This is a genomic window from Blattabacterium cuenoti, from assembly GCF_014252015.1.
Lineage (GTDB): Bacteria > Bacteroidota > Bacteroidia > Flavobacteriales > Blattabacteriaceae > Blattabacterium > Blattabacterium cuenoti_U.
This window is the reverse complement of record NZ_CP059206.1, coordinates 115344-230686: the sequence shown is the minus strand read 5'-3', so window position 1 is coordinate 230686 and position 115343 is coordinate 115344. Positions and strand designations below refer to the sequence as shown.

The 115343-nt window shown below is 26.4% G+C and carries 111 protein-coding genes, 4 tRNA genes, 1 other RNA gene and 1 pseudogene (2 of these 117 cut by a window edge); 60 read left to right on the top strand and 57 right to left on the bottom strand.

Going from position 1 to position 115343, the window contains the following annotated elements; genetic code table 11:
- The 5 genes in view from trpD to trpA are tightly spaced (at most 10 nt apart) and all read left to right on the top strand, a layout consistent with a single transcriptional unit that may run on beyond the window.
- A protein-coding gene (gene trpD, locus H0H50_RS01085; RefSeq protein ID WP_185867333.1) for an anthranilate phosphoribosyltransferase crosses the window boundary here: on the top strand, positions 1-350 show its 3' end. Its footprint begins 655 nt before the window's first position; the window shows 350 of its 1005 coding nt (coding positions 656-1005); its start codon lies off the left edge, out of view; the stop codon is at positions 348-350.
- On the top strand, positions 347-1147 hold the full coding sequence (trpC, locus tag H0H50_RS01080) for an indole-3-glycerol phosphate synthase TrpC (RefSeq protein WP_185867332.1): 801 nt from the start codon (positions 347-349) through the stop codon (positions 1145-1147). The genes trpD and trpC overlap by 4 nt, the downstream gene beginning before the upstream one ends.
- Before the next feature lie 10 nt (positions 1148-1157).
- Positions 1158-1784, top strand: a complete 627-nt coding sequence (trpF, locus tag H0H50_RS01075) for a phosphoribosylanthranilate isomerase (protein ID WP_185867331.1) — start codon at positions 1158-1160, stop codon at positions 1782-1784.
- Complete coding sequence (gene trpB / locus H0H50_RS01070) at positions 1781-2983, top strand: tryptophan synthase subunit beta (RefSeq protein WP_185867330.1); 1203 nt, start codon at positions 1781-1783, stop codon at positions 2981-2983. Before trpF ends, trpB begins: the two co-directional genes overlap by 4 nt.
- On the top strand, positions 2967-3734 hold the full coding sequence (trpA, locus tag H0H50_RS01065) for a tryptophan synthase subunit alpha (protein ID WP_185867329.1): 768 nt from the start codon (positions 2967-2969) through the stop codon (positions 3732-3734). The genes trpB and trpA overlap by 17 nt, the downstream gene beginning before the upstream one ends.
- Here the strand turns inward: trpA and H0H50_RS01060 are convergent.
- The 4 genes from H0H50_RS01060 to H0H50_RS01045 all read right to left on the bottom strand — a co-directional run bounded on the left by H0H50_RS01060 (position 3727) and on the right by H0H50_RS01045 (position 7398).
- On the bottom strand, positions 3727-4389 hold the full coding sequence (locus tag H0H50_RS01060; RefSeq protein WP_185867419.1) for a YggS family pyridoxal phosphate-dependent enzyme: 663 nt from the start codon (positions 4387-4389) through the stop codon (positions 3727-3729). The two genes, trpA and H0H50_RS01060, sit on opposite strands and share 8 nt — an antisense overlap.
- Positions 4389-5453, bottom strand: a complete 1065-nt coding sequence (gene serC, locus H0H50_RS01055) for a 3-phosphoserine/phosphohydroxythreonine transaminase (RefSeq protein ID WP_185867328.1) — start codon at positions 5451-5453, stop codon at positions 4389-4391. The genes H0H50_RS01060 and serC overlap by 1 nt, the downstream gene beginning before the upstream one ends.
- Positions 5454-5529: 76 nt before the next feature.
- On the bottom strand, positions 5530-6807 hold the full coding sequence (gene tilS / locus H0H50_RS01050) for a tRNA lysidine(34) synthetase TilS (protein WP_238784206.1): 1278 nt from the start codon (positions 6805-6807) through the stop codon (positions 5530-5532).
- A gap of 78 nt (positions 6808-6885) precedes the next feature.
- Positions 6886-7398, bottom strand: a complete 513-nt coding sequence (locus tag H0H50_RS01045; protein WP_185867326.1) for a shikimate kinase — start codon at positions 7396-7398, stop codon at positions 6886-6888.
- 64 nt (positions 7399-7462) lie between these two features.
- Here H0H50_RS01045 and H0H50_RS01040 point away from each other — a divergent pair.
- A tRNA-Lys gene (locus H0H50_RS01040) sits at positions 7463-7535 on the top strand.
- Here H0H50_RS01040 and H0H50_RS01035 read toward each other — a convergent pair.
- Entirely contained in the window at positions 7533-8303 is a 771-nt protein-coding gene (locus tag H0H50_RS01035; RefSeq protein WP_185867325.1) for an exodeoxyribonuclease III, read from the bottom strand. The genes H0H50_RS01040 and H0H50_RS01035 overlap by 3 nt on opposite strands.
- Before the next feature lie 187 nt (positions 8304-8490).
- On the opposite strand from H0H50_RS01035, the gene hisG reads away from it, so the two are divergent.
- From hisG to hisIE, 8 genes are read left to right on the top strand one after another with little or no spacing between them, the layout of a single operon-like run.
- On the top strand, positions 8491-9348 hold the full coding sequence (hisG, locus tag H0H50_RS01030; RefSeq protein ID WP_185867324.1) for an ATP phosphoribosyltransferase: 858 nt from the start codon (positions 8491-8493) through the stop codon (positions 9346-9348).
- Positions 9349-9363: 15 nt separating this feature from the next.
- Positions 9364-10659, top strand: a complete 1296-nt coding sequence (gene hisD, locus H0H50_RS01025) for a histidinol dehydrogenase (RefSeq protein WP_394798967.1) — start codon at positions 9364-9366, stop codon at positions 10657-10659.
- A 10-nt stretch (positions 10660-10669) separates the two neighbouring features.
- The gene (hisC, locus tag H0H50_RS01020) at positions 10670-11755 is read left to right on the top strand and encodes a histidinol-phosphate transaminase (protein ID WP_185867322.1); all 1086 of its coding nucleotides are present in this window, start codon (positions 10670-10672) and stop codon (positions 11753-11755) included.
- A complete protein-coding gene (gene hisB / locus H0H50_RS01015) occupies positions 11755-12918 on the top strand; it encodes a bifunctional histidinol-phosphatase/imidazoleglycerol-phosphate dehydratase HisB (RefSeq protein WP_185867321.1) in 1164 nt (387 codons plus the stop codon). Before hisC ends, hisB begins: the two co-directional genes overlap by 1 nt.
- A gap of 16 nt (positions 12919-12934) precedes the next feature.
- Positions 12935-13525, top strand: coding sequence for an imidazole glycerol phosphate synthase subunit HisH (gene hisH / locus H0H50_RS01010; protein ID WP_185867320.1), 591 nt, complete (start codon positions 12935-12937; stop codon positions 13523-13525).
- Between the two features lie 10 nt (positions 13526-13535).
- A complete protein-coding gene (gene hisA / locus H0H50_RS01005; protein ID WP_185867418.1) occupies positions 13536-14285 on the top strand; it encodes a 1-(5-phosphoribosyl)-5-[(5-phosphoribosylamino)methylideneamino]imidazole-4-carboxamide isomerase in 750 nt (249 codons plus the stop codon).
- A gap of 2 nt (positions 14286-14287) precedes the next feature.
- Positions 14288-15052 carry an imidazole glycerol phosphate synthase subunit HisF gene (gene hisF / locus H0H50_RS01000; protein ID WP_185867319.1) on the top strand — a complete coding sequence of 255 codons (765 nt, stop codon included), beginning with the start codon at positions 14288-14290 and terminating at the stop codon, positions 15050-15052.
- Positions 15053-15066: 14 nt separating this feature from the next.
- Entirely contained in the window at positions 15067-15651 is a 585-nt protein-coding gene (hisIE, locus tag H0H50_RS00995) for a bifunctional phosphoribosyl-AMP cyclohydrolase/phosphoribosyl-ATP diphosphatase HisIE (RefSeq protein ID WP_185867318.1), read from the top strand.
- Positions 15652-15657: 6 nt separating this feature from the next.
- On the opposite strand, the gene H0H50_RS00990 is transcribed toward hisIE, so the two are convergent.
- The 3 genes from H0H50_RS00990 to rsmA are packed head-to-tail and all read right to left on the bottom strand — an operon-like array spanning position 15658 to position 17909.
- On the bottom strand, positions 15658-16269 hold the full coding sequence (locus tag H0H50_RS00990; RefSeq protein WP_185867317.1) for a 7-carboxy-7-deazaguanine synthase QueE: 612 nt from the start codon (positions 16267-16269) through the stop codon (positions 15658-15660).
- A complete protein-coding gene (locus H0H50_RS00985; protein WP_185867316.1) occupies positions 16270-17133 on the bottom strand; it encodes a bifunctional 5,10-methylenetetrahydrofolate dehydrogenase/5,10-methenyltetrahydrofolate cyclohydrolase in 864 nt (287 codons plus the stop codon).
- Positions 17130-17909 (bottom strand): 16S rRNA (adenine(1518)-N(6)/adenine(1519)-N(6))-dimethyltransferase RsmA, encoded by a 780-nt coding sequence (gene rsmA / locus H0H50_RS00980; protein WP_185867315.1) that lies wholly within the window; start codon positions 17907-17909, stop codon positions 17130-17132. The genes H0H50_RS00985 and rsmA overlap by 4 nt, the downstream gene beginning before the upstream one ends.
- Before the next feature lie 89 nt (positions 17910-17998).
- On the opposite strand from rsmA, the gene serS reads away from it, so the two are divergent.
- A complete protein-coding gene (gene serS / locus H0H50_RS00975; protein ID WP_185867314.1) occupies positions 17999-19273 on the top strand; it encodes a serine--tRNA ligase in 1275 nt (424 codons plus the stop codon).
- Between the two features lie 13 nt (positions 19274-19286).
- Entirely contained in the window at positions 19287-20249 is a 963-nt protein-coding gene (gene metF, locus H0H50_RS00970; RefSeq protein WP_185867313.1) for a methylenetetrahydrofolate reductase [NAD(P)H], read from the top strand.
- On the opposite strand, the gene H0H50_RS00965 is transcribed toward metF, so the two are convergent.
- Both H0H50_RS00965 and H0H50_RS00960 read right to left on the bottom strand, forming a co-directional pair.
- Positions 20243-21226: a pyruvate dehydrogenase complex E1 component subunit beta gene (locus H0H50_RS00965; protein ID WP_185867312.1), complete on the bottom strand. Its 984-nt coding sequence runs from the start codon at positions 21224-21226 to the stop codon at positions 20243-20245. The genes metF and H0H50_RS00965 overlap by 7 nt on opposite strands.
- A gap of 94 nt (positions 21227-21320) precedes the next feature.
- Entirely contained in the window at positions 21321-21935 is a 615-nt protein-coding gene (locus H0H50_RS00960) for a hypothetical protein (protein WP_185867311.1), read from the bottom strand.
- A 163-nt stretch (positions 21936-22098) separates the two neighbouring features.
- Here H0H50_RS00960 and H0H50_RS00955 point away from each other — a divergent pair, with 163 nt between their 5' ends.
- Positions 22099-22740, top strand: coding sequence for a bifunctional nuclease family protein (locus H0H50_RS00955; RefSeq protein WP_185867310.1), 642 nt, complete (start codon positions 22099-22101; stop codon positions 22738-22740).
- 3 nt (positions 22741-22743) lie between these two features.
- Here H0H50_RS00955 and H0H50_RS00950 read toward each other — a convergent pair whose 3' ends face one another.
- Positions 22744-23241 (bottom strand): dihydrofolate reductase, encoded by a 498-nt coding sequence (locus tag H0H50_RS00950; protein ID WP_185867309.1) that lies wholly within the window; start codon positions 23239-23241, stop codon positions 22744-22746.
- A gap of 33 nt (positions 23242-23274) precedes the next feature.
- On the opposite strand from H0H50_RS00950, the gene H0H50_RS00945 reads away from it, so the two are divergent.
- Complete coding sequence (locus tag H0H50_RS00945; protein ID WP_185867308.1) at positions 23275-25947, top strand: valine--tRNA ligase; 2673 nt, start codon at positions 23275-23277, stop codon at positions 25945-25947.
- 2 nt (positions 25948-25949) lie between these two features.
- On the opposite strand, the gene H0H50_RS00940 is transcribed toward H0H50_RS00945, so the two are convergent.
- From H0H50_RS00940 to ndk, 3 genes are all read right to left on the bottom strand, one after another.
- The gene (locus H0H50_RS00940; RefSeq protein ID WP_185867307.1) at positions 25950-26687 is read right to left on the bottom strand and encodes a TPM domain-containing protein; all 738 of its coding nucleotides are present in this window, start codon (positions 26685-26687) and stop codon (positions 25950-25952) included.
- Positions 26688-26760: 73 nt separating this feature from the next.
- Complete coding sequence (locus H0H50_RS00935; RefSeq protein ID WP_185867306.1) at positions 26761-27354, bottom strand: LemA family protein; 594 nt, start codon at positions 27352-27354, stop codon at positions 26761-26763.
- A gap of 21 nt (positions 27355-27375) precedes the next feature.
- On the bottom strand, positions 27376-27834 hold the full coding sequence (gene ndk, locus H0H50_RS00930) for a nucleoside-diphosphate kinase (RefSeq protein ID WP_238784205.1): 459 nt from the start codon (positions 27832-27834) through the stop codon (positions 27376-27378).
- Positions 27835-27994: 160 nt separating this feature from the next.
- Between ndk and H0H50_RS00925 the strand changes: the two genes are divergently transcribed.
- From H0H50_RS00925 to rplT, 11 genes are all read left to right on the top strand, one after another.
- Positions 27995-30430 (top strand): alpha-ketoacid dehydrogenase subunit alpha/beta, encoded by a 2436-nt coding sequence (locus H0H50_RS00925; RefSeq protein WP_238784214.1) that lies wholly within the window; start codon positions 27995-27997, stop codon positions 30428-30430.
- Positions 30431-30493: 63 nt separating this feature from the next.
- Positions 30494-31555: a branched-chain amino acid aminotransferase gene (locus H0H50_RS00920; RefSeq protein WP_185867304.1), complete on the top strand. Its 1062-nt coding sequence runs from the start codon at positions 30494-30496 to the stop codon at positions 31553-31555.
- A gap of 10 nt (positions 31556-31565) precedes the next feature.
- Complete coding sequence (gene argS / locus H0H50_RS00915; RefSeq protein ID WP_185867303.1) at positions 31566-33317, top strand: arginine--tRNA ligase; 1752 nt, start codon at positions 31566-31568, stop codon at positions 33315-33317.
- Between the two features lie 20 nt (positions 33318-33337).
- Entirely contained in the window at positions 33338-34687 is a 1350-nt protein-coding gene (ffh, locus tag H0H50_RS00910; protein ID WP_185867302.1) for a signal recognition particle protein, read from the top strand.
- Between the two features lie 99 nt (positions 34688-34786).
- Positions 34787-36394 carry a glycerol-3-phosphate dehydrogenase/oxidase gene (locus H0H50_RS00905; protein ID WP_185867301.1) on the top strand — a complete coding sequence of 536 codons (1608 nt, stop codon included), beginning with the start codon at positions 34787-34789 and terminating at the stop codon, positions 36392-36394.
- A gap of 18 nt (positions 36395-36412) precedes the next feature.
- Complete coding sequence (glpK, locus tag H0H50_RS00900; protein ID WP_185867300.1) at positions 36413-37915, top strand: glycerol kinase GlpK; 1503 nt, start codon at positions 36413-36415, stop codon at positions 37913-37915.
- Positions 37916-37925: 10 nt separating this feature from the next.
- A complete protein-coding gene (locus H0H50_RS00895) occupies positions 37926-38672 on the top strand; it encodes an MIP/aquaporin family protein (RefSeq protein WP_185867299.1) in 747 nt (248 codons plus the stop codon).
- 36 nt (positions 38673-38708) lie between these two features.
- Positions 38709-39986 (top strand): threonine--tRNA ligase, encoded by a 1278-nt coding sequence (thrS, locus tag H0H50_RS00890; RefSeq protein ID WP_185867298.1) that lies wholly within the window; start codon positions 38709-38711, stop codon positions 39984-39986.
- Positions 39987-40021: 35 nt separating this feature from the next.
- Positions 40022-40555, top strand: coding sequence for a translation initiation factor IF-3 (infC, locus tag H0H50_RS00885; RefSeq protein ID WP_238784213.1), 534 nt, complete (start codon positions 40022-40024; stop codon positions 40553-40555).
- A 17-nt stretch (positions 40556-40572) separates the two neighbouring features.
- On the top strand, positions 40573-40761 hold the full coding sequence (gene rpmI / locus H0H50_RS00880) for a 50S ribosomal protein L35 (protein ID WP_185867297.1): 189 nt from the start codon (positions 40573-40575) through the stop codon (positions 40759-40761).
- Positions 40762-40767: 6 nt separating this feature from the next.
- Complete coding sequence (gene rplT, locus H0H50_RS00875; RefSeq protein WP_185867296.1) at positions 40768-41118, top strand: 50S ribosomal protein L20; 351 nt, start codon at positions 40768-40770, stop codon at positions 41116-41118.
- Here rplT and def read toward each other — a convergent pair.
- Together def and ruvX are read right to left on the bottom strand one after the other, a co-directional pair.
- Positions 41110-41646, bottom strand: coding sequence for a peptide deformylase (gene def / locus H0H50_RS00870; RefSeq protein ID WP_185867295.1), 537 nt, complete (start codon positions 41644-41646; stop codon positions 41110-41112). The genes rplT and def overlap by 9 nt on opposite strands.
- Before the next feature lie 3 nt (positions 41647-41649).
- Positions 41650-42075 carry a Holliday junction resolvase RuvX gene (gene ruvX, locus H0H50_RS00865; protein WP_185867294.1) on the bottom strand — a complete coding sequence of 142 codons (426 nt, stop codon included), beginning with the start codon at positions 42073-42075 and terminating at the stop codon, positions 41650-41652.
- Positions 42076-42142: 67 nt separating this feature from the next.
- On the opposite strand from ruvX, the gene H0H50_RS00860 reads away from it, so the two are divergent.
- The 4 genes from H0H50_RS00860 to H0H50_RS00845 are packed head-to-tail and all read left to right on the top strand — an operon-like array spanning position 42143 to position 45999.
- Entirely contained in the window at positions 42143-42961 is an 819-nt protein-coding gene (locus tag H0H50_RS00860) for a 2,3,4,5-tetrahydropyridine-2,6-dicarboxylate N-succinyltransferase (protein WP_185867293.1), read from the top strand.
- Between the two features lies 1 nt (position 42962).
- A complete protein-coding gene (locus H0H50_RS00855) occupies positions 42963-43541 on the top strand; it encodes an L-threonylcarbamoyladenylate synthase (protein WP_185867292.1) in 579 nt (192 codons plus the stop codon).
- Positions 43542-43547: 6 nt separating this feature from the next.
- Positions 43548-44966 carry a CCA tRNA nucleotidyltransferase gene (locus H0H50_RS00850; RefSeq protein ID WP_185867291.1) on the top strand — a complete coding sequence of 473 codons (1419 nt, stop codon included), beginning with the start codon at positions 43548-43550 and terminating at the stop codon, positions 44964-44966.
- A 10-nt stretch (positions 44967-44976) separates the two neighbouring features.
- Complete coding sequence (locus tag H0H50_RS00845) at positions 44977-45999, top strand: DHH family phosphoesterase (RefSeq protein ID WP_185867290.1); 1023 nt, start codon at positions 44977-44979, stop codon at positions 45997-45999.
- Here the strand turns inward: H0H50_RS00845 and H0H50_RS00840 are convergent.
- From H0H50_RS00840 to H0H50_RS00830, 3 genes are read right to left on the bottom strand one after another with little or no spacing between them, the layout of a single operon-like run.
- Positions 45983-46537, bottom strand: a complete 555-nt coding sequence (locus tag H0H50_RS00840) for a thioredoxin family protein (protein WP_185867289.1) — start codon at positions 46535-46537, stop codon at positions 45983-45985. The two genes, H0H50_RS00845 and H0H50_RS00840, sit on opposite strands and share 17 nt — an antisense overlap.
- Positions 46538-46540: 3 nt before the next feature.
- Positions 46541-47332 carry a zinc ribbon domain-containing protein gene (locus tag H0H50_RS00835; RefSeq protein WP_185867288.1) on the bottom strand — a complete coding sequence of 264 codons (792 nt, stop codon included), beginning with the start codon at positions 47330-47332 and terminating at the stop codon, positions 46541-46543.
- A gap of 2 nt (positions 47333-47334) precedes the next feature.
- Positions 47335-48438, bottom strand: coding sequence for a Nif3-like dinuclear metal center hexameric protein (locus tag H0H50_RS00830; protein ID WP_185867287.1), 1104 nt, complete (start codon positions 48436-48438; stop codon positions 47335-47337).
- Positions 48439-48532: 94 nt separating this feature from the next.
- Here H0H50_RS00830 and lipA point away from each other — a divergent pair, with 94 nt between their 5' ends.
- The gene (gene lipA, locus H0H50_RS00825) at positions 48533-49387 is read left to right on the top strand and encodes a lipoyl synthase (RefSeq protein ID WP_185867286.1); all 855 of its coding nucleotides are present in this window, start codon (positions 48533-48535) and stop codon (positions 49385-49387) included.
- Between the two features lie 16 nt (positions 49388-49403).
- Here lipA and H0H50_RS00820 read toward each other — a convergent pair whose 3' ends face one another.
- A complete protein-coding gene (locus H0H50_RS00820; protein WP_185867285.1) occupies positions 49404-51971 on the bottom strand; it encodes a UvrD-helicase domain-containing protein in 2568 nt (855 codons plus the stop codon).
- Positions 51972-52137: 166 nt separating this feature from the next.
- On the opposite strand from H0H50_RS00820, the gene fbaA reads away from it, so the two are divergent.
- Together fbaA and accD are read left to right on the top strand one after the other, a co-directional pair.
- Positions 52138-53205, top strand: a complete 1068-nt coding sequence (fbaA, locus tag H0H50_RS00815) for a class II fructose-bisphosphate aldolase (RefSeq protein WP_185867284.1) — start codon at positions 52138-52140, stop codon at positions 53203-53205.
- A gap of 8 nt (positions 53206-53213) precedes the next feature.
- The gene (gene accD, locus H0H50_RS00810) at positions 53214-54053 is read left to right on the top strand and encodes an acetyl-CoA carboxylase, carboxyltransferase subunit beta (protein WP_185867283.1); all 840 of its coding nucleotides are present in this window, start codon (positions 53214-53216) and stop codon (positions 54051-54053) included.
- Between the two features lie 7 nt (positions 54054-54060).
- Here the strand turns inward: accD and guaA are convergent, their stop codons facing one another.
- From guaA to surE, 13 genes are all read right to left on the bottom strand, one after another.
- Positions 54061-55605 (bottom strand): glutamine-hydrolyzing GMP synthase, encoded by a 1545-nt coding sequence (guaA, locus tag H0H50_RS00805; RefSeq protein WP_185867282.1) that lies wholly within the window; start codon positions 55603-55605, stop codon positions 54061-54063.
- An 18-nt stretch (positions 55606-55623) separates the two neighbouring features.
- Positions 55624-56865: a phosphoribosylamine--glycine ligase gene (gene purD, locus H0H50_RS00800; RefSeq protein WP_185867281.1), complete on the bottom strand. Its 1242-nt coding sequence runs from the start codon at positions 56863-56865 to the stop codon at positions 55624-55626.
- A gap of 4 nt (positions 56866-56869) precedes the next feature.
- Complete coding sequence (gene purH, locus H0H50_RS00795; RefSeq protein ID WP_185867280.1) at positions 56870-58396, bottom strand: bifunctional phosphoribosylaminoimidazolecarboxamide formyltransferase/IMP cyclohydrolase; 1527 nt, start codon at positions 58394-58396, stop codon at positions 56870-56872.
- A gap of 48 nt (positions 58397-58444) precedes the next feature.
- Positions 58445-59020: a formyltransferase family protein gene (locus H0H50_RS00790; RefSeq protein WP_185867279.1), complete on the bottom strand. Its 576-nt coding sequence runs from the start codon at positions 59018-59020 to the stop codon at positions 58445-58447.
- A gap of 11 nt (positions 59021-59031) precedes the next feature.
- A complete protein-coding gene (gene purM / locus H0H50_RS00785; RefSeq protein WP_185867278.1) occupies positions 59032-60021 on the bottom strand; it encodes a phosphoribosylformylglycinamidine cyclo-ligase in 990 nt (329 codons plus the stop codon).
- Positions 60022-60036: 15 nt separating this feature from the next.
- Positions 60037-61500 (bottom strand): amidophosphoribosyltransferase, encoded by a 1464-nt coding sequence (purF, locus tag H0H50_RS00780; RefSeq protein ID WP_394798964.1) that lies wholly within the window; start codon positions 61498-61500, stop codon positions 60037-60039.
- A gap of 12 nt (positions 61501-61512) precedes the next feature.
- On the bottom strand, positions 61513-62241 hold the full coding sequence (gene purC / locus H0H50_RS00775; protein WP_185867277.1) for a phosphoribosylaminoimidazolesuccinocarboxamide synthase: 729 nt from the start codon (positions 62239-62241) through the stop codon (positions 61513-61515).
- Complete coding sequence (gene purE, locus H0H50_RS00770; protein ID WP_185867276.1) at positions 62238-62732, bottom strand: 5-(carboxyamino)imidazole ribonucleotide mutase; 495 nt, start codon at positions 62730-62732, stop codon at positions 62238-62240. Before purE ends, purC begins: the two co-directional genes overlap by 4 nt.
- Positions 62733-62748: 16 nt before the next feature.
- On the bottom strand, positions 62749-66420 hold the full coding sequence (locus H0H50_RS00765; RefSeq protein ID WP_185867275.1) for a phosphoribosylformylglycinamidine synthase: 3672 nt from the start codon (positions 66418-66420) through the stop codon (positions 62749-62751).
- A 7-nt stretch (positions 66421-66427) separates the two neighbouring features.
- Complete coding sequence (gene purB, locus H0H50_RS00760) at positions 66428-67864, bottom strand: adenylosuccinate lyase (RefSeq protein WP_185867274.1); 1437 nt, start codon at positions 67862-67864, stop codon at positions 66428-66430.
- 19 nt (positions 67865-67883) lie between these two features.
- Entirely contained in the window at positions 67884-69179 is a 1296-nt protein-coding gene (locus H0H50_RS00755) for an adenylosuccinate synthase (RefSeq protein WP_185867414.1), read from the bottom strand.
- A 62-nt stretch (positions 69180-69241) separates the two neighbouring features.
- Positions 69242-70219 carry a Holliday junction branch migration DNA helicase RuvB gene (ruvB, locus tag H0H50_RS00750; RefSeq protein WP_185867273.1) on the bottom strand — a complete coding sequence of 326 codons (978 nt, stop codon included), beginning with the start codon at positions 70217-70219 and terminating at the stop codon, positions 69242-69244.
- Between the two features lie 21 nt (positions 70220-70240).
- Positions 70241-71044 carry a 5'/3'-nucleotidase SurE gene (gene surE / locus H0H50_RS00745; protein WP_185867272.1) on the bottom strand — a complete coding sequence of 268 codons (804 nt, stop codon included), beginning with the start codon at positions 71042-71044 and terminating at the stop codon, positions 70241-70243.
- A gap of 59 nt (positions 71045-71103) precedes the next feature.
- Between surE and H0H50_RS00740 the strand changes: the two genes are divergently transcribed.
- Positions 71104-73215: a carboxy terminal-processing peptidase gene (locus H0H50_RS00740; protein WP_185867271.1), complete on the top strand. Its 2112-nt coding sequence runs from the start codon at positions 71104-71106 to the stop codon at positions 73213-73215.
- Here H0H50_RS00740 and gyrA read toward each other — a convergent pair.
- Both gyrA and aroB read right to left on the bottom strand, forming a co-directional pair.
- Positions 73199-75658, bottom strand: a complete 2460-nt coding sequence (gene gyrA / locus H0H50_RS00735) for a DNA gyrase subunit A (RefSeq protein ID WP_185867270.1) — start codon at positions 75656-75658, stop codon at positions 73199-73201. The two genes, H0H50_RS00740 and gyrA, sit on opposite strands and share 17 nt — an antisense overlap.
- Positions 75659-75700: 42 nt before the next feature.
- Positions 75701-76765 (bottom strand): 3-dehydroquinate synthase, encoded by a 1065-nt coding sequence (aroB, locus tag H0H50_RS00730; protein WP_185867269.1) that lies wholly within the window; start codon positions 76763-76765, stop codon positions 75701-75703.
- Positions 76766-77050: 285 nt separating this feature from the next.
- Here aroB and H0H50_RS00725 point away from each other — a divergent pair, with 285 nt between their 5' ends.
- Positions 77051-77707 (top strand): DedA family protein, encoded by a 657-nt coding sequence (locus H0H50_RS00725; RefSeq protein WP_185867413.1) that lies wholly within the window; start codon positions 77051-77053, stop codon positions 77705-77707.
- Here the strand turns inward: H0H50_RS00725 and H0H50_RS00720 are convergent.
- Genes H0H50_RS00720 through H0H50_RS00710 form a run of 3 tightly spaced genes read right to left on the bottom strand, consistent with a single transcriptional unit; the run spans position 77702 to position 79704 of the window.
- The gene (locus tag H0H50_RS00720) at positions 77702-78136 is read right to left on the bottom strand and encodes a nucleoside deaminase (RefSeq protein ID WP_394798966.1); all 435 of its coding nucleotides are present in this window, start codon (positions 78134-78136) and stop codon (positions 77702-77704) included. The genes H0H50_RS00725 and H0H50_RS00720 overlap by 6 nt on opposite strands.
- 22 nt (positions 78137-78158) lie before the next feature.
- Positions 78159-78764, bottom strand: a complete 606-nt coding sequence (locus H0H50_RS00715) for a 50S ribosomal protein L25 (RefSeq protein WP_185867267.1) — start codon at positions 78762-78764, stop codon at positions 78159-78161.
- Position 78765: 1 nt separating this feature from the next.
- Complete coding sequence (locus H0H50_RS00710; RefSeq protein WP_185867266.1) at positions 78766-79704, bottom strand: ribose-phosphate diphosphokinase; 939 nt, start codon at positions 79702-79704, stop codon at positions 78766-78768.
- Between the two features lie 69 nt (positions 79705-79773).
- Between H0H50_RS00710 and H0H50_RS00705 the strand changes: the two genes are divergently transcribed.
- Positions 79774-80568: a thymidylate synthase gene (locus tag H0H50_RS00705; protein WP_185867265.1), complete on the top strand. Its 795-nt coding sequence runs from the start codon at positions 79774-79776 to the stop codon at positions 80566-80568.
- Positions 80569-80577: 9 nt separating this feature from the next.
- On the opposite strand, the gene thrC is transcribed toward H0H50_RS00705, so the two are convergent.
- Genes thrC through thrA form a run of 3 tightly spaced genes read right to left on the bottom strand, consistent with a single transcriptional unit; the run spans position 80578 to position 85334 of the window.
- Positions 80578-81894, bottom strand: coding sequence for a threonine synthase (gene thrC / locus H0H50_RS00700; RefSeq protein ID WP_185867264.1), 1317 nt, complete (start codon positions 81892-81894; stop codon positions 80578-80580).
- A gap of 33 nt (positions 81895-81927) precedes the next feature.
- Entirely contained in the window at positions 81928-82881 is a 954-nt protein-coding gene (locus H0H50_RS00695) for a homoserine kinase (RefSeq protein WP_185867263.1), read from the bottom strand.
- Positions 82882-82886: 5 nt separating this feature from the next.
- A complete protein-coding gene (gene thrA / locus H0H50_RS00690; RefSeq protein WP_185867262.1) occupies positions 82887-85334 on the bottom strand; it encodes a bifunctional aspartate kinase/homoserine dehydrogenase I in 2448 nt (815 codons plus the stop codon).
- Positions 85335-85642: 308 nt separating this feature from the next.
- On the opposite strand from thrA, the gene H0H50_RS00685 reads away from it, so the two are divergent.
- Together H0H50_RS00685 and ureC are read left to right on the top strand one after the other, a co-directional pair.
- Positions 85643-86272, top strand: coding sequence for an urease subunit gamma (locus H0H50_RS00685; protein ID WP_185867261.1), 630 nt, complete (start codon positions 85643-85645; stop codon positions 86270-86272).
- Positions 86269-87975, top strand: a complete 1707-nt coding sequence (ureC, locus tag H0H50_RS00680; protein ID WP_202985861.1) for an urease subunit alpha — start codon at positions 86269-86271, stop codon at positions 87973-87975. The genes H0H50_RS00685 and ureC overlap by 4 nt, the downstream gene beginning before the upstream one ends.
- A 19-nt stretch (positions 87976-87994) precedes the next feature.
- Here the strand turns inward: ureC and H0H50_RS00675 are convergent.
- Positions 87995-88076: transfer RNA gene (locus H0H50_RS00675), tRNA-Leu, on the bottom strand.
- Positions 88077-88088: 12 nt separating this feature from the next.
- Positions 88089-88513: pseudogene (locus H0H50_RS00670) on the bottom strand (deoxycytidylate deaminase).
- Between the two features lie 13 nt (positions 88514-88526).
- Here H0H50_RS00670 and H0H50_RS00665 point away from each other — a divergent pair.
- Positions 88527-89333 carry an RNA methyltransferase gene (locus H0H50_RS00665; RefSeq protein ID WP_185867260.1) on the top strand — a complete coding sequence of 269 codons (807 nt, stop codon included), beginning with the start codon at positions 88527-88529 and terminating at the stop codon, positions 89331-89333.
- Between the two features lie 3 nt (positions 89334-89336).
- Here the strand turns inward: H0H50_RS00665 and H0H50_RS00660 are convergent, their stop codons facing one another.
- Positions 89337-89810: a ribonuclease HI gene (locus H0H50_RS00660; RefSeq protein WP_185867259.1), complete on the bottom strand. Its 474-nt coding sequence runs from the start codon at positions 89808-89810 to the stop codon at positions 89337-89339.
- Positions 89811-89844: 34 nt separating this feature from the next.
- A complete protein-coding gene (locus tag H0H50_RS00655) occupies positions 89845-90606 on the bottom strand; it encodes a lysophospholipid acyltransferase family protein (RefSeq protein ID WP_185867258.1) in 762 nt (253 codons plus the stop codon).
- Positions 90607-90743: 137 nt separating this feature from the next.
- On the opposite strand from H0H50_RS00655, the gene fbp reads away from it, so the two are divergent.
- Positions 90744-91739, top strand: a complete 996-nt coding sequence (gene fbp, locus H0H50_RS00650) for a class 1 fructose-bisphosphatase (protein ID WP_185867257.1) — start codon at positions 90744-90746, stop codon at positions 91737-91739.
- 15 nt (positions 91740-91754) lie between these two features.
- On the top strand, positions 91755-92150 hold the full coding sequence (locus H0H50_RS00645; protein ID WP_185867256.1) for a ribonuclease P protein component: 396 nt from the start codon (positions 91755-91757) through the stop codon (positions 92148-92150).
- Here the strand turns inward: H0H50_RS00645 and H0H50_RS00640 are convergent.
- Both H0H50_RS00640 and pyrF read right to left on the bottom strand, forming a co-directional pair.
- Positions 92094-92669, bottom strand: a complete 576-nt coding sequence (locus H0H50_RS00640; protein ID WP_185867255.1) for a MarC family protein — start codon at positions 92667-92669, stop codon at positions 92094-92096. The two genes, H0H50_RS00645 and H0H50_RS00640, sit on opposite strands and share 57 nt — an antisense overlap.
- Positions 92670-92831: 162 nt before the next feature.
- Positions 92832-94190 (bottom strand): orotidine-5'-phosphate decarboxylase, encoded by a 1359-nt coding sequence (pyrF, locus tag H0H50_RS00635; protein ID WP_185867254.1) that lies wholly within the window; start codon positions 94188-94190, stop codon positions 92832-92834.
- A 60-nt stretch (positions 94191-94250) separates the two neighbouring features.
- Between pyrF and H0H50_RS00630 the strand changes: the two genes are divergently transcribed.
- Positions 94251-95198 carry a dihydroorotate oxidase gene (locus tag H0H50_RS00630; protein WP_185867411.1) on the top strand — a complete coding sequence of 316 codons (948 nt, stop codon included), beginning with the start codon at positions 94251-94253 and terminating at the stop codon, positions 95196-95198.
- Here H0H50_RS00630 and proS read toward each other — a convergent pair.
- Positions 95192-96670: a proline--tRNA ligase gene (gene proS, locus H0H50_RS00625; protein ID WP_185867253.1), complete on the bottom strand. Its 1479-nt coding sequence runs from the start codon at positions 96668-96670 to the stop codon at positions 95192-95194. The genes H0H50_RS00630 and proS overlap by 7 nt on opposite strands.
- Before the next feature lie 113 nt (positions 96671-96783).
- On the opposite strand from proS, the gene rpmF reads away from it, so the two are divergent.
- From rpmF to accC, 3 genes are read left to right on the top strand one after another with little or no spacing between them, the layout of a single operon-like run.
- Positions 96784-96987 (top strand): 50S ribosomal protein L32, encoded by a 204-nt coding sequence (gene rpmF / locus H0H50_RS00620; protein ID WP_185867252.1) that lies wholly within the window; start codon positions 96784-96786, stop codon positions 96985-96987.
- A gap of 3 nt (positions 96988-96990) precedes the next feature.
- A complete protein-coding gene (gene accB / locus H0H50_RS00615) occupies positions 96991-97443 on the top strand; it encodes an acetyl-CoA carboxylase biotin carboxyl carrier protein (protein WP_185867251.1) in 453 nt (150 codons plus the stop codon).
- A 5-nt stretch (positions 97444-97448) separates the two neighbouring features.
- Complete coding sequence (gene accC, locus H0H50_RS00610) at positions 97449-98813, top strand: acetyl-CoA carboxylase biotin carboxylase subunit (protein WP_185867250.1); 1365 nt, start codon at positions 97449-97451, stop codon at positions 98811-98813.
- Between the two features lie 4 nt (positions 98814-98817).
- On the opposite strand, the gene prfA is transcribed toward accC, so the two are convergent.
- Positions 98818-99891 carry a peptide chain release factor 1 gene (gene prfA / locus H0H50_RS00605; RefSeq protein WP_185867249.1) on the bottom strand — a complete coding sequence of 358 codons (1074 nt, stop codon included), beginning with the start codon at positions 99889-99891 and terminating at the stop codon, positions 98818-98820.
- A 48-nt stretch (positions 99892-99939) separates the two neighbouring features.
- Positions 99940-100197, bottom strand: coding sequence for a DUF4293 family protein (locus H0H50_RS00600; protein ID WP_238784204.1), 258 nt, complete (start codon positions 100195-100197; stop codon positions 99940-99942).
- 296 nt (positions 100198-100493) lie between these two features.
- On the opposite strand from H0H50_RS00600, the gene rho reads away from it, so the two are divergent.
- From rho to H0H50_RS00585, 3 genes are all read left to right on the top strand, one after another.
- Positions 100494-102074 (top strand): transcription termination factor Rho, encoded by a 1581-nt coding sequence (rho, locus tag H0H50_RS00595; RefSeq protein WP_185867247.1) that lies wholly within the window; start codon positions 100494-100496, stop codon positions 102072-102074.
- Positions 102075-102128: 54 nt separating this feature from the next.
- Positions 102129-102201, top strand: a tRNA-Met gene (locus H0H50_RS00590).
- A 43-nt stretch (positions 102202-102244) separates the two neighbouring features.
- Entirely contained in the window at positions 102245-103408 is a 1164-nt protein-coding gene (locus H0H50_RS00585; protein ID WP_185867246.1) for a DNA recombination protein RmuC, read from the top strand.
- A 14-nt stretch (positions 103409-103422) separates the two neighbouring features.
- On the opposite strand, the gene H0H50_RS00580 is transcribed toward H0H50_RS00585, so the two are convergent.
- The 3 genes from H0H50_RS00580 to H0H50_RS00570 form a co-directional block, all read right to left on the bottom strand.
- A tRNA-Ser gene (locus H0H50_RS00580) sits at positions 103423-103506 on the bottom strand.
- An RNA gene (gene rnpB / locus H0H50_RS00575) (RNase P RNA component class A) lies at positions 103507-103832 on the bottom strand. It lies immediately after the preceding tRNA gene.
- Complete coding sequence (locus H0H50_RS00570; RefSeq protein WP_185867245.1) at positions 103826-104536, bottom strand: YebC/PmpR family DNA-binding transcriptional regulator; 711 nt, start codon at positions 104534-104536, stop codon at positions 103826-103828. The genes rnpB and H0H50_RS00570 overlap by 7 nt, the downstream gene beginning before the upstream one ends.
- Positions 104537-104633: 97 nt before the next feature.
- On the opposite strand from H0H50_RS00570, the gene rpmB reads away from it, so the two are divergent.
- From rpmB to htpG, 5 genes are all read left to right on the top strand, one after another.
- Positions 104634-104861 (top strand): 50S ribosomal protein L28, encoded by a 228-nt coding sequence (gene rpmB, locus H0H50_RS00565; RefSeq protein ID WP_185867244.1) that lies wholly within the window; start codon positions 104634-104636, stop codon positions 104859-104861.
- Between the two features lies 1 nt (position 104862).
- Positions 104863-105045, top strand: coding sequence for a 50S ribosomal protein L33 (gene rpmG / locus H0H50_RS00560; protein WP_185867243.1), 183 nt, complete (start codon positions 104863-104865; stop codon positions 105043-105045).
- A 12-nt stretch (positions 105046-105057) separates the two neighbouring features.
- On the top strand, positions 105058-105213 hold the full coding sequence (locus H0H50_RS00555; RefSeq protein WP_185867242.1) for a DUF4295 family protein: 156 nt from the start codon (positions 105058-105060) through the stop codon (positions 105211-105213).
- 9 nt (positions 105214-105222) lie between these two features.
- A complete protein-coding gene (gene ftsY / locus H0H50_RS00550) occupies positions 105223-106167 on the top strand; it encodes a signal recognition particle-docking protein FtsY (protein WP_185867241.1) in 945 nt (314 codons plus the stop codon).
- 92 nt (positions 106168-106259) lie between these two features.
- Complete coding sequence (htpG, locus tag H0H50_RS00545) at positions 106260-108104, top strand: molecular chaperone HtpG (protein ID WP_185867240.1); 1845 nt, start codon at positions 106260-106262, stop codon at positions 108102-108104.
- Between the two features lie 4 nt (positions 108105-108108).
- On the opposite strand, the gene H0H50_RS00540 is transcribed toward htpG, so the two are convergent.
- The gene (locus H0H50_RS00540) at positions 108109-108876 is read right to left on the bottom strand and encodes a 3'-5' exonuclease (RefSeq protein WP_185867239.1); all 768 of its coding nucleotides are present in this window, start codon (positions 108874-108876) and stop codon (positions 108109-108111) included.
- A 5-nt stretch (positions 108877-108881) separates the two neighbouring features.
- Positions 108882-109583: a CDP-alcohol phosphatidyltransferase family protein gene (locus tag H0H50_RS00535; RefSeq protein ID WP_185867238.1), complete on the bottom strand. Its 702-nt coding sequence runs from the start codon at positions 109581-109583 to the stop codon at positions 108882-108884.
- Positions 109584-109628: 45 nt separating this feature from the next.
- On the opposite strand from H0H50_RS00535, the gene ybeY reads away from it, so the two are divergent.
- Positions 109629-110045 carry an rRNA maturation RNase YbeY gene (ybeY, locus tag H0H50_RS00530; protein ID WP_185867237.1) on the top strand — a complete coding sequence of 139 codons (417 nt, stop codon included), beginning with the start codon at positions 109629-109631 and terminating at the stop codon, positions 110043-110045.
- A 7-nt stretch (positions 110046-110052) separates the two neighbouring features.
- On the top strand, positions 110053-111927 hold the full coding sequence (gene mnmG / locus H0H50_RS00525) for a tRNA uridine-5-carboxymethylaminomethyl(34) synthesis enzyme MnmG (protein ID WP_185867236.1): 1875 nt from the start codon (positions 110053-110055) through the stop codon (positions 111925-111927).
- On the opposite strand, the gene H0H50_RS00520 is transcribed toward mnmG, so the two are convergent.
- Positions 111908-112234 carry an FtsB family cell division protein gene (locus H0H50_RS00520; protein ID WP_185867235.1) on the bottom strand — a complete coding sequence of 109 codons (327 nt, stop codon included), beginning with the start codon at positions 112232-112234 and terminating at the stop codon, positions 111908-111910. The two genes, mnmG and H0H50_RS00520, sit on opposite strands and share 20 nt — an antisense overlap.
- A 185-nt stretch (positions 112235-112419) precedes the next feature.
- On the opposite strand from H0H50_RS00520, the gene fumC reads away from it, so the two are divergent.
- The gene (gene fumC, locus H0H50_RS00515) at positions 112420-113805 is read left to right on the top strand and encodes a class II fumarate hydratase (RefSeq protein ID WP_185867234.1); all 1386 of its coding nucleotides are present in this window, start codon (positions 112420-112422) and stop codon (positions 113803-113805) included.
- A gap of 17 nt (positions 113806-113822) precedes the next feature.
- On the opposite strand, the gene H0H50_RS00510 is transcribed toward fumC, so the two are convergent.
- Positions 113823-114590 (bottom strand): TatD family hydrolase, encoded by a 768-nt coding sequence (locus tag H0H50_RS00510; RefSeq protein WP_185867233.1) that lies wholly within the window; start codon positions 114588-114590, stop codon positions 113823-113825.
- 30 nt (positions 114591-114620) lie between these two features.
- On the opposite strand from H0H50_RS00510, the gene fabD reads away from it, so the two are divergent.
- A protein-coding gene (fabD, locus tag H0H50_RS00505) for an ACP S-malonyltransferase (protein WP_185867232.1) crosses the window boundary here: on the top strand, positions 114621-115343 show its 5' portion. The gene runs 138 nt beyond the window's last position; only the first 723 of its 861 coding nucleotides appear in the window; its start codon is at positions 114621-114623; the stop codon falls past the right edge of the window.

The window sequence follows — 115343 nt, the reverse complement described above, 5'->3', positions numbered from 1 at the left end:
ATAGTTTAGATGGTTACGATGAAATTACTCTTACTAGTCATGTCAAATGTTATTCCCCAAAAGGAGAACGGTTTTATTCTATAGAAGAATTAGAAATAGGAGATACAAAGGTAAAAGTCAATCCTTATGAATTAAAAGGAGGAAAAAATACAGAAGAAAATATTCGTATATTTATTAATGTTTTATCTGGTGAAGGGACTTTATATCAAAATGAAGTAGTTTTAACAAATGCCACATTTGCATTAAGTATGTTAAATAAAGATAGTCTTGAAAATAATTATGATAAAGCAAAACGTTCATTAAAAAGTGGTGAAGCAAAGAATATTCTAAAAAAATTATTAAGCTCATGAATATTCTTGAAAAAATTGTATCTGTAAAACAAAAAGAGGTATCCGAAAAAAAATTTTTATATCCTATAAAAAGATTAGAAAATAGTTCTTTTTTTGAAAGAAAGACTTTTTCTTTAGTACAAAGTATAAAAAGAAACCACATTGGTATTGTTGCAGAATTTAAACGTAAATCTCCATCTAAGGGGATGATTAATGATACGGCATTGATAGAAAAAGTAGTGATAGATTATGAATCAGCAGGAGTTAGTGGAATATCTATTCTTACAGATAAACATTTTTTTTCTGGTGAAAATGAAAATTTAAAAAAATCACGATCCATAATATCTATTCCTATATTAAGAAAAGATTTTATTATTGATGAATATCAAGTTATAGAATCTAAATCTATAGGAGCTGATGTGATTTTATTAATTGCCGGAATTCTTTCTAAAAATCAAATAAAAAATTTTTCTCGACTTGCAAAAAGTATTGATTTAGAAGTTATTATTGAGATTCATAATGAATTTGAAATAGATAAAATAACAGAAAATTTGGATATTGTGGGAATTAATAATCGAGATTTACAAACTTTTGTTGTGGATTATAATAGTTGTTTAGAGTTATATTCAAAAATTCCTAATAGTTATGTAAAAATTGCAGAAAGTGGAATTAATAATGTTAATCAAATCTTAAAATTAAGAAAACAAGGATTTAAAGGTTTTTTAATTGGAGAATATTTTATGAAAGAAAAGAATCCTGGAAAAATTTGTAAGTATTTTATGAAGTCTTTATCAAAAAAATTAAATGAAATTAATTAATTGAATTGATATGAAATCCCAACTATTAAAAATAAAAATATGCGGAATGAAATTCGATGTACAAAAAATTTCTGATTTATTTCCTGATTTTATAGGTTTTATATTTTATCCTAATTCTCCTAGATTTGTAGGATACGATTTCGTTATTCCAAAATTAAAAAAAGAAATATTGAGAATAGGGGTTTTTGTCAACGAATCAGAAGAAAACATATTGAAAATAAATAAAAAAAATAAATTAGATTTTGTACAGTTGCACGGAATAGAAAGTCCTTTTTATTGTGAAAGATTATGTAAAAAAGGATTGAAATTAATTAAGAGTTTTAGAATAGATGATTCCTTTTCTTTTAAAAAAATTGTGGATTATATCCCATACTGTACTTATTTTTTATTTGATAGCAATACAATTCATTATGGAGGAAGCGGTATCAAATTTTGTTGGAAAAAACTTTATGAATATACTTTTCAAGTTCCATTTTTTTTAAGTGGAGGAATTGGGATAAAAGATTTTGATAACATAAAGAATTTTTCGCATTCAAAAATGTTTGGAATTGATATTAATAGTAAATTTGAAATTTTTCCAGGAAAAAAAAATAATACCAAGTTGAATACCTTCATAAAAAAAATAAGAAAATTATGAAATATTTTGTTGATCAAAATGGATATTATGGAGAATTTGGAGGTGCTTTTATTCCTGAAATGTTACATGATAATATAACAGAATTACAAGATAAATATAAAAAATTTATTACAAGTTATGAATATCAAAAATTGTATAAAAAATTGTTAAAAAATTATGTAGGAAGACCTACTCCTTTATTTTTTTGTAAAAAATATTCAGATCAATATAATGCTAAAATTTATCTTAAAAGAGAAGATCTAAATCACACAGGGTCACATAAAATTAATAACGCCATAGGTCAAGCTTTATTAGCAAAAAAATTAGAAAAAAGAAAAATTGTTGCAGAAACAGGAGCTGGACAACATGGGGTCGCAACAGCAACTGTCTGTGCATTAATGAATTTAGAATGTGTAATTTTTATGGGAGAAACTGATATGCATCGTCAATCTAGTAATGTCATTAGAATGAAATCTCTTGGAGCTAAAGTTATTCCAGTTTTGAGCGGAAATAAAACACTTAAAGATGCTGTTAATGAAGCCATTCGTTATTGGATTCATAACCCAGAAAGTTATTATTTAATAGGTTCTACAGTGGGTCCTCACCCTTATCCTCAAATGGTTGCAGATATTCAATCTGTTATTAGTGAAGAAATTAAAATGCAATTACAAGAAATAGAAGGATCTTCTTCCCCTAATTATGTAGTGGCTTGCATAGGAGGAGGAAGTAATGCCGCGGGATCTTTTTATCATTTTTTAGATGATGAGTTGGTTAAACTTGTGGCTGTAGAAGCTTCTGGATTAGGTGTTACAACAAAAAAAACTGCTGCGGCTATTCATTGTGGATCAAAAGGAATATTACATGGAAGTATAACATTTCTTTTACAGGATCAAGATGGTCAAGTTCTTCCGGCTCATTCTATATCTCCAGGTCTAGATTATCCAGGAATAGGACCTATGTTTGCTAATCTTTTTGTAAAAAAACGTGTAATTTTTTTACATTCTACAGATGAAGAAGCTTTACGAGCGGGATACGAATTAACTCTATCAGAAGGAATTATTCCTGCTTTAGAAAGTGCCCATGCATTGGCTGTATTAAAAAAAATACCTTTCAAACAAAAAGATATAGTAATTGTGACTTTATCTGGAAGAGGGGATAAAGATATTAATGTTTACGACAAATTTTTTTTTAAATTCTCAAATAATGAATCAAATACATAATTTATTTAAGAAAAAAAATAATAACATATTATGCATTTATTTTACAGCAGGATTTCCTTATATAAATAGCACAGTAGAAATAATAAAAATTTTGCAAGATCTTTCTGTGGATTTAATTGAAATAGGGATTCCCTATTCTGATCCTTTGGCAGATGGAATGGTTATCCAGAAAAGTAATAAAATTTCGTTAAGTAATGGAATGAATGTATCTTTATTATTTGATCAAATAATAAAATTTAAAGATAAAATCAAAATTCCTATTATTCTTATGGGATATTACAATCAGTTATATAAATTTGGAGAAGATTTTTTTTTAAAAAAATGCAAAGAATCAGGTGTTTCCGGATTAATTTTTCCAGATCTTCCGGTTGATGTTTTTTTGTATAAATATAAAAATCTGTTTAAAAAATATTTATTATCTATGATATTTCTAGTTACTCCAAGAACCAACTCGTATAGAATATCCATGTTAAGTAAAATCAGTGATGGATTTTTATATATAGTTTCTTCTAGTTCTACTACAGGAAATAGTAATTTTTTTGGAAAAGAACAAATATCTTTTTTCGAACGTATCAAAAAATTGTCCACAAACATTCCAAAATTAATTGGTTTCGGAATAAAAGACAAAAAAACTTTTGATTTATCATGTCAGTATGCTAATGGAGGAATCATAGGAAGTTCTTTTATTCAATCATTAAATAAAGATAAATTGGAAGAAAGTATAAAAAAATATATAAAATCTATTAGATAGTTTTTTTTCTATCACCAAAAATTATAGTACCTAATCTAACAATTGTACTTCCATATTTTATAGCTATATCATAATCTCTGCTCATTCCCATAGAAAGTATATAATGTCCGTATTTATATTTATATTCATTATATAATTTACATAAAGATGAAAATTCGTTATGTACTTTTTCAAAGTCTTGAAAAGAAGCCATTCCCATTAAACCTATTATTTTTACATTTTTCATCTCTTTATAAGTATCACTTTTCAATATTTTTATAGCTTCTTGAGAAGTGATTCCTGATTTATTTTTTTCATTACAAATTTTGATTTGCAAAAGACAGTTAATAATTTTATGATGTTTTAATGCTATTTTATTAATTCTATTAATTTGTTTTATATTTTGAACGCTATGAATTAAATGAATAAAAGGTATTATATATTTTAATTTATTACTTTGTATTCTACCAATCATATGCCATCGAATATCTTTGGGTAATTTTTTATATTTTTCAACCATTTCTTGAATATAATTTTCTCCAAAATCTCTATGCCCTACACAATATAATTTTTTTATCGAATAGATATCTTGATTTTTAGAAACTGCCAAAATTTTTACATTTTTTGGAATCAGTTTTTTTATATTAAAAAATCTATTTTCTATTATACGATTCATCATGAAAATTTTTTTTCGAATGCTTTCATGATTTCAATAAGAAATTGAACGCTTTCTAATGGAAGCGCATTATATATACTAGCACGATATCCTCCTAAATATCTATGACCATCTAATCCTACAATATTTTCTTTTGTCCACATTTTATTGAATTCTTTTTCTAAATTCTTATTTTTTAGAAAAAATGAAACATTCATGTTAGAACGATTTTCCTTATGAATTTTATTTTCAAATAAATTATTTTGATCTATTTCATCATATAATAACTTAGCTTTATACTGGTTCTCTTTTTCTAAAATAGAAAGTCCACCTTGATTTTCTATCCATTCCAAAGTTAACAGAGAAGTATAAATAGAAAAAACGTTTGGAGTATTTAGAATACTGTTATTTTGTATATGGATTTTATAATCCATATAAGAAGGAATATTTTTTCTTAACTTTCCCAAAATTTCCTTTTTTATTATAACAATAGTCATTCCTGCGGAACTTACATTTTTTTGTGCAGAAGCATAAATTAAACTGAATTGACAAAAATCTAATTTTCTGCTAAAAATATCGGAAGACATATCACAAACCATTGGAATAGATGTTTTAGGAAATATTTTCATTTGTGTTCCAATTATTGTATTATTAGAAGTGCAATGAAAATAATCTATATTACATGGTATATAATAATTTTTTGATATATATGTGTAGTTTTTACTCTTACCAGAAAACAAGACTCTTACTTTTCCAAATTTTTTAGCTTCCTTGATCGCGTTATGGGCCCAAAATCCTGTATCTAAATAACCTGCTTCTTGATTCATTAAATTATATGGAACCATTGAAAATTGTAATGTAGCTCCCCCTTGAAGAAACAAAATAGCGTAATCATCATTTAAATTCATAATACGTTTTACTAAACAAGCAGCTTTTTCAATTATTTCTAAAAAATCTATACTTCTATGAGAAATCTCAAGTAAAGATAATCCAGACCCATTAAAATTAATTACAGATTGAGCTGATTTTCTAACAACTTCTTTCGGTAGAACAGAAGGACCTGCATTGAAATTGTGTACTTTCATAAATAGAACAACTAATTCTTTTCAAAATTAAAAAAAATACTAATTGAAATTGTAAGATTAAGAAACAATAACTCAATTATATTTTTATACCTAATATTTTTTTTGTTTTTTCTGTAACCTTGAACCTATCATCTAAACGATTTCCTAAAATTAAAATAATATATCCATTTCCATTAATTAATAACCATGTATGTTCTTTTTTAAAAAGAGAAAATTTTTTTTCCTTATAATATCTACTTAACTTTTTCCTACCTTTCATTTTAAAAGGATGAAAAAAATCTCCTTTTTTCCATGTTCTTAATAATAATGGAAATTGAATTGTGTCAAAATCTATAAGAAACATATCTTTTCTACTTTCTTTTTCTGGATCAACAAAAAATTTTATATCAATAGGTAAGGACATTCTACTAAAAATTTTTCTATCTGGTATTGTATAAGTTTTATTTTTATTTTCTAAAAATGATTTATGAGAAACTAAGATCCAATTATTTCTGCTTTTAATAATACGATAAATTTTTGATATAAGTTGTTTTCCTGATTGTGCATCAATAAGACGTTTCATACTATTTATATCATTAAATCCATATGGAGAAAATAATTTAAATAAATAAAAAGACAAAGGTTGCAATTTTTTTATTTTTTGACATTCTATTTTCCAAAAAAATGGATAATCTTTTTTTTCAATCGTAATTTTTTGACGTATTTCTTCTATTTTATTTTCTATTAAAAAACTTTCATCATGAAGATGATTTATAGTTTTTTTTAATCCATTATGAAATGAAAATGAAAAAGAATAAAATGTAGATAAAACGGAACGAATTTTATTTCTCAAATATTTAACTTCTTGATTACTCTTATCAGATCTCCATTTTATATTTTTTATCTTAGCATAATGTAAAATTTCCTTTTTGGTGAAATCAGAAAGAGGACGAATAAATTTATCATTTTTTTTAGGAATACCTAATAATCCCTTAATACCAGTCCCCCTAAAAATATTCATAAAAAAAGTTTCTATAGAATCATCAAAATGATGTCCTAACACTATATATTCATATGAATTTTTTTTTAATAGTTCTGAAAACCAATCATATCTAAGTTTTCTAGCGGTCATTTGTATAGATAACTTATACTTTTTAGAATAATTTAAAGTATCAAATTTTTTAACATGACATATGATACTTTTTTTAGTACAGAAATTCTTTATGAAAGTTTCATCATCATTAGATTCTTTATCTCTTAAGGAAAAATTACAATGTGCTACTTCTGATTTTATTTCAGGAATATCAAGTAACAAATTAAGAAGAACCATACTATCTAATCCTCCGCTCACAGCTACACATACTTTTTTATTCATTTTAAACGAATTAAACCAAAAATATTTTTTTACTTTATCTATAAAAAAATGACTATATGATATTTTCTCCACAATTATTTAATTAATATATTTAATGATTTCTTGAACTATATCGTATTCGGTTTTTCCGCATACATTTATTTTTTTCAAAGATTTTTCATAAAAATATGCTCTTTTCGATAAATGTTTAATAATAAATATAAATAATTCATTTTTAGATAAATGAGATATTATAGGTCTTGTTTTTTTTTCTAAAAATAATCTTTTAAATAAAGTATAACTATCCGTTTTTAAATAAAATGTATTTGAATATTTATTCAATAAATAAATGTTATTATAAAAACAAGGTGTTCCTCCCCCTACCGATAAAACATATTTTTTTTTTTCTTTCAAAATTGTTTTTAATATAGAACGTTCTTTCTTTCTAAAAAAGAATTCTCCTTCTCTTTTAAAAATATTGTAAATAGAATCGTTTTTACTTTCAACAATAAGAGCATCTAAATCATAAAAATTTAGATTTAACTCTTTAGAAAGTATTTTTCCTATAGTAGTTTTTCCACATCCCATGTATCCAATTAAAGTAATCCTCATAAAAACATAAAAATTATAGTATATTTGTTATTTAAGCAGTTAAATAAAATAATAAGATGTCACTGACCTGGTAGCTCAGCTGGTAGAGCATTACACTTTTAATGTAAGGGTCCTGGGTTCGAATCCCAGTCAGGTCATTTTTTACTAAAAATTTCTAAAACAACAGGACAATGATCAGAAAATTTTACCTCTGGCATAAGGTAAGTGTTTATTAATTGCTTTTTTAATGAATGACTAACCATAGCATAATCAATTCTCCATCCTTTATTATTTTTTCTAGCATTATAACGGTAACTCCACCAACTGTAATGATGTGCTTCTTGAACAAAATTTCTAAAACTATCTATGAATCCTAAATTTAAAAGATGAGTCATCCATTTTCTTTCTTCCGGTAAAAAACCTGAAACTTTTTGATTCCGAATAGGATCATAAATATCTATTTCACGATGACAAATATTATAATCTCCACAAATAATGAGATTGTTCAATTGATTTTTTATTTTTTTTATATACAAAAAAAATTTTTCCATAAAAAAAAATTTAAAATTCAATCTTTTCATCATATCATTTCCTGAAGGAATATAAAGACTAATTATTGATAAGTTCTTTAGATCTATACGTAATACTCTTCCCTCTTCATCTGAAGAATTCAATCCTATCCCATATTCTACATGAATAGGTTTTTCTTTGCATAAAATACCTACACCACTATATCCCTTTCTTTTCGAAGGATACCAATAATGATTATAACCCAAACTATCAAAAATACTCGTATTTATTTGTTCTGGAAATGCTTTTATTTCCTGTAAACATAAAATATCTGGTTTATTTTTTTTAATCCAATTAAATAATCCTTTATTAATTCCAGATCGAATTCCATTGATATTATAACTGATAATTTTCATTATTTTTAAATTTTTATTAATTTTTATAAAAAATAGACTAAATAATTCTAAAGGTTAATTATAAAATATTCAAAATAGTTTTTATATTTGCCGTTATGCATTAAAATTAAAATGCATTTAATTAGATCTACTAAAACTTAAAAAGCTTACAAGAGTAAGCTTTTATTATTTTTTCCTGTATTGAATTATGGATAAACTTAAAATAGCGATTCAAAAATCGGGACGTCTTTATGACGATTCTATTAAATTATTAAAAGATTGTAGCATTGAAGTTAATATTGGAATAGATAAATTAAAAACAACGGCTCTTAATTTTCCCCTAGAGATCCTTTTTCTTAGAGATGATGATATTCCTCAATATTTAGAAGACGGAGTAGCTGATATAGGAATTGTGGGTAAAAATGTTCTTTTAGAAAAAAGGAAAAGGATAAGAATCAAAGAAAGTTTGGGATTTGGAAAATGTAGACTTTCTATAGCAGTTCCTAAATCTTTGATTTACAATAATATTAATGATTTAGACGGAAAACGTATTGCTACGAGTTATCCTTTTTTAGTTAGAGAATTTTTTGAAAAAAGATATATCAATGCAGAAATTCACGAAATATCTGGAGCAGTTGAAATTGCACCTGGAATAGGTTTAGCCGATTGTATTTGTGATTTAGTAAGTAGCGGGTCTACACTTTTTATGAACGGATTAAAAGAAGTAGAAACAGTTCTTCAATCTGAAGCTGTATTAGCTTCACACTTATATTTAGGCTCTTCACAAAACATTATAATGGAAAAATTATTATTTCGAATTAGAGCCGTTAAAAAAGCTAAAAATAATAAATATATTCTATTAAATGTTCCAAATGAAAAACTAGAAAAAATAATATCTTATCTTCCAGGAATTAAAAGTCCAGTTATTCTTCCTTTAGCAAATTCAGAATGTAGTTCTGTACATTCTGTAGTCAATGAAAATGATTTTTGGGGGATAATAGAGAATTTAAAAGCTCTTGGAGCTCAAGATATATTAGTATTACCTATAGAAAAAATTATACTCTAAAATAGAAACATGGATATGATTCAAGTATATATTAATCCCACATACAAAACATGGGAATCCATATCAAATAGAACCTATCAAGATATTTCTTATTTAAAAAATTTAGTGGAATCTATTATTAATAATGTTAAAACTTATGGAGATGTAGCTTTAAAAGCTTACACAAGAAAATATGATTATGCAGATATAAAATGTATTCAAGTAACAGAAGAAGATTTGAATAAAGCCTATATGCAAATTTCAAATCGTTTAAAAAAATCTATTGAAGTTGCATATCAGAATATAAAATATTTTCATACAAAACAAATGCATGATGAACTTCCAATAGAAATTTCAACAGGAATTTGTTGTTGGAGAAAAACTATTCCAATTGAAAAAATTGGTTTTTATATTCCAGGTGGATCTGCACCTTTATTATCCACTGTATTAATGTTAGGAATTCCTGGAAAATTATCGGGATGTAAAAACATTATATTATGTAGTCCTCCAAATAAAAATGGAGAAATTCATCCGTCAATTCTATATACGGCAAAATATGTAGGAATTACACGTATATATAAAGTAGGAGGAGCTCAAGCTATTGCAGCTATGGCTTATGGAACAGAAAGTATTCCTTCTGTATATAAAATATTTGGACCAGGAAATTCTTATGTCACCATGGCTAAACAAATTGTATCTCAAAGAGGAAGAATATCTATAGATATGCCAGCTGGCCCTTCGGAAGTAGCAATTATGGCTGATGATACAGCTAATCCAAAATATGTTGCTGCTGATTTATTATCTCAATCAGAACATGATCCAAATAGCTATATTCTTTTGGTCACACCCAATGATCAATCTTGGATAGAAGAAGTTAAAAAAGAATTAAAAAAACAATTCTTAGATATTTATAATAAGCAAGATATTATTGAAAAATCTTTGAAAAAAAGCAAAATTATTGTTCTTTCTTCTTTAGAAGAATGTTTAACTTTAATAAATAAAGTAGCTCCAGAACATTTGATTATCAATTGTAAAAATGCTTCTTATTGGGGGGATAAAGTCATAAACGCTGGATCTGTATTTTTAGGAAATTACTCTCCGGTTAGTGCTGGAGATTATGCTTCTGGAACTAATCATGTACTTCCTACATATGGTTATGCAAAATCTTATAGTGGAGTATCTATAGATAGTTTTGTAAAAAAAATAACTTTTCAAAAAATATCCAAAAAAGGACTGAAAAATTTATCGGAATGTGTTAACGTTTTATCTTCTGAAGAAGGATTATTGGCACATAAAAAATCTATTAATATTCGGTTAGAAAATGAATTTTAAATATTAATGCATGAATAAGTTTAATTTGAATTCACTAATCAGAGAAAATATTTTAAATCTGGTTCCTTATATATCTGCTAGAACAGAACATCAGAAAGAAAAGAAATCTATTTTTTTAGATGCTAATGAAAATTCATTCGGTGCTCCTTTATCTTTTTTAAATTCTTATAATAGATATCCGGATCCCTTACAGAAAGAATTGAAAAAAAAAATATCAGACTTTAAAAATGTTTCCCCATCTCAAATATTTTTGGGAAATGGAAGTGACGAAATTATTGATTTAGTCTATCGTATTTTTTCTCGTCCAGAAGTAGATCATGTTATTATTTTTCCTCCTACTTATGGTATGTATGAAGTAAGTGGAAAAATTCATGGAGTAGATGTCATAAAAATTTTTCTTACAAAAGAAAATTATCAATTAAATTTAGATAAAATAGAAAAATTCGTGAATCCGAATAGTAAAATTCTTTTTATTTGTTCTCCAAATAATCCTACTGGAAATGATATTAAAAGAGAGGATATTGAAAATATAACAAAAAAATTTACAGGAATTGTTGTTTTAGATGAGGCTTATATAGATTTTTCGAAACAAAAATCTTTATCTATGGAAATTGAAAAATTTCCAAATTTGATCATTATACAAACACTTTCTAAATCTTGGGGATTAGCAGGATTAAGAATAGGAATTGCTATTGCTTCTGAAGCTATTATTCAATGGATGAATAAAGTTAAACATCCATATAATATCAGTATGGTATCCCAAAAAATGGCTATCAAAGCTTTAGAAAACAGAGATTTATTTTTTTTTCATTTAAAAAATATTATTTTAGAAAGAGAATATCTGCAAAAATCCTTAAAAAAAATTCCTATCATACAAAAAGTATATCCTAGCTCCGCTAATTTTTTACTAGCGAAAATAAATTTTTCTTCAAAAAATCTATATCAATATCTAATGAAAAAAAAAATTGTTGTCAGAGATCGTTCTAAAATCATTTTATGTGATAATTGTTTAAGAATTACAGTAGGAACTCATGAAGAAAATGAGTATTTAATAGATCAAATTCAAAAATACTCCATTCAAAAAATAAAAATGTAATGAAAAAAATATTGTTCATTGATAGGGATGGGACTATTATACGAGAAAACCCTCCTACTTATCAAATTGATTCTATTGATAAAATCAATTTTTATCCAAAAGTGATATTTTTCTTATCAAAAATAGTACAAGAACTAAATTATGATTTAGTTATGATAACTAATCAAGATGGTTTAGGAACAGATCAATTTCCTGATAAAGTTTTTTGGCCCATACACAATCATATCTTAAATGTTTTAAAAACTGAGGGTATTAATTTTTCTTCTGTTTATATAGATAAAACTTTTCCAGAAGAAAAGTCTCCTAACAGAAAACCTGGGATAGGCATGCTAAAAAATTATTTGAAATCAGATTCTTACAATATTTCAAAATCTTTTGTAATTGGAGATAGATTAACAGATATTTTATTAGCTAAAAATTTAGGATGCAAATCCATATGGATAAAAGATAGTCATCATTATAAAAATTTCACAGAAGAAGAAAAAAATTACTATTCTAATATAGATGAAAAAGATCTGAGAAAAACAATATCTTTAAAAACTAACAGTTGGGAAAAAATTTATGAATATCTGTCATCAATTACAACTAAAAAATTAGTTTATCAACGAACTACATTAGAAACAAATGTTAAAATTGCTATTTTTCTTTATGGAAAAGGAAGAGCTCATATTCAAACAGGACTTGGATTTTTTGACCATCTTCTACAACAAATAGCATTTCATAGCTCTATAGATTTAAATATTCAAACAAAAGGAGATCTTGATATAGATGATCACCATACTATAGAAGATACTGGGATTACTTTAGGAGAAATTTTTAACCAAGCTTTAGAAAATAAAAGTGGGATAGAACGTTATGGATTTTATTCTCTTCCTATGGATGATAGTTTAGCTACAATTGCATTAGATCTTGGAGGAAGAAGTCAATTATTTTGGAAAGTTAAATTCTGTAGAGAAGAAATAGGTAAAATTTCCACTGAAATGTTTTCCCATTTTTTCAAATCCTTTTCTTTATCTGCTAAATGTAATTTACATATTCATGCTATAGGAAAAAATGATCATCATAAAATAGAATCAATTTTTAAATGTTTTGGAAGAGCTATTAAAATGGCAATACAAAAAAACTTTTCTACTAAAATACCTAGTACTAAAGGTATATTGTAAAAATTTTTAAAATATTATGAAAACGATTATCATAAAATATCCTGCAGGAAATGTACAATCGGTTCTTTTTTCTTTAGAAAGAATAGGAGTACAAGCAACTGTAACAGATTCAAAAGAATCTATTCAAAATGCAGAAAAAATTATTTTGCCTGGCGTTGGAGAAGCTAATTGTGCCATGAAATATTTAAAAGAAAGAAAATTAGATTTACTTTTATCAAAAGTAGAACAACCTGTCTTGGGAATATGTTTAGGGATGCAATTACTTTGCAAGTATTCAGAAGAAAGTAACACCACATGCATAGGCATATTTGATTTGTTAGTTAATAAATTTAAACCTAACAATAAAAATGATAAAATCCCTCAAGTAGGTTGGAATACAATTCACAAATTGAAAGGACCTTTATTTGAAAAAATTCCAGATGGAAGTTATCAATATTTTGTTCACAGTTATTATGTTCCTTTAGGAAAATACACTACAGCAAAAACAGAATATATAGTTACTTATAGTGCTGCATTACAAAAAAAAAATTTTTATGCTGTACAATTTCATCCAGAAAAATCTTCTTATGTAGGGCATAAAATATTAGAAAATTTTATTCGATTATAAATTTATGACAATGGATATTATAGTAGCTATAGATTTAATTGACGGAAAATGTGTTCGATTAATACAAGGTGATTTTAAAAGGAAAAAAATTTATAATAAAGATCCATTAGAAATAGCTTTTTTATTAGAAAATAATGGTATATCTAGACTTCATTTAGTAGATTTAGATGGAGCAAAAAAAGGAAAAGTAGTTCATTGGAAAATTTTAGAAAAAATAGCAAAATCTACACATTTAATTATAGATTTTGGAGGAGGTATTCATTCTGAAGAGGATATACGTACTGTGTTTGAAAACGGAGGACATATGGCTACTGTTGGGAGTATTGCTGTTCAAAAACCATTTGTTTTAAAAAAATGGATTTATACTTATGGAGGAGATAAAATATTATTAGGTGTTGATGTTAAAAACAATAAAATAGCAACTAATGGATGGACAAAATTTATTGATTTTCCATTTTTTGATTTTTTACAAGAAAAAAGTAATCATGGAATAAAAAAAATTTTTTGTACAGATATCTCTAAAGATGGAGTCCTATTAGGACCTTCTTTTCTTTTGTATAAAAAAATTATCAAAAAATTTCCAAATATTGAATTCATAGCAAGTGGAGGGATTAGTAATATGGATGATATAGATCAATTATATAATTTGGGTTGTAGTGGAGTTATTATTGGAAAAGCTATATATGAAAATAAGATCTCATTATCTGATCTTAAAGATTGGAGTGAAAAAAAAAGAAATAAAAGGAATAATAAAAATTAAATATGTTAGCTAAACGTATTATACCTTGTTTAGATATTAAAAATGGAAGAACAGTAAAAGGGGTAAATTTTAAATATTTAAAAGATGCTGGAGATCCAATACAATTAGTTTGTTGGTATACAAAACAAGGAGCAGATGAATTAATATTTTTAGATATTACAGCCACAAATGAAAAACGCAAAACATTAATTAGCTTAGTAAAAGATATTTCCCGTCATATTAATATTCCTTTTACAGTTGGTGGAGGGATTAGAGAAGAAAAAGACGTAGAACTCTTATTAAATGCGGGAGCAGATAAAATATCGATCAATACTGCAGCTTTTAAAAATCCGAATCTTTTAGAAAGTTTTTCTAAAAGGTTCGGAAGTCAATGTATTGTCTTGGCTATTGATACTAAATATGAAGAAAATGAATGGTGGGTATATTTAAATGGAGGAAGAATTTCTACTCATACTAAAACCTTAGATTGGGCTAAGGAAGGAACTAATAGAGGTGCAGGAGAAATATTATTAACTTCCATGAATCATGATGGAACAAAAAATGGATTTGCATTAGATATTACTAAAAAAATATCTGAAAATATTTCTACTCCGGTTATTGCTTCAGGTGGAGCTGGAAAATTAGAAGATTTTTATAAAATATTTGAAAAAGGAAAAGCTGATGCGGCTTTAGCTGCTAGTATATTCCATTATAGAGAAATAGAAATACCCAAATTGAAATATTATTTAAATCATCTTCACATTCCTGTAAGAACTAAATTACAATAAATAGAAAATATAAGATGATAAATTTTAAAAAAGGTTTGATTCCCGCAATTGTTCAAGATTCAAAAACAAATAAAGTATTAATGTTAGGTTATATGAATCAAGAAGCCTATGAAAAGAGTGTTGATGAAAAAAAAGTTACTTTTTACAGTAGATCGAAAAAAAGATTATGGACTAAAGGAGAAATTAGTAAAAATTATCTTTTTATTGAAGATATATTGGTAGATTGTGATGAAGATACATTATTAATTAAAGCAAAACCAGCAGGTCCTATTTGTCATGAAGGAGCGGATACATGTTGGAAAGAAATAAATAATAATAATTTTTTATTTCATTTGGAAAATATAATATCGGATAGAATTAACGAAAAAAAAGAAAATTCTTACATATATCAATTATTAAAAACAGGAATTAATAGAATATCCCAAAAATTAGGAGAAGAAGCCGTAGAACTTATCATTGAATCTAAAGATAATAATAAAAATTTATTTTTAAATGAATCTGCGGATTTACTTTTTCATTATCTTATTCTCTTGAAAAAAAAGGGATTTATAATACAAGACGTCATTGATATTCTGGAAAATAGACATTCAAAATCCTAATTTTTTTCAAGGAATATTTAATATTTTATGAATTTGAAGAGAGATCCTCCATTTTGTATTTTTTTTAATATAAGAAATTATTTTTGGAAGAATACTAAAAATATTAGTCCATTCGGGTTGTAAAAATAACAAGCAATTAGTACTTTCAACATAAGTTGCTTGTTTTTCCGCAAATAAAAAATCATTCTCTTCCGAAATAACAATTTTTAATTCGTTAATTTTTCTGTAATTTTCTTGTAGAGGAAGTTTTATTTTTTTAGGAGAAATTGTAATCCAATCCATATATTTTTCTTTTATAGGATAAGAACCTGAAGTTTCAATATGAATACGATATCCTTTTTTTTTGAGTTTTTTAATTAAAGGATATAAATTCCACATCATAGGTTCTCCTCCAGTAATTATAACTGTTTTAACTTGATAATTGTTAATATTAGCAAGAATTTTATGAATTGAAACAAAATCTTTCTTTTCTATATTCCAACTTTCTTTAGTATCACACCAATCACATTTTATATTACATCCTTCAAAACGAATAAAATATGCAGCAATTCCATAATAATGCCCTTCTCCTTGAATAGAATAAAATGATTCTTTTATAGGATAACTTATTTCTTTCATTTATCTGTTATTTAATGCTGCTATTAAAGTATTTTTTAATAGCATAACACGAGTCATAGGTCCTATTCCACCTGGAACAGGAGTAATATAAGAAGCTTTTCCGTAAACAGTATCGAAATCAACATCCCCTAATATTTTTTTTTCATGATTATGGATTCCAACATCGATAACAATAGCACCTCTTTTAATCATTCCTCCTTTAAGGAATCTTGGGATTCCTACTGCCACTATAATAATATCAGCTTGTTTAGTATAATATTCTATGTTTGGAGTTTGACTATGAGTAAGGGTTACTGTGCTATTTCCTAGATAATTTTTTCTACTCATAAGTATACTAATTGGTCGTCCTACTATTCTACTTCTACCAATTATTACAGTATGTTTTCCATATATTTTAATTTTATATCTCTCCAAAAGAGTTAATATTCCTAATGCAGTAGCAGGAAAAAAAGCTTTCATATCCAAAGCCATTTTACCAAAATTTTCAGGATGAAACCCATCTACATCTTTTTTAGGATTGATAGATAAAATTATTTTATCTTGATTAATATGTTTTTCTAAAGGTAATTGTACAATAAAACCATCTATTAATGGACTTTTATTCATTTTTTTTATTTCTTCCAATAATTCTTCCTCTAAACTATTTAGAGGTAAATGGATTAAGGAAGACTCTATTCCAATTTTTTGGCACTCTTTAATTTTATGATTAACATACGTTATACTAGAACTATGATTTCCTGTTAAAATAATACCAAGATGAGGAATTCGTTTATTTTTATTTAATATTCTCTCTTCTATAATCTTGGATATTTCATTTCTTATTTTTTTAGCTATTAAATTTCCATCTAATAATTGAGTAGTCATTTCCTAATTTCTATTTCTTTTGTTAATTGAAGGAATTCTTTTACAGATAATTCTTCTGCTCTTTTATTTAAAAATGGTATTTTTTGAAAATTTGGAATATGTTTGAATAATTGTAAAGAATTTTTCAACTTTTTTCTTCTTTGATTAAAAGCTGTTTTAACACATTGGAATAACATATTTTTATTACAGTAAATAATTTCATTTTTTCTTTTTAAAGAAATCACTGCAGATTGTACATTGGGTATAGGAAGAAATACTTTTTCTTTTACAGTAAAAAGGTATTTTACATCATAAAATGTTTGAATTAAAACTGATAAAATTCCATAAGTTTTTTTTCCTTTATGAGATGTAATCCGTTTTGCTACTTCTTTTTGAAACATACCAACGCATTCTGGAATATATTGATTATATTTTAATATATGAAATAATATTTGAGAAGAAATATTATAGGGAAAATTACCAATAATCGCAAAATTTTGCAAATTTATTTCTTCAGGATTCCATTTTAGAAAATCTCTATGAATAATTTGATTTTTAGAAATTGAAAAATTTTTTTTTAAAAAAGAAATGAATTCTTCATCAATTTCTATTAAAAAAACATGATTATATGGATTAGTTAATAAATATTGAGTTAAAACGCCTAATCCTGGACCAATTTCTACTACTGTATTATAATTTTCAAAAGAAAGATGGTTTACAATTTTTTTAGCTATGTTTTTATCTTGTAAAAGATATTGATCAAATTTTTTTTTAAAAAAAAACTTATGCGTTCGCATTGTGCAAATATAGAAAATATTATTTGTATCTTGTCTATGTGTACATGATAATATCATAAATAATAATTCGTAACGTATAGCAAAATGATATGCTTCAAATCTCTTTTATACGAAAAAATAAAGAAAAAATTTTATTGGGATTAGAAAAACGTAATTTTCATGAATTTCATTTAATAAATGAAATATTGATTTTAGACGAAAAAAAAAAAATAATTCAAAATGTTCTAAATAAAATATTAGAAAAAGAGAATTTTATTTCAAAAAAAATAGGTAAAATTTTAAGCTTATATAACTACAAGAATGATGATCAAATAAAATCTTTAAAAGAAAGATCTACTTTTCTAAAAAAAGAAAGAAAAAATATTAATCTACGATTAGAAAAAATTTCCAAAATTTTAGAAAATAAGTTAAATCAAATTCCTAATATTCCGGATGAAAAAGTAAAAAAAAATTATGGAATAAATGATATACTTTTTCAAGAAGGAGAAATTCATTCACCCATTATAGATCCATTACCTCATTGGGAATTATCAAAAAAATTTGGTTTATTTGATTCAAATTTAGGGACAAAAATATGTGGTTCTGGTTTTTTAGTTTATATAGGAAAAGGAGCCAAATTACAAAGAAGTTTAATTCAATATTTTCTAGATCAAAACATACAAGCTTCGTATAAAGAATATAGTTTGCCTTATCTTATTAATGAGAAATCTGGATATGCTACGGGACAAATTCCGGATAAAAAAAATCAAATGTATTTCATAGAAAAAGATAATTTTTATTTGATTCCTACTGGAGAAATTCCTATTATGAATTGTTATAGAGATAGAATTTTTACAGATTTAGATCTTCCTATTAAAGCCACTACTTATACTTCTTGTTTTAGAAGAGAAGCAGGTTCTTATGGGGCAAAAGTTAGAGGATTAAATAGATTACATCAATTTGAAAAAGTAGAAATTATTCAAATAACTACATCAGATACTTCTTCTTATTATTTGGAAGAAATGATTTTGCATGTAAAACATATTTTAAAATCTTTAAATTTACCTTTTCGTCTTATACGTTTAAGTGGAACAGATCTTGGGTACTCCTCTGCTATAACTTATGATTTTGAAGTTTATTCTATAGCACAAAAAAAATGGCTAGAAGTTAGTTCTATATCAAATTGTACTAATTTTCAATCTAATAGATTACATATCAGATATAAAACTATTACAGGTAACATAGAATTGTGTCATACACTTAATGGAAGCGCTTTAGCTTTGCCACGAATTATGGCTGCTTTATTAGAAAATAATCAAACTGAAAATCAAATTAATATTCCTAAAGTTTTAGTTCCTTATACAGAATTTGATCATATAAAGTAAAAATTTTTATGTTATGAAAGTGATAGAGCATATAGCTAAAGCAAAAAAAAGTTTATTTTCTTTTGAAATATTACCTCCTTTAAGAGGACGTGATATAAAAGATATTTTTTCTACTTTAGATCCATTAATGGAATTTTGTCCTCCTTTTATTGATGTTACTTATCATCGTGAAGAATTCATTTATGTAGAAAAAGATAATGGGCTTTTACAGAGAAGAAAAATTTCTAGACGTCCAGGAACTGTGGGGATTTGTGCAGCTATTATGAATAAATATGGAGTAGATGCAGTTCCTCATTTAATTTGTGGAGGATTTAATAAACAAATGACAGAGAATGCTTTAATAGATTTGAATTTTTTAGGAATAGATAACGTTTTAGTTCTTAGAGGAGATCCTCTCAAATCCCAAACAAGTTTTATTGCGCAAAAAGATGGACACAAATATGCACTAGAACTAGTCAAACAAGTTAAAGATTTAAATATAGGAAAATATCTAGATAAAACTTTTGTTGAACAAAAAGAATCTCCATTATTTGATTTTTGTATTGGAATAGCAGGATATCCAGAGAAACATTTAGAAGCTCCAAATATAGAAAGTGATTTATTTTTTCTGAAAAAAAAAGTAGATGCAGGAGCTGATTACATAGTAACTCAAATGTTTTTTGATAATAAAAAATTTTTTACTTTTGTAAAAAAATGTAGAACGGAAGGAATTTATGTTCCTATCATACCTGGAATTAAACCCATTTCTTCTAAAAAACAATTAAATAGTCTTCCATCTCGTTTTTATTTAAATATTCCCAATGAATTAGCAAAAGAAGTAGAAAAGGCAAAAGATAAAAAAGATGTATCTCATATTGGAATTGAATGGGCTATTCATCAATCTAAAGAATTGAAAGATTCTGGAGTGGAAGTTATTCATTATTATACCATGGATAGACCAGAAAATATTTATAAAATTGTTCAAGCTATTTATTGATTTAAATAAAGTGTTTTCTTTATAGCATGGATTATTTTTTCTTCATTAGGAAACCAAATCTTTATTAGATTCGAAGCATAAGGAGCTGGAGTATCTAACAAAGTGATTCTATTAATAGGTGCATCAAGATAATCAAATGCTTTTTTTTGTATGAAATATGAAATTTCAGAAGCTATAGACGAAAAAGGCCATGATTCTTCTAAAATTACTAAACGATTAGTTTTTTTTACGGAAAACAGAATGGATTCATAATCTAATGGACGTATGGTACGAATATCTATTACTTCTACACTAATATTTTCTTCATCTAATTTAGATGCTACATCTAAAGCTGTTTTCATGATTTTTCCGAAAGAAACTAAACTAATGTCAGTTCCTTCTTTTTTTATATCTGCTTTTCCAATAGGGATAATATATTCTTCATCTGGAATCATCATCTTATCTCCATACATTTGTTCGGATTCCATAAAAATTACTGGATTATTATCTCTTATAGCAGATTTTAAAAGACCTTTTGCATCGTAAGGATTGCATGGAATAACTACTTTTAATCCAGGACAACTAGCATACCAACTTTCAAAAGATTGAGAATGGGTGGCTCCTAGTTGTCCGGCTGAACCAGTAGGTCCTCTAAAAACTATAGGAAGATCCCATTGTCCTCCACTCATATAACGTATTTTTGCTGCATTATTTATAATTTGATCCATAGCAACTAAAGAAAAATTGAAAGTCATAAATTCAATAATGGGTCTACATCCATTCATAGCAGAACCTACTCCAATACCAGAAAATCCTAATTCTGATATAGGTGTATCAACAATTCTTTTGGGGCCAAATTCCTCTAGCATTCCCTTAGAAGCTTTGTAAGCTCCATTATATTGAGCCACTTCTTCTCCCATGAGATAAACTGTATTATCTCTTCTCATTTCTTCACTCATAGCTTCTGCTATCACTTCACGAAAACTTTTTTCTTTCATAATCATAATTCAGTTTTTCATATTTTCATAATTCATAAAAAAAAACAACGGAAAAGAAAGTATATACTTTCTTTTCCGTTATTCCGTTATATATTTAATTTTGATTTTCTTTTTGTTTTTTTAAGAAATACTCTTGTTTTTTTTGTAAATTTTTTTGTTCATTTTTAGCTGCTGCTATTGATTTTATTAAATGATATAAAATAACGTTTTTTTCTTTAAGTAGTTTTAATTTTTCTTTTCCATATTTTTTGTGATCTTCAAATTCTTTCTTAGCTTGTAATTCTTCTTCTGACCCTACAGTCTTAGATCTCATTATCTTCTTTTTTTTTATAATTTCATCCAAGATTCTTTTTTGAACTTTTACCATTTGAGAGTATTCTTCATAATGTTTTGCATTTTCTTTTTCTAATTCTTCTATTTTATCTCCTACTTCTTTAATTTTTATAGATAAATCTTCGGGATCTATATCTTCTAGTTTAAAATTATCAGGATTTTCAGGATCTTTTTCTGTTGTAGTAGATGAAGTTGAATTTGAAGCTATAGTGGGTGGAGGATCTGTAGTAGAAGGAGTTTCCATAGTTGTAGGGGTATTCTTATTCACGCCAGGTTCTTCTTCCCCTGCAGAAGTTATATTATCATCATTGCAAGAAACAATAAATCCTAACGCTACAAAAATTGTTGGTATCAAAAATCTAAAAGAAGTGTTCATAATAAAAATTTTTTAATATTATTATTAAATATATAAAAAAAATTCTTACATAATAATAAGAATTTTATTATATTGATTAATGGAATAACAAATGAGAAATACATCCTACCAAATTTAGGATATTTGGTTGCAGAAGTTAGATAATTATAATTTATATATTCCTATGGATCAATTTATTAGATTAGCTATACGGGGAATATCCTTAAGTCAAATACAATCTGGTATATATGTTTTATTGCTTGAAGAAGAATCTGGAAGAATAAAACTTCCGATTATTATAGAGAGTTTTCAAGCTCAGTCTATAGCTTCTGCTTTAGGAAAAAGGGATCCATCCAGATCTTTTACACATGATTTATTTCTTTCTTTTGCAAAAGAATTTCATATTAGATTAAAAGCAGTAGTTATATATAAACTGGTAAATGGAATATTTTTTTCTTATATTTTATTGGAAGGAGATAGTATAAAAGAAGAAGGAAATAAAATAGAAAAAAAAGAACATAAAATAGATTCGAAAACATCAGATGCTGTTGCTTTAGCAGTGCGATTTCAAGCTCCTATTTATACAACAAAAGAAATTTTTGATAAAGCTGGTATTTATTTTGAGAATGGATTTCCTATTGATAGAGAACATGATGTATCAGAAACAGGAATAGAAAATAGCGGTATTCTTTTTTTTAAAGAAAAAAGTCAAAAAGATTTGGAAAATATGACGGAAAGAGATTTGAATGCTTTATTAAATCATGCAGTTGTCAATGAATGTTATGAACTTGCGGCACGAATAAAAAAAGAATTGGACAGAAGATAATGATTACTTTTTTCTTTCAAATTTAATAAAACTGTAGTTAAATAAATGATTTTTATCTTTTTCATAAAAAAATTCATATATCTTTTTCCATTTTTTTGTATCTACTTTTGGAAATTTAGCATCTCCATGAAATTTTTTATGAACTAATGTTAATTCAATAGTATGTGCTTTTTCAATTGTTGAGGCATATGTTTTTTCTCCTCCTATAACAAATATTTTTTTGTATGTCAAATCTTCTATCTGTTGTAGAGAAGAAATAATACTAATATTTTTTTTATTTCTTAAGTATAAGAAGTTTATTTTATTTCTTGTCAGTATAATATTTTTTCTTTCCGGAAGTATTTTTCCAATAGATTCAAAAGTTTTTCTTCCCATTACTACTATTTCGTTCGTAGTTAAATTTTTGAAACGTTTTAAATCATTGGGTAAATGCCACATTAATTTATTATTTTTCCCTATAAATCCATTTTTTGAAACTGCAGCAATTAGAACAATTTTCATGATTATTTCAATTTTTTTTATATTTTTAAATTTATGGATATTCCAATTAAATACGATCCCAAATCCGTGGAAAAAAAAAGATATCATTATTGGATGAAAGAAAATTATTTTTCATCTTATCCTGATGATAGAATTCCTTATGTTATCGTGATGCCTCCTCCAAATGTGACTGGAGTTCTTCATATAGGACATATGCTGAATAATACAATCCAGGATATTTTAATTAGATATGCCAGAATGAAGGGATATAATGCTTGTTGGATTCCGGGGACGGATCATGCATCCATTGCTACAGAGGCTAAAGTTGTTCATCAACTAAAAAAAAGAGGATTATCTAAGATATTTATGGGAAGAGAAAAATTTTTATGTCATGTTATAGAATGGTCTAACAAACATAAAAACATTATTTTTGATCAACTTAAAAAATTGGGATGTTCATGTGATTGGAATCGTACTCAATTTACAATGAGTCCAAAATTATCTCAATCTGTAACGAAAGTTTTTGTAGACTTATATGAAAAGGGATACATATATAGAGGTTATAATGTCGTCAATTGGGATCCAGAAGCTAAAACTACACTTTCTAATGAAGAAGTTATTTATAAAGAACATATTGGAAAACTTTATTATTTAAAATATAAAATAAAAGGAGAAGAAAATTATGTTACTATAGCTACTACTCGTCCTGAAACCATATTTGGTGATACAGCTATTTGTTTTCACCCAGATGATAAACGTTATTCTCATTTGAAAGGTAAATATGCTAAAGTTCCAATAATAAATAAATATATTCCAATTATACAAGACTCATATGTAGATCAAAATTTCGGAACTGGATGCTTGAAGATTACTCCGGCTCATGACATACATGATAAAAATATAGCAGATAAACATAAATTAGAAATAATAGATATTTTCAATGAAAATGCAACTTTAAATGAAAAAGCTCTTCATTATCAAGGGATGGATCGTTTTAAAGTAAGGAAAAAAATTATAGAAGAGTTAAAAAAATTGGAAGTTATAAAAAATGTAGAAAAATTTAATCATAAAATAGGTTTTTCGGAACGAACTTTATCAGTAGTAGAACAAAGATTATCTCTTCAGTGGTTTTTGAAAATGAGAAAAATGTCTATTCCTGCTATAGAAGCAGTAAAAAATGGAGATATTAAGTTTTATCCAAAAAAATTTCATAAGATATATTTTCAATGGATGAGTCAAATTCGTGATTGGAATATATCAAGACAATTATGGTGGGGGCATCGTATTCCTGTCTATTATTATGGAAAAAAACTTAATGATTTTGTAGTTGCAGAAAATTTAGAAAAAGCGTTGATAAAAGCAAGATGTAAAAGTAAAAATCCATATTTAAGTTATAATGAAATATGGCAAGATCCGGATGTTTTAGATACTTGGTTTTCTTCTTGGTTATTACCTTTATCTGTTTTTGATGGAATTTATAATCCTTATAATCATGAAATTACTTATTATTATCCTACTGAAGAGATAGTAACAGGTTCAGACATATTGTTTTTTTGGGTTGCACGTATGATTATGTCTGGTTTTTTATTAAAACATGAAAAACCTTTTAAAAGAGTTTATTTTACTGGAATTGTTAGGGATTATAAAAATAAAAAAATATCAAAATCATTAAATAACTCTCCAAATCCTATGGATTTAATTAATCAATATGGAGCCGATGCTGTTCGTATGGGACTTATGCTCAAAACCAGTGCAGGAAAAGATTTTCATTTTGAAGAAAAAATATGTTCACAAGGGAGAAGTTTCTCTAATAAAATATGGAATGCCTTTCGTTTAATTCAAAGTTGGAAAATAACAAATAATCAGTATGTACCTGATTATTCTTTACTTGCTATTAAATGGTTAAAAAATCGTTTTTATTATATTTTGGATGTTTTTGAAAATTCTTTCAAAGAATATAAATTGGATGAATCATTAATGATTTTATATAAATTTATTTGGTATGATTTTTGTTCCTATTTTCTAGAGATTATTAAACCTATTTATGGAGATAAAGATAAATCTGTACCAGAAATCGTCTATTTAAATGCTTTAAAATTTTTTGAAAAAATATTGAAATTATTACATCCATATATGCCTTTTATTTCAGAAGAAATTTGGAATCTTATTAGAAAAAGAGAACCAAAAGAAGCTTTAATTATTTCTTCTTGGCCTAAAAAGAAGCCTTATGATTATGATATTTTAGTTTATTTTGAAAAAGCTACCGAAATAATATCTAAAATACGTAATATTAGAAATAGGAATCATATTCCTCATAAAAAAAGTCTTGTTTTATTTTCTATGAGAAAAAAGGATAAAGAAGAAAAAGAATATGATCCCATTATATTAAAATTAGCTAATTTAGATAAAATAATTCCTGTATTGAAAGAACCCGAAAACATTCCATTTTTTTCCTTTTTTTTGGATACAGATCAATTTTTTTTATCCTTAGATCAGTTAGACCATAATAAATATTATTCTAACCATATGGATATTATTAAAATTGAGAATAAGATTAAATATTTTTGTAATTTATTATCTATTATTAGAAAAAATTTGTATAATGATAAATATGTTACTTCTGTTTCAAATAATTTACTTTTGAAAGAAAGAAAAAAAGAAAATGATACATTAAATAAAATCACTAAGCTAAAAAAATATTTGGAGTATTTAAAAAAAAATAGATAAAATTACCAACTACTACTACTACCTCCTCCTCCAAAATTTCCTCCACCTCCGAATCCGTCAAAATTATCATCATAATCAGAATTTTTATTTCTGAATAAAAAATTCGTTAAAAATAATGTACTTAATAATGAATTATATCTTGTTTTTTCCATAGATAAAAAATAAAATAAAAAAAACACAATCAACAAAATACTAATATTAATTGATAAATTCCATATGGAAAAAATTTTTTTACTCAGTTTTTTTTTATGCTTATTTTTTAAAATTTTAAATATTTCTTGAGTTCCATAATCTATAGCTTGATAATAAAGATTATTTTTTAATACAGGTTTTATTTTATTAATAATCTTTATCGTTAAAAAATCGGTAATATAAGGTTCTATTCCATATCCATTTTGGATAGATATTTTTCTATCATGAATGGACAATAATATAATTATTCCATTATTTTTATGAAATTTTCCAATTTTCCATTTTTCCCCCCATTGATAAGCTAATAAATTTGGATCTTCTCCATGAAGATTCTGAATGATGGAAACTAAAATTTCTGTTGATGTTATTTGAGAATATAAAATCAGTTTTTTATTTAATCTTTCTATTTGTTTTTCAGATAAAACTTTTGCATAATCTTGTACAGGATATATTTTTTTGGGAGGTTCTGGTATATTAAATTGTCCTTGTACTGAATTTATGTAAAAAGAAATTAAAATAATTAAAATAGATTGAATAATTTTTTTCATGATTTTTTTGAATTGATTATTTTTGAATCCAATCTATCTGATCTACTTAAAAATTAATGAAAATCGGATTTACTCAATTAGAAAAATCTATAATTGGAGACTTTTTTGATCCAATTTGAGATCGGAAATATCCTTTTTCTTTGAATTGATAAAAAAAGTTTGCAATTATAATTTTTGGGAATTGGTTTCTATAAGTGTTGAAACTACTTACTTTATCATTAAAACGATTTCTTTCTACATTAATACGGTTTTCTGTTCCTTCTAATTGATTTTGTAACTCATAAAAATTTTGCGTAGACTTAAGATTAGGATAATTTTCCATAATCAAGAGCAATCTGCTAAGAGAATTATTCAAGTGATCTTGTCCCCGTTGAAATTGATTTATTTGATTTTGATTTAAATCATTTGTGTTTACAGAAACAGAGGTAGCTTTTGCCCTAGCTTCTATAATTTGATTTAATGTATTTTTTTCAAATTGGGCAGATCCTTTGACCGTATTTACCAAATTAGGAATTAAGTCAGCTCTACGTTGATAAACATTTTCTATTTGACCCCATTGTGTTTTAATATTTTCGTTAAGTTTTACTAATTGATTGTATGTGTTAGCTATCCATAATACAGTTACAGATATTAAAATAAAAATGACTATCAGAAAATTTTTTTTCATACAAGAAAAAAATTTTATTAATTACAAATCTTTTTTAAAAAAAATTTCTCTATGAGAAAAATAAAATAAACATTCTTTAAATGCATTTTGATCACTATCAGATCCATGTATAGCGTTTTCTTCCAAAGAAGTAGCATATAAATATCGTATAGTTCCTTTTTTTGCGTATACTGGATTTGTATTCCCTATTAAAACTCTGAAATCTTTTACTGCATTTTTTTTTTCTAATATTACAGATACAATTGGACCAGAAGACATAAACTTTATTAAAGATTCGAAAAATAACTTTTTTTGATGTTCTGCATAAAATATTTGAGCTGATTTTATAGAAAGTTCTGTCATTTTAATCGCTATAATGTTAAATCCAGCGTGAATTATTTCAGATAGAATAGGGACAATATGTCCTTTTTTTACCGCATCTGGTTTTATAATAGAAAGAGTAATTTTTCCAAACATATGATCTATATCTATCATGTTCATTTGTTCATTAGATTATAAATGAAAATAACATTTAAAATTAAATAAAGAAATTCATAAATGAAAATTCCTGTATTTTCATCTAAAAAAATGATAATTTATGAATTTAAACAAAAAAAAATATAATGATGATGAGGAAACCTCTTTTAATTCGTTTAAAAAAATGGTCTTAGATGATTACAAAGAGGAAACCTCTTTTAATTCGTTTAAAAAAATGGTCTTAGATGATTACAAATTAGCACGAATTAGTCGTGAAACTAGCATTTTAGGTCGTAAAGAAGTTTTAAATGGAAGAGCTAAATTTGGAATATTTGGAGATGGAAAAGAAATTCCTCAACTAGCTATGGCAAAAGTTTTTAAAAATGGAGATTATCGATCTGGATATTATCGGGATCAAACGTTTATGATGGCTATTGGAGTTTTAACTGTAAGAAATTTTTTTTCGCAATTATACGCACATTCAGATTTAGAAGCAGAACCTGTTTCGTCTGGTAGAATGATGACGGCTCATTTTGGAACACGTTATTTAAATAAGCATGGGGATTGGAAAAATCTTATTCAACAAAAAAATTCTAGTGCAGATATTTCTTCTACTGCCGCTCAAATGCCTAGATTATTGGGATTAGCTCAAGCTTCCAAAATTTATAAAGAATTAAAAAATTTAAAAGAAACACATAAAATGTTTTCTCATAATGGAAATGAAGTGGCATTTGGAACTATTGGTAATGCTAGTATTTCTCAAGGTTTATTTTGGGAAACGTTGAATGCCGCTTCAGTATTACAGATTCCAATTGTACTTTCCATATGGGATGATGAGTATGGAATATCAGTTCCAAATGAATATCAATTTTCAAAACGAAATATTAGCGATCTTTTATCCGGATTTCACAGAAGTAAAAAAGAAAAAGGAATAGAAATTATTCGTGTAAATGGATATAATTATATAGATCTTACAAAAACATATATAAAAGCGGATAAGATAGCTCGTTATGAACATGTTCCCGTAATTATACATGTTACAGATCTAACTCAACCTCAAGGACATTCTACTTCTTCTTCTCATGAAAGATATAAATCAAAAGAACGTTTAAAATGGGAGATGAATCATGATGGAATCAAGAAATTTAGGGATTGGATTCTGAATTTTAGTTTTTCAATTCATAAAAAAAATTGTTGTAAAATAGCCAGTATTGATAATTTGGATCAAATAGATTTAGAAGCTAAAGAATATGTTAAAAATGAACAAGAAAAAGCCTGGAAAGCATTTCAAAAACCTATTAATAAAATTAGAAATGAAGTTTTAAGTATTTTATTATATAAAATGCAAGACATTTATGCAGATAAAAAATGGATCAAAAAATATATTGAAAAATATGTTAAAGAATTACAAAATATAACTGAAAATTATTATACAAAGAAATCAATATTTCGTATTGCTAGAAAAATATTATATCTCTTGTCAGAAGTAAAATCTTATACAAAAAATCATCTTATAGAATGGATAAAAAAAAAATATCATGAAGAACATGAAAATTATTCTTCACATTTATATAGTATTTCTGATAAAGCTTCCGTAAAAATAACAGAAGTTTTTCCTGTGTATAATAGTAATTTTGAAGTAGATGGAAGAATTGTATTAAGAGAAAATTTTGATAAATTGTTGGAGTTACATCCTGATCTTTTAATCTTTGGAGAAGATGTAGGAAAAATAGGAGATGTTAATCAAGGATTGGAAGGGTTACAAAAAAAATATGGAAAAATACGAGTTTTTGACACAGGAATACGTGAGTCTACTATCCTTGGTCAAGGAATAGGTCTTGCGATGCGAGGGCTTCGTCCTATAGTTGAAATTCAATATATAGACTATATTTTATACGCTTTACAAATCATGAGTGATGACCTCGCTTGTTTGCAATATAGAACAAAAGGAGGCCAAAAAGCTCCTGTGATTATTAGAACTAGAGGACATCGTTTAGAAGGAATATGGCATTCAGGTTCTCCAATGGGTGGAATTATTAATTATTTAAGAGGAGTTTTAGTGCTTGTTCCAAGAAATATGGTAAAAGCGGCTGGATTTTATAACACTTTATTGTCTGGAGATGATCCTGCTTTGATTGTTGAATGTCTTAATGGATACAGAATCAAAGAAAAATTACCTAAAAATTTAGGTTTATTCAGAACACCTATTGGAATAGTAGAAATAACAAGAAAAGGAAAAGACATAACTATGGTAACTTACGGCTCTACATGGAGGATTGTTAATGAAGCTGCAAAGGAACTGTATAAGATGAACATAGATTCTGAAATCATTGATATTCAATCTTTATTACCTTTTGATTTACAAAAAGATATTGTAAAAAGTTTACAAAAAACCAATAGATTATTGATTATAGACGAAGATGTTCCAGGAGGAGCTTCTGCTTATATACTGCAAAAAATATTAGAAGAACAAAATGGGTACTATTATTTAGACTATCCACCTGTTACCATTACAGCTCAAGAACATCGTCCTCCTTATGGATCAGATGGAGATTATTTTTCCAAACCTTCTGTTGAAAATATAGTAGAAAAAGTATTAAAAATAATGCATGATAGTTAGATAATTAAGTGTTTTATTATTTATTATATTTGTTTTACTAATGTTATTATGTTTTTTAATTTTATGAAAATAGAAAAAACCTTACAATCAAGGATTGTAGAAATGGATTTTGATCATATTGTATTTGGAAATCAATATTCGGATCATATGTTTTGTTCTGAATTTAAAAATGGAGAATGGAAAAATTCTATTATTAAACCTTTTGGAAATATAATGTTTTCCCCTATATCTCTTGTTTTTCATTATGGACAAGCTGTTTTTGAAGGAATGAAAGCTTACAAAGATAAAAACGAAGAAGTTTTTTTATTTCGTCCAAAAGAAAATTTTAAAAGGATCAATAGATCTGCTAACCGTTTAGAAATGCCTATTATACCAGAAGATATTTTCATGAATGGATTAAAAAAATTAATAGATATAGATAGGGATTGGATTCCAAAAAATTATGGCCAATCTTTATATATCCGTCCTTTTCTAATTGCTACTAATGGTGTTTTATCTGCTAAACCATCTCAAGATTACATGTTTATGATTGTATCTACTCCTGCAGATGCCTATTATAAACATCCTTTAAAAATTAAAATAGAAGAAAAATATAGCCGTTCTGCATCAGGAGGTGTTGGATTTACTAAAGCTGCTGGTAATTATGCTTCTTCTTTTTATCCTACTAGACTTGCTAATGAAGAAGGATTTGATCAAATATTATGGACAGATTCCTCTACTCACACAATGATAGAAGAATCCGGCACTATGAATGTTTTTTTCTATTTAAAAAATAAACTTATAACTCCAAAAGCTAATGATAATATATTAAGCGGAATTACTTGTAAAAGTATTCTTTCTTTAGCTGAAAAAGAAGGTTTTTTTGTAGAAGAACGAAATTTAAGTGTTGCAGAAATTATAGAAGGGTTAAAAACAGGGAATTTGAAAGAAGCTTTTGGTTGTGGAACAGCTGCTGTTATAAATGATTTTCAAACAATTAGTTATAAAGGAAACGATTTTTGTTTACCGAATCTTGCAGAAGAAAAAAGAATATCTTTTTATTTAAAGAAAAAATTGTTAGATATACAACATAATTTATCAGATGATCCTTTTGGATGGAGGGTTAAATTAAAAAAAAATTTTTAAAAATCATTCTATGAATGATCATTTTCAATTTCAATCTGTAGAAAAAATAGTCAAAGAATCCATATTTGTTTTATATAAGTTAGATTCTTATCCTGATTTGGATTTTCAATATACTAAAAAAGAATATCCAGGGGATATTACTTTGATTTTATTTCCTTTATCCAAAAAGTTAAAAAAACCTGTAGAAAAAGTTGGAAAAGATATAGGAAATTATGTACAATATCAATTAAAAGGACTAATTCAATTTTCTATTATTAAAGGTTTTTTAAACTTTATTTTTGAAAATGATTATTATATTCATCTTCTGAAAGAAATGTTAAATACCAATTTTTATGATTTAAAATATCCATCTAAAAAAATCATTATAGAATATTCTTCTCCTAATACTAATAAACCCCTTCATGTAGGACATATTAGAAATAGTCTCATTGGAGCATCTATAGCTGAAATATTAAAAATGGTTGGTCATGAAATAATAAAAATTCAAATAATTAACGATAGAGGAATACATATATGCAAATCTATGATAGCTTGGAAAAAGTTTGGAAAAGGAGAAACACCTGATAGTGTAAAAATAAAAGGAGATCATTTTGTAGGAAAATATTATAGTCTATTTGATAAAATTTATCGTGAAGAAACTCATGAATCAAAAGATAGTATTCCATCTACGATGATGAATGAAGCTAGAATATTATTAAAAAAATGGGAATCTGGAGATTCTATTATTCGAAATACTTGGAAAAAAATGAATAAATGGGTTTATAATGGTTTTGAAGAAACTTATAAAAAATTAGGAATTACTTTTGATGAAGTAGAATATGAGAGTGATATTTATGAAATAGGAAAAAAAATTGTAAAAAAAGGTCTTAAAGAGGGAATTTTTTTTCAAAAAAAAGATGGATCCATTTGGGTTGATTTAATGAAAGAAGGTTTTGATCAAAAACTTTTATTACGATCTGATCAAACCTCTGTATATATTACTCAGGATATTGGAACCGCTGTGGAACGTTTAAGAAAATATGATATAGATCAGATGATCTATATTGTAGGAAAAGAACAAGATTATCACTTTAAAGTTCTTTTTCATATATTGAAACGTTTAGGATATATGTGGGTAAATAAATTATCTCATTTATCTTATGAAATGGTATATTTACCTAGTGGAATAATGAAATCTAGAGAAGGAAATGTTATATATGCTGATAGCCTCATTTTAGAAATGTTTTCTATTGCAAAGAAAAATTTTTTAAGAAAATATTCGAAAGAAAAAGTACAGGAAAAATCTGCTGAAATCATAGGGTTAGGAGCTTTGAAATATTATTTTCTTAAAATAGATCCCAGAAAAAAAATAGTTTTTCATCCTGAAAAATCTATAGATTTTAAAGGAAAAACCGGGATATATATTCAATACACTTATTCAAGAATTCGTTCTTTGGAACGTAATTTTTTTAAATTATGTTCATTACTTAATTACTATTGGTCAAATATAAAATTTGATGTGCATGAAAAAAACATGATTAAAATTCTTAAAAAATATCCATTGATATTAAAAAAATCAGCGATAAATTTAAATCCTTCTTTAATAGCAAATTATATTTATGAAGTATCTAAAATTTTTAACCATCTTTATCAGAATAAAAAATTAATAGATCCTTTAAACGTAATTCATAGTAATATTTGTATGAATATTATTCATGTAACAGGAAATGTTTTAAAATCTGGTATGAATTTATTAGGCATTAAAATGCTTGATCGTATGTAAAAAAAATATATGTATATTTTATGTTTGAACATTTACAAAATAAATTTTCTGAAGCTCTTCATATTTTGAAGGGACATAATACAATTACAGAAATCAATATAGCATCCTCTCTAAAAGAAATTGGACGAGCGCTCATTGATGCAGATGTTAATTATAAAATAGCTAAAAATTTTATCCAAAGAGTTAAAGAAAAATCTATTGGGCAAAAAGTACTTACTTCTTTAAATCCTAAGCAATTAATTACAAAAATAGTATATGATGAATTAGTTTCTCTTATGGGAAAAAAAAATGTAAAAATGAATCTTTCTAATAATCCTGCTATTATTTTACTTTGTGGATTACAAGGAAGTGGAAAGACTTCTTTTTCCTCTAAACTTGCTTTTTTTTTAAGAAAAAAAAGTAAAGATCCTTTACTGGTAGCTGCAGACTTTCATCGTCCTGCAGCTATAGATCAATTGGAATTAATTGCAGAAAAAGTAAATATCCCTGTTTTTTCTTTAAAAGAAAGTAAAAATGTTATAGAAATTGTGGAGAAATCTATTCTCTATGCTTATAAAAAAAAGAGAAATGTAATTATTGTTGATACAGCTGGAAGATTAGCAATAGATAAAATGATGATGGAAGAAATTAAAAAAATTTATCAAAATTTTAAACCAGATGAAGTTTTATTTATTGTAGACGCTATGACAGGACAAGATGCTATAAATACGGCTCAATCTTTTTCAAAAGTTTTAAATTTTGATGGGGTTGTAATAACAAAATTAGATGGAAATAGTAAAGGTGGTGTTGCTATAACTCTGTCTAGTGTAGTGAAAAAACCTATAAAATTTATTAGTAATGGAGAGAAAATAGAAGATTTGGAAGTCTTTCATCCAGACAGAATAGCTAATAGAATTTTAGGTATGGGAGATATAGTTTCTTTAGTTGAAAAAGTGCAAGAACAATTTGATGAGAGAAAAACTAAAAAAATTTATAGAAAAATTTTAAAAAATAGTTTTGATTTTAATGATTTACTAGAGCAACTTCAACAAGTCAAAAAAATAGGAAATTTAAAAAATATTATTTCTATGATCCCTGGAATCGATAGATATTTTTCTTTTGATGGAAATCAAAAAGATTCTTTAAAAAAAGTAGAAGCCATTATTCATTCTATGACTCCTTATGAAAGAAATAATCCTAAAATTTTAACTGATATAATGAGAAAAAAAAGAATATCTAAAGGATCTGGGATCACATTGAATCATATAGATATTTTTTTGAAACAATTTCATGATATGAGTAAAATTATGAAAAAAATTCATGCTCATTCAGGAAAAAAAATTTTGAAAGATTTTATACATCAAATAATTAATAAAGGAAATGATGTATAGTTTTAATTAAAATTTTCTTTTATTGAAAATATTTTTAATTTTGTTTATTGAATATTTTAAAAATCCCAATAAGATATTCCGTTTGAAATTTGATTAAACATGATGAAAGGTTTTTTAAATAGAGATAGGTTTTTGAGCGTTTTAGAAAATGTAAATATTTGGGATGTTATTATTATTGGAGGAGGAGCTACTGGATTAGGAATAGCTTTAGATTCTTCTTCCAGAGGATATAAAACACTTCTATTAGAACAATCTGATTTTTCTAAAGCGACTTCTAGTCGTAGTACGAAGTTAGTTCATGGAGGCATACGATATTTAGCTCAAGGAAATATAAGATTAGTTTATGAAGCATTGCGAGAAAGAGGTTTTTTGCTAAAAAATGCTCCTCATTTAGTAAAAAAACAAAAATTTATTATTCCAGTTTTCAGTTGGAAAATGGGTATTATGTACTGGACTGGGTTAAAACTGTATGAATGGCTATCTGGTTCTTTCAGTTTTGGAAAATCAAAATTTTTATCCAAAACTGAAATAGTTAGAAATTTTCCAGAAATTAAGAGTAATGAGTTAAAAGGAGGTATTTTATATTATGATGGACAGTTTGATGACGCACGTTTAGCTATAAATTTAGCTCAGACTTGTGTTCAGAAGGGTGGAATATTATTAAATTATTTCCAAGTTAAAAATTTGTTAAAAAAAGTTGGCGATAAAATTTCTGGAGTTGTAGCTTATGATCTTGAAACTAAAAAAAAATATTCTATTTCTTCAAAAGTAGTAATAAACGCTACTGGAGTTTTTTCTGACTCTATTTCTATAATGGATAAATCTACGAGTTCTATTTTCATCAAACCAAGTCAAGGAACACATATTGTGTTGAATAAATCTTTTTTCAGTAGTTCAAATGCTATAGTGATTCCAAAAACTTCAGATGGAAGGGTCTTATTTTGTATTCCATGGTACGATCATGTTTTAGTGGGGACTACAGATACTTTTTTAGAAAAAAGTGTTCTTGAACCAAAACCTTTAGAGGAAGAAATAAATTTTATATTACAAACTTTTAACAAATATTTTGTACTTCATATAAAAAAAAGCGATATACTAAGCGCATTTTCCGGATTACGTCCTCTTTTTGTTCCTAATAATTCTTTTTATAATACTACTAAAACTAAAAATATTTCTAGAAACCATCAACTTATGATTAGTTCATCTGGACTAATCAGTGTTATAGGTGGTAAATGGACTACATATAGGAAAATGGCGGAAGATACCGTAAATAAAGCAATTGATATAGGAAAATTAATCAAAAAACCTTCTGTAACAAAAAATCTTAAAATTTATGGATCCTGTTCTTCATATAAAAATCAGAATCATCATTGGAATAAATATGGAGAAGATGAATATCATATAAAAAAATTAATTGAAAAAAATCCATTATTAGGAGTTCCCTTAATTTCAAAAAATTCTTCTTCTTATTATTATACAGAAGCAGAAGTAGTTTGGATGGTTCGTTATGAAATGGCGAGAACAATTGAAGATGTTTTAGCAAGAAGGTTCCGTTTATTATTTCTAAATGCTAAAAAAGCAATAGATATAGCACCTAGAGTAGCTACATTAATGGCTAAAGAACTTTCTAGAGATGATAAATGGGAAAAATCACAAGTAGCTGCTTTCAAAAAACTAGCTATGCAATACTATTATCCGGAAATTTGATAGTAGAAAAGTTATTATATGTTTATGAAAAAATATGTGCTATCATTAGATCAGGGAACTACCAGTTCTAGAGCTATTATTTTTGATAAAATTGGAAATATTATTTCTGTAGCTCAAAGAGAATTTACACAAATTTATCCTCATCCTGGATGGGTAGAACACAATGCAGAAGAAATATGGTCTACGCAAGCTTCAGTTGCTTTAGAGGCTATTTTAAAAGCTAATTTAGAAGGTGAAAATATTATATCAATAGGAATCACGAATCAAAGAGAAACTACTGTTATATGGGATAAAAAAACGGGTGAACCTGTTTTTAATGCTATAGTATGGCAAGATAGACGCACCTCAAAATATTGTGATCAAATTAAAAAAGAAGGATTAACCGAAATGATTCGAAAAAAAACAGGTTTAATTATAGATCCTTATTTTTCTGCTACAAAAATTAGATGGATATTAGAGAATGTTCCCGGAGCGAAGAAAAGAGCTGATTCTGGATCCCTAGCGTTTGGAACTATAGATTCATGGTTAATATGGAATTTAACCGGAAAAGAAAATCATGTTACAGATGTAACTAATGCATCTCGCACTATGTTATTTAATATTCATACACTTAGTTGGGATCAAGAATTGATAGATTTATTTAATATTCCAATTAACATGCTTCCAGAAGTCAAATCATCTAGTGAAATTTTTGGTTATACAACAGGGCATATTTTATCACATAAAATACCGATTTCTGGTATTGCTGGAGATCAACAAGCTGCTCTTTTTGGTCAAATGTGTACTAAAATTGGAATGGTAAAAAATACTTATGGAACGGGATGTTTTATGTTAATGAATGTAGGAGATAATCCTGTTTTTTCTCAGAATAATTTAATTACTACTGTTGCTTGGAAAATTAAAAATCAGGTTCAATATGCATTGGAAGGAAGTGTTTTTATTGCAGGAGCTGTTGTTCAATGGCTTAGAGACGGACTAGGACTGATCTTATCTTCAAATGAAGCAGAAACATTAGCTTCTTCAGTGGACAATACAGAAGGTTTATATATGGTTCCAGCTTTTTCCGGTTTAGGTGCTCCTTATTGGGATCAAAAAGCGAGAGGAACCATTGTGGGCATAACAAGAGGAACTTCTTCCGCTCATTTTGTTAGAGCGGCATTAGAAAGTATCGCTTTTCAAAACATGGATGTACTGAAAGCTATGGAAGCGGATTCTGGTATTTCTATAAAAGAACTCCGTGTAGATGGAGGAGCTACGGTAAATAAATTATTGATGCAATTTCAATCTGATATTTTAAATGTTAAAGTTGTTAAATCTAAAATTTCTGAACTTACAGCAGCAGGAGCTGCTTATCTAGCGGGATTAGCCGTTAATTATTGGAGTAGTCTGAAAGATATTCAAGATAAATGGCAATTAGAACAAATTTTTGAACCAAAAGGAATGTCTAGTAGATTAGAAAGAATTAAAGGTTGGAAAAGAGCAATTAAAACAACTCGTTCTTGGTCCAAGAAAATCAAATAAATAAAATAAAATGACAAAAATATATGCAGAAATTATAGGTACAATGATTTTAGTCCTTTTAGGAAACGGGGTGGTAGCAAATGTTATTTTATCAAAAACTAAAGGTCATAGCAAAAATGGAGAATGGTTAACTATTACTATAGGATGGGCCCTAGCTGTTTTTATGGGAATAACAGTTTCTGCACCTTATAGTGGAGCTCATTTAAATCCATGTGTTACAATAAGTTTTGCCATAATTGGAAAATTTAGTTGGAATCTGGTTCCTTTTTATATTTTTTCTCAATTTATTGGAGCTATGTTAGGGTCTTTATTCGTATGGTTTTTATATAAGGATCATTTCTTTGAAACTCAAGAAAAACAAGATAAATTATCTGTTTTTGTGACTATTCCTTCCATAAAAAATTTATTTTCTAATTTTTTAAGTGAAGTATTAGCCACTTTTATTTTTATATTCATTTCTTTATATCTCTCTACAGAAGGAACACTTTTTTTTAAAGAAGAAAAATATCCTATAGGTTTGGGCTCATTGGGTGCACTTCCTACCACTTTAGTAGTGTTAGGAATTGTTTTATCTTTAGGAGGAGCTACAGGGGCTGCTTTAAATCCTGCTCGTGACCTAGGTCCAAGGATTATATATTCTCTCATTCCTATTCCGGGAAAAGGAAAAAGTAACTGGGATTATGCTTTGATTCCAGTACTCGGTCCTATTGTAGGATGTATTATAGCAGCAACATTACATTTATTTTTATCATCATAAATAAAATAAAAATGAAAAAACTTGTAACTTATTTTTATGGATAAAGAAAAAAATGAATCAGTTTCTTTAAAAGAAGATCCTAATAGAGATCATAGAAAAATAGGTAAAAAATTAAAGTTCTTTGTTTTTTCTAATCGAGTGGGGGCTGGATTACCTTTATGGTTACCTAGAGGAACAGTTTTCAGAAAAAATTTAGAAGAATTTTTGATTGATGTTCAAAAAAAATCAGGATACGAAATGGTTGTAACTCCTCATATAGGACATAAAAAATTGTATGTTAGAAGTGGACATTGGAGTAAATTTGGAGAGGATCATTTTAAACCCATTCATACACCTCATAAAAAAGAGGAGTTTCTTTTAAAACCTATGAATTGTCCTCACCATTGTGAAATTTATAGATCTCAAGAATGGTCCTATCGTGATCTTCCTAAACGTTTTGCTGAGTTTGGAACAGTATATCGTTATGAACAAAGCGGGGAGCTTCATGGATTAACTAGAGTTAGATGTTTTACTCAAGATGATGCACATATTTTTTGCACTTCTGATCAATTATTAGAAGAATTTAAAAAAGTAATTAATTTAGTTTTTTATGTTTTTCGTTCTCTAGGTTTTTTGACATATACAGTGAGAATATCTCTTAGAGATCCTAAAAAAATAGATAATTACATAGGATCAGAAATAAATTGGGAAAAAGCTGAAAAAGCGATATTAAAAGCAGTTAAAGAGGAGAAAATAGAAGCATCTATCAATTATGGAGAAGCCGCTTTTTATGGGCCAAAATTAGATTTTCTTGTTCAAGATTCTTTAGGAAGAAATTGGCAACTTGGAACGATTCAAATAGATTATAATCTACCTGAAAGATTTGATTTATATTATAAAGGAAAAAATAATGAAAAGTGTCGTCCAGTAATGATACATAGAGCCCCTTTTGGTTCTTTAGAACGTATTATCGCCATTATGATAGAGCATACAAAAGGAAACCTTCCATTGTGGTTGGTTCCTAACCAAGCGGTCATACTTCCTATAAGTGATAAATATATAGTTTATGCAAAAAAAATTTTAAATTTGATGCTAAATTACAATATTCGTGTGTTTATTGATAATAGAAACGAGAAAATTAATAAAAAAATTAGGGATTCTGAAGAAAATAAAATTCCTTATATGATAATTTTAGGAGATAAAGAGGAGAAAAATGAAATGATGTCATTGCGACGTCATGGTTTAGGACATATAGGAATATTTTCTATTTCCAATGGAATAGAATCTATTTTGAATGAAACAAATTTAAAAACTAAAACTATAAAGCTATTATAAAAAAGAAATTTTCAAGAGGTAATAAAAAAAATAGAATATACCGACCATTACCGCAAAAAAAAGAAGTACATCGTATCAATGAAAATATTGATACATTAAAAGTTCGTTTAGTCGGGGATTCTTCCATAGAAAATGGAATTTATTCTATACAAGAAGCTCTTCAATTTTCTAGGAAAAGAGAACTGGATTTAGTTGAGATTAATCCTAAATTAAATCCTCCAGTATGTAAAATACTAGATTATAAAAAATTTCTATATGAACAAAAAAAAAGAAAAAAACAGTTTAAAGCAAAACAAATTAAAGTAAATACTAAAGAAATTAGATTTGGACCACAAATTGGAGATCATGATGGAAAAGTTAAAATTAAAAGTGCAGAAAAATTTTTAATGCGTGGAGATAAAGTGAAAGTATTTGTTTTTTTTAAAGGACGTTCTATAGTATACAAAGATCAAGGAAAAATAAAATTATTAAAATTTGCAGAGGAAATTGAGGAGTACGGAAAAGTAGAGCAAATGCCAGTAATGGAAGGAAAAAGGATGTATATGATATTAGCTCCAAAAAAATTTTAACATTATATTATTTTGTTATGCCTAAATTAAAAACGAAATCAGGATCTAAAAAAAGATTTAAAAAAACAGCTAATGGATATATTAAAAGAAAACATGCATTTAAAAATCATTTATTAACTAAGAAATCAAAAAGGAGAAAACGTAATCTTTCTGTATTCACTTTATTAAAAAAATCAGATCAGAAAAATATAAAAATACAAATTTAGAAAATTATGCCTAGATCTACCAATGCGGTTTCTTCTAGACGAAGACGTAAAAAAATACTGAAGTTAGCCAAGGGTTTTTATGGTTCCAGAAGTAAAGTTTATACAGTTGCTAAAAATGCTGTGGAAAAATCTTTTGTTTATGCTTTTGTAGGAAGAAAAAAAAAGAAAAGAGATTTCAGATCTCTTTGGATTCAACGTATAAATGCGGGAGTACGTCAATATGGAAAATCCTATTCTGAATTTATGAATAAATTATCTGAAAAAAAAATTAAAATTAATAGAAAAATTCTTTCATATATATCCATGAATGATCCTAGTGTTTTCAAAAAAATAGTAGATGATGTCTATTCAAAATGAATTTTTTTTTGACAAATTCATTAATTTTTTTTCTATTATTTTTTTCTTTGTGGAAGAAAAATAATCTATGAAAAGTTTCCCTTCAATATGATCATATTCATGCAAAATTACTCTAGCACATATACCTGTTAAGGTTTTGTTTTGTTTTTTCCAATTTTTATCATAATATTCAATTAGAACATGAGATTTTCTTTTAACTGTTCCCATTATTCCAGGAATACTAAGACATCCTTCATTAAATTTGCACTCTTTTCCATGAGTTTTTAATATTTTTGCATTAATAAAAACTTCCTTATAATTACTGATATATTCTCCCTTTATTAAATAAGGAGTTTCAACTATAAAAAGTCTAATATTTTTTCCAATTTGGGGAGCCGCCAAACCTATTCCTTTTACTTTGTGTATAGTTTCAAACATATCTTTAATCAATTGATTAATATACTTTTTGCATTTACAAGAAGATAAATTTATGTCCAAACATTTTTTTCTCAAAATAGGATTTCCATAAAGAATTATAGGTAACACCATGAGTTAATTTTTTTTTTCTTCTTTTTTAAGATAAGACTGTAAAATTATAGTGGCACTAATTTGATTCAAAATTACTTTTTTTCTTCTTTTTTTCCTTTTTAAGCCCAGTTTTATCATGGTATCAAAAGCCATTTTAGATGTAAAACGTTCATCCAGTCTTTCTATAATGATTTTTGGATACTTTACGTGAAATTTTTTTATAAATTTCTGAATATATGTTTCTATTAAAATCTCTTTTTGATTATTTAATTTTTTTGGCAATCCTATAACAATTTTTTCTATTTGCTCATAAACTAAAAAATTTTCTAAAAAATTCATTAAATTTTTAGTTGGAACAGCATTTAGTCCAAACGCAAATATTTTTTTTTCGTCTGTTATAGATAAACCTGTGGTAACTTTTCCATAATCTATTCCTAATATTTTTGCCATAGCTGCTTGTTATCTTATTTTATTTTTGCTACTTTTGTTTTATTTCTTATTAACCAACCTATAAAAAGTGAATAGATTCAAATTAGAAATAGAGAAAGCTTGGAATAAAAAAGATATATGGACTACTGACGTAAATATAAAAAATTTAGTATTTCAGGTTATTGATCATTTAGAAACAGGTTCCATCAGAGTATCTGATTATTTAAATGGAAAATGGACAGTAAATGAATGGGTTAAAAGAGCTATTCTTATGTATTTTTCCGTTCAACAAATGAATACAATAGAATTAGGGGGGTTAGAATTTTATGATAAAATTCCTATAAAAAATAAATTTAAGGAAAAAGGAATTCGTGTAGTTCCTCATGCTATAGCTCGTTATGGTTCGTATATATCACCTGGAGTTATTCTTATGCCTTCTTACGTCAATATAGGAGCATATATAGGAGAAAATACTATGATAGACACATGGGCTACAGTGGGTAGTTGCGCTCAAGTTGGTAGTCGCGTACATATAAGTGGAGGGGTTGGAATAGGAGGAGTTTTAGAACCTTTACAAGCTCATCCAGTTATTATTGAAAATGATGTTTTTATTGGATCTAGATGTATTTTGGTGGAAGGAGTTTTGATAAAAAAAGGAGCTGTTTTAGGAGCGAATGTCGTTTTGACTGCTTCTACTAAAATATTTGACGTTACTAATGAAAAATCTATTGAAACTAAGGGAGTAGTTCCTAGATATTCTGTAGTTATACCGGGATCTTATCCAAAAAAATTTAATTCAGGAATATATCATGTTCCATGTGCTTTGATTATAGGAAAAAGAAAAGAAAGTACAGATAAAAAAACATCTTTAAATGATGCATTGAGAACCCACAATTTATCAATTTAAAATGTCTTTTTACGTAGAAATAGAAAAAAGTGTAAATATCTTAAAAAGAGGAAAAAGTTTATTATACCCTACAGATACTGTATGGGGATTAGGATGTGATGCTTTTAATATACAAGCCATAAAAAAAATATGTGAAATAAAAAATAGAAATATTTATAAATCTATGATTGTTTTAGTAGAGAGTATGGATCGTTTGCATCAATTAGTAGGAACAATATCTTCTTTCACTAAAGAAATAATTATTGATAATATTAATAAAAAAGATAAACCTGTTACCATAATATACGAAAATGCAAAAAAAATACCATCTAATCTTTTTAGACAAGATAATACTTTAGCAGTTCGTTTAACATATGATCCATTTTGTACTTGTTTAATACGAAGTTTGGATAGACCAATTATTTCTACTTCTGCCAATTTATCAGGATTTATCAGTCCTAAATCTTTTTCAGAAATTAGTCCTGCTATTTTAAGTAAAACAGATTATATTGTAAATTTTCGTAGAGAAGAAAAAGCTAAGCACAGTGCTTCTTCTATTATAAAAATTATTTCTAATCAAATCAAAATATTACGTATGTAAACTTACATGAATTTATCATCTGCCGTTCATAGAAAAATATTTTATATTATAAGTATATCTTCTGAAAAAATAAAACAAAATAGCTATGTTATAGGAGGTTATGTTAGAGATATTTTGATGGGAAGAATGAAGTCAAATGACTTAGATATTTTAACTATAGGAGAAGTAACAAAATTAGCTAAAGAGGTTTCTAAATATATTATTCCTTATCCTAAAATAAGAATATTTAAACGTTTTGGTACAGTTATGTTGGAATATGAAAATCAAAAAATAGAATTTGTGGGATCAAGAAAAGAATCGTATCATTATTCTAGTAGAAATCCAATTATAGAATTGGGATCATTGCAAGAGGATCAAAATCGAAGGGATTTTACAATTAATGCTTTAGCTATTAGTTTAAACCTAGATAATTATGGAGAATTAATAGATCCGTTTAGAGGATTATCAGATTTGAAAAAAAAAATATTAAGAACTCCATTAGATGCAAATCTAACTTATTCTGATGATCCATTACGAATGATGCGAGCTATACGATTTGCTACTCAACTACAATTTGATATTGAACAATCTTCATTTCAATCAATTCAAAAGAATAAGAATAGAATAAATATTGTTTCTATAGAAAGAATAGTTGATGAATTTAACAAAATTTTACTATCTGAAAAGCCTTCTATAGGATTGTTATTATTATACAAATCTGGATTATTATCAATTATATTACCTGAATTAGTTTTATTAAAAGGAATAGAAGAAAAGAATGGATATAAACATAAAGATAATTTCTATCATACTTTACAAGTAGTAGATAATATTAGTCAAGAAAAAACCAATTCTCTTTGGTTAAGATGGGTCGCTTTACTTCATGATATCGGAAAAACTTATACCAAAAAATTTTTTCCTAAAATAGGATGGGCTTTTCATGCTCATGAATTAGTAGGCTCCAAAATGGTTTCAAATATATTTCAACGTTTAAAACTTCCAAAAGGATCTTCTATAAAATATGTTAAAAAGCTGATTAAACATAGTTATAGACCTATTACGTTAATAGAAAAAAAGACTAGTGATTCTGCTATACGTAGATTATTATTTGATATGGGAAAAGATTTAGAAGACTTAATGAAATTATGTATCGCTGATATTACTACCAACAATATAGATAAAAAAAATCAGTATAAAAAAAATATTTATCTTCTCATAGAAAGAATTAAAAAATTAGAAGAAAGAGATAGAATTCAAAATTGGAAATCACCCATATCAGGAAATGATATAATGGAAGCTTTTCATATTGATCCATGTAAGAAAATAGGAATCATAAAAAATTTTGTTAAAGATTCTATTTTAGAAGGAAAAATATCTAATAATTTTCATTCGGCTTATTTTCTTATGTTAAAAAAAGGAGAAGAATTGGGATTGAAAAAAAAATAATATTACATATATGTTGTTTTCTAATATCAATGGTATAAATAAAAAAAAGATTGTATTGTTGCCTCATAACAATCCAGATGGAGATGCATTAGGATCTTCTTTGGCTCTTTTATTTTACTTCAGAAAATTAAAACATGATGTATATTTAGTATCTCCAACAGGATATCCTGAATCTTTTCAATGGCTTCCTGGAATCAAGGATATTATCGTATTTTCCGATCGTACACAATCTTTGGTAAAAAAAAAAATTATAAACTCTGATTATGTTTTTTTTATAGATTTTAATCATCTATCAAGAATCAATAATATAAAAGATTTTTTTTTATATTCAAAAGCAAAGAAAATACTAATTGACCATCATCCTTTTGCCCATCATCCTTTTCCATTTTTTTTTGATTTTATGTTTTCAGATTCTACAGTAGCAGCTACCAGTATTTTAGTATTTCGATTCATATCTGATATGAATAATTTAGATAAAATAGACAAAGATATAGCTACATGTTTGTATGTAGGATTAATGACGGATACAGGCTTTTTTCGTTTTCCTTCTGTAACTTCAGAAACTCATTTTATTGCCGGAAAATTAATAAAAAAAGGTATTAATATAGATAACATTTATGATCATTTACAAGAAAAATATAGTGAAAACAGATTGAAATTATTATCTAAAGCTTTGAAAAAATTAAAAATAATAAAAAAATATCGTACCGCTTATACAAGCATACAAGCTTCAGATATAAATTTTTATTCATACAAACAAGGAGATACAGAAGGGATTATAACCTATGGATTAGGCGTTAAAAATATAGTTTTTTCTGTTTTCTTTTTTCAAGAAAAAGAAAAATATCCCATCAAAATTTCTTTTCGTTCGAAAGGAAATTTTGATGTGAATATGTTTGCTAAAAAGCATTTTAAAGGAGGAGGACATATAAATGCTGCAGGAGGAATGTCAGAAAAAAACTTACCTGAAGCTATAGAATATTTTTTAAACATTATCCCAAATTATTATAAAAATCTTATGTTTTCCATTTAATATTACATCCGTAACTCAATTTTACTATCGGATGTATTTTATTTCCTTTTAAAATATTCTGTAAAACATTTCTCACATCAGAACCCGTAACAGGAACATCATTTCCAGGTCTAGAGTCATCTAATTGCCCATGATAACATAAATTTCCATCTCCTGAAAATATAAAAAATTCAGGAGTACATTTTGCACAATAATATTTAGCAACTTCTTGTGTTTCATCAAAAAAATAAGGAAAGGGATAACCTAGTTTATGATATACTTTTATCATATTTTCTGGAGAGTCTTCCGGATATTTTTTTACATCATTAGAATTAATAGCTAAAAATGAAATTCCTTTGGGTAAAAAATCATTAGCTAAATGAATCAATTCTGTATTGATATGTTTAACATATGGACAGTGATTACAAATAAACATTATTACCGTTGCTTTATTAGAAAAAAAATATCTTAAAAATTTCTTCTTTCCTGAAGAAATTTCTAATAATTCAAAATCTTTTATTTGAATTTTAATTTCATTAGAAGAATAAGTTTGTACCATGATCTATAATTTTTTTTTAGAACAAAAAACAAAAGATTTTTTCTTTTCTTCCTCAGCTAATTCAGCATCTATTAATATTCTACCACTATGTTCATCTATTAAAAGTTTGTTACGTTGTATCAGTTCTGAATATTTTTGAGGTGTAATTGCTAGATAAGAACCTAATGGGGCTCCTCTTTGTACTGGAGCAACAGCTACTCCATTTTTAACTCCATTTCTGATTCTTTTATAAATTTTTAATAAACTATTTTCTACTTTTTGAGAAAAAGACGAAGATTGCTCTAATAAAATTTTTTCTTCTTTATCGTTTTCTAAAAGAATTTTATTCAATTCTTTCTTTTTATGAAAAAGATGTTCCTCTTTATTTTTTAAAATATCTTCTTTTTCTCCTATAACTTCTTCCTTTTTATCAATTTGAATATTCAGTTCCTTAATTCTTTTTTTAGACAATTGTATTTCTAATTTTTGATAATCAATTTCTTTATCTATAGAATATAATTCTTTATGATTGTTGATATGATCTTTTTGTTTTTCATATTTGTTAATTAGAATTTCTGAGGATTTAATATTTTTATTTTGTTTATTTATATTTTCTTTTATATAAAAAACATCTTCATGAATCTTTTCTAATTTTTTTTTCATTTGGTTTAGTTCTTCTTCTAAACTTTTTATTTCCATAGGAATATTCCCACGAAACTTTCGTATTTCATCTATACGAGAATCTATTAATTGAAGATTATATAATACTCTCAATTTATCTACAACAGTAACGGCTTCTTGTATTTTATGTCCCATAATTAATGAAAATATTTAACTGGATTAGTATGAACTTCTGATTCATAAACAGAAATAGAAGTAAAATTTTTATCTAAAAAAGATTTCAGTAAATTTTTGGTAAATTTTTCAGATTCATAATGCCCAACATCCACAATTAATATTTTTTTTTCATTTTTAAAAAAATCATGATATTTCAAATCAGAGGAGATAAAAACATCAGCTTTTTCTTTTATAGCTGTTTCTATTCCGAAACGTCCTGAACCTGTAATCATAGCTATTTTTTGAATTTTTTTTCCTGTAAAATTAGAATGACGAATACAAGAAACATTCATTTTTTTTTTTATAAAAAAAAGAAAATCAGATTCATTCATTTTTTCCATAAGATTTCCTATAAAACCAATTCCTATATGAGGATTTATATTTTCAAGATTATAAATTTCATAAGCTACTTCTTCATAAGGATGATTTTTAAATAAAGCATTTTTCACTCTATTTAATTTGTAATCGGGAAAAATAACACCAATACACGTCTCTTTTTCTATATGAAAAATTTCTTTTTTTCCAATAAAAGGTTGAGTTTTTTTGTTTCCCATATAACTTCCGAATCCATCAAAATTATAACTGCAATGACTATAATTAGAAATATTTCCAGCTCCTGCGTCAAATAATGCATTTCTAACTTTTTCAGCATAATCAACTGGAACATAAGTTATTAATTTTTTTATAGTTTCTTTTTTTGGAAATAAAACTTTTTCTCTGTTGATTCGTAATAATTTGGATATATAAGAAGAAGGCCCTTCCCATATCATATCTAAATTTGTGTGAATGACATAAATAGATATATCATTTTTTAACGCATGAATTATAATTCTTTCTGAAAACGTTTTTCCTGTTATATTTTTAATAGATTTAAAAATAATAGGATGAAAAGAAATTATCAAGTCGCATTTTTTATGAATAGATTCATAAAAAACCTCTTCAGTGAGATCTAAAGTAATCAGTACACTTTTTACTTTTTTATGAAATGATCCTAATATTAATCCAATGTTATCATAAGAATCTGCATATTCTATAGGAGCTATATTTTCCAATACATCAGCTATATCTCTAACAAACACATCCATATAAATAAATAAAAATACCCATATTGGACAAATTTATCAAAAAAAATTGATTTTTATATTTTTTATAGTATAATAATAAAAATTAAAAAAAGATATGAATATAATTCAAAAAAAACCAAAGTGGATAAAAGTAAAATTACCAATGAGTAAAAATTATCATGAGTTGCAAAAATTAGTTTCTTTACATAAACTGAATACAATTTGTCAAAGTGGAAGTTGTCCCAATATAGGTGAATGCTGGGACAAAGGAGTAGCAACTTTCATGATATTGGGAAATATTTGTACAAGATCTTGTAGATTTTGTGGAGTGAAAACAGGTCGTCCTGATAAAATAGATAGGGAGGAGCCGGAAAAAGTAGCAAAATCCATAAAAATTTTGAAAATAAAACATGCTGTATTAACTTCGGTAAATAGAGATGATTTACAGGATATGGGTTCTTCTATATGGATTCAAACCATACAAAAAATACGATATTTTAATCCAAACATCACAATAGAAGCTTTAATTCCAGATTTTAAAGGAGAAAAAAAAATAATAGATGGAATAATTGACATTAAGCCAGAAGTAATTTCTCATAATGTGGAAACAGTTGCTAGACTAACAAAGAAGGTTCGTATTCAAGCTAAATATGATCGTAGTCTCGAAGTTTTACAATATATAAAAGAAAAGAATAAAAATATACGGACAAAAACAGGAATCATGTTAGGTTTAGGTGAAACAAAAGAAGAAATAATAGAAACAATGAAAGATATTAAAAAGTCTAAAGTAGATATTCTGACAATGGGACAATATTTACAACCTTCCTTAAAACATTATCCTGTTCGTTTTTTTGTTTTACCAGAACAATTCAAAGAATTAAAAATAATTGGATTAAAAATGGGATTTAAATATGTAGAAAGCGGACCATTAGTTAGATCTTCTTATCATGCAGAAAAACATGTGAAATAAATTAATAACTTTTTTCTTATCTTCCGAAGATATACTTACATTTTTTGTCATTCCATATTTTTTTTTCACATAAAAAATTTTTAATATAAAATGATATGGATTTATTATTTCCATGTTTGCAAAATAAAATGAGTTGTTCAATAGAACGTGTAGTAGCTACATATAACAAATTGATGTTATCAAATTTCATATTTGATAAATAATACTCATAAAAATTACGGATATTATTATCATGTTTGATATGTTTAAAATAGGTTTCTATTTCTAAATAAATAGAATCTAATCCAGAATAGAAATTAGGATTTACATCTATCCATATTTCTTCTTTTTTTTTAGAAAAAATATTCCAATCTGTGAAAGGAATGAGTACCACTGGAAATTGCAATCCTTTAGATTTATGAATGGTCATAATACGAATAGCATTGATGTGATCAGAAATCACAATACTTTCTTTTTCTTTTTTATATTCCCAATAATCTAAAAAATCTATAATGGAATTTCCTACCCTTTTTGTAGATCTATAAACAAAATCTAAAAAAGAATAGATATATGTAGAGTTCTGTTTATTTAATAATCCAAAAGCTTCAATAATATCTTCTGATATATTGTATATAGATTTATTATATAATTTGTTTAATGTTAATAAATTTTTAAATAGAATTTTTTTCAAGAATAGATTTAAAGGTAAAAAAAGTATTTTCATGATAAAATCGTGATCATTTATCTTAGTATGAATAAATTTATTTTTTAATAATGAAAGAATTAAAATAACTCTTTTTTGATAACAATGAGGATAAGCAATAATATGAAAAAAATTTATTATTATTTGTATTTCCAATTGATTTTTTATTAGTAAAGAAACAGAAGTATTCACTATCATACCATCTTTTACTAGTTTTTCAGACAAAAAATGACCCTCTTTATTGTTTCTAACTAAAATAGCAATATCCGATAATGTATATTTTTGTTTCAATAATTGTTCTATTTTATTTTTTATATTTGAATAAACATATTCCTTATAATTTTTATTATCATCATTAATAAAATTTATTTCTACGTATCCTCCAGATTTATTACATGTTTTTTGTTTATAATTTTTATATATGTCTTGATAAAGAGTAGAATTAAATGTTTTAGATATAGATTGATAAAGTAAATTATTAAATTTTACAATTTCTTCATAACTACGAAAATTTTTTTCTATGGTTTTTATTTCTTTTTTATAATAATTTGATTTAGAATAAATTAACTTTATAAATTGTTTTGCATCACCACCTCTCCATCTGTATATAGACTGTTTAGGGTCTCCTACTATCATAGCTGATCCATTTTCGGATAATGCATTTTCAACTAAAATTCTAATATTTTGCCATTGTAAAAATGAAACATCTTGAAATTCATCTATGAAATAATGTTTGTATTGCATTCCTATTTTTTCATATATTCTTGGAAATGTTCCCTGAATAATTTTTTCATAAAGAATTTTGTTTAACTCTGCATTTAAAATAATTTTTTTTTCATTTTTTATATAATGAAACTCTTTTTCAATTTCATGTATTATTGATAATATGTTTATGTTTTTTAAAAAAAGTTTATCTAAAAGATAATTCGATATATTTTTGTTATATATAGATTTAGTTTTTTCATATAAAAGAAGTATTTTTTTCCTATTTTTTTCTATTAGTGTTTTTTGATTCTTATCATAAAAAAATTGGGAATAAAATGTTTCTTTCTTCATGTATTTTTCAAGACGTTCATTAAAAGGATTAGAAAAGATGTTTCCATTTTGTAACTTTTGAAAAAATCTAGGTAATTCCAAATGAATGAATGAATCTTTTTGAATAGAATTTTTTTCTAAAAATTTAAAAAATTTTTCCCCTTTTTTCTTGCATTTTTTTTCAAATATTTTAGTTCTTTTTATTATAATATTTTTTAATTGTATGAAGTCTTCTAAAGAATAATTTTTAATTTTTTTTACAAAAAAAAAATTATTTTCTTCAACCATTATATGAGCTATTTTTAATAATTCTTTTCTTAAATCCCAATTTTTTCCTTCTTTTAGTTTTTCTAAAGAAGATTGAATTAAGATATTTGACCAGATTTCAGAATTTTTTAATCGATATAATACATTGTCTACAACTTTTAATAAAAACCGATTTGTATCCATTTCTAAATTTATTTCTCTGTCTGATAAAAAAGATTTTATAATATTATAAGTAAATTTATCTATGGTACTTATGTTTTTAGAAAAAGAAAAAAAATCATGCAATATGGCAAATAATATTTTTTCAGAACGTTGATACAATTGATATTTTGTTAAACCTAAATTTTTTGTTATATGATCAAATAAAAAACAATATTCTTTTTTAACTTTTTTATTAGAAAATTCTTTTATGCATTGTAAAATGCGGTTTTTCATTTCTTCAGAAGCTTTTTTAGTAAAAGTTAAAGCCAAAACTCTTTTAAATTCATCAGGATAAGGACTTTTTAATAAAACATAAAGATAATTGATTACTAAAAAAGTAGTTTTTCCCGAACCAGCTGAAGCATTATATATTTTTAATGTAGATGGCAAAACTAACATAGCATATTATTCAATTTCATTTTCATTAATTTCATAAAAAATTTTTTCATATATTTTTTAATTTGTATAAAATATGCCAAAATTAAGTTTAAGTTATGGTAACTTAATTTTTATCACGAATTATTAAATTAAAATTAAATTAATTAATAAAACAAATATTCAACACATGTCTAAAAAATTTCCTTTTGGGGTAGCTACTGGTAATCTTGTTAAAGAAATATTCGAATACGCTAAGGAAAACGTGTTTGCCATACCTGCTGTTAATGTTATTGGATCTAATACGATGAATGCAGTTATGGAGACGGCTGCAGCAGTAAATTCTCCTGTTATTATTCAATTATCTAATGGAGGGGCTATTTTTAATGCGGGAAAAGGATTAAATAATGAGAATCAAAAAGCAGCAATTCAAGGTTCTATAGCTAGTGCTATGCATATTCATGAATTGGCTTCATCCTATAAAACAACGGTTATTCTTCATACAGATCATTGTTCTAAATCTTTTATTCCATGGATAGATGGATTAATAGAAGCCAATGAAAAATATTATAAACGTTTTGGAAAAACCTTGTTTAGCTCACATATGTTAGATCTTTCTCAAGAATCTTTAAAAGAGAATATTCACATTTGTGAAAAATATTTTTATAGAATGAATAAAAGTAAAATGACCCTTGAAATAGAACTTGGAGTAACAGGAGGAGAAGAGGATGGAATAGATAATTCTAACATAGAAAACAATAAACTTTATACTCAACCAGAAGAGGTTGCTTATGCCTATGAAAGACTCATGAATATTAGTGAAAATTTTATTATAGCAGCTTCTTTCGGAAATGTACATGGGGTTTATAGACCTGGAAATGTAATGCTTCGTCCTGAAATTTTGAAAAATACACAAAAATATATACAAAAAAAATTTCATACTAAACCCAAACCAGTTTCTTTAGTTTTTCATGGTGGATCAGGATCTACCGAAAAGGAAATCAAAGAAGCTATTAGTTATGGAGTTGTAAAAATGAATGTAGATACTGATTTACAATATGCTTTTACCTGTGGAGTAAGAGATTATATGAAGAAAAATAAGGAATATTTAAAAAAACAAGTAGGAAACCCAAAAGGAGAATATATTCCTAATAAAAAATATTATGACCCTAGAGTATGGTTAAGAGAAGGAGAAAAATCTTTTAAAATTATTTTAAAAAAATATTTTGAATCCATGAATAACATTAATACTTTATAGAAATAACCATGGCTTGGTTTTTAAGAAAAAAAAAGAATATTTTAACATCTATAGATGATAGAAAAGATTTACCAAAGGGAATTTGGTACAGAACTCCTAACGGAAAAATTATAGATACGGAAGAATTAAAAAAAAATGCTTATGTAAGTCCAGAAGATGGATACCATGTAAGAATTCATAGTAAAGAATATTTTGAAATTCTTTTTGATCATGGTGAATTTTTGGAAATAAATGTAAAAATGATGAGCAAAGATCCTATGAAATGGGAAGATTATAAAAAGTATACAGATAGAATTAACGAAGCACGAAAAAAAACAAATTTATATGATGCTATTAGAACAGGAGTTGGAAAAATTAAAACTATAAATGTAGTGATATCTTGTATGGATTTTTCATTTATAGGAGGATCCATGGGATCCGTAGTAGGAGAAAAAATATCTCGTGCTATCAAATATTGTATCGATAAAAAATATCCATATATATTAATTTCTAAATCTGGAGGAGCAAGAATAATGGAATCCTCTTTTTCATTAATGCAAATGGCTAAAACTGTGGCTAGATTAACCCAACTACGTGATGCTAGAATCCCTTATATATCTGTTTTAACTGATCCAACTACGGGAGGGGTGACAGCATCTTACGCTTTACTTGGAGATATCAATATAGCTGAACCAGGAGCACTGATTGGATTTGCTGGACCTAGAGTTATTAGGGAAATAATAGGAAAAGATCTACCAGAAGGATTTCAAACAGCAGAATTTTTAATGGATCATGGTTTTATAGATTTAATTTCTCCTAGGACAGAATTAAAAAAAAATATATATAATTTGGTGTCTATGATGACATAAAATAAAATCATTCCCATTCAATAGTAGATGGAGGTTTAGAGGTTATATCATATGCTATCCTATTAATTCCATCAACTTCATTAATAATTCTATTTGAAATTTTTTCTAAAAAATCGTAAGATAAATGTGAAAAAGTAGCTGTCATGAAATCCTCAGTATTTATTGCACGTAATATCGCTGTATACTCATAAGTTCGTTTATCCCCTTTTATCCCTACAGATTTTATAGGTAATAAAACAATAAAAGCTTGACTTACAAAATTATAAATATCATAATTTTTTAATTCTTGCGAAAGAATATTTTCCGCTTCTTTCAAAAGAGAAATTTTTTCTTCATTGATTTCTCCAATAATACGAATCCCCAAACCAGGTCCAGGAAATGGATGACGATATAAGATTTCTTTTGGAAGTCCTAATTCTTCTCCTATTTTTCTGACTTCATCTTTAAATAATTCTTTTAATGGTTCAATGAGTTTTAATTTCATTAATGTTTTGGGTAATCCTCCTACATTGTGATGAGATTTTATAGAATAACTTATTGAAGTTTTTGAAAAACCAGAAGATTCAATGATATCCGAGTAAATGGTCCCTTGTGCTAAAAATTCAACATTTTTAATTTTTTCTGATTCTTTTTGAAAAATATATAAAAATTCTTTTCCTATAATTTTTCTTTTCATCTCAGGATCAACAATTCCAGTTAGCTTGGATAAAAAATGATTTTTAGCATTTATTATTTTTATAGGAAAATTCATTTTCTTACATAAAGAGGATATTTTTTCTGTTTTTAGCAGTAATCCTGTATCTACGAAAATACAATTTAAAGAATTACCAATAGCTTTATGAATAATGTAAGCCGTTACAAAAGAATCTACTCCTCCAGAAAAACCTAATATAACTTTTTTTTGATCTACACGTTTTTTAATATTATCTATCGTGTTTTGCACAAAATTATTTAATTTCCAATTCAAATTACATTTGCAAATATGGAAAACAAAATTTTTCAATATAGATATTCCATATTCTGTATTTTTTACTTCTGGATGAAATTGAACTGCATAAATATTTTTACTGATATGACTAAAAGCTGCAATATCACAAGATGATGTATGTCCGATAACTGAAAATTCTTTTGGAATGTTTTTTACTTCATCAAAATGACTCATCCAAACAATAGATTTATCGGGAATTCCATGAAATAAACTATTATTAGGATGATCTATGATAAAGTATGATTTACCATATTCTTTAGATTTTGATTTTTTTATTTTTCCTCCAAAAAGAAAAGAAATAAGTTGCATTCCATAACAAATTCCGAATATAGGAATATTTAGTTGAAAAATATTTTTTGAGATTAATGGAGAGCCTTTTTCATAAATAGAAAAAGGTCCTCCTGATAGAATCAATCCTTTAGGTTGTTTTGATATTATATGAGATATAGAAATCTCATTATAATTATATAATAAAGTATATACTCCTATATCTCGAATTCTTCTAGCAATCATATGACTATATTGAGATCCAAAATCTAATATGAGTATAAAATCTTTTTTCATTTTTTGTATTTTTTTGGATTATAAGCCAATATCTTTTCTGAAATACAAATTGTCAAATTGAATTTTTTTAACTTTATCATAAGCTTTTTTTCTAGCTTCTTGAATAGAATTTCCTATTCCTACTATATTAATAACACGTCCACTTGATGTTATCCACTTTTCTCGTTCTCTTTTTGCTCCAGCAATATAAAAAGGTTCTTCTAAAGAATTCAAACCAGTTATAATTTTTCCACTTTCATATTTTTCAGGATATCCTCTAGATGATAAAACTACACAACAAGAACATAATTTTTTCCAATCAATAGAGATTTCCTTATCTTTATCTTTAAAGATAGATTGAATAATATTCAAAAAATTACTTTTCATTAATGGAAATAGAGCTTGAGCTTCAGGATCTCCAATACGAGTATTATATTCTAACAAATAAACTTTGTTAGAAGTTATTATTAATCCGAAATATAAAAACCCAAAAAAAGTTAATTTTTCTATAAGTAATCCTTCTAAAGTAGGTTCCAAAATATTTTTTTTAAAATCTATCCAAATAGAATTTGTCATATATGGATTAGGAACAACTGCACCCATTCCTCCTGTATTTAATCCTTTTTCATCATCTTCAACTTTTTTATAATCTTTGGCCGATAAGAAAGGAATAATGTTTTTTCCATTAAAAATAGATATAATAGAGACCTCTTTTCCTTGTAAAAATTCTTCTATGATAATTTGGTTTCCAGATTTTCCAAACTTTTTTTTTATCATAATGTTTTTTAAAGCATTTTCAGCTTCATTTTGATTATGGGCTAAAAAAACTCCTTTTCCTGAAGCTATTCCATTAGTTTTTATAGCTATAGAATTCGTCTTTTTTTTCAAGAAATCTATAGCTTTTTCATAACAATAAAAAATATCATACTTAGGTGTACGAATTCCATATTTTTTCATAAAAGATTTAGCAAAAATGCGATTTCCTTCAAGTTTAGCAGCTAAATAATGTGGTCCAATTATTTTTAACCCAAAATTTTGAAAAATATCTACAACTCCTTCTAATAGAAAAATTTCGGATCCTACAATAGTTATATCTATTGCATTTTTTTTAGCAAAAATCCCTAAATCTAATACCGTATGATGATTATCAATATTTATTCCTATTATACTCGTTCCTCCATTTCCAGGGTAAAAATAAAGTTGTATCAAATGATAATCTTCCAATAATTTTTTTCCGATAGCATGTTCACGTCCTCCACCTCCAAGAATTAAAATTTTCATTTTTTTAATGTTTAAAGTGTCTCTTACCAGTAAAAGCCATTGCAATTCCATAATCATTACAAGCTTTAATAGATTCTTCATCACGTATAGATCCTCCTGGTTGAAGAATAGCACCTATTCCACCAGAACGAGCGGCTTCATCGACAACATCTCTAAAAGGGAAAAAAGCGTCAGACACAAGAACTAATCCCTCTTTGCTTTTTTCTAAAGCTCTTTCTATAGCTTGACGAGCAGCCCAAATTCGATTAGTTTGACCTCCAGAAATACCTAAAGTTTGTGTTCCTTTAGCGACAACAATAGCATTAGATTTTACATATTTTACTACTTTTTGAGCAAAAAATAAAGATTTTAGTTCTTGATCGCTAAATTCTTTTTTAGTAACTATTTTGTAATTTTTTTCATGAGGAAAAAAATAATCTGATTCTTGTACTAAAATTCCTCCGTCTATTTGCGCATATTCTAATTTATCTGAAATAGGTTCACTGATACTAATAATTCTAATATTTTTTTTTATTTTTAAAATATTTAAAACATCACTCTCATAACTTGGAGAAAGAACAACTTCTAAAAAAATATGATTAATCTCTTTTGCTAGTTCTTTTGTAATAGGAACATTAACAGCCATTATTCCTCCAAAAGAAGAAATAGTATCAGCATAATAAGTTTTTTGAAATGCTTCAATAATATTCTTTCCTAAGGCTACTCCACAAGGAGTGGAATGTTTTACGGTACAACAAGCAGGTTCAGAAAATTGAGTAACAATTTTCCATGCTATATCCATATCTCTTAAATTATTAAATGATAGCTTTTTTCCATGCAATTGACGAAAATTTTGCATAGATCCTTTATGAAAGGTATTAACATAATAAGCCGCTTTTTGATGAGGATTTTCTCCATAACGGAGATTCATTTTTTTTTCATAAGAAGTCTGTAAATAAGTAGGAAATTGATCATCTAAAAGATATTGAGAAATAGTAGAATCGTAAGCAGAAGTAAAATTAAATGCTTTTCCTGCTAGTTTTTTTCTCAATTTTAATGAAGGAAATCCATAATTTTCAATTTCATATTGAACAAATTCATAATCATTACTATCTGTGATTGCGGTCACATGCAAAAAATTTTTAGCAGCCGCTCTAAGTATAGATGGACCTCCAATATCAATAAATTCTATTAATGAATTAATATTAATAGATTTTTGATATATTTTTTCACAGAATGGATAAAAATTTACCAATACTATATCAATAAGATGAATATTGTAAGAATGAATAGATTTCATATGTTTTTCAACGGAACGATTGGCTAAAATTCCTCCATATATATTAGGATGAATTGTTTTAACTCTTCCATCTAAAATTTCAGGAAAAGAAGTCAAATCAGATACTTCTATAATATTTGATAACCCTTTTTTGATTAAAAATTGATAAGTCCCTCCAGTAGAAACTATTTGGTATCCTTTTTTATCTAAAAAACTGACAAAATTAAATAATATTTCATTTTTTTCATAAACACTAACCAAAGCTCTTTTCATAATACACATGCTACTAATTAATTATTATTTTTTGAGTATATAGAATTACTAATTCCTGAATTTAAGGTTATTAATAGATTGAATTAATATCTCTTTTTCTATCATAGAAACTTTTTTTGATAAAGATATTGGAGTCTCTTCGGAATCAATTTTGCATGTTTTTTTCAAAATTATGTCTCCTAAATCTACGTTTTTTGTCACATAGTGAACTGTAGCACCTGATATTTTTTCCTTATTTTTTATAATTTCTTGATGCACTTTGATTCCATACATTCCTTTTCCTCCATATTTAGGCAATAAAGAAGGATGAATATTTATAACTTTACCAAACCATTTTTCACAAAAATTGGCATCAAGTATTGAAAGAAATCCTGAAAGAACTATAACATCCGGAATATATTTTGCAAGTATATTGTCTATTTCTTTAGAAAGAAATTTTTTTTTAGTTCTTATTAAAGAAAATATTGTGATATTTTTTTTCAGTGCATATTGAATGGCTTGACACCATCGATCAGAAATCACTAAATTTACCATAGAATTATAAAGCATTCCGTTTTTAATTGCTTGTAATATATGCTGCATATTGGTCCCCTTTCCAGAAACTAAAATAGCTATTTTCTTCATGAAAATATTCTTTATTTCAAAAATACTCTTTTATTTCCTTTCACAATATTACCAAGAATAAAAGGGTTCTCTCCTAAAAGATGAAGTTTATTTAGAATAGAATCTTTTTCTTTAAAAGAAACGACTATAATCATTCCTACTCCCATATTAAAAGTATTCCACATTTTATGTTCTGACAGATTTCCATTTTTTTGAATGTAATTAAAAACAGGTTGAATAGAAATCTTTTTTTTTTTAACTATAGCCGATAAATTTTCTGGAAGAATTCGATACAGATTATCTGATATTCCTCCTCCAGTAATATGAGCTAATCCGTGAATAAAAAATTCTTTTAATAAAGCATGAATAGTAAAATGATAAATCCGAGTTGGAATTAAAAGAGTTTCATAAAACGGTTTTCCTTGAAAAGATTTGGTAAAATCTTCTGTAGAAAAAATATTTCTAATTACAGAAAAACCATTACTATGCACACCTGAAGAAGGAAGTCCTATTAAAATATCTCCTTCTTGAATTAATTTTTTACCATCTATAAGATTATTTTTTTCCACAATACCTACACAAAATCCAGCTATATCATAGTCTTTATTTTTATAAATTCCAGGCATTTCTGCCGTTTCACCTCCGATAAGACAGGTGTTCGTTTTTTGGCAAGAAATAGCAATCCCTTCTACAATTTTTTCTACAATAGTAGAATCTAATTTTCCACAAGCTAAATAGTCTAAAAAAAATAAAGGAATAGCTCCATGACATAAAACATCATTTGCACACATTGCAAAACAATCTTCTCCAATTACATCATATTTTTTACAGTCTATAGCTAAACGTAATTTGGTTCCTACTCCGTCAACTCCAGATACTAAAATAGGTTCCTTATATCCACATTCATATATTTTATAAAAACCAGAAAAATGATCTAAGGTGCTCATTACTCTATTGTTATAAGTATTTTCTATAATGTTACTAATTTTACATATGGTCATGTTACTTTTTTTCTCTTTCATATTATTTTATATTAATTAGTTTTTTTTAACTGGATAATTTCCGGTAAAACAACCAAAACAATGATGAGTACTTCCAAGTATATCTATAAAATTATCCATACTTAAAAATTCTAAACTGTCTACATTTAGAATTTTTGCTATACTTTTTTTATCAATATGATTGTATGATATAAGATCTTTTTTACTTGGAGTATCGACTCCTAAATAACATGGGCCTATAATAGGAGGAGAAGCGCTTCTAAAATGAATTTCTTTAGCTCCTGCTTTTCTTAATATGTAAACTAGTCTACGGCTAGTAGTTCCACGAACTATAGAATCATCAATAATAACAATCCGTTTTCCTTTTATTTCATCTAATATAGGATTTAATTTCAAGTTAACCATTTTTTCACGCATTTTTTGTTGGGGGAGAATAAATGATCTTCCAATATATTTATTTTTTACTAAAATAGGTTTAAAAGGGATTCCAGAAGCTTTAGAATATCCAATAGAGGCTGGAACTCCAGAGTCTGGAACTCCAATGACAACATCCGCTTCTACTGGATGTTGTTCATAAAGTTTTTCTCCACTTTTTTCACGAATTTCATAAACATTGATATTTTCAATTAAGGAATCAGGACGAGAAAAATAAATATATTCAAAAGAACATATTCTTTTTTTTGTATTTTTTCTTTCTGTAAGTAAAGAAAATTGAATTGATTTTTTATCCACAATTATAATTTCTCCAGGGAACAAATCTCTTACATAGAATCCTCCAACAGAATCAATTCCACAAGTTTCAGAACTAAATATGTAAGTTTCTTCATTCAACATTCCATAACATAAAGGACGTATTCCGTTTGGATCTCTAAATGCAGCCATTTTATTATCCATAAGTACAATCACAGAATAAGCTCCTTTAATATCTATAGTTGTTTTTTGAATTGCTTTTTCTAAACTATTACCAGATTCTGGTAAATATTTTTGTATTAAACGTAGAATAACTTCGGAATCTGAGTATTCAGATATGAAATTGATACCTTTAGATTCCAATTTTTTACGAATATATTGAGCATTAACTAAGTTTCCATTATGTACTATAGATATAGTACTTTTTCCATAGGAATCTTCTCCAAAAAAAGGTTGAATATTTTTTTTACTTTGTCCTCCTTCTGTAGAATAACGAGTATGTCCAATTACAGCATTTCCATGATAACATTCAGAATTAGATATTTTTCTAAAAAAATCTAAAACAAGTCCTTCGCTTTTATGTGATATAATAAAACCATCTTGCAAAACAGAAAAACCACAAGCTTCTTGTCCTCTATGTTGTAATGCAAATAAACCAAATTGAACTAAAGAAAAAGTGTCTATTTTATAAGGGGAATAAATACCAAAAACACCACATTCATCATGAAATTTATCGAAATCATTATTTTCCAAAATAGAAGGGAATAATTGATCTATCATTTTTTTGGAAAAAAAATATCTTTTTTCCATTATTTTAATGGATTAACTTACATTTAATCTTTTTAAGATCTCCATATATATGTCAAATACTTCTTCTTTTTCTTTTAATCCCGTTCTAAATGGATCTTTGTCCAATTTTTTCATTGTTTTTTTATCCCAAAAGCGACAAGTATCTGGACTTATTTCATCGGAAAGTAAAATATTGTTTTTATAATCCTTACCAAATTCTATTTTAAAATCCACCAATATAATATTTTTCTCCAAAAAAAATTTTTTGATAATATGGTTAATTTTCGATGTTATGTTATAAATGGTACTTAATTCTTCGTAAGAAATAATTTCTAGAAATACTGCATGATGATCATTAATTAAGGGATCTTTTAACTTATCATTTTTATAAAATATTTCAAAAATAGGACTGGAAAGAGAAATTCCTTCTTTTACTCCCAAACGTTTAGACATACTTCCCGCAACAATATTACGAACAACAAATTCTATAGGAATTATATTTACTCTGTGACATAATTGTTCTCTATTGTTTATTTTTCGTATAAAATGAGTTTGAATTCCACAAGAATTCAAAAACTGAAAAATCAATGTAGTTATTTCATTATTTAAAATTCCTTTGTCCTGCAAAAAATTTTTTTTTACCCCATCTAAAGCAGTTAGACAATCTTTATGATGAATTAATACTTCAAGTGGATTGTTGGTTATATATATCTTTTTTGTTTTTCCTTCTGATAAAAGATCTTTTTTAATTGTGCAGCTCATGGTAATAAATGTTGCTTGATTTCAGATATTAATTTTTCTTTTTTTTTCATTCTAAATTTTAGCAATAATTTTCTTATATCTTGATATTTTATAGCTAAAATATGAATGGCAAATAAAGCTGCATTATAGGAATTATTTATCCCTACTGTAGCAACGGGAACATCTTTTGGCATTTGTACCATAGAAAAAAGGGCATCTATACCTCCTAAAGATCCATAGTTATTATTGCAATAAATAGGGACTCCTATAACAGGTAAAACTGTTTTAGAAGAAATAAATCCAGGTAAATGAGCGGATAATCCAGCTCCTGCAATAATTACATCTGTACCTTCAGATTCTATTTCTTTTATAGTTTTTGATAAAATATCTGGTAATCGATGTGCAGAAATTACATAAGATTTATAACTTATGTTAAATTGTTTGAGTAGTTCCACTGTTATTTTCATAACTGATTTATCAGAAATACTTCCAAGAAATATAGCCACTTTCATAATTTATTTATAATTTTTATAAAAAATATTGTACTGCATTTTTAAAAATAGAATGCTCATGCATATTAGGAATATTTTTTAATAATCCAGAATCATAACGTTCTGGATGAGTCATTCTACCATAAATTTTACCATTTTCACTTAATAATCCCTCAATGGCTTCAACAGATCCATTAGGATTATATAATCTATCTAAACTAGGTTTTCCTTCTATATCTACATATTGTGTGGCAATTTGATTTTTATTCAATAAAATATTTATTGTTTCTTTGCTTGCATAAAATCTTCCTTCACTATGAGATATGGGAAGTGTATATATTTTATTTTTCATACCATTTAGCCATGGAGAATGATCCGAAATTACTTTAATATGAACACATTGGGATATATGTTTTTCTATTTTATTGTAGGTTAATGTAGGAGAATTATAATTTCTTAAACCAATCTTCCCATAAGGTAATAATCCAGATTTAATTAGTCCTTGAAAACCATTACAAATTCCTAAAATTAATCCATCTTTATCAAGAAAATATTTAATAGCATCTTGAATATATGGATTGTGTAATATAGATACAATAAATTTAGCAGATCCATCTGGTTCATCTCCAGCACTAAAACCTCCACAAAGCATAAATATTTGAACGGATTCTATATACTTTTTAAAATAAAATATAGATTCTACAATATCTTTATCCGATTGATTTTTAAAAACAAAAGTATTTACTATAGATCCTTCTTTTTCAAATGCACGAATTGATTCAAATTCACTATTTGTACCAGGAAATATAGGAATAAATACACGAGGTTTTCCTTTTTTTCTAAATTTGCATTTCCATATGACAGAATGATAACTTTCTTTTTTTTTAATTTTTTCTATTTTGTTAATATTAATATTATTTTCTTCTTCATTAAAAGAAAAAATAGGATAAAAAGTTTTTACCCAATTTTTTATACATTCATCTATATCAATGAATATTCCATTAAAATTTAAATGCTTAGAAGAAATAATTTCTCCTATTGGAATAAAATTATCTTCTGAAATGGAAGATGAAGATTCGATAATTAAGGAACCTATGTTAGTTTCAAGTAAATGATCTTTATAATCAATAACTGCTCCTAAACGATTTCCAAAAGACATCTTGGCAATAGCAACAGAAATGCCTCCATCTTTCACCGTTTTTACCGAAACAATTTTTCCAGAACAAATTCCTTCATAAACTTGGTCATAGGCTTTTTTTATGGAATTAAAATCTGGCATTTCATTTTTTAATGAATTGTGATAATACAAATAGATTTTATTCCCTACTTTTTTAAATTCAGGAGATATTATATTGAAACACAAACCTGTAGATACACCAAAAGCGATAAATGTTGGAGGAACATGTAAATTTTTATATGTTCCAGACATAGAATCTTTACCTCCTATAGAAGCTAATTCTAACGACATTTGAGCATGATAAGCTCCTAATAAAGCAGAAAAAGGTTTCCCCCAATTTTCTGGATTATTACCCAATTTTCGATAATATTCTTGAAAACTAAAATAAGTATTTCTATAATTCCCTCCCATAGAAACAATTTTGGAAATACATTCAATAATAGCATAAGCACCTCCATGAAAAGGACTCCAAACAGAAACTTCAGGATGAAATCCCCAAGAAACTAAACTAACTGTATTTGTATTTCCTCTAAAAACAGGAATTTTTTGTGCACTTCCTTCAGATGGAGTCATTTGATATTTTCCTCCAAAAGGCATTAAAACTGTAGTGCCACCTACAGTACTATCAAACATCTCTATTAAACTTTTTTGAGAAGCTATATTTAATTTAGAAAGAGTATTTAAAAATGTTTTTTTGCTAAAGAATATTTTTTTTGATTTATTAAAAGGGGAAACTGAAATAGGAGAATTCACACGAACGGATTTTTCTTTATGAGATCCTTTTGTGTTCAAAAAATCACTTTTTACATTAAAAATTTCTTTTTTTTTGTAATAAAAAATAATACGTTTGTTATCAGTTATTTCACCTATAGGTACAGACATAATATTTTCTTCATGAGCTAAATGAATAAATTTTTTAACATCTTTGGAGTCTAATATTACAGCCATACGTTCTTGAGATTCAGAAAGGGCAATTTCTATAGCTTCTATATTATCTGCATTTTCTACTAGTGGTATTTTGTCTAAATCAAGGACTAAACTATCACTTAATTCTCCTATAGCAACTGCAGCTCCTCCTGCTCCGAAATCATTACATTTTTTTATCAAAGAAATAACTTCTTTTTTTCTAAAAAATCTTTGAATTTTTCTTTCTATTATTGGATCTCCTTTTTGTTGAATATTATTTTTTAAATCCGGATGATGTGCTCTAGAAGAATCTATAGCACCTCCAATCCCTTCTTTTTTTGTCAATCCTCCAATTAACAAAATGATATCCCCTTTTTTAGGTTTATCCTGTTTTACAAAATCAACAGGAACTGCTCCAACAACCATCCCTATTTCCATTCTTTTAGCTCTATATCCTTCATGATAAATTTCGTTTACATGGGTAGTTGCTAATCCTATTTGATTTCCATAAGAACTATAACCACGAGCTGATTCAAAACAAATTTTATGTTGTGGTAATTTTCCATTAAAAGTTTTTGAATGGGTAGGATCAGCAGCCCCACTTAACCTAATTCCCTGATAAACAAACGCTCTACCTGATAAAGGATCACGAATGGCTCCTCCTACACAAGTAGAAGCTCCTTCAAAAGGATAAATTTCAGTAGGATGATTGTGAGTTTCATTTTTAAATAATAAATACCATTTTTCTTTTTTTTTACTTTCTACGAAATCTACATTTACCATCATCATACATGCATTATGTTCATTTGATAAAACATAATTATTCAATTTTCCCTTCCTATAAAGAATTTTAGCAGGAAGACAGGATAAATCCATAAGATTTATAGGAAATTTGGATATCCCTATTAAATCTCTATCTTTTAAATACTTTTTAAAAATACTTTGATATGTTTTTTTCAATGATCCATCAAAAGATATATTGACTAATGAGGTAAAAAACGTTGTATGACGACAATGATCAGACCAGTAAACATCGAATATACGTAATTCTCCTAATGTTGGATTACGCTTTTCTTTAAAAAAATATTTCTGTATAAATAGCAAATCATTAATATCCATAGAAAAATTCCATCTATTATGGAATCTAGTTATTTCTTCAAGAGAAAAATTAATGAAATTATCTATAATTTTGGTTTCATTTTTTTTGTTTTTTATATTTAAGCATGACTTTATATAAAATTTTTTAATTTTATATAAATCCTGTTTATTTTTAATACCAATTAATTCAATTAATTGGCCAGTCTTTACAAAAACTTTGGGATATTTAGGGTCTAGAACTTTTATGCATTGTATAGCTGCATGAGCTCTATCATCATATTTTTCTGGAAAATATTCTATATATGAAGTATTCAAATGTATTTTTCTATGCAAAATATCTGTAACAGGATCTACAAAAACTTTTGATAAACTTTCTGAAAAAAGTTTTTCATTTATATTAAATAAATCATATATATGATAAATAATTACATTGGATAATGAAATATTCATACTTTCCAATTCCTTATGCAATTTTCTAGAATCAATATCAAAAGGCCTTTTTTTTTGTATATAAATTCTAAAATTCATTATGGTATTAAACTTGTCTATCCATATTAGATATATCAGAATCAATTAAATGATGAAAACGATTTAATATGGGATTGATTCTTGTATCAAGAAATTCTAAAGTTTGATCTGAAGAAAATCCTGTAAGATTTTTAGGGTTTAAAATTTGATTCATTTTTTTTTCATGAATTGGTATTTTTTTATCATGTAAAATACGTTTAATGAAATCATTTTCCTTTCCTTCTAATCTAATTTTAGCGTTAGTTGCTATAGAATGAACTCGGATTCTTTCATGAATATCCTGTCTATCTGATCCGTTTTTTACACATTCTACAATAATATGTTCAGTAATTAAAAAAGGAAGTTCTTCTTTTATATGTTTATCAATAATTTTAGGATATACGACAATATTCTCTAATATATTATTCCAAATCATTAAAATAGAATCTACGGCTAAAAATGATTGCCCTATAACCAATCTTCTGTTTGCAGAATCGTCTAAAGTACGTTCCAGCCATTGAGTCGCTGCAACTAAGGCTGAACTATTGGATAAAGAAATTACATATTTAGCTAAAGAGGCCATACGTTCACTACGTATTGGATTCCGTTTATAAGCCATAGCACTAGATCCAATTTGTTCTTTTTCAAAAGGTTCTTCCATTTCTTTTAAATTTTGTAACAAACGCAAATCGTTACTAAATTTGTGAGAAGATTGAGATATATTGGATAATAAATTTAATATTTGAGCATCAACTTTTCTATCGTAAGTTTGTCCTGTTATAGGAAAAATATTTTGAAATCTGAATTTATCAGATAATTTTTTTTCTAAATTTTTTACTTTTTGCAAATCTCCATCAAATAATTCTTTGAAACTATCTGATGAACCTACAGTTCCTTTAACTCCCCTAAAATGAAGATTTTTCAATCTAAATTCTAATTCTTCGAAATCTAAAAGTAAACTTTGTAACCATAGAGCAGAACGTTTTCCTACAGTGGTGAGTTGAGCTGGTTGATAATGTGTGAAAGCTAAAGTAGGAATATTATGATATTCTAAAGTAAAATTTCTGATACGAAAAATTACATTAATCAATTTCTTCAATAAAATTTCCAATCCATCACGAATTAAAATAATATCCGTATTATCTCCTAAAAACGCGCTTGTGGCACCTAAATGAATAATAGGTCTAGCTATAGTAGCTTTTTCTCCAAAAGCATACAAATGTGCCATTACATCATGTCTAAATTTTTTTTCATAAAAGTTTACTCTATCCCAATCAATGTCATGTAAATGATTTTTCAAATCATAGATTTGTTCATTACTAATGTTTAATCCTAATTCTTTTTGAATTTCAGCTAGATATAACCACAATTTTCTCCAAATAAGAAACTTTTTTTTTGGAGAAAAATTATATAACATTTCTTTGCTACTATATCGTTCTACTAAAGGATTTTTATATTTTTCCACACGAAAAATCTTTTTAATTCTAAGTAAAAATTTTTAAAAATAAAGATTTATTTTTAATTATGTTCTGATTTCTTTCAGAACCTACAGAAATTAACAGAGTTTCTAAATTCAGATAATCTTCAATAAATTTAATATATTTTTTACAATTTTTTGGTAAATCTTTATACTCATGAATATGAGATATGTCTTGTTTCCATCCAGGTAGATCTATATAAACTCCTTTTACATTTTTTTTTATATTGGCTGGAAAATATTGAATAATTTCACCATCACATTTATATTTTACACATATTTTAATAATTTCTAGTTCACTTAAAACATCTAGTTTTGTAATAACTAAATTATTAATACCATTAATCATACAAGAATATTTAAGAGCTATTAAATCCAACCATCCACATCGTCTGGGACGTTTAGTTGTTGCTCCATATTCATTTCCTTTTTTACGTATTATATCACAAATTTCATTTCCTATCTCTGTAGGAAAAGGACCAAACCCCACTCGAGTACAATATGCTTTTGTTATTCCTATAAAATTTTTTAAAAAGTTAGTAGGAATTCCAGCTCCTGTACATACACCTCCTGTGGAGGTAGAAGAAGTGGTTACATATGGATATGTTCCATAGTTTATATCTAACAACATAGCTTGAGCTCCTTCAAATAGAATTTTTTTTTTGTTATGAAAAGCATCATGAATTTCATAAACAGCGTCTATAATCCGATTAGATAATATCTTTGCATATTCTATATATTCTTCATAAATAGATTGAAAAGAAATAGGTTCTCTATGAAAAATTTTTGTAAAAATTTTGTTCTTAAGATCAATATTGTATTTTAATTTTTCATAAAAAATTTTTAAATCCAATAAATCCAAAACACGAATTCCTATGCGAGCGATTTTATCTTCATAAGTAGGACCAATCCCTTTATGTGTAGTTCCAATTGATTTATCTCCTAAAGCTTCTTCTTGATATTGATCTAATAAACGATGATAAGGCATAGTCACATGAGCTCTTTTTGCTAAAAAAACTTGATGTGTATTGATTTCCATTGATTCTAAATTTTGTATTTCTTGTATCAAAGACTTAGGATCAATTACTACTCCAGGACCAACAATACATTTGACTCCAGAATAAATAACACCAGAAGGAACTAAATGGAGAATAAAATGACGATTTTTAATATGAATAGAATGACCCGAATTATTTCCTCCTTGATAGCGGATTACATAATCTGAATTTTTAGCAAGTAAATCTGTAATTTTTCCTTTCCCCTCGTCGCCCCATTGGAGACCAACAATGACATTTGAAGGCATGATTGTGTATTTTGACATTGATTAGCAAAGTTAATTCTTATAAACATATAATAAAAAACATTTCAATCTATTTTTTTTTTAATTTTAAAATTTCGTTTGATATGCTGATAAGCTAATTTTGTAGTTTTTCTTCCCCTAGGTGTTCTAATTAAGTATCCTTCTTGAATAAGAAAAGGTTCATAAACTTCTTCTATGGTATCAGAGTTTTCGCTCACAGCTGTTGCTATAGTATTGATTCCAACAGGTCCACCTTTAAAATAATCTATAATATAAGAAAGAATTCTATTGTCCATTTCATCTAATCCATGTTTATCTACATTAAGGTATTGCAATCCCAAATTGCATATATTAATATCAATGGTTCCATTTCCTTTAATTTGTGCAAAATCACGAATTCTACGTAATAAAGCATTGGCGATACGTGGAGTTCCACGACTCCTGTTAGCTATTTCATAAGAAGCTTCTTCCGTTATTGGAATATTTAGTAATTTTGCACTACGATTTACAATATTTTTTAATAATTCTTTTTCATAGTAACTAAGACGTAAATTAATACCAAATCTAGAACGCATAGGAGCTGTTAGTAAACCGGATCTCGTAGTTGCTCCTATTAAAGTGAAAGGAGATAAATCAATTTGTACTGATCTAGCATTAGATCCAGAATCTATGATAATATCTATTTTATAATTTTCCATAGCTGAATACAAATACTCCTCAACTATTGGAGAAAGACGATGAATTTCATCAATAAAAATTACATCGTTCATTTTTAAATGAATTAATAAGCCTGCTAAATCTCCAGGTTTATCTAAAACGGATCCTGAAGTAACAGAAATATTCACACATAATTCATTAGCCACAATATGTGCCAGTGTTGTTTTTCCTAATCCAGGAGGTCCATGAAACAAAATATGATCTAAGGCTTCTTTTCTTTTTTTAGCAGCCTGAATAAAAACTATTAGATTTTCCAATATTTCATGTTGTCCTACAAAATCTTTAATTTTTTTGGGATTCAAAGATCCTTCTAAAAAAGAAGACATATATACGTTTTAATGTTCAAATTAAAAATAAACTATATATCCAATAAATAATACAAAATTCCAAGACTTTAAAAAATTTAAAATAGTATAATCTGTTAAATCAAATTGAATAGGAACAATAGATATATATCCATTTTTTAGTGCCCATTCATCGGTATCTTCCTTTTCATCCAAATTAATAAAATCTCCTACTAACCAATAATAAGTTCTTCCTTTAGGATTAGAACGTTTTTCAAAACTTTCTTTCCATTTAGACCCTGCTTGTCTGCATATTTTAATTCCTTTTATTTGCTCCTTTTTTAATTTAGGAATGTTAACATTTAAACTGATTGTTTTTTTATAAATAGGATTATAAAGAATTTTTTTTACAATTTGACATACATATTTTTTTGACGGTTCAAAATCTGCATTCCAATCAAAATCTAAAAGAGAAAATCCTACAGCAGGAATTCCCTCTATATTTGCTTCAATAACAGCAGAAACAGTTCCAGAGTACATGATATTTATAGAAGAATTTGATCCATGATTAATTCCTGATACACAAATATCAGGTTTTCTTGGAAGTATATTACTAATAGCTAATTTAACACAATCTACCGGAGTTCCAGAACATTCCCATTCTTTTTGATTGCCATTATCTATTTTAACTGAATCACAATATAATACCGTATTCATTGTTATCGCATGTCCTATTCCAGATTGAGGTTTATTTGGAGCCACTACATACACATCTCCTAAAAGATTCATAGAATGAACAAGGGCTCTAATACCTGGAGCTATAATCCCATCATCATTTGTAACTAAAATAATTGGTTTATTACTCATTTTATATTGGCTAAAATAGCTATTTATATATAATTTTACTAATATTTTTTAACAGCATAATGGTGAATTTTAAAATAAAAAAACTCAATGATATTAAATATATAATAATTGGTTTATTTCTTATTTTTTCATTAAGTTTTTGTTCTCCATTAGGAGAACAGGAAAAACATCGTATAGTACTCAAAACAATATATAAGACACTTTATTTTTTACATATAAATCCTATTTCTATAGACAATAATTTTTCTCAAAAAGTATATAATAAATATTTTGAAAAATTAGATAATCAAAAACGTTTTTTTTTACAAAAAGATGTGGAAGATCTTTCTTTATATAAAGAAAAAATAGATGATCTTTGGGTTCATGGAGATCCCACTTTTTTTAATATTATTATAAAACGTTTTTTTAAAAGAGTAAAAGAAGTAGAATTTATATGTTTCCAAATATTAAAAACATCTTTTGATTTTAATAAAAAAGAAGTGTATGTATTTGAACAACAAAAACTTTATTATCCTAAAAATAAAGAAGAATGTATTGAAAAATGGAGGAAATACTTAAAATATTTGACTTTATTAGAGATCATCACTAATGAAAATCAAAGAAAAACTCCTTTTGTAAACCAAAATAAAATTTGGAAAAATGCGTTTTTTAAAAAAGAAAAAAAATCAAGAAAAAAAGTGGAAGAATATATTAAGGAATATTTCAGAAAATTAAAAATAAAAAAAGAAACCGATTGGTTTTCAATGTATGTTAATACTATAACTTCTCAATATGATCCTCATACTAATTATTTTTCTCCTAAAGAAAAAGAAATTTTTGATTTAAATATATCTGGACAAACAGAAGGAATAGGTGTTCAATTACAAGATGATAAAGGATACCCCACCGTTGTGAAAATCATTACTAATGGTCCTGCATGGAAAAACAAAAAAATAGAAATAGGAGACAAAATTATACGAGTAGCAGAAAACGTTAATTCAGAATCAAAAAACATCGTTGGGATGTTGTTAGAAAATTCAATCCGTTTAATAAGAGGAAAAAAAGGGAGTAAGATTAAACTTACTATTCAGAAAAAAAATGGATCTATAGAAGAAGTTATCCTCACTAGAGATATAATTGAAAAAAAAGAAATTTTTGCAAAAAGTGTTATAATTTTGGATAAAAACCAAGATAAATATGGTTTGATCTGTTTGCCTGAATTTTATTTTAATCCTGAAAATAAAAATGGAAGAAATGCAGCTAAAGATGTAAAAAAAATCATTAAAAAACTAAAAGAAGAAAATATAAAAGGAATTTTGATAGACGTTAGAAATAACGTAGGGGGATCTTTAGATACTGTAATAGAAATTGCTGGTTTCTTTTTAGGTAAAGTTCCTATAGTCCAAATAGGAAACCCTCATGGTAAAAAAAAACTACTTAAAAGTTATGAAAATAAAATTCTATGGAAAGGGCCTCTTGTTATTCTTGTAAATGAATTATCTGCTTCTGCTTCTGAAATTCTCGCTGCTGCCATAGCAGATTATAAAAGAGGAATTATAGTTGGAAGTGCTCAAACATATGGAAAAGGAACTGTGCAAACTGTTTATCCATTAAATAGATTTTTATTATCTAATGAAAAGTTAGGCGCTTTAAAACTTACCGTAAATAAATTTTATCGTGTAAATGGAAGTTCTACTCAATTAAAGGGAGTGAATTCAGATATAGTTATTCCAAGTAATACAACAAGTCTATTTTTAAAATTTATGGAAAAAAATCAAAATAATCCCATGAAATGGGATTATACCGATCCTATTCCTTATCTACATTATTATTATAATAATTTAGAAAATATTAAATATAAAAGTATAAAACGTTTGAAAAAAAATAAGGATTTTATTACTATTTATAATAAAATACAATCATTAGAAAATAAATTTTCAAAAAAAAAACAATTTTCTTTAAATTGGAAAGAATTTTATTATGAAAATTTAAAAATAAAAAGAAAAAACGAAAACTTAAAAAATTTAAGAAACTATTTAAATATATATGGATTACGAGCTTTTCCAGCTTATTACAAAATTATAGGAGATGCAAATGATGAAGAACAAAAAAAATGGAAAAAAAATTTGGTAAAAGATTTTTATATAGCAGAATGTATTAATATATTACAAGATTTTAATGAAAACCCATAATAGGTTTGTAAACTTTTGCAACATCAGCTATTGCATCGTTTTCTTTTAAATGAATTAATCTAACTCCTTGAGTTGTTCTTCCCATAATTCTTATATCTGATATAGAAATGCGTATAATAATTCCTGATTTTTTAATAATCATCAAATCATCTTGATCTGTAACATATTTTATGGAAATTAAATTTCCTGTTTTTTGAGTTATATTTATTGTTTTAATTCCTTTTCCACCACGATTGGTAATACGATAATCTTTTATATGGGATCTTTTTCCAAACCCTTTTTCAGAAACTACTAATAAATGTCCTTTTTCTTTTTCTTCTACACATATCATCCCAATAACCATATCTTTTTTATTTGTATGAATTCCTATAACTCCAGAAGAAGTCCTTCCAGTTGAACGAACTTTATTTTCTGGAAAACGAATAATCCTTCCACTTTTAACAGCAATAAAAACATGACTATTCCCCTTAGTAAGAATAGCTTCCAACAAAGAATCTCCTTTACGAATAACAACAGCCTTGATCCCATATTTTCTAGGACGAGAATAGTTTTCTAAAGACGTTTTTTTAATAATCCCTTTTTGCGTAATCATCATTACATAATAATCTTTAACATACTTTTTATTAGTAAGATCTCCAGTTAGTATATAAGCATTAACTTTATCATCTTGTTGAAGATGAATAATATTTTGTATTGCTCTTCCTTTAGAAATTTTAGATCCTTCTGGAATCTCATATACTCTTAGCCAAAAACATTTTCCTTTTTCTGTAAAAAAAAGTAAATATTGATGATTGGTAGCTATAAGTAAATGTTTGAAAAAATCTGATTCTCTAGCAGTAGCCCCTCTATTTCCTACTCCTCCTCTTCCTTGACGTCTGTATTCTGATAAGGATGTTCTTTTAATATAACCAGCATGGGAAATAGTAAGAACCACCTGTTCATTTTCAATTAAATCTTCTATGTTTACTTTATCTCCTGAATAATCTATTTGTGTACGACGTGGATCTTCGTACTTTTTTTTGATGTATAAAAGTTCTTCTTTAATAATTTGAGTTCTCGAAGAATGCTGTTCCAAAACATTTTTTAAAAATTTCATTTTTTCAACAAGGTCGTCATATTCTTTTTTCAATTTATTAATTTCCAAAGATGTAAGACTTTGTAATTTCATCTCTAAAATAGATTTAGATTGATCTTTTGAAATTTCAAATTTTCGAATCAATCTATTACAAGCTTCATTATGATTTTGGGAATCTTGAATTAATTGAATCATAATATCTAAATGATCCAATATTTTTAGAAAACCCAACAAAATATGAACACGATTTTGACACTTTTTTAGTTCGTATTTAGTACGGCGAATAATAACATTATGTCTATGATCAATAAAATGTTGAATAAGATTTTTAATATTTAGTTGAACAGGTTTTCCATTAACTAAAGCTATGTTGTTTACATTAAAATAAGTTTGCAAAGAAGTATATTGAAATAATTTATTCAATAATATATTAGGATTTATATTTTGTTTCAAAATGTATACTATACGTAATCCATTTCTATCCGATTCATCACGAATCTGATATATTCCATCCATTTTTCCTTCTTTCATCAATTCTACAGTTCTAGAAATCATATCCGCTTTATTGACTTGGTAAGGAATTTCATCTACAATAATACATTGTCTCCCATGAATTTCTTCTAAATGTACTTTTGCACGTAAAATAATACGTCCTTTACCGGTAAGAAAAGCGTTTTTAACACCATCATATCCGTAAATGATTCCACCTGTAGGAAAATCAGGAGCTTTTATATATTTCATGATTTCTTCTATAGATAATTCGTTATCATCTATATAAGCGAAAATAGCATTTATAGTCTCTTTTAAATTGTGAGGTGGAATATTAGTAGCCATTCCAACTGCAATCCCAGAAGATCCATTTATTAAAAGATTGGGAATACGTGTAGGTAAAACGGTTGGTTCTACCAAAGAATCATCAAAATTTAATTGCATTTCCACAGTTTCCTTTTTAATATCCAACAACATTTCTTCAGAAATCTTTTTCATTCTCACTTCTGTATAACGCATAGCTGCCGGAGGATCTGCATCCAGTGATCCAAAATTTCCCTGTCCGTCTATTAACGGATAACGTAATGTCCATTTTTGAGTCATACGAACCATAGTATCATAAACAGATATGTCTCCATGCGGATGATATTTTCCCAATACTTCTCCAACAATACGAGCAGATTTTTTATAAGAACTGTTAGAAACAATTCCTAATTGGTACATTCCATAAAGAACTCTTCTATGTACAGGTTTTAATCCATCTCTGGCATCAGGAAGTGCTCTGGATACAATAACAGACATTGAATAATCTATGTAAGATGATTTCATTTCATCTTCAATATTAATAGAAATCAATTTTTCTCCTTCACTTTCATTCATTTTTTTTTTTTTTTTGAAAATATTAATTAGTGAATTAAAAATTTAGTTTAAAAAACTTTCCTTAATTAAGGAATACGGAACTTGACAATTATATGAACATTTTCCTATTTCTTTTAATAAAGAAAATTGAATTTTATTTTTTTCATTTTTTTTGTCATGTTCCATAATCAACAATAATTTATTAATTTCTAAATCAGAAATTTTATTTTTTATTGGATATAATGCAGAAAGCGTAGATCTAATTTCCTCATAATCATATAAAGATAATCCATTAATTTTACAAGAAATCCATGATTCATAGATCATTCCCATAGTTACCGCAATTCCATGCAGTATATTATTTACATTCATAAAATAACTTTCTAAAGCATGTCCAATAGTATGTCCAAAATTAAGAATTTTTCTTAATCCTTTTTCTTTAGGATCTTGATTGACTATTTTTTGTTTAATTAATACAGAATTATGAATTAAGTTCTTACATTCGTTTTCATTTTGAATAAAACCTATTTGTATTTGATTCATTTTTTTCCAAAAATTTTTATCGGCTATCAATCCATGTTTTAACATTTCAGCCATACCAGAAAAAATTTCTTTATTCGGAAGAGTTTTTAAAAAATGAGTATCGATAACTAAAAATTCTGGAACATAAAAAGATCCTATTTCATTTTTTATAGAATCTAAATTCACACCTGTTTTGTTCCCTATAGCTGCATCAACCATTCCTAATAAAGTTGTAGGAATATTAATAAAACGAATACCTCTTTTAAATATAGAAGCTACAAAACCTCCAATATCTGTTATCACTCCCCCTCCTAAATTTAGGATCAAACTTTTTCTAGTTGCTTTAAATTTTTCTAGATTTTTACATATTTGAATACATGTATAAATATTTTTTTCTTTTTCCCCTGATTTGATCTTAATAACATTAGATTTTTTTAAAAAATCTATTTTCTTAAAAATAACGGGAAGACAATGTATGTGAGTAATCTCATCTACTAGGATAAATATATTTTTTATAGAATCTACCTGATGAAGTAAATAATTTCGGAGCACATCATAAGCTTCTTCATTAAAGTATATAAATTCTCCTTTGTTTATCATTTTCATGAATTTAGCTTCGTGTAACAAATAACAAAATTAAACCAATTTTTTTATTAATCAATAAAATAAAATATTTGGTATAACCAAAAAATGATAAAAATAAAACCTATTATGAAGAAAAATATATTAGGAATCCATCCTAAAATATTAATAAATTTAAATAAACATTCCATAATAAATTATGAGTTTTTTTTTCATAATATAGTAAATATGAAAATAAATATTTTTATTTTCTAGTTTTTATAAAAAATGGAAATATTTAACTTTGACTTTCATTGTGATTTTTGTAAAATGTCAGATATTTGGGATTTTTTCCAACATTTGTTTAATCCTAGATGGATATTTTTATATTTCGGAAATACAGCTTTATTTATTCTCTTAGCTATTGTTTTTGCGGAAACAGGATTTTTTATTGGTTTTTTTTTACCTGGAGATTCTTTATTATTCACTGCTGGAATTTTTGGGGAAGATTTATGCAAAAATTTTTATAATGTTCCTTTTGTTGTCATCATTTTAATTGTAGCAGTAATGGCGATTCTTGGTAATATGCAAGGATACTGGTTAGGATATAAATCAGGAAAACTGTTGTATGAAAAAAGGGATTCCTTTTTTTTTAAGAAAAAACATTTAATTTTAGCAAAACTGTTTTACAATAAATATAAAACAACTGCTCTTATTATGAGTCGTTTTCTACCCATGTTTCGTACTTTTGCTCCTATTGTAGCAGGTGCCATTCGCATAGATTTCAAAAAATTTATGATATATAACATTATTGGAGCGCTTGCTTGGACTTTTTCTATCATGTTAGCTGGACATTATTTAGATAAAAGTTTTCCGGAATTAAAAAATCATCTTGAATGGATTATTTTATTAATTGTATTAATTACAACTTTACCAATTTTTTTAAAAATGAAAATAAGCAAAAGTAAAAAGTTAAATTTTTTATAATTTTTTAGATTTCTGGATTCTTTTATCACAAAAAAATTCCTGTATAATAGCTTTACACTGACTTTTCATAATTCCAGATATGAATTCTGTTTTAGGATGTAATTTGTTTCCAGCATAGATAAATCCTCTTTTTGATGGATTAGATGCTCCACAAACGACTCTTCCTATTTGAGCCCAAAACAAAGCTCCAGCACACATAACACAGGGTTCTAGGGTTACATATAATGTACATTTATTTATATATTTTTTTTTCAAAAAATTTGATGCTAAATTGATAACTAACATTTCTGCGTGTGCTGTAATATTACATAAAGTTTCAGTTAAATTATGTGCTTTTGCTATAACTATATTCTGATATGTAATTGCAGCACCTATAGGAATTTCATTTTTATGAAAAGCGATAAAAGCTTCATCTAAAGCTATTTTCATAAAATAAAAATCTAAAGACATTTTATTTTTTATCTTCTTTTTCTTTTCCTTCGTTACTTTCTTCTTCAGTACCTTTTATAGTTGTACGTGAATTTTTTACACTTGCTATTAGTGTATGAGAAGGATGTAATATAGTATATTGATCATTATATAAATCCTCTACTATGATTCTATCTCCAATGTCTAAAGAATTAATATTTAGTTTAATATATTCTGGTATATCAGATGGATATGCTTTTACTCTTAATTTTCTAACAGAAGAATTATATTCTCCTCCTTTTGTTACTCCAATAGGTCTACCAAATGATTTTACGGGTATTTCTAATATAATAGGTTTTAATTTTTCAATTTTATAAAAATCTACATGTAGTATTTTATCATTAACAGGATCAAATTGTATTTCCTTTTGAATTGCATTTATACTTTGATCATATCCTTCTATTTTAAGTACAATACCATATACTTCTGTAGTATATACTATTTTCCTTAAACTTTCTAATGAAGTAGAAAATGGAATATTTATATTTTTTCCATATAAAATACATGGGATTCTTCCAGAATCTCGAATGGAACGAACTGCTTTTTCCCCAATATTTCTCATATAACCGTATATATTTACATATTTCATATTATATTATAAATTTATTACTAATAGACTCATCTTTATGTACTGATTGCATCACTTCCGCAAAAAGTGGAGCGCAAGATAAAACTTTAATTTTATCATTAGATTTCATTTGATTTATGGGAATCGTATCTGTAACTACCAATTCTTCAATAGCTGATTGATGAATTTTTTCATATGAATTTCCTGATAATACAGGATGAGTAGCTATAGCACGTACACTTTTAGCTCCTTGTTTTTTAATTAAATTAGCAGCTTCTGTTAAAGTTCCGGCCGTATCTACCATATCATCTATGAGTATAATGTTTTTTTCTTGTACATTTCCTATAAGATTCATAAACTCTATTTCATTTGCTTTTTTTCTTTCTTTATAACAGATTACTACATCTGTTCCCAAATAACCTGCATAGCTTCTAGCTCTTTTAGCTCCTCCCATATCTGGAGAAGCAATGGTCAACTGATCAATGTTTAATCTTTTAATATAATCGATAAATATTCTAGATGCATATAAATGATCTACAGGAATATCAAAAAATCCTTGAATTTGATCTGCATGTAAATCCATGGTCATAACCTTAGTAGCTCCTGAAGCTACTATTAAATTAGCTATAAGCTTTGCTGCAATAGGTGTTCTAGGTTGATCTTTATGATCTTGTCTCGCCCATCCAAAATACGGAATAACAAGTGTTATATTGTAAGCGGAAGCCCTACGAGCTGCATCGCACATTAATAATAATTCCATTAAATTATCTACTGGAGGAAAAGTAGATCCAATTAAAAATACTTGAGTTCCACGAACAGATTGTTCAAAACAAGGAGTATATTCTCCATCACTAAATTCTAAAAACCGTACTTTACCAAGAAAATTTCCATAATAATAAGCTATATTTTCTGACAATTTCAATCCGCTTCTTGTAGAAAAGAAGAGTACCTTTTGATTCATAGTTATTTTTTTATGCAAAAATACTCTTTAAATTAAAAAATAAATAAAATAAATACATATTGAAAAGTTATGAAACAATATTTAAATTTATTAAAAAATATATTAGAAAAAGGAGTCAAAAGAAAAGATCGTACTGGGATAGGAACAATAAGCATGTTTGGATATCAAATGAGATTTGACTTAGAAAAAGGTTTTCCTCTTTTAACCACTAAAAAATTAAATATACGATCTATTATTTATGAACTATTATGGTTTTTGAAAGGTGATACTAACATTCAGTTTTTAAAAAAAAACCAAGTTTATATTTGGAATAAGTGGGCGGATAAAAATGGAGAATTAGGTCCTATATATGGATATCAATGGAGAAAATGGCCAACCTACGATGGCCATTTGATTGATCAAATAGTTAATATCATAAGAGAAATCAAATTAAATCCTAATTCTAGACGTTTAATAGTATCTTCTTGGAATGTAGGAATGATTCAAGATATGGCATTACCTCCTTGCCATTTATTATTTCAATTTTATGTATATAAAAAAAAATTATCATTACTTTTATATCAAAGAAGCGCAGATATTTTTATAGGATTACCATTTAATATTGCTTCTTATGCTTTATTACTTACTATGTTAGCTCAAGTTCTTGATCTTCAAGAAAAAGAACTCATTCACACTATAGGTGATGCTCATATTTATAATAATCATATTAAACAAATAAAACTACAAATGAAAAGAACTCCAAGAACACTTCCTAAAATAATAATCAATTCTTCTGTTAAAAACATTTTTCAATTTCGTTTTGAAGATTTTCAATTAAAAAATTATAATCCTTTTCCTCATATAAAGGGAGAGGTTGCCGTTTAAAAATACATCTTATTTTCTTTCTAATAACCAATTTTTGAAAACATTAAAATCATTGGATAAGGGAATACTTTGATTTTTATTTTTTGTGTTTAAAAAGACTTCTAATTCTTTAGGAAAGAGTATCTTTTTTTGTAAAGAAAATGGCATATGATCTAAAAATTTAATAGGATGAGCGGTTTCCAAAAAAACCGATGGTTCTGAAACATTATTAACTTTTTGTAAATATTGTCTAAGTCCTAAATAACCTATGGCTCCATGTGGATCAAGCATGTATTGATATTCGGACCATATCATTTTTATACTTGCTAAAGTTTCTTCATCCGTGAATTTGTAGGAATATAATTTTTTTCTTAATTGAAAGATATTTTTATGATATAAATGCCATATTCTAGAAAAATTGCTTGGATCAGATATATCCATAGCATTTGATATAGTTTTTTTTACCGGAAGAGGATGATATTTTGTAGATTTTAAAAATCTAGGTATAGTATCATTAATATTTGTAGATGCAATAAAAAATTTTATAGGTAACCCCATTTTTTCAGCCATCATTCCTGCACAAAGATTTCCAAAATTTCCACTAGGAACTGAAAAAATTAACTCTATCGGATTTTTTATAATCATTTGTCTGTAAGCTAAAAAGTAATAAAACATTTGAGGGAGCCATCTTCCTATATTAATAGAATTTGCAGAAGTTAATGTATATTTTTTGTTCACTTCTTTATCTAAAAAAGCTTTTTTCACCATGCTCTGACAATCATCAAAACTTCCGTGTATTTCTAAAGCTAATATATTATCTCCCAATGAAGTAATTTGTTTTTTTTGTACAGAACTGATTCCATTATATGGATATAAAATAATGACTTCTATTCCAGGTTTTTGATGAAATCCTTTAGCGACAGCTCCCCCGGTATCTCCTGAAGTGGCAACTAAAACTGTAATACTTTTTCCTAATTTTTTAGAAAAAAAACTTAAACATCCTGCCATAAATTTAGCTCCAACATCTTTAAAAGCTAAAGTAGGTCCATGAAAAAGCTCTAATACGTGAATATTATCATGTATTTTTTTCATTGGAAAAGAAAAATTTAAAGTATCATGAATGATTTTATCAATAAATTCTTCTGGGATATATTTTCCGATATATGGCTTTATAATCAACATAGCAAGCGTATAAATGTCATGAAACGGAAGTTTACGAATAAATTTTGTATCTAATTTAGGAATGCATTTAGGCATATATAATCCACCATCAGGTGATAAACCAGTTAAAACAGCATCTTCGAAAGAAACTAAGTTTTTATAATTTTTCAAACTATAATACAACATAACATATTAATTATTTTTTAGAATCTTATTATTTTACAATATTTCAGCCCACCTGATTCCTTGTCTATTGATAGGAGAAGTATAAGTTTTATAATCTACTTTTAAAGGAGAATATACTTTATTCATAATTTCAGTGACTTTTTTTGCAGTATGATTTCCTTTGCTAAGCATGAAAACAGAAGGACCTGAACCAGAAATTCCCCCACCTAAAGCCCCTATTTCTTTACATCTTATTTTTAATTCATAAAAAGCTGGAATAAGCACAGCTCGTATAGGTTCCACTATAACATCTTCCAAGGATCTACTTATTAAACCATAATCTTCTTGATATAAACCTGCTACTAATGCACCTATATTTCCCCATTGTCTAATAGCATCTGTCATCAATATTTTTTGTTTTAGGATTTCTCTAGCATCTGATGTTTTGACTTCTATTTGTGGATGTATAATACTAATCCATAATTCATTGGGAACGTTCAATTTAGTAATATCCAATGGTTTATAACTTCTAACTAATGTAACTCCTCCCATGATAGCAGGAGCAACATTATCAGCATGGGCCGTTCCACTTGCCACACGTTCTCCTTCCATAGCAAAACGTATTAATTGTATAGTGCTAAAAGGATTTCCTAATAGTTTATTAGCTCCATAAACAATCCCTGCAGCACTAGCTGCACTAGACCCTATACCGCTTCCAGGATGAATATTTTTAATTAACTCAATTTCAAATCCTATTTTTTTTTCATTATCAAATCTTTGTTCTTGTTGATATTTTTTTAATAAAAATTGTAAAGCGACAAAAGCTACGTTTTTTTTTGGATCATTAGGTAGCGGGGATCCATCCATTCGATGGATACGTATTCCTGGATAATTAGATTTATATAAAAAAATTTCATCTTTAGGAAAATCTAAAGCCAATCCAATAACATCAAACCCACAAGCCAAATTAGCTACAGTAGCTGGTGCAAATATTTTAACTCCCTTCATGATTTTTATTTAGTAGCTTTAATAATATCTGAAAAAACTCCGGATGCAGTAACTTCTGCTCCAGCACCTGCTCCTTTTATGATGAGAGGTTGTTCAGCATAACGATACGTGTTATATAAAACCATATTATCTTTTCCTTCTAATTGAAAAAATGGATGAATCTGTTTAACAGATTCTAGTCCAACATAAGCAACCCCATTTTCATAACGTGCAATAAAACGTAAACGTTTCTTCTCTTCTTCTGCTTTACTTCTGATTTTAAAAAAGTAATCTCTATGTCGGTCTAATTCTTTATAAAAATTATCTATGGAAGTAGAATTTGAACAAGTTTCCGGAAGAAAAGATTTCTGATGAATATCACTCAATTCTAATGGGGCACCACATTCTCTTGCTAAAATTAGAATCTTTCGCATAACATCTAACCCACTTAAATCAATTCTAGGATCAGGTTCTGTGTACCCTTTTAGTTGTGCTTCTTTTACTACTTCTAAAAAGGATTTTTCTCCTACAAAATGATTAAATATAAAATTTAAACTTCCTGATAATACAGCTTCTATTTTATTAATTTTATCTCCACTATTAATTAGATCATTTAGTGTACTAATAACTGGAAGACTAGCCCCTACATTTGTTTCGAACAAAAATGGAGCTTTGAAATGTCTAGAAAGTATTTTTAATTTTTTATAATGATCATAATCGGAGGAACAAGCTATTTTATTACAAGTAATAACCCCTATTCCATTTTTCAAAAATTTATCATAAGTCATGGCCATTTCTTCACTAGCTGTATTATCAACAAATAAACTATTCCTTAGATTAAATTTCCATACTTCCTCCATAAAGGAATATATATTCATCTTAATACTTCTTTGGTTCAGATATTTTTCCCAATCATTTAAATTGATTCCATGATCATTGAAATACATTTTTTTACTGTTAGCCAACCCGATTACTCTAACTTGAAGTTTTAATTCTTCCAATAGATAATTTTGTTGTTGGTCTATTTGTTCAAGTAATTTACTTCCTACTTTTCCCACTCCACAAATGAAAAGATTAATTTGTTTTGGTGGGCTTTCAAAAAAAGCTTCATGTAAAGTATTTAATGCTTTTTTAAAATCTGTTTTTCTAATAACAGCTGATATATTTTTTTCAGTAGAACCTTGGGCTATAGCTCTAACATTAATACTATTTCTTCCTAAAGAAGCAAACATTTTTCCACTGGTTCCATGAAGATTTTTCATATTATCTCCTACTACAGCGATTATACAAAGATCTTTTTCTATTCTTAATGGATCTATACGTCTTTGATGTATTTCTTGAGCAAATTCGCTATCTATTACCGTTTTTGCTTTGATAACATCTGTTTCATGAATTCCTGTTGTTATCGAATGTTCTGAAGAGCTTTGAGTTATAAATATTACATTTATTTTTTCACGTGACAACGCTTCAAATAAACGTTTAGAATACCCAGGAATTCCTACCATTCCACTTCCTTCTAAAGTAAGTAAAGCCATATCTTGAATTCCAGATATACCAGTGACAGGTTGACTTATATTCGTGTTTTTATTAATATAAATTAAAGTACCTGGATCTAAAGGAGAAAAAGTATTTTTAATTTGTATAGGAATATGTTTTTTCATAGCAGGTTGAATCGTAGGAGGATAAATAACTTTTGCTCCAAAATGTGATAATTCCATAGCTTCTTCATAAGAAATTTCTTTTATAGGAAAAGCTTGATTTACAATTTTTGGATTTGCTGTCATCATTCCACTTACATCCGTCCATATTTCAAGTAAACTAGCAGATATAGCAGCAGCTAAAATAGCCGCAGTATAATCAGAGCCACCCCTTCCAAGAGTAGTTGTTTCGTTTTCTAACGTAGAACCTATAAATCCTGGTAAAACAACATATTCTGATGTTTTTTCACGAAAAAACTGAACGATATGGTGATTACTTGTGATAAAATCTACTTGTGCACATCCAAATTGAGAATCGGTTATAATCAAGTCTCTACTATCTTTACAAACTGCATCTAAACCAGATTGTTTCAGTTTTTCTGCAATAAGAAAAGAAGAACTTAACTCTCCAAAACTCATAATTTTATCTAAAGAACGTTTTGAAAGTTCTTCTACTTGAAAAATTCCATCACATAAACTTTCTAAATCATTTATATTTTTTTTAATCCAACTAATTAAATGACTTTGATAGGTTATAGGAAATAATTCTCTTATAATATTAAGATGTCTAATTTCTATTTCTTCTAATATATTTTTATAAATATTTTTTCTTTCAGAAGCTAATTGCCCGCATTGTATTAACTGATCCGTAATATTTCCTAATGCAGATACAACAATTGCATATCTTCCTTTTGGTTTTTTTTCTAATAAAGAACCAATACGTTTTATAGCATCAGAATGAGCCACGGAACTACCCCCAAATTTTAAAACTTGCATTTTTTAATTATTTTTTAAAACAATTTTCCCATTATTAAAGATGTTCACAAAAATAATGATAATTTATGGAGACGTGCTTTTTTTATTTTTTATAAGTTTTTTTATTTTATATAAAATAAAGTTAACTAGATGTAGTCTGCAATTTTTTTTAAAAATATATAATGATCAAATACTTTGGGATATGAAGGATGAAATAGGGATGAAAAAGCATTATACTTATCTTTCATTATTATAATATTTCATAACTTTGAACCCATTTTGTGGCTACGAATATTATGTTTGTTTATGAATCAAATTAAAGAAAGCATATGCATTTAACTTCTTATGAAAAGGAAAAAATTCTTCTACACATGGCTGGAGAATTAGCAAAAAAACGTTTAAAAAGAGGATTAAAATTAAATTATCCCGAATCTTTAGCTTTAATCGCTCATTATGTAATGGAAGGAGCTCGTGATGGAAAGACAGTGAAAGATCTCATGTATGAAGCAGGAAATATTCTGAACGATGAACAAGTTATGGATGGAGTGTATGAATTACTTAATAATGTTCAAGTAGAAGCTACTTTTCCTGATGGAACAAAGTTGGTAACTATACATCATCCTATCAAAAAAAACAGAAAAAAAAATTCTAGTCTAATTCCAGGACAATATAATCTTTTAAAAGAAGATATAGTATTGTTACCTGGTAGATCTCGTATAAAAAGAATAGTATCCAATACGGGGAGTCGTCCTATTCAAGTAGGATCTCATTTTCATTTTTATGAAACAAATTCGGCTCTTCTTTTTGATAGAGAAGGAACCAAAGGATATAGACTAGATATCCCTTCTGGTAGATCTGTTCGTTTTGAACCAGGAGAAACGAAGGAAGTTATGTTAGTAGAAATTGGTGGAAGTAAAAAAATTTATGGATTTTCGGGAAAAGAAAATACAACTATATGAAAAAAATAGATAGAGAATCTTATGCTAGTATGTATGGTCCTACTAAAGGAGATAAAATTCGTTTAGGGGATACATCTTTATGGATTGAAATAGAAAAAGATTATACAATTTATGGAGATGAATGTGTTTTTGGAGGAGGAAAAGTAATTAGAGATGGAATGGGACAACATCCGTTTGCTACAAGAGATGAAGGAGTTTTAGATTTAGTATTAATTAATGCTATTATTATTGATTATTGGGGAATCATAAAAGCGGATATAGGAATTAAAAATGGAATTATTGTTGGAATAGGAAAAGCGGGTAATCCTTATTTTATGGATAAGGTTACTCCTAACATGTATATTGGAGCAGGAACCGAAGTTATTTCTTCAGAAAATATCATAGTAACAGCTGGAAGTGTAGATAGTCATGTTCATTACATATGTCCACAATTGTTTGAAGTTGCCTTAGAAAGTGGAACTACTACTATTATTGGAGGTGGATCAGGACCGGCTACCGGAACTATAGCTACAAATTGTACTTCAGGTGTATGGAATATTCAAAGAATGTTAAAAAGTACAGATCATATTCCTATTAATCTTATTTTTCTTGCAAGTGGAAATAGCTCTCGTCCAGAAGCTTTAATTGAACAAATAAAAGCTGGTGCAGGAGGATTAAAAATCCATGAAGATTGGGGGAGCACTTTACATGTTATAGACCAATGTTTAGATGTAGCAGAAAAATTGGACGTACAAGTTAATATACATACAGATTCCCTAAATGAATCAGGTTATGTAGAAGATACTATAAAAATATTAAAAAATAGAACCATTCACACTTATCATACAGAAGGAGCAGGTGGAGGACATGCTCCTGATTTATTAAAAGTTATATCATTTCCTAATATTTTACCTTCATCAACAAGTCCTACTATGCCATATACTTGTAATACTATAGATGAACATTTAGATATGTTAATGATCTGTCACCATTTAGATTCTAATTTACCAGAAGATATTGCTTTTGCTAAATCCCGTATAAGATCTGAAACTATTAGTGCAGAAGGAGTTTTACATGATATAGGGGCCATTAGTATGACTAGTTCTGATTCTCAAGCTATGGGTCGCATAGGTGAGATTGTAAAAAGAACATGGCAAACAGCTGATAAAATGAAAAAAGAAAGAGGATCACTTCATGAAGATCATAAAAATAATGATAATTTTAGAGTCAAAAGATATATTTCAAAATATACTATAAATCCTGCTATTACTCATGGTATTTCTGAATATGTAGGTTCTATTCAGATCGGGAAAATGGCAGATTTGGTATTGTGGAAACCTTCTTTTTTTGGTGTAAAACCTGAATTAGTTATAAAAAGTGGAATGATTGTATACGCTAGTATGGGAGATCCTAATGCTACCATTCCAACCCCTCAGCCATTTATGTATCGAAAAATGTTTGGATATTTTGAACCAAAATTGAGTAGTATTTTTGTTTCAATAAATGCAATCAATAATAGTTTTTTTGAAAAAAATGAAATCAAAAAACAAATCAAAATAGTGAAAGGATGTCGTTCGTTATCCAAAAAAAACATGATACTAAACGAAGAAATACCCAATTTAGAAGTGGATCCTAAAACTTATAATGTTTATATAAATGGAGAAAAAATAATTTCTCATCCTTCTGATGTTTTACCACTTTCTCAAAGATATTTCTTATTCTAATCTGAATAGAAAAAGATAATACCCAGGGCGGGATTCGAACCCGCATGATTGAAATCACTGGATTTTGAGTCCAGCGCGTCTACCTATTTCGCCACCTGGGTTTTTCATAAAATTTATAAGATTAGTTTTTCTATTTTTATTTTTAATTTGCTCAAAAAAGTTAATTCTTCATTATTTCTTGTATGTTGTAAATAAACAACTCTTTTTATATTAGATAAATAAATTAGTTTACAGCATTCTTTGCATGGAAAGTGAGTGGTGTATATGGAAGCTCCTTTACAGGAAAAAGAAGAAGAAGCAATTTTTAATATTGCATTGGCTTCTGCATGTATAACATACCATTTGGTATCTCCATTATTATCTTCACATATATTATCAAATCCATTTGGAGTCTGGTTATATCCACAAGATATGATTTTATTATTTTTAACTATAATAGTTCCTACTTTTTTTTTTTACAAAAAGATAATTTAGAACGTTCAATAGCCATGTTCATATATATCATATCATCGTTTTTTTTATACATTTTATAAATCATTATACAAAAAAATATGAAAAAAATACACAGCATTCAAAATACGAAAATTAAAGATTTGATAAAAATTTATAATAAAAAAAATTATATGAATATATTCTTTGTTGAAGGGATAAAAGAATTCGAAATGGCTGTAAAGGGAAATTATTTTCCAATAAGAATATTTATATGCGAAAAAATATTTCATAAGTATAATATGATTCAATCATTTCATTCGATAACCTTTCTTATTAGCATGAAAATTTTTAAAAAACTAGCGTATAGAGAGAATTCAGGTGGAATTATTGCTTTATTTAAAGAAAAAAAATATATGAATCAGTTGAAAAGCATAAAAATTGATAATAGAAATTCTTCTTTAATACTCATACTAGATGGGATAGAAAAACCAGGAAATATAGGAGCTATGTTAAGGATAGCTGATGCGGCAAATATTCATATTATTATACTATGTAATATGAAAACTTATGTATATAATTCTAATATTATCAGATGTAGTTTAGGAAGTATTTTCACAAGAAATATTTTTATAGAAAAAATAGAATCAATCATATATTGGTTACAAAATAATAAAATTAAAATTATAACAACAGGATTTCATAAATATAAGAAAACAATGAATTTATACCATACTAAATTTTCCCAAACTAATAAAATAGCTGTTGTTTTTGGTTCTGAAAATAAGGGGGTATCCAATATTTGGTTGAAATATGCTGATCAAATAATAACTATTCCTATGTTTGGAAATATAGATTCATTAAATGTAAGTAATGCAATGTCTATAATTATATATGAAATTATTAGACAAAAAAATTATGCTAAATAATATTTACATCTGTTTTTCATACACATGATCTATTTTTAAATTTATTTTTTTAGATGCTTTTGTAGACAATTGATCACAATAATCATTGATATAATGATGATTGTGACTTTTTATCCAATGAAATATAACAAAATGTTTCTCGAATAAATAAAGAAATCTTTTCCATAAGTCTATATTTTTTTTATTATGAAAATTGTTTTTCTTCCATTTATAAATCCATTTATTTTGTACAGTATTTACTATATATTTAGAATCAGTAAAAACAGTAATATTTTGTTTTTTATTTTCTATTTTTTCTAGTCCCATTACCACTGCTAATAGTTCCATTCTATTATTCGTTGTATAACGAAATCCTTCTGAAATTATTTTTCTATTATAAGAATAACCAAAAAATATTTCTATAAAAACCCCATATCCTCCTGGTCCAGGATTTCCTTTTGAAGAACCGTCAGTATAAATATGAATTTTTTTGTTCACGAATAATTCATATAATTAAATTAGTTGAATTATTTTAATTATTAGTTTTTTCACGTTCAAATTTTTCTAGTTGATATTTTATTAAGTTGAAACATTTTTCTTTCAAACTATTCTTATCTTTTAAGGATAAATTTTTTGTTGATATAGAATGATGTTGTTTAATCCTTATTTTTCCTGGACCCCCTTTAATAATAAAAAAACTGGGAAATTTTGTTTTTATGTCAGCTATAGTAAAAGGAATAATAGATATTTTTTTTATAATAGCGACAAAAAAAGCTCCTCCCTTAAAAGGGGCTAAAGCAATAGAGGGTTTAGGTACACCTCCTTCTGGAAAGATACAAACACTTTTTCCAGAATCGATTTTATTTTCTATTTTTTTAAATACTTGTATACAACTTGATAAATTTTTTCTATCAATAAGAATATTACTTTTTTTATAAACAAATCCAAAAAATGGTAGCTTAGCTAATTCAGCTTTACCCACAAAAACTAAAGGATGATTTCTCATCAAAGAGTAAATTAGCATAATATCCATAATAGAACTGTGATTACTGATAATTACGTATTGTTTATTTTTATCTAATATTTCTTTGTCTTTTTCCAATGCATACCAAAAACCCATGAGAAAAAGATTACTTCTAGCCCACATTTGATGAAACCAATATGCAATAGGATAATGTTTATCTCTAAAAATAAATGGGATAGAAACCCCTGCCCATAAAGGAATCAAAAATATATTGATAATAAAAAACCATATACGCCATAACAATATGAATGATATTTGTAGGATTTTCATTAAACAATAAAATTAACAGAAATATATAAAATTCATAATAAAGTTTATTATTTTTATATAAATTAAAACATGATTACAAAATTTTTTAAAAAAAATCTGATCTTTACGTAAAAAAAAAGTATTTATATGATAGATACATGTATACATTAGGGGAGTTTATTATAGAAAATAAGGATTGTTTTTCATATTCAACCGAAGCATTACTGCGATTATTTAGTTCTATAAAATTAGCTTCTAAAGCTATTCATAAAGAAGTAAATAAAGCAGGGATAACAGAAGAAATTATAGGAAGTTCTGGATTTACTAATATTCAAGGAGAGAATCAACAAAAATTGGATAATTTTGCTCATAGAGCTTTCATAGAATCTTTTAAAAGTAGAAATGTTGTTTGTGGAATAGCTTCTGAAGAAAGTAAAGATTTTATAATAATAAAGGGAAAGCAAGAAAATTTTTATCAAAATCAATATATTGTTTTAATAGATCCACTTGACGGTTCTTCTAATATAGATGTGAATGTATCTATTGGAACTATATTTTCTGTTTATATAAGAAAATCTCCTATTCAAATGAATTTGACAATAGAAGATTTTTTGCAGAAGGGAAATCAACAAATTCTTGCAGGATATATTATTTATGGATCTTCTACTATATTGGTATATAGTACCGGAAATGGAGTGCATGGATTTACTTTAGATCCTTCAGTTGGAACATTTTATTTATCTCATTCTAATCTTTGTTTTCCTAAAACGGAAAAAATTTATTCTATTAATGAAGGAAATTATGCTAAATTTTCTAATGGAATTCGAAGATTTATTAGATATTGTCAAGAAAAAAAAGATAATCGTCCATATACAGCCAGATATATTGGATCTTTAGTAGGTGATTTTCATAGAAATATAATACAAGGAGGAATCTATATTTATCCCAAAACAGCTTCTTATCCAGAAGGTAAATTGAGATTACTTTATGAATGTAATCCTATGGCTTTTTTAACCGAACAAGCTGGGGGAAGAGCTTCTAATGGAGCAGAACGTATTCTAGATATAAAGCCTACTAAATTACATCAAAGAACTCCATTTGTTTGTGGTCCTATAGGAATGGTTTCTAAGTTAGAAGAGTTTATGTGTGAATAAATTTTTTAATTGAAAATGCAATTTAAAAAAAAAAAAATTTTTGAAAAAATAATAAAAAATGGAGACTATTCGCTAGTGTATCCTGTTTTATCTGTTTTTTTTAAAACGAATTATGAAAAAAAATTATCACTAAAATTAGTTGGAACTCTAGTAAAAAAAAAAAATTTTAAAAAATCAGTTCACAGAAATAGAATAAAACGTTTATTAAAAGCTTCTTTTATTTTGAATAAATCGATTTTGGATAAATATATTATAAATCAAAATTATTATATAATTTTGATTTATAAAGCCTTTTATTTACCTAAATTTAAAGATGTAAATGAATCTATTATAAGCATTTTCAATAAAAAAAAGTCATTGTTGAAACAATTGACCAGCATTGGCCCCAAAAATTTTAACTGCAAAAGCTAATAAAACAATTCCAAATATTTTTTTTAGAATATCCAAACCGTTATTTCCTATTTTTTCGGCTATAAAATCACATCTATCTATTACAAAATAGACAACTATCATATTTAATATAAGAGATAAAAGAATAACATTTACGTCATAAGTTGCTCTTAATGAAATTAAAGTAGTTAAAGATCCGGGTCCTGCTATAAGTGGAAATGCAATTGGAACTATAGATGTTTGAGCATTTTCCGTTACCTTGTGAAGATCTATCCCTAGTATCATTTCTAAACCAATTAAAAACAACACTACAGATCCAGCTACAGAAAAAGAATGAACATCAATTCCAATGATTTGAAGCATAGGTTGTCCTAAAAAAAGGAAAGATAAAAATATTACGAGAGAAGTGATTATAACTTTTTTAGTATCTATAATGTTCCCCTTTGATTTAAATCCCATAATAATGGGCGCATTCCCTAATATGTCTATAATGCTAAAAAGTATCATAAAACAACTAATTAATGAATTTATCCATTCCATATTCAAAATTTATTCAAAATAATTTTTTACCTCGTTATGATTGAAACAATTTTTATTTTTAAATATGATTATATATTTTTTTTTACAAATTAAATAAAATATAATCAGTATCATTAATTTTTTTAAAAAAAAACTCATTTTATGTGAATAAAATGAGGTAATTCAAAGTCCATTTTCATAAGCTTTCCATCCTGCATTTCTATATTTTTCAGCTTCTATTTTTGGATCCCAAGATTGGGAAATAGCTTTTCCTACAATAATAAAATCGCTTCCATTTTTTTCAAATGCTTGAACAGGATGAATATAGCTATTTCCATTATTCATTTTTCTAAAATGAATACCAGGAGTAAATAGTAATAATCTATCGTCTACTTTTCTTTGTGCTACTGTACCAATTACTGTTGGATTTTTTATAGATATATTTAATACTTTTCTTATATAATTATCATCAGATAGTCTTCCATAAGAAGACATTTCAGATATTGTTATTAATCCCATATTAGAAGGAATATTCAAGTTTTGTATACTCATACTCCCAGCAAATACATGTGCCGTTATGATATCTGCCCAAGAAGAAATTTTATGAATACCATAATGCAACTGAAGATAATTAGTAGAACCAACATCACATAATTTTCTGTCTTCGAATAATAAAAATTTTTTTTCTATAGAAATATTTTTAAGATAATTTATAAATGAATATGAAAAATCATTTATAATGTCTACATGAAGCTTTAATCCACAAATTAAATCTCCAATTAAATTGACTAATTTTAAAATATTTTGAGTATATATTAAGTCAGCAGAAACTATTAAATTTGTTTTTTTTTTCAATGTAATATCAATAAGTTTTTTTCCTATAGGATGAGAAATTTTTTCTTTTTTTTCTTCATAAGAAATACGTTTATTTTGAATATTTTTTATATTTTTTTTTCTTAAAAAAAACTGAATAATATGTATTTCTTGTTTTTTTAAAAAATGTTCTTTTTTTAATATTTTAAAAACTTCTCCTATTCGAAATAAAGTTCGGATATTATATCCTCTTTTTTTTATATTATCTATTCCTCCTTGTTCTCTATCAAGAATAGACATAATGTTTTTGATTATTAATCCTTCTTTTTCAAGGTCAATGACAGTTTTTAATAAACTATCTCCACTTGTGACAACATCTTCTATAATCAGACAATTTTGTCCTGTTTTATATATTCCTTCAATCATTCGTTCTGTTCCATATCCTTTATTTTCTTTTCTTTTAATAATTAGTGGAATTTTTGATCTCAATGATAAAGTTGTAGCTATAGGTAAAGCTGCATATGGAACTCCACAAATTAGTTCAAAATTATAAGATGAAACTTCATTTATGAGTAAATCTGATAATTTTATTAATAAATCCGGTCTAGAAGCTATCGGTCTAAAGTCTATATATATAGGGGAATTCATTCCACTTTTCAGTGTAAAATTTCCAAATTTAATGATTCCTAATTTGTAAATTTCTAAAAAGAATTGTTCTTTTTCTTCCATAAAAAAAAAGCTGTTTTGGTAAAGTTAAAAATTTTATACTTGGATATTCTTACAATTGATATGATTATGAAAAAAATAGATATTTCTGCTAGTATAAATGGAATCAAACTTCCATTATGCATTATGAACGCTTCAGGAGTTCTTTGTTCTACAGATCAGGATCTATCCAATTTATTAAATAGTTCTTCTGGTGGAATTGTTACAAAAAGTTGTACCTATAAACCTAGGGAAGGAAATATTTTACCTAGATATTTCGAATGGAATATAGGAAGTATAAATTCTATGGGATTACCTAATCTTGGGATAGATTTTTATATAAATTTTATAGAAAAAAAAAAAATAAATAAACCTATTTTTCTTTCTATTTCTGGATTATCTATAGAAGAAAATTATTCTCTTGTTCAAAAAGCAAATCAATATTCAAAAATTACAGCTATAGAATTAAACCTATCTTGTCCAAATATTCTTGAAAAAGAAAAAATGTTAGGTTATGATTTTTATGGAATTTCCAATTTCATAGAAAACATATTTAAATTTAATAAAAAACCTTTAGGAATTAAACTGCCTCCTTATTTTCATGAGGCTCACATTAAGAATATAGCTTTGATTTTAAATCAATTCCCTATTTTTTTTGTTACTTGTATTAATAGTTTACCTAATGGATTATTTATTGATATAAATAAAGAATCAGTAGTAATACGTCCTAAAAAAGGATTTGGAGGGATAGGTGGATCAATTATCAAGCCATTTGCATTGGCAAATATTCATAAATTTTATACTTATCTTCGTAAAGACATAGCTATCATAGGATGTGGGGGTATTTCTTCTGGAAAAGATATTTTTGAACATATATTATGTGGAGCCTCTGCTGTTCAAATTGGGACACAATTTATGAAAGAAGGAATTTCAGTATTTGAAAGATTGAAAAAAGAATTAATTTTTCTTTTAAAAAAGAAGAATTATTCATCTTTAAATAGTTTTAAAGGAAAACTAAAATATCTTCAATAAGATTTAGAAAAAACAACCCTTTGGGAAGAAGGATTACCAGAATAAATGCATTTTCCTTTTTCCTTTTCATAAGACATAGGAATACAACGTATGCTTGCTTCTGTTTCTTCTTGAATTTTTTTGCTTGTATTTTTTGTTCCATCCCAATGAGCCATAATGAACCCTCCTGAATGATTTATTTTGTTTTTAAAATCATTGTATTCATCTGATTTAATGATTAATTTTTGAGTTCTATTAAAAGCTTTTTTATAAATATTTTTTTGGATTTCATCTAATAATTTTGGTATTGAATTTTTTAAACTTATCCAAGGGATAAATGTTTTTTCATAGGTGTCTCTTCTGAAAATTTCTACTTTTCCATTTTGTATTTCATTTTTTCCGATACTGATCCGTATGGGTATTCCTTTCATTTCGTATTCATGAAATTTCCATCCAGGAGTTAACATAACTCTATTATCATATTTTACTCGTATCCCTTCTTTTTCCAATATATTTAAAATTTTTATTGCTATTTCATTAATTATAGAATGTTTTTCTTTATTATTATAAATGGGAACAATAACAGTTTGTATAGGAGCTATTTTTGGAGGTAATATTAATCCTTTATCATCAGAATGTGACATAATGAGTCCTCCTATTAATCTGGTAGAGACGCCCCAAGAAGTTGACCATACATATTCTTTTTTTCCGTTAAAATTAGTAAATTTAACATCGAAAGCTTTAGAAAAATTTTGTCCTAAAAAATGTGAAGTGCCAATTTGCAAAGCTTTTCCATCTTGCATTAGAGCTTCAATACAATATGTTTTTTCTGAACCATAAAATTTATCCATATATGGTTTTATTCCTTGTAATACAGGAATAGCCATAAATTTTTCTGAAAAATCTGTGTAAATATTTAATATTTTTATAGCTTCTTCTATCGCTTCTTTTTCGGTAGAATGTGCAGTATGTCCTTCTTGCCATAGAAACTCCGTAGTTCTAAGAAATAAACGAGTTCGCATTTCCCATCTTAGTGCATTCCCCCACTGATTAAATAAAATAGGTAAATCTCTATAAGATTGAATCCAACGTTTATAAGTTTTCCATATTATACTTTCTGAGGTTGGTCTAATTACTAGTTCTTCTTGTAACTTAGATTCAGGATCAACAATAAGCTCTTCTTGATCTGGATTTTTTTTCAATCTAGAATGTGTAACAACAGCACATCCCTCAGAAAAAATCTCAGTATGTTCTTTTTCTTTTGAAAAAGCAGATTTTGGAATAAGTAAAGGAAAATAAACATTTTGATGACCCGTAAATTTCAACATATTATCTAATATTGTTTTCATTCTATCCCATAAAGTATATCCATACGGTTTAATTATCATAAAACCACGAATTCCAGAAAATTCTGCTAAACCGGATTTAATAACTATTTCATTATACCATTTTGAGTAATTTTCACTACGTTTAGTTAATTGTGATTGACTCATAAAACATAAATAATAATAATATAATATATGACTCTGTTTATTAATATATAAAAAAAATTACTTAACACATTTAATTTTATTTCTAAATTAGTGATTTATTAAATAAGTTATTTATGGCCCATCCTAAAAGAAGACAGTCTAAATCTAGAAGAAATAAAAGAAGAAGTCATTTTAAAGTAAAAGAACCTTTATTAGCAAAATGTATTTTAACAAATAAAAAACATTTATACCATCATGCGTATTGGCATGAAAACATCCTTTATTACAAAGGAAAAATTCTATATAATAATAATGAAACTAAAAAAGAATCCTTATAAAATATGGATTTAAAAAAAATAAAATACCTGATTAAGTTTATTTCGGATTCAAATATAGATGAGATAAAGATTAAAATAGGAAACACTGAAATTTATATGAAAAATAGAACATTGAGAAAAAATGAAAAATATTCGTGGAATCCTAAAATATCTTCTTCTATTTCTGATTATTACGATAAATTTTCTAAAAAAGAAAAAGAAAATATAAATAAATATTTTACTATAAAATCTCCTATGATTGGAACATTTTATAGAAAACCGAATCCAGATCAAGAACCTTTTGTAAAGATAGGAGATAAAATAAAAATAGGAACAAAAGTTTGTGTTATAGAAGCAATGAAATTATTTAATGATATTGAATCTGAAGTAAATGGAAAATTGATTAAAGTTTTAGTGGAAGATGCTTCCCCTGTTGATTATGACCAACCTTTATTTCTTTTAGATCCTAATTATTAAATTTTATGTTTAAAAAAATATTAATAGCTAATCGTGGAGAAATTGCTTTACGAATTATACGAACATCCAAAGAAATGGGAATTAAAACTGTAGCTGTTTATTCCACAGCAGATAAACATAGTCTTCATGTTTATTTTTCGGATGAAGCTGTATGTATTGGACCACCTCCTCCATATCAATCTTATTTAAACATTCCAAATTTGATTTCAGCTGCAGAAATTACCAACGCAGATGCTATTCATCCTGGATATGGATTTTTATCTGAAAATGCATATTTTTCTTCAATGTGCCATAAACATGGGATAAAGTTTATAGGGGCTAAACCTAATCATATGATTCAGATGGGAAATAAAATTTTAGCTAAGAAAACCATGAAAAAAATTGGAATTTCTTGTTTACCTGGATCTGACTGTTTTGTAGAATCATCTTATAAGGATATAGAGAAAATTGCAGATAAAATAGGGTATCCAATTGTTATAAAAGCTGTCGCTGGAGGTGGAGGAAAAGGAATACGATCTGTTTTAGATAAAAATCATTTAAAAAATTCTTGGGAAGAAGCTAAAAAAGAGGCTTTGTCTTGTTTTGGAAAAAAAGATATGTATATAGAAAAATTCATTTTGAATCCAAGACACATAGAAATCCAAATTGTAGGAGATAAGTATGGAGAAGTATGTCATCTTTCAGAAAGAGATTGTTCTATTCAAAGAAGAAATCAAAAATTAGTGGAAGAAGCACCTTCCCCATTTTTAACTTCATCTCTTAGAAAAAAAATGGGAGAAAAAGCCGTAAAAGCGGCTGAGTATATTCATTATGAAGGAGTAGGAACTATAGAATTTTTGGTAGATCAAAAAAAGAATTTTTATTTCATGGAAATGAATCCAAGGATACAAGTAGAACATACTATAACTGAAGAAATAACAGGTTTAGATTTAATCCGAGAACAAATATTTTTAGCTTATGGAAAAAAACTTTCTATAAAAAAAAATTATTATCCCAAAATGTATTCAATAGAATGCAGAATAAATGCAGAAGAACCGTACAAAAATTTCCGTCCAGTTCCTGGAAAAATAACTCAAATGCATTTACCTGGAGGAAAAGGGGTACGGATTGATACACATATTTATGCAGGATATAATATTACACATTACTATGATTCTATGATTGCTAAAATTATTACTACGGCAAAAAGTAGAAAAGAAACTATTGAAAAAATGCGTCGTTCTTTAGATGAATTTGTTATAGAAGGGATCCATACTACTCTTCCTTTTCACAGAAAAATTATGCAAAATAACGAATTTTTAAGTGGGAATTATAATACAAGTTTTGTAGATAATCTAGATTTAGATTTTTTGTTCGATAACAAAGTATAAAACATTATTTTTTTTCAAATAACTTTAAGAAGTTTATCATTTCTTGAATGTTTCCATTCATAAATCCTGTAAGATCATAAATAGATTTATGAATTCTATGATCCGTAACTCTATTTCTAGGATAATTATAAGTCCTAATTTTTACAGAACGATCCCCCGTAGAAATCAAAGATTTTCTTTTCATAGATATTTTTTTTAATCTTTTTTCTTTTTCATTCTGATAAATACGTGATCGTAATACACTTATAGCTTTCTCAAAATTTTTATGTTGAGAACGCTCTTGTTGACATTCTACTGTTATTTTACTTGGAATATGTGTTAATCGTACAGCTGATTCAGTTTTGTTTACATGTTGCCCTCCAGAACCACTAGATCTAAAAGTATCTTTTTTTATATCAGATAAATTAATATTAACTTCTATATCTTTTACTTTAGGAAGAACCGCAACGGTTATAGCGGATGTATGCACTCTTCCTTGAGATTCTGTTTTGGGAATCCTTTGAACTCTATGAACTCCAGATTCTAATCTTAAATTACCATAAACTCCATCTTCTCCATTGATATCTAAAATAATCTCTTTATATCCTTTAATTCCTCCTTTTTGAGCATGTATTATTTTATATTTCCAACCTGATTTTTTAAAATACATTGTATACATTCTTAATATATCTTCAACAAAAAGACATGCTTCATCTCCTCCTGTTCCAGAACGTAGTTCTAAAATAGCGTTTCTATGATCTTCTGTTGTATTCTCTTTTTTTGAAGATAAGAAATTAGAAGATTCTCTTTCAAGAGAAGATAAATTTTCCAAAATTTTGTTTTTTTCTGTTAAAGCAAACTCTTTTATTTCCGTATCTGAATCATTTTCTAAAACAAAATTAATTTCTTCAAGTAGAACTAATTTTTTTTTGTATTCTTCATAAATAGAAACTATTTTTTCTAATTTGGAATATTTTTTTAATAATGTTTTGTATTGTTTATAATCCGATATAATATCAGGTTGTATTATTGATTTTGAAATTTCATGAAATTCTTTTTTGTAAACTTCTAACTTTTGAATTAATGAAATTTTTTTCATTTTTTAAATATTATCTTTATAAAGATTCTTGAAATTAAGAATATTTATTTATCGTATTCTATTTATAGAGTCTATCAATTCTATATCTTTTCTTATAGCTTTATTAGCCATATATAAAAAATATATACTAAAAAATAATAGAATAAACATAATTGTAGAAATCAATTTTAATTGAAAACATGAAAAAATAAGGAATAGGACATGAATAGTATTAGCAAGTATATTAATTTTATTCAAAAATATTTGAATTTTTTTTTTCTTAAAAAGGGAAAAACTTAAAATAGATAAAAATAAACATGGAATCATAAAAATGAAAACTATTTTTTTCAAATACAAATTGAAATATAAAAAATCAGATAAAAAATATATGAAAACAGAATAAATAAAAATAGAAATAAGTAAGTATAATGTTTGTATTCTATATAACATAATAATGTAAAGATTAAATTATTTTTATAATTTATTTAAGTTCAAATTAATTTTTGTATAATTGTATTTATTGTATTTATCGTTTCTAAGTTATTTTTCATAAGTTATTACATTAATTACACCAAAAGTATATTACTTACCAAGCATATACATATATAAAACCCAATCACTTTATGTTTGATATTACTGAATTAAAAAGTAAGAAACTTTTTGAATTACAGGAAATTGCTCGTTCATCAGGATTAAAAAAATGTACACAATTACGAAAAAACGAGCTCCTAGAAAAAATTATTTCCATTATTAATATTAATAATAAAAACACTTCTATCCCTTCAAAAAGGGAAAATTCTTTAAAAAAAGGATTTAAAATGCGAAAAAATACTGAATCTAAAAATTTATTTTCAGAAAATAAAAGTATAAATGGTAAAAAAAAATTGATTTCTCAAGAACATTTAAAAATTTCTAGTTCTAGAACAGAAACATCCACAAAATTTCAAAAAAAACATCAAAATTTTTCTAATTGGAAAAAAAATGATAGAAATGATAGATTTGAAACTCAAAATATATCATCATATCCTGGAATAGAAGTCGGATCACAAAAAATTTCTACTAATAAATACCGTACTCCTGAATACGAATTTGAGGGAATAATAATAAGTGAAGGGGTATTGGAAATTATGCCAGAAAATTACGGATTTTTGAGATCTTCTGATTTTAATTATTTATCATCTCCTGATGATATTTATGTATCTCAATCTCAAATCAGACTTTTTGGAATGAAAACAGGTGATACAATAAGGGGAGAAGTTCGTCCACCTAAAGATGGCGAAAAATATTTTCCACTCATTAAAATTATTGAGATTAATGGTAGATCTCCATCTTTTGTCAGGGACAGAGATTCTTTTGAGCATTTAACTCCACTATTTCCAAATGAAAAATTTAAATTAGCTGAAAAAAATGCGACTCTTTCTACAAGAATTGTAGATCTTTTTACTCCTATAGGAAAAGGACAAAGAGGAATGATTGTTGCTCCTCCTAAAACAGGAAAAACAACTTTATTAAAAGAAATAGCTAATGCTATTGCAGCTAATCATCCTGAAGTATATTTAATTATATTATTAATTGATGAACGTCCAGAAGAAGTAACAGATATGCAAAGAAATGTAAAAGGAGAAGTCATTGCATCTACTTTTGATGAACCAGCAGATAGACATGTTAAAGTGGCTAACATTGTTTTGCAAAAAGCAAAAAGAATGGTAGAGTGTTCTCATGATGTAGTTATATTACTAGATTCTATTACACGTTTGGCACGTGCGTATAACACAGTCGCTCCAGCTTCTGGAAAGGTATTATCTGGAGGGGTGGATGCAAATGCATTACACAGACCCAAAAGATTTTTTGGAGCTGCTAGAAATATAGAAAATGGAGGTTCTTTATCTATAATTGCTACAGCTATGATTGATACAGGATCAAAAATGGATGAAGTAATTTTTGAAGAATTTAAAGGAACAGGAAATAAAGAACTTCAATTAGATAGGAAAATAGCTAATAAACGAATTTATCCAGCTATTGATCTCGTTTCTTCTAGCACAAGGAAAGATGATCTTTTACTTGATACGAATACTTTGCAAAGAATGTGGATTTTGCGAAAACACCTTTCAGATATGAATCCAGTAGAAGCTATGGAATTTTTAAGATCTAGAATAGCTAGAACTCAAAACAATGAGGAGTTCTTAATATCTATGAATGGATAAATAAATTTTTATATTTGATTTTGTAAATGAAAAACATTATATTAATATAATATCCGCGGGATGGAGCAGTTGGTAGCTCGTCGGGCTCATAACCCGAAGGTCATAGGTTCGAGTCCTATTCCCGCTATTTTTTCCTCATAACATAAAATGATTTCATTTTTTTGATTTGAATGTATTATTCAGTTTTACTTTTTTATTTTTTTATTTTATTCATATGCATATATTTTTTTAGAAAATTGGAATTCTTTTTTAGGAAAGAATTTAAAGATCAGCAGAATGAAATTCAAAAATTATCTAAATATAGTAAAACTGAAATTGGTGATTATTTAATTGAAGTTAAAGACGGTTTGATACAAACTGTAAAAATATTTCAGGATGTTATTGATAAAAAAGTTCAATTTTATATTGAAAATCAAGATAAAAAATTAGATTATATTTATACATCACAAGAAAAATTTATTAAAATTATTGAAAAAAAACTTGAGGAAATAAGAGAAAATGTTGATGATAAGCTTCAAAATTCTTTAAATATTCATTTGGGAAAATCATTTGAAATAATTGGAAATCAATTATTATTTTTACAAGAAGGTTTAGGAGAAATGAAGATCTTGGCGAAAGATGTGAGTTCTTTAAAAAGAACTTTAAATCATGTCAAAATATGTGGAAGTTTTAGCGAAATGCAGCTTTCAATGCTTTTACAACAGATTTTATCTCCAGAACAATATGCTTCTAATGTTGTGACCAAATCTAGCACAAATTTTGTCGTAGAATTTGCGATAAAACTACCAGGGTTTGGAGACGGAAATATCATATGGTTACCAATTGATGTTAAATTTCCAAAAGAAACTTATCAAAAAGTACAAGAAGCTTATCATAATGGAGAAAAAAAGAATATAGAAGCAGCTATAAAAAATATGGAATCTGTACTTAAAAAAATGTCAAAAGATATTAAAGATAAGTATATAGATCCTCCAAACACTACTGATTTTGCTATTCTTTTTTTACCATTTGAGGGAATATACGCTGAAATTGCAAGAAATTCTAGTTTATTAGAAGAATTATTAAGAAAATATAAAACGGTGATAACAGGACCGTCTACATTGGCTGCTGTATTAAATAGTTTACAAATTGGATTCCGAACTTTAGCTATTCAAAAAAGAAGTTCCGAAGTATGGAAAATTTTAGAAACGGTGAAACAGGAATTTTCAAAATTTGGATTATTATTACACCAAGCTCAAAATAAATTACAAGGGGCTTCCAAAGATATAGATCGATTATTAGGCGTTAGAACCAGCTTGATTGAGAAAAAACTGAAAGATATAGAAAATTTATAGAATAGAAATGAAAGCGGAGAGAAAGGGATTCGAACCCTTGACACTTTTTGTGAACACGCTTTCCAGACGTGCGCCTTAATCCTCTCGGCCATCTCTCCAAAAAAAGTAGAATTATAAGCCGGATTCTGTTTTTAACCTATCATTTGTCTAGGATCTAGGTTACCCATGATCTCAATCTGCCTACCCCCCAGTTTCAACCGAGCTAGTTTTCCGGTATACATGGCATTTCACCACACAGAGTTTACATGATTTCACTACAGCATTTAATAAATTAATCTGTACTTTCTTTCTGTTGCACTATTCCTCATCTCACGATGGATGGGTGTTACCCATTGTGTTGCTCTACGGTGTCCGGACTTTCCTCATTTTCAATATTTATATATAATAATAAATTAATTGAAAATGCGATAGGACATTCTACTTTTCATATAAATTTGAGTAAATATTTTCTACATCATTATTCATATGAAGTTTTTTCATTAAATCTAAAACTTTATTTCTTTTTTCTTCTGAAACATATTTTATCTGTTTAGGAATACGTAATACTTTATACTTATAGAGTATTTCTAATTTTTCCAAATTATTTTTCATAGATCCAAAATATTCAAAATCTGTATATAAATAGATCATGTTATGATCTATCGTAAAATCTTGAGCTCCAAAATCTATTGTCATAAGTTCAAAATCTTCCATTGAATAATGAATATCTTTTTTTTTGATATAGAAAACACCCTTTCTATGAAAAAAATGAATTAGTTCACCATTATTACATAATCTACCTCCATTTTTATTAAAAAGTGTTCTTATGTCAGATATTGTTCGAATGTTATTATTTGTTATACATTCTATAATTATACTAATTCCGTAAATTAATCCTTCTAAATTTAAATTTTTATAATCATTTTTTTTGATTTGTAAAGCTTTTTTTATAGCTTTTTCTATGGTACTTTTAGGAATATTGACTGATTTAGCATTTAGAATCACATTTCTGAAACGAGAATTGTTAGTTCCTGATTCTTTTACAACTATATAAATTTCTTTGAGAATTTTAGAAAATTTTTTAGATTTTTTGAAATCTTGATTCAATTTTCTATGTTGTATATTTGACCATTTGCTATGTCCTGACATGAAATGTCTTTTATTTATTTTAAAATATAATATATATATATAAATGTTATATATTTAAGTCATTAGTCATTTTTACAATTTAACGAAAAAAATTATTATGTCAAAAGTTTGTGAGTTGACAGGTAAAAAAGCAATGATAGGAAATAGAGTTTCTCATGCAAATAATAAAAATAAACGTCGTTTTAATATTAATTTATGTAAAAAACGTTTCTTTTTGATAAAAGAAAAAAAATGGATTACTTTAAAAATTTGCACTTCTATTATCAAGCTCATCAATAAAATAGGAATAGAAAAAGTTTTAAAACGTTTTAAATACAAATATTAAAATGGGAAAAAAAGGAAATAGAATACAAGTTATACTAGAATGTGTTGAACAAAGAAAAATAGGTAAATCTGGCAGTTCTAGATATATTACAACGAAAAATAAGAAAAACACTCCGAATAGAATCGAATTAAAAAAATACAATTCAATATTAAGAAAATATACGGTTCATAAAGAAATTAAATAAAATTAATAATAAATGTCTAAAAAGGAAACAAATAATCAAAAAAAAAAGACTTCAAAAAAAATGACATTAGCTATTAAAATAGTGAAATCTAAAAAATCAGGTTGTTATACCTTTGAAAATAAAATAATTTCTGATGAAGAAATCAAGATTTTTTTTAATAAAAAGTAATAATTTATAATGTTTTTTCTTAAAAAAAAAAGAAGTAAAGTATTTAATCATGAATTAAAAAAAACTAGAGAATCTTTCTTTTATAAAATAAAAAATCTGTTTTTGAAAAAATCAGAGATAGATATCAATATTATTGATCATATAGAAGAAATATTATTATCTGCAGATATAGGAACACAAACTACTATAAAAATTATTAAAAACTTAGAAGAAAGAATTCAAAAAGAAAAATATATAAATTCACAAGATATTTATAATGTTCTTAAAGAAGAAATTAAAGCTCTTTTTATAAATATTGAAAATACATGTTTAGATTTAGAAACTAAGATATACAAAATTAGCCAAAAACCATATGTAATCTTGATAGTAGGTGTAAATGGAGTTGGAAAAACTACCACAATTGGAAAATTAGCTTTTTTTTTAAAGAAAAAAGGTTTTCATGTAGTTATAGGAGCTGCAGATACATTTAGAGCTGCTGCTATTGATCAGCTTGAAATATGGTCCAAAAAAGCTGGAGTTCCTTTAATAAAACAACATATGCATGCGGATCCAGCATCTGTAGCCTATGATACTTTACAATCGGCAAAATTTAAGAAAAAAGATGTGGTACTAATCGATACTGCCGGAAGATTACAAAATAGAAAGCATCTTATGGAAGAGCTTTCTAAAATAAGTAGAGTTATGAAAAAAATAATACCTGAATCTCCTCATGAAATTATACTTATTTTAGATGCTACTACTGGTCAAAATGCTTTTGAACAGGTAAAACAATTTACTTCTTTTGTTAAAATTTCTTCTATCATTTTAACTAAAATAGAAGGAACAGCTAAAGGTGGAGTGGTTATAGGAATTATGGATCAATTTAAAATTCCTATACAATATTTGGGAATAGGAGAGCATATACAAGATCTAAAAGAATTTAATGGTAAAAAATTTGTTGATTGTTTTTTTTGAATTGAAAAAGAATAAACCTGACATGGTGTCTATATAAAAATAACGGTATAATTTTTGTTATTTTTTACTAATAATTTTATAATTCAATATCCATGAATAAAAATAAAATTAGTGTTACTTCAGATAACATTTTTCCTATTATTAAAAAATTTCTTTATTCCGATCAAGAAGTTTTTCTACGTGAATTAGTTTCTAATGCTGTAGATGCAGTCATAAAATTGAAAACTATAATCAAATTAGAAAATTTATATGATATCGTTGATGATTTTAAAGTAAAAGTTTTCATAGATAAGAAAAATAATACTCTTCATATTAGGGATAATGGTGTAGGGATGACTAAAGAAGAAATAAATAAGTATATTAATCAAATCGCTTTTTCTGGAGCTGAAGAATTTATTAAAAAATATAAAAATTTAACGGATTATTCTAATATTATTGGACATTTCGGTTTAGGTTTTTATTCTTCTTTTATGGTAGCGAATAAAGTTGTTATATTAACTCAATCTTACAAAAAAGACGAATCATCCATATTTTGGTCATGCGAAGGGACACCAAATTTCATTATGAATGAAATTGAAAAAAAAGATAGAGGGACAGAAATTGTTTTGTTTCTTAATGAAGAAAATAAAGAATTTTTAGAACATGATCGTATTTTAAAATTATTGCAAAAATACTGTAAATTTATGCCGATAACAATTTCTTTATCAGATAAAGATGATAAAGAAATTGTTATCAATAATATTGATCCTGCTTGGAAAAAAAATCCACTTCAATTAAACGATAAAAATTATTTAGATTTTTATCATGAGTTATATCCAAATCAATTGGAAGATCCTTTATTTTGGGTACATCTCAATATAGATCATCCTTTTCATTTAACAGGAATTTTATATTTTCCTAAAATAGAAAAAAGAATAGATATCCAAAAAGATAAAATTCATTTGTATCAAAACCAGGTTTATATTACGGATAATTTGGAGGGTATTGTTCCAGATTTTCTTAGCTTATTAAGAGGAGTTATAGACTCTAAAGATATTCCTCTTAACGTATCACGTTCTCATTTACAATCTGATATATCTGTTAAAAATATATCTAAATATATAACAAGAAAAGTAGCTGATAAATTAGACTCTATGTTTATAAAAAATAGAGATAATTTTCAAAAAAAATGGAAAGATATCAAAATTATAGTAGAGTATGGAATGATTAGTGCGCAAAATTTCTTTGATAAAGCTATTAAATTTTTTGTTTTTTATACTATAGATAATAATTTTTTTACTCTGAAAGAGTTTAAAGAAAAAATAAAAGAAACCCAAAAAAATAAAGAAGGAAAAATTGTTTTTCTTTATTCATCAGATAAAGATAAACAATATAGTTATATCAAAGAGGCAAAAGATAGATCTTATCAAGTTTTGATTTTTGACAGTCCACTTTCAGTTCATTTAATACAAAAACTCGAATTTTCTTATCAAGATATTTGCTTTGTTCGAGTGGATTCAGATCATATTGATAAGTTAATTAATTATAAAAAAGAGGATAAACTTTATTCAGAACTTTCTGAAAAAGAAAAACAAGATTTAAAAAATCTTCTTGATCAGCATCTTTTAATCAAAAATTTTAAATTTTCCATACAATTAGAAAATTTATCCATAAAAGATAATCCTTTTTTAATTATCATTCCAGAATTTTTAAGAAGAATAAAAGAAATGAATTCTTCTATAGGAAAAGATATAAAAAATAAAGAAAAATATTATCAATTGATAGTAAATACAAACCATGTTTTGATGAAAAAAATATTAGAAGAAACATCAAAAGAAAAAAGGGAAAAAATCATACAAGAAGCTTTAAATTTAACACTTCTATCTAAAAATTTACTAGATGGAAAAAATCTTACAGATTTTATATCAAAAAAATTAAAAGATCTTGTTCAAGAATAGATATTTATTTATTAAATTTTTTTAATTTAATCCCTGTAAATATTTTTTTTGTATATAAGGGAAAATCTGAATTTTGTATCCATCCATAGTAATTAGGATCTTTTTCAAAAATTTCAAAAACTTTCTCTCCTTTATATTTTCCAAAATTGAATATTTCATTTCCTTCTTCATCTATTTTTATAAATCCAGCAAGATCTGCTATATTTTTTTGATGAGAAAATTGATTGAGACTTTTAACATCTTTTTTTAAGTTATCATATTTTTCTAGTTGTGCTAATAATATTTCGTATGTAGCAAATGTATCAGCTTTAGAACTATGGGCTTTTATAAGCTCTTTATTACAATAATATTTATAAGCAGCAGAAAGGGTTCTAGGTTCCATTTTATGAAATATAACTTGAATATCTATAGTTTTATGTTTTTTAATATCAAAGGTCATTCCTGCACGAAGCATTTCTTCGGCTAAAATTGGAATATCAAATCTATTAGAATTATATCCAGCTAGATCTGTATTTTCAATCATTCTAAAAATAGAAAAAGCTACATCTTTAAATTTAAGTTTTCCTTTCACATCTTCATCTTTAATACCATGAATAGCTGTTGATTGCGGAGGAATAGGAATTCCAGGACAAATTAACCAAGTTTTAGCTTCTTGATCCCCATCCGGAAATATTTTTAATATGGATATTTCTATGATTCTATCTCTCCCGATGTTGATTCCTGTTGCTTCTATATCAAAAAAACAAATAGGACGATAAAGTTTTAATTTCATGTTTTTTAATATGAATTTTTTTTTAATCTATGAAAACAGATTGAGATTATTATGTAAAAAATAATAATGCATGGTAAAGCCACTACATGTAAAGTTAATAAAAGAAATATACTAATCAATAAAAAGAAATAACGCATTTTATTTTTTTTCCAAGAAAAATCTTCAAAATTGAAAGAAAACATTGGAATCTTGGATAGTAAAAAATAACAGGAAAGAAATATAATAAAAAGCATTGTAATAATATATATCATTTTTTTTTTGAAAAAAAAAACATGGTGATCTGTAATTATAATAGATAAAGAAGAAAAAAATAAAGCATTTATAGGAGTTGTTAGACCCTTAATATAGTTTTTATGAGGTGTTATGTTAAATCTAGCCAAACGACATGCAGAAATAATAGAAATCAAGAAAGCAAGATACTCAATAAATGGAATAGGAGACTTTTTTTCCAATAAACTAAAAACTATTATAGACGGAACTATTCCAAAAGAAACCATATCTGCTAGAGAATCTAACTCTTTTCCAAATGGATTTTCATTTTTTGTTAATCTAGAAAAAAAACCATCCAAAAAATCAAAAATTATTGAAAATAAAGTAGCAATAGCTGAATAATCAAAGTTTTTTGATCGTAAAAATATTATAGAAATACATCCACAAAACAGATTTGATAAAGTTAATATATTAGGAATTATTTTTATTGTAATCAAAATGTGTAATAAAAATTGTTCTAAAGTAACAAATATTATTTTATAATGATAAAACTATTTTATGAAATTTCTAATTTTCATATTAAAAGAGAATCTTTATTAATCAAGGATATCTGTATTTTGTTAAATAATGAAGGTATGTATATTGGAAATATTAATTATATTTTTTGTACTGATAATTATCTTTTAGATATGAATAAAAAATATTTGAAAAAAAATTTTTATACGGATGTATTGGCATTTAATTATTCTATCAATAAAAGTATTTCGGGAGATATATTTATTAGTGTAGATCGTGTTTTTGATAATTCCAAACAATGGAATCAATTTTTTATATATGAATTAAAACGTGTAATGATACATGCTGTATTACATTTTTTAGGATATAATGATCATAATTATATGGAAAAAAAAATTATGAAAAAAAAAGAAGAGTTTTATTTAAATTTATTTCAATTTTAAAAAAACCATGTTTTTAGATATATATGATGTAATTGTAGTTGGTGGAGGTCATGCGGGAATAGAAGCCGCTTATGCTTCTTCTAAGATGGGATCAAAAACTTTACTTATTACTACCAATTTACAAACTATAGGTCAAATGTCATGTAATCCAGCTATAGGAGGGATTGCTAAAGGACAGATTGTTAGAGAAATCGATGCTTTAGGAGGAGGTTCTGCAATTGTTACAGATTCTAGTACAATTCAATTTAGAATGCTTAACAAATCTAAAGGCCCTGCTATGTGGAGTCCTAGGGCTCAATGTGATAGAAAATTATTTTCTTATTATTGGAGACTTTTTATAGAAAGAAATTCTAAATTGGATATATACCAAGATACAGTGACATCTTTAATAATAGAAGAATATAAGATTAAAGGAGTCAAAACTTTTTTTGGATTAAAAATTAAAGCAAAATCAGTCATACTTACAAATGGTACATTTTTAAATGGGAAAATCCATATTGGAGAAAAAAAAATTAATGGAGGAAGAATAGCTGAAAAAGAAGTTAGAGGAATCACGGAACAATTAACTAAAAATTTTGGATTTAGATTTGGAAGAATGAAAACAGGGACATCTCCAAGAATAGATGGACGTTCTTTAAATTATGATCAAATGGTATCTCAAAATGGAGATGTAAATCCAAAAAAATTTTCTTTTTTTTACAACAAAAAAAAATTGAAAAAACAACTAAAATGTTATATTACTTACACTAATCAAAAAGTACATGATTTTATACGTAATAATTTTAATCATTCTCCAGTTTATACAGGATCTATACAAGGGATCAGTCCTAGATATTGTCCATCTATAGAAGAGAAAATTTTTAGATTTTCGGATAAAAAAGAACATACCATATTTGTTGAACCAGAAGGATGGAATACTGTAGAAATGTATGTAAATGGTTTTTCTACTTCTTTTCCAGAAGAAATACAATATGAGTCTTTAAAAAAAATTTCAGGTTTTGAAAAAGTAAAAATATTGAAACCTGGATATGCTATTGAATATGATTTCTTTCCTCCAGAACAATTGAAAGTAACTTTAGAAAGTAAAATTATAGAAAACCTTTTTTTTGCTGGACAAGTTAATGGAACAACTGGATATGAGGAAGCGGCCGCTCAGGGATTAATGGCAGGAATTAATGTTCATTTAAAAATTCATCAAAAAGAACCATTTATCCTAAAAAGGAATCAAGCTTATATTGGAGTTTTGATAGATGATTTGATTACAAAGGGAACAGAAGAACCTTATAGAATGTTTACTTCTAGAGCTGAATATAGAATGTTATTACGACAAGATAATGCTGATGAAAGATTGACCCCTATGGGATACAATATAGGTTTAATTTCAGAAGATAAAATGAGGATGCTAGATATAAAAAAATCTAAGATAGAAAAATGTATGTATTTTTTTGAAAAAAATAATTTTGATCCAAAAACTATAAATCCTATATTACATAGGAAAAATTCTCCTAAAATCTATCACAATAAAAAAATAAAAACTATTTTATCTCGTTCTGAAATTGATATTAAAGATATTATATGCGTTCCATTTTTGATGGAAGAAATTAAAAAAAATGGTTTTTCACAGGAAATATTAGAACAAGTTTCTATTAGAATTAAATATAAAGGATATATAGATAGAGAAAAGGAAAATGCAAAAAAATTATTAAGATTAGAAAATATTAGAATTCCGAATGACTTTGATTACAAATCAATTAAATCTCTCTCCTCAGAAGGAAGAGAAAAATTGGATTATTATCGTCCTATATCACTAGCTCAAGCTTCAAGAATTAGTGGGATATCTCCTTCAGATTTAAGTATTTTACTTATTTATATGGGACGTTAAAATTGTGAATACTATTGTTTCGGGATACAATAAATAAATCTTCATCTTCTTTTTTCATGTAAAACTTTTCTCTTGCTAATTTCTCAAGATATTTAGAATCTGTTGTTAATTTTTTTAATTGAGTTCCTTCTGATGAAATTTTCTTTTTCAAGAAATCTCTATTGAATGTCATTTCCTGAATACTTTTTTTAAATTTAAAATGTAACATTAAAGAATTGGAATCAAAAAAAGACATCCATATAAAGAAAAAAAGACTAATCCAAAAGTATTTATTTTTAAGTATTTCGTATTTTTTTTCTTTTTTCATACTTATTAAAACGTACTGAAAATATGTTAATTAATATACTCATAATCCAATAAATACTGAAAAAAGATAAAAAAAATATACACCAGAAACCAGATATCGTCATGAGTAAAAAAAGTAAAAATCCTATAAATTTAATAATCATAGACTAATTATAATTTTATATAATTTCGCAAAAAAATAGGACAATGACATATAGAACAGAAAAAGATACATTGGGAATAGTTAAAGTCCCTGTAAATAAATATTGGGGGGCACAAACAGAAAGATCTAGAAACAATTTTAAAATAGGAACAGAATCTTCTATGCCAATAGAAATTATTCATGCATTTGGACTTTTAAAAAAAGCAGCTGCTCATGTTAACTTTGAATTGGGGATTTTATCTAAAAAAAAGAAAGATATGATATCCTTAGTTTGTGATGAAATTATAGATAAAAAGTTAGATGATCAATTTCCTTTAGTTATATGGCAAACCGGTTCAGGGACCCATACCAATATGAATATAAATGAGGTTATCTCTAACAGAGCTCATGTTTTAATGGGAGGAATACTAGGAAATTCTCCTTCTTATATTCATCCCAATGATGATGTAAATATGTCTCAATCATCTAATGATACCTTTCCTACAGCAATGCATATAGCTTCTTATCAAAAATTAGTAAAAAGAACTATTCCTTCTATCCAGAAATTAAAAAAAATTATGAAAAAAAAATCTGAATTATTTCATAATGTTATTAAAATAGGTAGAACCCATCTGATGGATGCTATACCTATTACTTTAGGACAAGAATTTTCTGGATATGTATCTCAAATAGATCATGGATTGAATGCTATTAAAAAAACTTTAGATCATCTTTCTGAATTAGCTATAGGAGGAACAGCTGTAGGAACAGGGTTGAATGCTCCTAAAAAGTATGATATCAAAATGACCGAATATATATGTAAATATACTGGCTTACCTTTTAAAGTAGCAAAAAATAAATTTGAAGCATTGTCATCTCATGATGCTATAGTAGAATCTCATAATGCTCTTAAACAAATAGCTGTTTCTTTAATTAAAATATCAAATGATATTCGTTTTTTAGCTTCTGGACCACGTTCAGGAATTGGAGAAATTTATATTCCTGAAAATGAACCCGGATCTTCTATTATGCCTGGAAAAGTAAATCCGACTCAATGTGAAGCAATGATTATGGTTTGCACTCAGATTATAGGAAATGATATGGCTATTTCTATGGCTGGATCTTCAGGAAATTATGAATTAAATGTAGCTAAACCGCTAATGGCATATAATTTTTTACAATCTTCCCAACTTCTTGCAGATGCTTGTACTTCTTTTTCTTCTTTTTGCGTTAGAGGAATAAAACCAAACTATCAAAGAATTAAAGAATTTTTAGATAAATCTTTAATGTTAGTTACAGCTCTTAATACTCATATTGGATATGAAAAATCAGCAAAAATTGCAAAATATGCTTATGAAAATAATAGTACATTAAAAGAAGAAGCGATTCGATTAGGATATTTAACTGTTGATGAATTTGAAAAATTAGTTAATCCATCCAAAATGGTGTGAATTTGAATTATTTTTTTTCAAAAAAATAATTTTTCTACATTAAAATGAATGATATCTGATATTTTTTCTTCTGAAGTAGAATAAATTTGTGATAATTTCTTTAAAATTATTCTTAAATTTTTTGGTTCATTTCTTTTTCCTCTAAAAGGATGTGGAGAAAGATAAGGAGAATCAGTTTCTAATACAATATGATTCAGACTTATTTTATGTAAAAAAAGATTAACATTATTGTTTTTAAAAGTAATCATTCCTCCAATACCTAGTTTTATTCCAAGATCAATAATTTTTTGAGCTTGTTCCAAAGTTCCGGAAAAACAATGAAAGACCCCTTTCAGAGAAGAGTTTTTTTCTTTTGATAAAATATGAAAAACTTTATCAAAAGCTTTTCTACAGTGTATAACAACGGGTAATTTTTTTTGTTTAGCCCATTGTATTTGAATTTGAAAAGCATATTCTTGTTCAGAAACAAACTTTTTTTCCGAATATAAATCCATTCCAATTTCTCCTATAGAAATAAAGGGATGGTTATATAACCAAGTTTCAATATTTTTCAATTCTTTTTCTAAACTATTTGGATAAACTTTATTCGGATGCAATCCTATCATGGGAAAACATACATTAGGATATTTTTTTTCTAATTTTAATATATTAGGTACAGTGGAACTATCTAAAGAAGGAAGTAAAAATCTATTGATTCCTTGATGAAAGGCTGTTTGTATTACAAAATTAATATCTTCATTAAATTCTTTCATGTATAAATGCGTATGAGTATCAGTAATTTTCATATAAAAATTAATTTTAAATCAAAATATTTTATGAAAGCTTATTTATTTCCTGGTCAAGGATCTCAATTTTTAGGAATGGGAAAAAATTTATACAAAAATTCTCATTTAGCAAAAAAATTATTTCAATTATCTGACGAAGTTTTAGGTTTTCGAATCACATCTGTAATGTTTGAGGGATCTATGGATATTTTAAAAAATACAAAATACACACAATTAGCAATTTATATATATTCAGTTATAAAAGCAAAAATATCAAATAATTTTGAACCGGATATGGTTGCTGGCCATTCTCTTGGTGAATTATCTGCTTTAGCTGCAATTGATGTATTTTCTTTTGAAGATGGATTAAAATTAGTGAATCAAAGAGCTTCAATTATGCAAGATATTTGTGAATCAACTCATGGAGGAATGGCAGTAGTGTTTGGGTTAAATGATTCTATGATAGAAGATGCTTGTAAAAAAGATCATGGAATTATAGTTCCATCTAATTATAATAGCCCTGAACAATTAGTAATTTCCGGAGAAATTCAAGCTTTGAGAAGAGTTTGTTCTTTTCTCAAAAAAATAGGGGCTAGAAAAATATTTATTCTTCCTGTTCATGGAGCTTTTCATTCTCCGATTATGAAACCAGCTCAGAAAAAATTTAAAAAAATTGTAAATAAAATTTATTTTAAAAATTCTAAATATCCAATTTATCAAAATGTAACGGCTCTTCCCGTCATAAAATCTGTTGATATAAAAAATAATCTTGTA

Coding starts and splice junctions, on each gene's coding strand:
- H0H50_RS01035 (WP_185867325.1), bottom strand. CDS start 8,303: ATGAAAATTATCAGTTATAATATCAATGGAATTCGATCTGGAATTAAT.
- H0H50_RS00920 (WP_185867304.1), top strand. CDS start 30,494: ATGAAAATAGAAAAAACCTTACAATCAAGGATTGTAGAAATGGATTTT.
- argS (WP_185867303.1), top strand. CDS start 31,566: ATGAATGATCATTTTCAATTTCAATCTGTAGAAAAAATAGTCAAAGAA.
- gyrA (WP_185867270.1), bottom strand. CDS start 75,658: ATGAATGAAAGTGAAGGAGAAAAATTGATTTCTATTAATATTGAAGAT.
- ruvB (WP_185867273.1), bottom strand. CDS start 70,219: ATGTCTTCTTTTTTAGAAGGATCTTTGAATCCCAAAAAAATTAAAGAT.
- hisD (WP_394798967.1), top strand. CDS start 9,364: ATGATTCAAGTATATATTAATCCCACATACAAAACATGGGAATCCATA.
- ruvX (WP_185867294.1), bottom strand. CDS start 42,075: ATGGCAAAAATATTAGGAATAGATTATGGAAAAGTTACCACAGGTTTA.
- ureC (WP_202985861.1), top strand. CDS start 86,269: ATGAAAAAAATAGATAGAGAATCTTATGCTAGTATGTATGGTCCTACT.
- hisG (WP_185867324.1), top strand. CDS start 8,491: ATGGATAAACTTAAAATAGCGATTCAAAAATCGGGACGTCTTTATGAC.
- H0H50_RS00755 (WP_185867414.1), bottom strand. CDS start 69,179: ATGCCTTCAAATGTCATTGTTGGTCTCCAATGGGGCGACGAGGGGAAA.
- fbp (WP_185867257.1), top strand. CDS start 90,744: ATGTATACATTAGGGGAGTTTATTATAGAAAATAAGGATTGTTTTTCA.
- def (WP_185867295.1), bottom strand. CDS start 41,646: ATGGTGTTACCTATAATTCTTTATGGAAATCCTATTTTGAGAAAAAAA.
- H0H50_RS00945 (WP_185867308.1), top strand. CDS start 23,275: ATGGATATTCCAATTAAATACGATCCCAAATCCGTGGAAAAAAAAAGA.
- rplT (WP_185867296.1), top strand. CDS start 40,768: ATGCCTAGATCTACCAATGCGGTTTCTTCTAGACGAAGACGTAAAAAA.
- serC (WP_185867328.1), bottom strand. CDS start 5,453: ATGAAAGTACACAATTTCAATGCAGGTCCTTCTGTTCTACCGAAAGAA.
- H0H50_RS00510 (WP_185867233.1), bottom strand. CDS start 114,590: ATGAAAATTACTGATACTCATACGCATTTATACATGAAAGAATTTAAT.
- hisF (WP_185867319.1), top strand. CDS start 14,288: ATGTTAGCTAAACGTATTATACCTTGTTTAGATATTAAAAATGGAAGA.
- rsmA (WP_185867315.1), bottom strand. CDS start 17,909: ATGCGAACGCATAAGTTTTTTTTTAAAAAAAAATTTGATCAATATCTT.
- H0H50_RS00965 (WP_185867312.1), bottom strand. CDS start 21,226: ATGAAAGAAAAAAGTTTTCGTGAAGTGATAGCAGAAGCTATGAGTGAA.
- fbaA (WP_185867284.1), top strand. CDS start 52,138: ATGTCTAAAAAATTTCCTTTTGGGGTAGCTACTGGTAATCTTGTTAAA.
- H0H50_RS00520 (WP_185867235.1), bottom strand. CDS start 112,234: ATGAAAAAAGAAAAAAAATACGAAATACTTAAAAATAAATACTTTTGG.
- H0H50_RS00990 (WP_185867317.1), bottom strand. CDS start 16,269: ATGAAAGAAATAAGTTATCCTATAAAAGAATCATTTTATTCTATTCAA.
- hisIE (WP_185867318.1), top strand. CDS start 15,067: ATGATAAATTTTAAAAAAGGTTTGATTCCCGCAATTGTTCAAGATTCA.
- H0H50_RS00645 (WP_185867256.1), top strand. CDS start 91,755: ATGCAATTTAAAAAAAAAAAAATTTTTGAAAAAATAATAAAAAATGGA.
- H0H50_RS00955 (WP_185867310.1), top strand. CDS start 22,099: ATGGATCAATTTATTAGATTAGCTATACGGGGAATATCCTTAAGTCAA.
- hisA (WP_185867418.1), top strand. CDS start 13,536: ATGGATATTATAGTAGCTATAGATTTAATTGACGGAAAATGTGTTCGA.
- H0H50_RS00710 (WP_185867266.1), bottom strand. CDS start 79,704: ATGAATCAAAAGGTACTCTTCTTTTCTACAAGAAGCGGATTGAAATTG.
- pyrF (WP_185867254.1), bottom strand. CDS start 94,190: ATGGAAGAAAAAGAACAATTCTTTTTAGAAATTTACAAATTAGGAATC.
- purE (WP_185867276.1), bottom strand. CDS start 62,732: ATGAAAGTGGCTATATTTCTTGGAAGTATTTCTGATAAATCAGTTATG.
- rpmF (WP_185867252.1), top strand. CDS start 96,784: ATGGCCCATCCTAAAAGAAGACAGTCTAAATCTAGAAGAAATAAAAGA.
- H0H50_RS00630 (WP_185867411.1), top strand. CDS start 94,251: ATGATTATGAAAAAAATAGATATTTCTGCTAGTATAAATGGAATCAAA.
- H0H50_RS00855 (WP_185867292.1), top strand. CDS start 42,963: ATGTCTTTTTACGTAGAAATAGAAAAAAGTGTAAATATCTTAAAAAGA.
- H0H50_RS00820 (WP_185867285.1), bottom strand. CDS start 51,971: ATGTTAGTTTTGCCATCTACATTAAAAATATATAATGCTTCAGCTGGT.
- H0H50_RS00540 (WP_185867239.1), bottom strand. CDS start 108,876: ATGAAATTAAAACTTTATCGTCCTATTTGTTTTTTTGATATAGAAGCA.
- accB (WP_185867251.1), top strand. CDS start 96,991: ATGGATTTAAAAAAAATAAAATACCTGATTAAGTTTATTTCGGATTCA.
- ftsY (WP_185867241.1), top strand. CDS start 105,223: ATGTTTTTTCTTAAAAAAAAAAGAAGTAAAGTATTTAATCATGAATTA.
- H0H50_RS00725 (WP_185867413.1), top strand. CDS start 77,051: ATGTCAGATATTTGGGATTTTTTCCAACATTTGTTTAATCCTAGATGG.
- purH (WP_185867280.1), bottom strand. CDS start 58,396: ATGAAAAGAGCTTTGGTTAGTGTTTATGAAAAAAATGAAATATTATTT.
- hisH (WP_185867320.1), top strand. CDS start 12,935: ATGAAAACGATTATCATAAAATATCCTGCAGGAAATGTACAATCGGTT.
- H0H50_RS01060 (WP_185867419.1), bottom strand. CDS start 4,389: ATGAATCGTATAATAGAAAATAGATTTTTTAATATAAAAAAACTGATT.
- purD (WP_185867281.1), bottom strand. CDS start 56,865: ATGAAAATTTTAATTCTTGGAGGTGGAGGACGTGAACATGCTATCGGA.
- rho (WP_185867247.1), top strand. CDS start 100,494: ATGTTTGATATTACTGAATTAAAAAGTAAGAAACTTTTTGAATTACAG.
- H0H50_RS00895 (WP_185867299.1), top strand. CDS start 37,926: ATGACAAAAATATATGCAGAAATTATAGGTACAATGATTTTAGTCCTT.
- htpG (WP_185867240.1), top strand. CDS start 106,260: ATGAATAAAAATAAAATTAGTGTTACTTCAGATAACATTTTTCCTATT.
- H0H50_RS01045 (WP_185867326.1), bottom strand. CDS start 7,398: ATGAGGATTACTTTAATTGGATACATGGGATGTGGAAAAACTACTATA.
- H0H50_RS00960 (WP_185867311.1), bottom strand. CDS start 21,935: ATGAACACTTCTTTTAGATTTTTGATACCAACAATTTTTGTAGCGTTA.
- prfA (WP_185867249.1), bottom strand. CDS start 99,891: ATGAAAAAAATTTCATTAATTCAAAAGTTAGAAGTTTACAAAAAAGAA.
- H0H50_RS00790 (WP_185867279.1), bottom strand. CDS start 59,020: ATGAAGAAAATAGCTATTTTAGTTTCTGGAAAGGGGACCAATATGCAG.
- thrS (WP_185867298.1), top strand. CDS start 38,709: ATGGATAAAGAAAAAAATGAATCAGTTTCTTTAAAAGAAGATCCTAAT.
- trpB (WP_185867330.1), top strand. CDS start 1,781: ATGAAATATTTTGTTGATCAAAATGGATATTATGGAGAATTTGGAGGT.
- fumC (WP_185867234.1), top strand. CDS start 112,420: ATGACATATAGAACAGAAAAAGATACATTGGGAATAGTTAAAGTCCCT.
- ffh (WP_185867302.1), top strand. CDS start 33,338: ATGTTTGAACATTTACAAAATAAATTTTCTGAAGCTCTTCATATTTTG.
- purF (WP_394798964.1), bottom strand. CDS start 61,500: ATGGAAAAAAGATATTTTTTTTCCAAAAAAATGATAGATCAATTATTC.
- H0H50_RS00570 (WP_185867245.1), bottom strand. CDS start 104,536: ATGTCAGGACATAGCAAATGGTCAAATATACAACATAGAAAATTGAAT.
- H0H50_RS00640 (WP_185867255.1), bottom strand. CDS start 92,669: ATGGAATGGATAAATTCATTAATTAGTTGTTTTATGATACTTTTTAGC.
- purM (WP_185867278.1), bottom strand. CDS start 60,021: ATGAAAGAGAAAAAAAGTAACATGACCATATGTAAAATTAGTAACATT.
- mnmG (WP_185867236.1), top strand. CDS start 110,053: ATGTTTTTAGATATATATGATGTAATTGTAGTTGGTGGAGGTCATGCG.
- H0H50_RS00925 (WP_238784214.1), top strand. CDS start 27,995: ATGGTCTTAGATGATTACAAAGAGGAAACCTCTTTTAATTCGTTTAAA.
- H0H50_RS00585 (WP_185867246.1), top strand. CDS start 102,245: ATGTATTATTCAGTTTTACTTTTTTATTTTTTTATTTTATTCATATGC.
- H0H50_RS00835 (WP_185867288.1), bottom strand. CDS start 47,332: ATGGGACATAAAATACAAGAAGCCGTTACTGTTGTAGATAAATTGAGA.
- serS (WP_185867314.1), top strand. CDS start 17,999: ATGCTTCAAATCTCTTTTATACGAAAAAATAAAGAAAAAATTTTATTG.
- H0H50_RS00705 (WP_185867265.1), top strand. CDS start 79,774: ATGAAACAATATTTAAATTTATTAAAAAATATATTAGAAAAAGGAGTC.
- H0H50_RS00720 (WP_394798966.1), bottom strand. CDS start 78,136: ATGAAAATAGCTTTAGATGAAGCTTTTATCGCTTTTCATAAAAATGAA.
- H0H50_RS00765 (WP_185867275.1), bottom strand. CDS start 66,420: ATGAATTTTAGAATTTATATACAAAAAAAAAGGCCTTTTGATATTGAT.
- rpmI (WP_185867297.1), top strand. CDS start 40,573: ATGCCTAAATTAAAAACGAAATCAGGATCTAAAAAAAGATTTAAAAAA.
- trpF (WP_185867331.1), top strand. CDS start 1,158: ATGAAATCCCAACTATTAAAAATAAAAATATGCGGAATGAAATTCGAT.
- H0H50_RS00940 (WP_185867307.1), bottom strand. CDS start 26,687: ATGAAAAAAATTATTCAATCTATTTTAATTATTTTAATTTCTTTTTAC.
- glpK (WP_185867300.1), top strand. CDS start 36,413: ATGTTTATGAAAAAATATGTGCTATCATTAGATCAGGGAACTACCAGT.
- H0H50_RS00715 (WP_185867267.1), bottom strand. CDS start 78,764: ATGAAATATGTAAATATATACGGTTATATGAGAAATATTGGGGAAAAA.
- H0H50_RS00985 (WP_185867316.1), bottom strand. CDS start 17,133: ATGACTACTCAATTATTAGATGGAAATTTAATAGCTAAAAAAATAAGA.
- rpmG (WP_185867243.1), top strand. CDS start 104,863: ATGGGAAAAAAAGGAAATAGAATACAAGTTATACTAGAATGTGTTGAA.
- accD (WP_185867283.1), top strand. CDS start 53,214: ATGGCTTGGTTTTTAAGAAAAAAAAAGAATATTTTAACATCTATAGAT.
- H0H50_RS00555 (WP_185867242.1), top strand. CDS start 105,058: ATGTCTAAAAAGGAAACAAATAATCAAAAAAAAAAGACTTCAAAAAAA.
- H0H50_RS00695 (WP_185867263.1), bottom strand. CDS start 82,881: ATGAAGGGAGTTAAAATATTTGCACCAGCTACTGTAGCTAATTTGGCT.
- guaA (WP_185867282.1), bottom strand. CDS start 55,605: ATGAAAAAAGATTTTATACTCATATTAGATTTTGGATCTCAATATAGT.
- lipA (WP_185867286.1), top strand. CDS start 48,533: ATGAATATAATTCAAAAAAAACCAAAGTGGATAAAAGTAAAATTACCA.
- thrA (WP_185867262.1), bottom strand. CDS start 85,334: ATGCAAGTTTTAAAATTTGGGGGTAGTTCCGTGGCTCATTCTGATGCT.
- accC (WP_185867250.1), top strand. CDS start 97,449: ATGTTTAAAAAAATATTAATAGCTAATCGTGGAGAAATTGCTTTACGA.
- H0H50_RS00655 (WP_185867258.1), bottom strand. CDS start 90,606: ATGAAAATCCTACAAATATCATTCATATTGTTATGGCGTATATGGTTT.
- purC (WP_185867277.1), bottom strand. CDS start 62,241: ATGAGCTGCACAATTAAAAAAGATCTTTTATCAGAAGGAAAAACAAAA.
- H0H50_RS00665 (WP_185867260.1), top strand. CDS start 88,527: ATGAAAAAAATACACAGCATTCAAAATACGAAAATTAAAGATTTGATA.
- metF (WP_185867313.1), top strand. CDS start 19,287: ATGAAAGTGATAGAGCATATAGCTAAAGCAAAAAAAAGTTTATTTTCT.
- hisC (WP_185867322.1), top strand. CDS start 10,670: ATGAATAAGTTTAATTTGAATTCACTAATCAGAGAAAATATTTTAAAT.
- trpC (WP_185867332.1), top strand. CDS start 347: ATGAATATTCTTGAAAAAATTGTATCTGTAAAACAAAAAGAGGTATCC.
- ndk (WP_238784205.1), bottom strand. CDS start 27,834: ATGAACATGATAGATATAGATCATATGTTTGGAAAAATTACTCTTTCT.
- proS (WP_185867253.1), bottom strand. CDS start 96,670: ATGAGTCAATCACAATTAACTAAACGTAGTGAAAATTACTCAAAATGG.
- thrC (WP_185867264.1), bottom strand. CDS start 81,894: ATGTTGTATTATAGTTTGAAAAATTATAAAAACTTAGTTTCTTTCGAA.
- H0H50_RS00840 (WP_185867289.1), bottom strand. CDS start 46,537: ATGGTACAAACTTATTCTTCTAATGAAATTAAAATTCAAATAAAAGAT.
- H0H50_RS00950 (WP_185867309.1), bottom strand. CDS start 23,241: ATGAAAATTGTTCTAATTGCTGCAGTTTCAAAAAATGGATTTATAGGG.
- H0H50_RS00600 (WP_238784204.1), bottom strand. CDS start 100,197: ATGATTCCATGTTTATTTTTATCTATTTTAAGTTTTTCCCTTTTTAAG.
- H0H50_RS00905 (WP_185867301.1), top strand. CDS start 34,787: ATGATGAAAGGTTTTTTAAATAGAGATAGGTTTTTGAGCGTTTTAGAA.
- aroB (WP_185867269.1), bottom strand. CDS start 76,765: ATGAAAATGATAAACAAAGGAGAATTTATATACTTTAATGAAGAAGCT.
- H0H50_RS00740 (WP_185867271.1), top strand. CDS start 71,104: ATGGTGAATTTTAAAATAAAAAAACTCAATGATATTAAATATATAATA.
- surE (WP_185867272.1), bottom strand. CDS start 71,044: ATGAGTAATAAACCAATTATTTTAGTTACAAATGATGATGGGATTATA.
- tilS (WP_238784206.1), bottom strand. CDS start 6,807: ATGAATAAAAAAGTATGTGTAGCTGTGAGCGGAGGATTAGATAGTATG.
- ybeY (WP_185867237.1), top strand. CDS start 109,629: ATGATAAAACTATTTTATGAAATTTCTAATTTTCATATTAAAAGAGAA.
- hisB (WP_185867321.1), top strand. CDS start 11,755: ATGAAAAAAATATTGTTCATTGATAGGGATGGGACTATTATACGAGAA.
- trpA (WP_185867329.1), top strand. CDS start 2,967: ATGAATCAAATACATAATTTATTTAAGAAAAAAAATAATAACATATTA.
- H0H50_RS00935 (WP_185867306.1), bottom strand. CDS start 27,354: ATGAAAAAAAATTTTCTGATAGTCATTTTTATTTTAATATCTGTAACT.
- H0H50_RS00850 (WP_185867291.1), top strand. CDS start 43,548: ATGAATTTATCATCTGCCGTTCATAGAAAAATATTTTATATTATAAGT.
- H0H50_RS00830 (WP_185867287.1), bottom strand. CDS start 48,438: ATGGATGTGTTTGTTAGAGATATAGCTGATGTATTGGAAAATATAGCT.
- H0H50_RS00845 (WP_185867290.1), top strand. CDS start 44,977: ATGTTGTTTTCTAATATCAATGGTATAAATAAAAAAAAGATTGTATTG.
- H0H50_RS00685 (WP_185867261.1), top strand. CDS start 85,643: ATGCATTTAACTTCTTATGAAAAGGAAAAAATTCTTCTACACATGGCT.
- rpmB (WP_185867244.1), top strand. CDS start 104,634: ATGTCAAAAGTTTGTGAGTTGACAGGTAAAAAAGCAATGATAGGAAAT.